Here is an 82702-nt window from a genome sequence, read left to right on the forward strand (position 1 = left end):
AAGTTTTTGGTGGGGCATGCCCCCCCCCTCCGCCTATCCGGAGTGTTGGGGTGGGGCCATGCCCCACCGAGTTGTCAAAGCGAGTTAAACCTTAAGCCACTTGAACAGTGGATCCCACAAGATGACATCCTTATAGACCTGACTGGGTGCCAGCTCAAACAGAGCCAAACCCTTTTCGGCAGATCTTATGTAGTTCTGACTTTCACGCAGATGGGTGATGAAGGGGATTTTCAAATGACCAAGATAGTTCTCCAGGTCATGGTAGATGCGGGTATTCTCTTTCGCCCTGTTGGCGACAATACCGATCCTGGTCTGATGTTTTGAAACTCGCCCGCTCTCCAGTAACTCGGTCAGGAATCGGTTGCAGGCGCGCATATCGATAGGTGATGGCAGGACTGGCAGTACCAATGTGTCGACCTTCATCAACATTTTGTTGATCTCCTTGCCATGCACACCGGCTGGTGCGTCCATGATCAGCAGATCGGTGCCCTTTGCTGGATTGATCGGTCCCGCTAATGCGTCAATGGCTTGAATATCAGGGATGCCTTCGTAATCGCCTCTTGCTTCAAGCCAGTCGAGGGTGGACTTTTGCGGGTCAAAATCGGCCAGGGCGACTTGCTTGCCTTCGTCGGCGTACCAGGTGGCAAGATTGGTGGCAATGGTGGTTTTGCCACACCCTCCTTTGGCGTTCATCAACATGATTGTGCGCATTATTGTTTTCCTGTCCTCTTGGTGTTGTTTTTCAACGGGGGTAACCCCGGTTCTCCTGAGTGCTATGGTGCTAAATTAATACAAGTTTAAAACTAATACGATAGGCCTTAGTTTAGTCGATCCCCAGCTGATCCCAAATCTCATCGATACGTTTTTTGATTGAGCTGCTCATGGTGATCGGTTTTCCCCACTCCCTACTGGTCTCGCCAGGTAGTTTATTGGTCGCATCGAAACCGATTTTAGATCCCAGTCCGGAAACTGGCGAGGCAAAATCGAGATAGTCGATCGGTGTGTTCTCAATCATTGTGGTATCTCTGGCTGGATCCATTCGTGTGGTCATAGCCCAGATTACATCCTGCCAATCCCGTGTGTTGACATCATCATCAACCACTATGACAAATTTGGTGTACATGAATTGACGTAGAAATGACCATACCCCCATCATCACCCGCTTGGCATGACCGGGATACTGTTTTTTCATACTGACGATGGCGAGTCGGTAAGAGCAGCCTTCCGGGGGCAGATAGAAGTCGACGATCTCTGGAAACTGCTTCTGCAGTATCGGCACAAAGACCTCATTCAACGCAACGCCCAGCACTGCCGGCTCATCCGGCGGGCGACCGGTGTAGGTGCTATGGTAGATGGGGTCTTCCCGACGGGTTATTCTCTCTACCTTGAATACTGGGAAGCTCTCCACTTCGTTGTAGTAACCGGTGTGATCACCGTAGGGCCCCTCCTCGGCAGTCTCACCAGGATGGATATGGCCCTCCAGAACAAACTCTGCAGAGGCTGGCACTTGTAGATCTGAGCCGATCGATTTCACCACTTCTGTACGGCTGCCGCGAAGCAGTCCGGCAAAGGCATACTCAGAGAGGGTGTCAGGTACTGGGGTGACAGCAGCAAGGATAGTGGCCGGGTCTGCACCCAGGGCGACACTGATCGGGAAGGGCTCATCTGGATGGGTTTCCAGCCACTCGCGATAGTCGAGGGCGCCACCCCGATGGGCCAGCCAGCGCATGATCAGCCGGTCGGGGCCGAGTAACTGCATGCGATAGATACCGAGATTCTGGCGACTCTTATTTGGCCCTCGGGTAATGACCAGGCCCCAGGTGATCAATGGCGCAGCATCTTCCGGCCAGCAGGTCTGAATCGGCAGTTGGGTTAAATCAACCGCATCTCCCTCTTGGGAGACCGCCTGGCAGGCGGCGTTTCGAAGCTCTTTTGGTGCCATGTCGAGCACCTTGCGAAATACAGGTAGCTTTTCCCAGGCATCCTTCATGCCCTTTGGCGGATCAGGCTCTTTAAGGAAGGCCAGAAGGCGCCCTACCTCTCGCAGAGATTCTACATCCTCCTCACCCATCCCCATGGCTACCCGCTCAGGGGTGCCAAAGAGATTGCCTAATAACGGGTAGGGAGAGCCTTTGACCTTCTCAAACAGTAGTGCGGGGCCAGAACGACGGAGGGTGCGGTCACAGATTTCAGTGATCTCCAGTTTCGGGTCCACTTCTGTCTGGATCCGCTTCAGCTCCCCCCGGGATTCAAGCTGTTTGATGAAATCACGTAAGTCTTTGTACTTCATGGCACTCGTGAGCCTCGTCTTAAATTCTGTTCAAAACCAGTTTTGCCAGCAGGCAAGGCGTCATGGTCTGCTTGAGCATGGCTCTATAAAGGTGCAGCAATTATGACGAGGAACTATAAGTCATTAATTTATCAGTGAGACATTACCAGAGGTAGGAAGGAGGTCAAGCAAAAGCAGGTTTCAACTGATTAGATATGACTCAGCTGAGGAAAAGGCGTCAGATAGCTCTGAGGACAGATAGAAGATTATCGATTTCGAGCAGGCTTACACACTCTGCAGATGATTTGCGATCCAAAGCTGGATCGCAAATCCCCCCCATAGATTAAACATTCAATTCAAGTCGTCCAGTTTGCCACCGCTAAAGTAGGTGAGTTTGTAAATGATCGTGGTAGAGATCCTGTGGCAAAAAAAGCACCATTTTTTAGACTGCTGATCTGTGCAATAGCGACTAGATCGCGTTATCAATCGATCAATTTATCCCCAGATCGGTTATGAGTGAATTATTTAAGCACTGAATATGGATATGTTGTAGATGCAAGTCGAGAGGCATGACAAGGCACTACTAGAGAAGCTGCTGTCTTCCAGCGAAGACAGATTGATTGAGTTAATACTCAATTACGCTGAACAGCAGAAGTACACCCGCTATACATCAACTCTGAAAGAGGCCTGGCGGCTCTCGATTGATGGATTGAGTCAATCCATCATCAAGGCCCTGGTGCTTTCTGATTTGATTCCAGATCTGGGACCGGATGAGGACTTTTCTTCAGACCCCGGCGCTCAGTTTGGTGCTATGGAAGCCCGGCGTCATCGTGCAAGGGGCGTCAATCTGACCATGTTTTTAGGCTTGATGAAATACTATCGCCAAGCCTATTTAGACCTCTTGGATGAATCCTCGGGCTTTAAACATCCTGAGGTGGTCAAGCTGTTTGTGAGACGCTTTTACGACCGAACCGAGCTTGCTTACTGTGGCGAGTGGGTGAGTTCTGATGGGGAGGCACAGATCAAGGTGCTGAGTGACAGCAATCTCCATCTGACAAATGAAAAAAACAAGTACCTGACTCTATTCGAGAGCCTCTCGTCGCCAGTGATATTGTGCGATGAGCGTGGCATTGTTGATAACTACAACGATGCTGCAGGACGCTTGTTGCTTGGCACTACAACACCAGGCAGCCGCTACTACTCTGAGCAGCGACACGATTTGGCGCCACCGGCTCTGCAGCAGGAGTTGGCGCAGATGATAGCCGACGGCCTCAACCGCCTGGATATAGAGAAGATCTATCAGACGCCCGAGGGAGAAAAGAGCTATGACGTCCAGATTGAGCGGATGTTGGATGTCAGTCATAAGTTCAATGGTTATACCATTCTGTTCAATGACATCACTGAGAGACTAGGCTGGTCACGGCGGCTGGAAGAGGTGAATCAGAACCAGCAGCAGTTGATAGATGACCTTAATCAGACTCGTCTGCAGTTGGTTCAATCAGAAAAGATGGCGGCTGTCGGCCAGCTCTCTTCAGGGATTGCACATGAGATCAACACCCCCATTCAGTATGTCGGGCAGAACACTCGATTTTTCAGTGATGCCTTTATTGATATGCAAAGTGCTATAAAGTCACTGGAAAAACTGCTTGTTGCTGCGCAGAAGGGTGAGTTGAGTGAGCCTCTCATATCTGAGGTGAGTAGACGGGTAGAAGAGGCAGATTTTGACTATCTTTTCGAAGAGATCCCAAGAGCGGTAACGCAGTCACTTGAAGGGGTGGAGAGAGTCTCTACCATTGTCTCTGCGATGAAGGTGTTTGCTCGGTCGGGTACCCAGGAAAAGGTCGAAACCGATATCAATACCGCAATCATCAGCAGTGTGAATCTGACGGTTAATGAGTGGAAATATCATTCTGAAGTAGAGATGGATCTTGACCCTGATCTACCGATGATATGTTGTGTACAAAGTGATTTGAATCAGTCGCTTCTGAATATTGTTGTTAATGCCGCCTCTGCAAATTCAGACTATGCGGCACAAGAGAGGCTGACAGAAAAAGGTAAAATCTCGATCAGATCATGCTTGGACGGGGATTGGGTCGTTATCGAGATCAGTGATACGGGGACAGGTATTCCAGAGGAGATAAAGTCGAAGATCTTCGATCCATTTTTCACCACGAGGGAGGTGGGTAAAGGTATAGGTCAGGGATTGACGTTTGTATATCAAGTCATTGTGGAGGAGCATGGCGGAAGGATTGATGTGAGTACGACTCCAGGTGAGGGGACGACTTTTAAGCTTCGCTTGCCACTGCTTCCAATCTAACTGGGCTGGTTTATTCATGAGGTTGAATTCGGCTGCACTCTGCTGACAGCTGGAGTGGAACCTCCGTCACTAGTGATCATGTCGCCATGATCATGTTTTATATCTAAAAAAACTTTGTGGGGCTCAAAGAGAGAGCCAATAGTCCATGCAGCGCCTATAATGTTAGAAATACAACCTAACCAGTGCAACTCTGGGTTCAGGTAAAACTCTAATAATACAAACAGTTGGCCCAGGTAGGATAATAGAAGAATTATATGTTCGAAAAAGATCCCCGCACCTTCTCTCCTGAATATAAGAATCTGTCGCCTGAACAGAAGGCGATGGTCAAGCTTGAAATCACGCTGACTAATTTTTTTAAATCCTTTGACAAGAGCATGTCACGCTGGGAGCGGATGATCTATCCCATGCTGGTGGTTGTCGGTGTCCTTGGGCTGTCGGGTTTTTATCTCATCTATAACGTCACCACCGATATGCACAAATTGACCGAGCAGGTGGATCCCCGCATGGAGGATAATCTGCAAGCCATGTCATCTCACATGGCGCAGCTCTCTCAAAATATCTCGATCATGACAGAGCAGATTACTGTGTTGGTACAGCGGGTCGATAGCATGGAACAGCACATTGCCACTATGGATGGCAATATTGGGGCATTGACTGTGGATGTGGGTAGTATGAGCAAGAATGTTGGTCAGATGACCACCAATGTTGCCGATATGAATCAGGCAATGCGCACAATGACAGTGAATACCGGAGTCATGAGTCGTGATATCAATCAGATGGGGCGGCCGATGGAGCGAATGAACTCATTTACCCCTTGGTAGTCTTGAGGATAGCGCTTTTTGGCAAGGTGTGAATGATCCTTGAATCTGGCCGGTTATGGCATTGAAATTGGCTCTTCAAAGCGTCTTAGAGGCATCAAGTTCCATTTTAATTCTCGCTATGTGGTTGAAATATCTCGCTGAGACAGTAATATAAGAGAAATCTAATATACTTATCGGAGTCCTTCCATGAGGCGTTCGCTGGTTACTTTATTCTTCTGCTTGGTGTTGCTGCCCGGCGTATCAATGTCTGACACAGCAGCATTTGAGACTGCTGAAATTATCAAGCGGGAGACCGCCAGAGAGTTCTGGCTCGATGGTGTGGTTGAAGCGATAAACCAGACAACACTCTCCTCTCAAACCCAGGGTCAGGTGCAGGAGATCCTCTTCGATGTGGATGATTTTGTCGAAAAGGGTCAGGTGGTGGTGAAGCTGAAAGACACCGAACAGCGGGCAGGTTTGAATCAGGCCCGCGCTGACCTGAAAGAAGCAGCAGCCCGTCTGCAAGAGGCTAAAGACGATTTCAAACGCTCTAAAGATCTCTTCAGCCGCAAGCTGACCTCCCAATCCCAACTGGACAAGGCCACCGCAGCACTGAAATCATCCCGAGCGCGAAAAGAGGCAGCTGATGCTCGCTTGGCTCAAGCCAAGGAGCAGTTTGAATATGCTCTGGTCAGGGCGCCTTACAGCGGCATCGTAACCCATCGACATGTTGAAGTTGGGGAGATCGCATCCCCCGGTCAGAAGCTGATGAGTGGTACCTCCCTGGATCAGCTCAGAGTGACAGTGGATCTGCCCCAAAGCCTGGTTCCGATTATCCGTAAGCAGGGTAAAGCGCGGGTATTACTCTCAACTGGAAAATCTATTGAAGGTAAGAAGCTGACTATTTTTCCGTTCGCCGATCAGCGTAGCGGCACTTTTCAGGTACGGGTCGATCTGCCGGAAGGGGTTGAGGATCTGTTTCCAGGAATGTTTGTTAAAACCGCCTTCTTAACCGGGATCAAGCGGGAGCTTGTAGTGCCAATAAAAGCGGTTGTCTATCGCTCTGAAGTGACCGCTGTCTATGTTCTGGATGAGAATGATCAGGTGCGTTTCCGCCATATACGCACGGGTCACCCAAGTGCGGAAGATACAATGACGGTGATTGCCGGTCTCTCAGCTGGAGAGCAAGTGATTCTGGATCCGGTGGCCGCGGCCACCACCCTGAAACAACAGCAGGCGGAGTGAAACAATGAGTAGGCTGGGTATCTCAGGTGCAGTGGCAAAACAGTTTCTGGTCACTGAAATCACCCCCCTGCTGGCTTTGGTCGGTCTCTTGCTTGGTGTGTTTGCCGTATTGGTAACCCCCAGGGAGGAAGAGCCACAGATCAATGTCACCTTTGCCAATATCTTCATACCCTTCCCAGGCGCAACTGCAACCGAGATTGAAAACCTGGTCGCCTCTCCAGCTGAGCAGGTGTTGTCTGAGATCGATGGTATCAAGCATGTTTACTCGACCTCCCGGCCTGGTTTAGCGGTGCTTACCGTACAGTTCCTGGTTGGAGAGGATCGGGAAGATGCGATCGTGCGTCTGTTCAGCAAAGTCTATGCGAACCAGGACTGGCTGCCCCAGGGGTTGGGGGTCGGGCAGCCGATCATCAAGCCCAAGGGTATCGATGATGTACCGATTGTCACCGCAACCCTCTGGTCGGAGAACCCGGACGTAGGCGCCTATGAGTTAGGGCAGGTGGCTCACGCCATAGAGTCTGAACTTAAACGAGTGCCTGGAACCCGCGATATCTACACCATTGGTACGCCGGACAGAGTAGTACACGTTTTGCTTGATCCTCAAGCACTGGCAGGACATGGTATCGATCTGAGTGATCTGCGCACTGCGCTACAGGCCGGGAACCACATCAGAGACAATATCACCGTGACCGCTGAGAATCGCGAAATGCTGGTTCAGGCAGGCACCTTCTTAACCTCTGCTGACGAGATTGGCGGTCTGGTGGTCGGTGTTCACGATGGAAAAGCGGTCTATCTGAGTGATGTGGCCAAGGTAACCCACAAGCCCGATGTACCTAACCAGTATGTCTGGATGGGGGTGGGCCCAGAAGGTGAGGTCAAGTCACTTCCTGCAGCTGGAAAATTTCCCGCAGTGACCGTTGCGATAGCGAAAAAGCCGGGCACCAACGCAGTGGATATCTCCAAGTCGGTGATTCAGCGGTTCGAGCAACTGAAAGGGGTCTTTATACCGGAAGGTGTTCACGCCACCATCACTCGTAACTATGGTGAAACAGCAGAAGCAAAAGCAAACAAACTGATCACCAAGCTGGCCTTCGCCACCCTGTCTGTGGTGGTTCTGGTTATGTTGACCATTGGCTGGCGTGAGGCCTTTATTGTGGGCGCCGCAGTGGTGGTTACTCTGGCAATAACGTTGTTTGCCTCCTGGGCCTGGGGATTTACCCTGAATCGGGTATCCCTGTTTGCGCTGATCTTTTCCATCGGTATTTTGGTGGATGATGCGATTGTGGTGGTGGAGAACATACACCGCCATCTGCAGTTGGGTGCAAAGAATCTGCTGCAAGCCATACCCAAAGCCGTGGACGAGGTCGGAGGGCCTACGATTCTTGCAACCTTCACGGTCATTGCAGCACTGCTGCCGATGGCCTTTGTAACCGGTTTAATGGGGCCCTATATGAGTCCTATTCCGATCAACGCCAGTACCGGCATGTTGATCTCGCTGGTGGTTGCGTTTGTCTTTACCCCCTGGCTTACCAATCGGGTTCTGGCAAATCAGGTGGAACATATAGCCGCTCATGCCAGCCAAGAGGGACCAACCGGTCTGAACAGATTTTTCACAAAAGTGATGTCACCCTTTTTGTTGGGTAGCCGGGGTAACCTGATGCGCTGGGTGCTGTTGGGTTCTATCCTGATATTGATCGCGGCTTCACTCTCTCTGGTGGGCACAAAGGCAGTGGTACTGAAGATGCTGCCTTTTGATAACAAGTCAGAGTTTCAGGTGTTAGTCGATATGCCGGAAGGGACAAGTCTGGAGCAGACCACAAGGGTGCTGGATGAGTTGGGAGACTATCTCGGAAAAGTGCCTGAGGTGACCGACTACCAGGTCTACTCGGGATCAGCATCGCCAATCGGCTTCAATGGATTGGTACGCCAGTACTATTTACGGGAAGGGGCTAACCTTGGAGACATTCAGGTCAATCTGGTAGACAAGCACCTTAGAGATCGCAAGAGTCACGAGATCGCTCTGGCTGTACGTGCACCATTGCAAAAGATAGCCAAAGAGTACAAAGGTAATGTCAAAGTAGTAGAGGTGCCTCCCGGCCCGCCAGTGATGTCCCCCTTGGTGGCAGAAGTTTATGGTCTTGACTATGAAGGGCAAACCGAAGCTGCTTGGGAGATACGCCAGGTATTCAAAAATACCCCTGATATCATCGATGTGGATGATAGTGTGGAGTACCCCTCAGCCAAGTTTGTCATCCAGGTCGACCGGGCCAAGGCGGCCAGACTTGGGGTTGCGCAGAGTATAATCGCGGAGGCTTTGTCAACGGTATTGGCTGGTGAAGATGCCAGCTATCTTCATGGAGAGAAGCTCAAGTATGCGGTACCAATTCGCATCGAATACTCTGAAGCAGACAAGGCCGATCTTGATCAGGTGCTGTCACTGAAGGTGCGTTCTCAAAGCGGTACCTTAGTGCCACTTGCCGAGATTGTGCAGGTCATACCCAGAGTGCGGGAATTCTCCATCCAGCATAAAGATCTGTTACCCGTGGTTTATGTTACCGGTGACATGGCAGGGGAGACCGACAGTCCGCTATACGGCATGTTCGACATCTCAGGACAGCTCGAAGAGGGTGGGCTTGAGCAGTGGTTCCTGCAACAGCCGGAGAACCCCTATGCCTATAGTTTGAAATGGGATGGTGAGTGGCAGATCACCTATGAGACTTTCCGTGATATGGGTATTGCCTACTCGGTTGGGTTGCTGATGATCTACCTGTTGGTTGTGGCGCAGTTCCGTTCCTATCTGGTGCCCTTGGTGATCATGGCCCCCATACCGCTGACCGTGATCGGTATCATGCCTGGTCACGCCCTGTTGGGCGCCCAGTTCACTGCCACCTCCATGATCGGCATGATCGCCCTGGCGGGGATCATCGTGCGCAACTCCATCTTGTTGGTGGATTTCGTCAACCAACAGGTCCGTGAAGGCATGGAACTCGAAAAGGCGGTAATCAACTCCGCCGCAGTGCGCGCCAAGCCCATTGCCTTAACAGCCGTAGCCGCGATGGCTGGCGGGTTCTTCATCCTCGATGATCCGATCTTCAGTGGCCTCGCAGTCTCGCTGATCTTCGGCCTCTTCGTCTCCACTGTACTGACCCTGGTAGTAATCCCCGTGGTCTACTACGCAGCAATGCGCAACCGAGTCGAGTTCATCAAGACAAGCACCTAATGCGTAGGGTGCGGCCCTGCCGCACCTTATCTCCGGCCAGACAAGGGCAAGCCCTCTTCGCTGACACACAACCAACAAACCCAAAAGCCACCACACAGTAGTCAGACTACAGTCATCCCCTCGATAACCTTGATCACAATTGGCTATTGATAATCATCCAGCGCCAGTAACGTATGAGCTGATCAGCGCCGGAAGTCTAGTGAGGTTATAGAGCTTAGTGGTTACGCTTCTCGCAGGCGTTCTTGTCGCTGCTGCTCTTCTACAAATGCCGCCTCGATCTCCTGTAATACAGTATTCACATCGGCGGCCTGTGTACTCTCTTTGAACTGGCCGCTAAGTTCGGCCTCTGGGTGTAAATCTCCGGCTTCATAGAGCGCCCAGATTTCACCTCCGTAACATGTATTGAGCAATTCCGGGGCATATAAGCCGTAGTATTCGGTTATTTTGCTTACATCACGTTTAAGGAAGCGAGCAGCATTATTATTGGCCGCCGCATCAACCACCTGGGGCAGGTCGATAATAACCGGGCCTTGGTCATCCACAAGTACATTGAATTCTGACAGATCGCCGTGTACCAAACCGGCAGCGAGCATGCGCGTGACGTATCGCATCATAACGGCGTGATCTTCGAGTGCCTGTTCGGCAGACATCGATACATCATTCAGGCGTGGCGCTACCTGGTCATCGCCATCGGTGATCAACTCCATGAGTAGGACTCCGTCAATGCAGCCATAGGGCTGAGGAACCCGCACGCCGGCCTCGGATAGGCGGTAGAGTGCATTTACTTCGGTGTTCTGCCAGGCCCGCTCCTGCTCATTGCGGCCGAATTTGGAGTGCTTCTCCATCGCTCGGGCGCGGCGGCTGGTGCGCACCTTACGGCCCTCCTGATAGAGCACGGCCTGTTTGAAGCTGCGTTTTTCTGCTTCCTTATAGACCTTGGCGCAGCGGATTTCGTCACCACAGCGCACCACATAGACGTCAGCCTCTTTTCCGCTCATCAATGGGCGGATCACTTCATCTACCAGGCCATCATCAACTAGTGGAAGGATTCGTTTCGGTATTTTCATAGCAGCCTTATACCTTATCTGCTGCCAGCTTGCAGAAATAAGTTCAAGCTACCCCAGGCTAGAGATATACAGGGATAGGTAATATTCAACTAGACTCCCGCCAAATAATGCTGAATGTGAACCTAAAGCGTACTCCTTTCTTCGGTGTAATCGCGTGAAAATAGTCTCGATAGGGTAATCCATCGGATCTCAGTGCAGGTTTGAAAAGGTCGTTGAATATCGGAATTTCATCGAATAGCCTGAACTAGTCGTAGGAGTCAGGGATATACGATTTGGTCATCCATGTCTTGCTCTATGTTTCTTTCAATTGAACCTGCAATTGCCTGCCGAAATAGTTTCTCACAGCAAATAATAATAGACAGAAGAGTTAATCTATACCGGGCTTTGTTGTCAGAGTTTTAAGGGAACGCATCAGAGACAGTGGTGAGAGATGTTGTTGTTTCATGGCCAACTCAGGTGCGCTTTTATCGCTCATTTTAATATTTCTCTCTTTCCGGATTACATCTCAAATCGCATTTAGTTGATGTCTTGGAGAGTTTGTTAAAATGGCGTGCAAGGGTTGTTCTATTGCGAGCAAACCAGCTATAGCTGGCTTCAGTTGCGTAGTTCAAGAGAGGCCACCTACTTGGTGCAACCAGCCAGCCCAGGCCCACAGCTGTCAATGAGAGCCTGAAAACCTCAGGTCCTTCAATAATTAAACCATCCGCTCGTCGAGCATGAATTCTGGCCAGCAGGCTTTCCAGGCTGCGGCCATAGTCTCGTGGGTTAAAACCTGCTTCAGTGATATCAATGAATATAAGTCTGTGATGGTGATCGGCCTTGCGAAGTCTTGCCACATCGGCACTGCATATGGGGCAATTTCCATCGTATAGAAACTCAAGAGGGTATATTTTGCTATCCATTATTATCTCCGTATATGCAGTAATTTCTGTAATTAATGAAATAAAATAGGAAAAAAATACTAGCCTTTTGCCTCGCGTCTTATCAGGTTGCTGATCTTTGCGCCAAGCTTAAGGACTTTCATCAAAGTCTCAGGTTCCAGGCGTAGCATCTCATCAGACCACTGGGTGAGGATTTCAATGAACTGCTGTGTCTCTTCAATCCTTTGACGGGTTTCACGTGACTCTTTTTTAAAATCGGGGCTGGCTAATAACTCTTCAAATATCTGTAGGGTAGGATCAATCTCTCTCTGTTTTCGTCCGGCAACGATAAGTTTGAATAACTCCCAAACATCTTTCGATGTTTCGAAGTGATCCCGTCGATCACCCATCACATGGGCAACTTTTACCAGCCGCCAGGAGATTAACTCTTTAATGCTGTTACTGACATTAGAGCGGGCGACGCCGAGTGTCTCGGTAATCTCATCAGCAGTGAGTGCATTCTCAGACATGTAGAGTAGTGCGTGGATCTGCGCGACCGTACGGTTAACACCCCAGCGGGTGCCCATTTCGCCCCAGTGAAGTACAAATTGTTGTGTGACGGGTGAGAGTTCCATGAAACTAAGTATAGGAGATTCAGAAATTTCTGTCTAGAGAGAAATATCGGGATGGGAGACGGTTTATTTAGCGCCAGCTTCTTCGATTGAGTTGCATATGTATCGCCATAATGGGTTGACCATTTGGTGTATGACGCACCTCCATATCATAGGGTTTGAAACCAAGTGATCGGTAGAGAACCAGTGCCGGAGTGTTTGGGTTGAAGACAGTGATATGCACCTCGCTGGCATAATTATCAAAGACCAGGTCGCACATATGGCAGACCAGTTGCCTGCCAACACCTTTACCACGATAACTCTGGGAAATGACTACATTGCCGACGAAGATCTTATCTGCGGAGAGGTTTCGATAGAGGTTGGCAAAACCGATTACCTGATCATCATCCACTACAACGGTCAGGTCTGTGCGTTGTTGAGCCAGCTTTTCTAATTGTGTCAAGTCAAAGGGCCATGTTGCTGATGGATAGATTAAAAAAAGTTCATCAGCTGACTGAAATAGCGAGAGAATCGCCCTATAGTGTTCTGGATCTGCGTTGAGGAAATAGTAGTGATCGTTCATGACATTAGTCCGTATTTTGTCGATTGTTGGATGTCATGGCAGGTATTAAGTAAATAATTTTAGAGTGTTGTTACGTTAACTTTGCTCACTGGTATATTCACTTTTAGTGGCTGATAGTAGCATCTGGTTAGGAAACACTACCTACTTAGAGCGTAAGTTTTTTAATTCCAACCACTCTTCGGGTTGCATGTTAGAGATACGTGCCCAGCCATTTTCGGTTTTATAAACAAATACCTTCTGGCCCTTTCTGTAGTGAGCGGTGACTGTTTTAGATTGTGGTGCAGTAACCGCATAGACTGATTTAGCTGTAACCAGATAAACCTTGGGTAACTTTATATAAGATCTGCGAATAACTGAAGATGAATGATCAGTTGTCGGTGTAGTTGTTGTTACTCCGTCGATACGGCAGGATTTGCTTTTTGCTATGCATCCATTACCGCAGGGTTTGCCCTTTATGCAGTTCCGACCATGGATCTGGGTTGAGATGGTGAAACAGGCAAGTAGAAGAATGGGTAATAAAAAAGATAGATCTTTTCTCATGAGATTTACTTCCTTGTAATTGCATCCATTAAAAACGGTATCTATAAACAGCTTTCACACTATCCATGTGTTTCTGTGGAAAAGATATAATACATTATAGAGGTGCTGAATCACCAACTCGATAATAGCACTAATCAGGATGTCACACTCATAATTGATCTAACTACGCCTGGGATGCTCCTTGTGGTGATCGTGGAGTGATGTCTCTTTGTTATGAATTGTGTGGTGACTGATGTGCAGGTTATAAATGGGTAGCTGTTATGGACATGCTGATCAGAAAAACATCATACAGTAGCAAGGTAGTCTGGATGAAGTGCAACGTAATCCTGGTGAGCAGTGCGTTAATCTTCCCGGATTCCGTTGCACTTCATCCAGGCTACGTGCTCATTATGCGAGCTTCAGCTGCAAGTTGATATTCTAAATGCGTGCGAAATAAGCTGAAGCAGGTCCTGGATTATTTTAAGTTAATTGATCTCTCTCTATGCGTCGCCAGGGTAAAGAGAAGGGGTGTTGCATCTGCTTGTCAGATGAGTTGATTGCAATGGCATAGGTAGTTTCCAGATGCTGATCGGAGAGCACTGTCTCAACGCTGCCTTCTGCTAGAGTGGCGCCCTGATGAAGCAGCTGTAATCTTGTGCAGAAGTGAGCCGCAAGTGCCAGGTCATGTAAGACAATAATAACGGCGTGACCTGTTTTGCAGTAGGCAGAGAGCAGGGTCATGACATCAAGTTGGTGAGCAGGATCAAGTGCAGATACAGGCTCATCTGCCAGCAGGATGTCTGCTTCAGTAACCAGTGCTCTAGCCAGTTGTACTCTTGCTTGTTCCCCTCCGGAGAGGGTGTTGTAGGCACGATGGCGAAACGGTATCAGATCAGTTTGGCGCATTACATTTTCGATCAGCACCATATCCTCTGTGGTTGGTTGTTGCCAGTGCTCGAGATGGGGCAGGCGACCCAGTGCAACAAGCCGTTCCACACTCATAGGCCATGCGATCTCGCTCAGCTGGGGTAGATAGGCGATGCGTTGTGCGCGTTGTTTCGGTGTAAAGGCGAGGACTGGCTTGCCTGCTAAGGTCAGGTGTCCCTGATCTGGTTCTGCTACACCGGCAAGTAGCCTTAGAAGGGTGCTTTTACCCGCACCATTGGGGCCGATGAGGCCAAGTATTTCACCCTGATCTATATGGACGTCGATCTGCTTAAGAATGGTTTGTCCGCTCTTTTTGAAGCAGAGTCCCTTGCCTATCAGATGACTCATGCCTCTCTCCTTCTCTGATTCAATATCAGCCATAGGAAAAAGGGTGCACCGAGCAAGGATGTGATGACTCCGACTTTTATCTCTGTTGCCAAAGGTATCAATCTGACACCAATATCTGCCATCAACAGTAACAGGGCTCCGCCCAGGGCGCTGGGTATGAGTAATCTGCTCGGTTGATAGCCTACGAGCGGACGAATTAAGTGGGGAATCACAAGCCCAATAAATCCAATGGAACCGGTAACAGATATGGCTGAACCTACAGCCAGAGCGATGGCGAGAAAGAGTCGCCATCTCAGCTTGATAAGTTGCACACCCATTGAGGTTGCGGTCTCTTCACCCAGGGTAAGCAGATCGAGGTGGTGACCCTGACGCCACATCAGCAGCCATCCAGCCAGTGTGCCTGGCAGCAGAATCAACAACTCATTTCGACTGATATTGGCCAGAGAGCCGAGCATCCACAATGCGATCTCCTGAACAGCATATGGGCTTGGGGCCAGGTTAAGTAACAGTGAGACCAGTGCCAGTGCAAAGGCATTCACTGCGACACCGGCAAGTATCAGGGTTAATGGACTGGCATCCCTGCCAGCCAGCAGATAGGCGGTTAATGTGGCGAGTAGAGCGCCTGTGATACCGCCCATTGGCAGGGCGAGACTGGATAGGCTTGCCAGGCCAAAGTATAGGGTGGCGACAGCGCCCAATGCGGCACCGCTGGCACTGCCAACCAGCCCTGGGCTGGCAAGTGGGTTACGCAAGAGTGACTGCATCACTGCGCCACTGAGCCCGAGGGATGCGCCGGCAAGTATCGCGACCAGAGTTCTGGGGATACGTAGTTCCGTGAGGATAATGCCGTAGACTCCGTTTAACCCTGTGAAGCTCTCCTCTATGGCCTGATAGAGTGGAATGGTTTGGCTGCCCGTGAGGAGTGAGACCAGCATAGCTCCGGCAACTAAAAGAGCGAGGGAGAGGTTGAGTTGCTTTTGGGAGATCATGATTATTCAGCAGACCTCTTTTTTGCTTCGCGTAACAGGCTGACAGCTTCTGCCAGCATGGGGCCGGGGCAGATCCAGTACTTGTATGGAATCTCCAGTCTGGGTTGATCCTTCATAAGTCGAAAAAGCGCTGGATGGTTAAGAATTTGTTCGGCCAATGAGTTGCTCAATTTTCCATAGGCTGATGTGATGAGAATATCTGGTTGAGAGAGAATAACCTTTTCCAGGGAGATCTGGGCATATCCCTGCAGGCCATTTTCAGCAGCTGTATTTCGCCAGCCAGCGAGCTCCAGCGCTTCATTCTGAAGTGTATTGGCGCCGCTGGTATAACCTCTTGGCTGATAGAAGAGGGCGCTGGGCCGGTTAAGTTCGGAGTGTTCGTCTTCACTTGCTATGCGTTTGAGCATCTCATCTACCAATGCTCTGCCTCTGGGGTGTTGCCCAAGGCGTTTGGCCAGGCGTTCGATTTCAGAGGTGATCTCATGCAGATGATTACCGAGCGTCAATGGATAGAGCTCGAATCCAAGATGTTGCAGGGCTGTGATCAGTCTTGGGTTGGTGTAGGGGACAGTCAACACCAGGTCGGGCTGTAGAGTGATGATCTCTTCCAGCTGTGCATGATTGGCAGGAAATTCCGTCGCCTGACTGGCGACGAAGGAGCTTGTCTCTTCCCTGGCGAGGTGGCTCACTGAAGCGACTTGTTCAGCATCAGCCAGCATCAGCAGCAGTTGATCGCTACAGAGGTTTAGAGAGACTACCCGTTTGGGTGGTGCAGCATCAACCAGGATGCTGACCAACCCCAAAAACAGAAACGAGAGGCACTTACCAGTCAGACCAAAAGCAGCCCCAAACCTTTTGAAATTTGATGATAGGCCATCGCGTGATTGTTTTCGGACTGCACTATTAAAACCTGCAGCAGGCGTGCTGCAGCAGCGCTTTGATGCCTTGCCGTGAGCAAAGAGGCTAGGGCTGAGTGTCGGGATAGTTATGCTCTGCTCGGTAAACCCCATAACTAATCGATCAAGTAGTTCACGGTCAGCCAATAGTTGCGCTCCGGAGCTGGGAAATAGCCGACCCGTTGGTTGAATGAGGTATCGTAACCCGATGCAGCGGCGTTGGCATACTGTTTGTCCAGCAGGTTATCCACACGCAAACTAGCATGCCAGGATCCACTGCGAAAGTTAGCGCCGCTATTGAGCACGCCATAGCCAGGCAGCTTTTTCAGGTTATTGTTGAAATCACCACTGACCACCCGCTTGCTGCTGAAGAGCGCTTCAGCGAAAACATCCCATTGGGAGGCCAGTTGCCAGTTACTTCCCGCTTTTGCGGTACGTCTTGCGACCATAGGGATCAGGTTGTCTTTGAATGGGCCATCAGTGATCTTAGGGTCGGTATAGCTCAGGCTGCCGTTGAAACTGAGTGTTGGCGTCGTCTGCCAGCGCCCCTCGAGGGTTGCTCCCACTCGGCGTGTCTCATCCAGGTTGGTATTGACATAGCCAGAAGCGTCATAGCTGATCTCCTGTTCGATTTCCAAACGGTAAAGGAGAAACCGGGTCATGATATTTTTTTGTTGCCACTCAACCCCTGACTCGTAAGAGATACCGGTCTGATTGTCTATACCCACAGGCTGGCCGAATACCACATTGGTATGTTCATCAACTGTCGCGAAACGGTAGTTTTCATCGGCTCGCAGAAAAAGGCGCAGTTGATCGTCTGGTTTGAAGGAGACACCTATTGAGCCTGCTCCGACGCTGTCATCAAGCTGATCAGAGCTGGTGTTGGTATCGATCTGGTTATCGATAGAGGCGTGTCGGTAGCCAAGTGTTGCTGTGGTTGTATCTGTAATGGGAGCGACCAGCTGTATATAGAGGGCATCGATCGACTGGTCGAGTAGTTGTGGACCAAAACTGGTGTGCAAGGCGTAGTCGGTACGTTCCAAATCGGCACCGGTAGTAAGCGTCGCCTCTCCCGCTGGTAGGGGCAGGATACCAATCAGGCGTGGATTGAAGCTTTTAACCTCTCTCTCCTGTGTGGCAAGTGCTCCAGGAAATGTGCGAAAACTATTTTTGAAATCCCGTTCGTTTTTTCGATAGGTCAGCTCACCTTCAAATGACCACTGGCGACTTAAATCCTGCTGCATACCAAGTCGGCTGATTTTGGATTCTGTGTTGGTGTAGTCTCCGTTATAGGGGGCAGCTGATTGTCGACGGTCTTCGTTTAGCTCGTCATCAAACAGTGATCCTGGATTTTCCTGTTCATCATCGATCCACTGCTGCTCGAAGAAGAGACGGCCAAGTCGATGACGATAGTCTGCCCGCAGATTGAGATCCTTATGTTCAGTTTCGTTTTGATCCCGGTAGTTGTCGCTCTTGCTCTGCTTGGCTGAGAATTTATAGGAGAGGCCATTGTCGAAACGGTCACTGAGCGCTGCATAGAGCTTGCTGCGGTGATAGCTGCCGCCGCCAACAGAGACGGTTCCAGAGAAAGCTTCTGGTTCCTGGGTGATGATGTTGATCATGCCACCAACCGCCTGGTTGCCAAACAGTGTACCGGCACTGCCTTGTACAATTTCAATGCGCTCAACACGTTTCAGGTCGATTGTGCTGAGTTCCGGGTCGGCCCGATCACTGGAGTTGTTTAATCGACGCCCATCGACCAGAATCAGGGTGTTGGCGCCAGCTGTTGGCCCAAAACCACGCATATCCACAGTTGCCTGACTGCCGTCGCCGTACAAACTACTAATTTGTATACCGCTCTGGCCGTTGAGTAGTTGTAATAGATTCCGCGCCAGGCTCTGTTCGATCTCCGAGCGGGTTATGACCCGTATGCTGGTGGGTATTTGAAGTCCCGATTGTTCGCTACGGGATGCACTGACCATGAGTGGTGAGAGTGCTGTATCTGCCGAGCTGATTTGTGTGTAGACGGTGGTCAGTAATAGTGACGTCCACAATAGGTTTGACTGCTGCTTCATTATTTCTCCAGTAGACGCACACCCGCGTCGACTTAATGCTTTGAGGTGTGGTGTCTGGAGAGAGGTATAGAGTCAGAGCAAATTTACGGAGATGCTCAGCTTGGTCGCCCTCCGCAACACCGCGATTTGCCAAGGCCGGTATCCGGGCTTGCAGAGTGGTGGTCTCACCGGACGCCGCGCCTTCCCATGCTCTGCACAGTGGCTGTTGCGATGTCTCTCTCTACTTACCGTTGCGGGGGCAGCACAGGTCTTTAACCTGTTTCCCGTTTCCTCCCTGGCGATCTTAACCGCCGGGGATTGAGCCGCCCATAAGGGCTGGCACCATTAGCTGGCAGGGAAAGTACAGGGGTGGTTGTAAAAGGTCAAGCAAGTGGGTGAGATGGAATAGAGAGATTCCCATCAGTGGAAGTGCCGCTTTGTTACTGTTTACTGGCCCTGGTTTGGTTTCTCATCTTAATTGAGGATTGGCGGCTGTAGAGATATTTGGCCGCAGAGGAAGGGGGAGTGAATAGCACAAATCATCAGCTTGGCAAATACGAGGGTAGAGTAACAGTGCAACCAGGACATCTTTTACTCCCCTCTCCCCTTGCGGGAGAGGGGCTGGGGGAGAGGGGGAAGGATTCAATATCATCATCTGTATCAATTATCGGTATGACAAGGATTGAAGAGTTATCGCTTTTTACGTTTCAGTTTCATCAATTGCTTGATGCTCACCCTCTCCCCAACCCCTCTCCCGTCAAGGGAGAGGGGCTTACTGATTAACAAAAGGGATGGATTCGGTAACAGTCGGTGGATTATTTTGTATAGGATTAGAGCGGCATGAAATCTGTCTGGAGCATACGTAGGTCTTTCCTTCCGACCATGCATTAACTACCTGTAAACGATGTTGCCGGTTTGTACTTCACTCCCCTCTCCCCTTGCGGGAGAGGGGCTGGGGGAGAGGGGGAGGGGTTCGATATCACCATCAGCATCAATTATCAGCATGACAAGGATTGATGGGATATCGCCTTTTAGGTTTCAGTTTCATCAATTGCTTGATGTTCACCCTCTCCCCAACCCCTCTCCCGTCAAGGGAGAGGGGCTTACTGATTAACAAAAAGGGTGGATTCGGTAACAGTCGGTGGATTATTTTGTATAGGATTAAGCAGCATGCAATCTGCCTGGAGCATATGAATGATTGTCTATCTTCACGGTTTGAACAGTGCCGGGAGTTCCGGAAAAGCGGCCTTTATCAGGCAGGCACTACCAGATATTGAGGTTATCAGCCCTACCTATCCTGCCCATTCAGCCGATCTGGCAGTTACAAAATTGACGCGGGAATTAACGGGGCTAATTGATGGCAAAGTGTTGAGTTCGGAGCCGCTGATCATGGTAGGGAGCTCCATGGGAGGGTTCTATGGGGCCTGGTTGGCTGGCCGTCTTGGTTTTCATCATCTGCTGATGATCAATCCCGCCTTACAACCCTGGCGTTTACTGAAACAGGTGGTTGGCTGGCAATTCAATGAAGCTCTGAAAGAGGGCTATTTCCTCTCTTCGAGAATGGTGGCGGCAACCAGGGAATTTGCCACAATTCCGAATCAACTCAACTTGCCAGTGACGCTATTACTGGATAAGGGAGACGAGCTGATTGATTATCGTATTGCGCAGGAGCTCTATGGTGAGTCAGCAGAAATTATCTGCTTTGAAGGGGGTAGTCACACCTTTGAGCATATGCATCAGGCGGTAGAGATTATTGCGCATAAGCACAATCGGTATCAGCATAAGTGGTGAATTACTCTTCGTACGGCTCGCTGAAAGAGCACTCCTTTTGAGGGCAGACCTTTTCACTACCTTTGCGCTTGGTGGTTTTGATGGTCAGTATGGGCCAGCCACAACTCGGACAAGGCTCGGAAACCGGCTCATTCCATATCGCATAATCACAATCCGGATAGGTAGAGCAGGAGTAGAAGATCTTGCCGCGTCTCGACTTACGCTTCAGCAGAGTGCCTTTGTTACATTTCGGGCAGCTCACGCTGGTGTCTTCAGGCTTTTCCAGTGGCTCGATGTAACGGCATTTGGGATAGCTGGAGCAGCCGATGAATTTACCGTATCGGCCTCGCTTGATCACCAGGTCTGACTGGCACTCCGGGCATTTGCGATCTTCGACGATTTCCGGCTCTGCTTTTTCGCTGCTGTCCGCATTGAGATCACGGGTGTAGTCGCATGTCGGGTAGTTGTTACAGCCGATAAAACGGCCGTGTCGTCCAAGACGAATTGAGAGTTGCTCGCCGCATTTCGGGCAGGCTTCATCCATCGCCTCATGGGTGACATCACTACGTTTGACGTTCTCCTGAGTGTGATCAATGCGCTCTTTGAAGGGGCCCCAGAACTTTGATAACAGGGGTACCCACTCCTCCTCACCCCTGGAGACAGCATCCAGTTCATCTTCAAGATTGGCGGTGAAACTGTAGTCTACATATCGGGTAAAGTACTCAGTGAGGAACTTATTCACTACCCGGCCAACGTCTGTGGGCTGGAAGCGCTTTTTCTCAAGGGTTACATATTCACGATCCTGCAGCGTCGAAATGATTGAGGCGTAGGTCGAAGGGCGGCCGATGCCATACTCTTCCAGCGCCTTGACCAGGCTTGCTTCACTGTAACGTGGTGGTGGTTCTGTGAAATGCTGCTCAGGTCTTACTGCCAGCAGAGGCAGGGTTTCACCTTCAGAGAGTGGTGGCAGAAGTTTTTCATCGCTGTCACTTTTGGCGCCATCGTCCAGACCCTCCTGGTAGACGGCAATGAATCCAGGTTTTGCGATCACCGAGCCATTGGCTCGAAACATATTACCCTCACCACATTGCATGTCAGCCGCTACGGTGTGGATCGTGGCATGTATCATCTGACAGGCCACAGAACGCTTCCAGATCAACTCGTAGAGTTTAGCCTGGTCCTTGCTCAGATGACTCTTAATCTCTTCAGGAATGCGGTGTACAGAGGTTGGACGAATGGCTTCGTGCGCCTCCTGGGCGTTTTTCGCTTTGGTCTTGAACTCCCTTACCTTGGGAGGAAGCTGATCGGCGCCGTAGCGTTCACTGATAAGGTCGCGTATTTCAGTGGTTGCCTCGTCTGCCAGATGCACCGAGTCGGTTCTCATGTAGGTGATCAGACCGACTGTGCCCTGACCAACATCCACGCCTTCATAGAGTTGCTGGGCGGTGCGCATGGTGCGCTGTGTGGTAAAGCCAAGCTTGCGTGCGGCTTCCTGCTGCAGCGTTGAGGTCGTGAATGGGGGAGCAGGATTGCGTTTGCGTTGTTTTTTCTCGACTTTGACGACCAGTAGACCGTCGCTGCCATCACTCAGAAGTTTTTGTTCTGCAGCTTTTGCTGCCGCTTCATCGGTGATACTGAACTTCTCTAGTTTATCGCCTTGATAGTGAGTCAGGCGGGCTGTAAAGGCCTGTTTCTCCTTTTTGGAGTCTGCTTCCACAGTCCAGAACTCTTCAGCCTTAAAGGCTTCGATTTCCTGCTCCCGCTCTACGATCATTCTTAACGCCGGGCTCTGGACCCGACCGGCGGAGAGGCCACGTCGAACTTTTTTCCACAGTAGTGGAGAGAGATTGAAGCCAACCAGGTAGTCCAGTGCCCGTCGTGCTTGCTGTGCATCTACCAGATGGTGAGAGAGTTCTCGCGGATTGGCAATGGCATCGTTGACTGCTTTTTTTGTGATTTCGTTGAAAACAACACGATACACAGGCTTGTTTTTAAGTTTGCCTCGCTCTCTCAGTAGCTCAGAAAGATGCCAGGAGATTGCTTCACCTTCACGATCCGGATCAGTAGCCAGATAGAGCGCCTCTGATTTTTTCAGCGCCTTGGTGATGGCCTGAACATGGCGATCATTCCGCTCTATGATTTGATATTTCATGGCGAAACCGTTGTCCGGATCTACCGCGCCCTCCTTGGGGATCAGGTCTCGAACGTGGCCATAAGAAGCCAGTACCTCGAAGCTGCCCCCGAGGTATTTCTTGATGGTTTTCGCCTTGGCTGGCGATTCAACAATAACCAGATTCATATGGCCTTAGTGTCAGTTTGCGCTGAAAAATGCGGCACAGTGAACCGTTCCGCGTTGAAGAAATCAAGTTTTTTAGTGAATCCCGTTAAGAAAATACAGCTAGAAATCCTGTGGATTTCTAGCACTGATAGGTTGTTATCCACTTAAAATCTTGGGGATGAGTCAGATTTACCGGCGCTAAATATGCCAGTACTTTATAGTAATTATGACTCTACACCGAGCAGATGACTTTCTACTTCGTTAATGCAGAAAAACAGGTGCTTCGTTATAGACCATGTCTTCCATGCGAGCAAATGCAGCCTCCTGGCCTGGTTGATTCATAAGAACCAAAAGAATAATCCATTTCAACTCTTCCTCTGAAATGACAGCGGTATCCAGTGCAAGGGCTCGGTCGATGACCAGCTCCCTGGCGGCAAGAGTCAGGATGTCATTCTGTTCCAGAAACATCAGCAGACCACGGGAGTCGACATCCAGTCGGGTCGATTCCTCCTCCGTAAAGATACGAAGTGAGTGGGATTGCCTTGTTTCACTCTGTTGGTTTTGCGCGTTTTCAGCCAGCTCATCCAGCCAGTCAAACGCTTTGCTTATCTCAGTTGAGGGAAAGCCGGCCTGGATCAATTCATCTCGCAGTTCGTGTTGATCCGTCGGCGGAGCGTGTTCACCGTCCATGTAGTTTTCATAGAGGTAGATCAATATATCAACCACGTTTTCGTTCATGTGCTCTCTCTCCCGCTTGGGCGGGATGCAGTTATTACGCGACAGTAGTAGCCGCCAGGAGCCGATGATACATGACCTTCGAGCTCGAGCAATAGCAGCATGGACGAAACTGTCTCTGCGGTCAAACCGGTTCGGGTGATTAATTCGTCAACTGAGACAGGGTCGAATCCCATAGCTTCAACTAAAAGGGCGTACTCCGGGTCAGTTTCGTGACGAACCAGAGGCGGGGAAGATTGATTGTTTTCAGTGCTTTGTTCAAGCAGCCCAGTCAAGGGTCCCAGCTCTTCTCCGATGTCTTGCGCCGATTCCACCAGTTTTGCTCCTTGGCGTATCAGGGTATGGCAGCCCTTTGACTGTGGATTATGGATAGAGCCTGGAATGGCAAATACTTCCCGTCCCTGCTCGGTTGCGAGGCGCGCAGTAATCAAAGAGCCGCTCTGGAGTGTGGCCTCAACCACCAATACGCCCAGGGAGAGCCCGCTGATGATGCGGTTGCGCCGGGGAAAATTCTCAGCTCTGGCCGGTGTCCCTGGAGGGAATTCGGTGATCAGTAAATCTGTGTCGGCTATCTCATGGGCTAATTTACGGTGGCTTGCAGGATAGATTCGGTCTGGCCCTGTACCCATGACAGCAATAGTACGCCCCGATTGCATGGCGCCCTTATGGGCTTCCCCATCTATACCCAAAGCCAGGCCACTGCAGACAGTCAGACCGGCCCCGGCGAGGCAGCGGGCAAACTCCTTTGCATTGGTGCGTCCTGCGGCCGTTGGATTGCGACTGCCAACGATCGCCAACTGGGGTTGCAATAGAAGGCCTGGCTCGCCCATCAGATAGAGGATAGGGGGTGGGTCATCGATCTGCCTCAAGAGCGGGGGATAATTTGGGTCAGACAGGGTCAGTGCTTGATGACCTGGTTGTTTTAACCAGTCGAGGGAGGTTTCTATCCTGCTTCTGTCAGGATTCAGCAGATGTTCTATTGCTGGCTGTGGGATAGAGAGGGATTCCAGCCCGCTGCGGCTTGCGCCAAGAATCCCTTCTGCGCTTTGAAAGTGCTCAATAAGCCTTAAAAAATAGCGGCTTCCGATACCTGGGGTATGGCTGACCTGCAACCAGGGTTCCAGGTCTGTCGGGAGTGTCTGCGGCAAATCATCCATGATGCCTTATGTTTCCATGTCGATGGTGCAGCGGCACGTGATCAACGTGCCGACTGCAGGTGGTGTCATCAATCTACCGGAGGGCGAACCCAGTCAAGCACATGAAGTGGCTTTGTGGCGTTCATGACCAGGGCAAAACTGACTTTCTGGAAAGTGCGGAAGACCATCAGGTAACCGGCCTTCTCCAAGGGGAGAGTCACTTTTTCACCGCGCCCTTTGATGATGTCACGAATCTCATTACCACCCTGTAGGATCTGCAGGACATGCCCAGGTTCCAGGCCGACATTGCTGCCTTTGTTCAGGACAACTACATTGTACTGTCCGATTTGGGAGACGCCGTTGAGTACTGAGATAATGCGTCCCTCGATGGGAAAGTCAGGTTCGCGGGGCTGGAAATCGATCAGTGGCTCTTCATCTCTGGATTTGAGCAGTCGGTCGCCGATGATTGCCTCCATTTCCGATGAGGCGATCAGCAGCTTTGCCGGGTCTCCGGTACGCTTGAGTTCAGAGGTGCCGATATAGAGCGCTTCATAGCCTAGGATCTCTCCGCTATCAGGATCTTTGTAGGGCTTTTCAGGTCTAACGATGGCGTATTGTTTGGGTTGCTCTTCCATGATGGAGCGGGCGTAATAGCTGACGCCTGCGCCGCCCACAATGTGGTCATCGAGGAAGTGAACGATGTAGGGGGCCTTCTCCAGCTCATTTTCGTCGACCACATAGGGGCGGGTCAGAAATGGCGCTATCGCATCAATAGGGATGGTCGGTATGGCCTGGTCAAGCGGGGTGGCGCGAATCTTAGGCGAGAGCTTACCTTTACGATCGACTCTGAGGATAGGTCTGCCATCCAGGTAAGTGAGTACTAACTCGTCACCTGGGTAGATCAGGTGGGGGTTTTCAACCTGGGGATTGACATACCAGACTTCAGGCCAGAGCCAGGGGTCACGCAGGAACATCGAAGAGATATCCCAAAGTGTGTCGCCCTTTACAACGGTATATCGTTCCGGATGCGATGGATTGAGCGCCACGTGATCAGCGGCGATTGATGCAAAGGAGAGCAGCAAGCCGCTAATGACTCCGATGATTTTGTTGTTAAAATGTGACATGACTATTCCCTTGGGTACGATACGGAAACGCTTTGATATGGTGAAGGAACGGGCTGGGGCCATCCCCTGCTGTGACCCTTATTGTCCTCGATTCAAGTGTTGAAACAGTATGGGACAGTACACCAGTTTCCAGTATGATCATTATGTTAGCGCAATTTCTTGCATTTGTACTATAGATTTTGGATAAAGCAATGGCGATTCTTGACATACTTCATTTTCCTGATCCCAGACTACGCAACAAAGCCAAACCTGTGGTGCAGGTTGACGACTCTATACGTCGGCTGATTGACGATATGCTTGAGACAATGTATCAGGCGCCGGGTATTGGTCTGGCTGCAACCCAGGTAAATGTTGCAAAACGAGTGGTTGTGATTGACCTCTCTGAGGAGAAGAATCAGCCGCTTTGCCTGATCAATCCAGAAATTCTTGAAAAGGATGGGGTTGAGCAGATGGAAGAGGGCTGTCTCTCTGTTCCCGGGGTTTACGAGTCGGTAAGTCGGGCTGATCGTATCCGTTTCTCGGCTTTGGATCGGGATGGCGTCCCATTTGAGGAGGAGGCCGAAGGCTTGCTGGCGGTCTGCGTACAGCATGAACTGGATCACCTGGATGGTAAATTGTTTGTCGACTATCTATCCAGCTTAAAACGACAGCGTATACGCAAGAAACTGGAGAAAGAGGGCCGACAGCAGGGTCCTGGCTCAACAGGTGCTCGCGAGGCTCTCTGAAGCCGACTCTGACCCAATCTTTATAGGTGAAGCGCGATCTGTCTGAGACCCGCATCCCAAACTTGTTAAAAAACAACCGCTAAGGACTATTTTGGATACCATCCCCATGGCAGAACCGTTGAACATCATCTTTGCCGGCACCCCCGATTTTGCAGCCAAGGCAATGGAGGCTCTACTAACTTCAGAGCATAGAATTGTGGCTGTTTACACCCAGCCGGACCGTCCGGCTGGTCGTGGCAGAAAAGTGCAGTTTAGCCCGGTCAAACAATTGGCTTTAGATAACGGGTTGGATATCTATCAGCCTAAAACCCTGAAGGATGCTGAGGCGCAGCAGGTGTTGACCGATCACAAGGCGGATTTAATGGTCGTGGTTGCCTATGGTTTACTGCTACCTCAAGCTGTACTGGATGCACCCAGATTAGGCTGCATCAACATTCACGCCTCTTTGCTGCCCAGGTGGCGTGGGGCAGCGCCCATACAGCGTTCGATACTGGCGGGAGATAAGGAGAGCGGGGTAACCATCATGCAGATGGAGGCAGGACTGGATACCGGGCCGATGTTGAGTATCGTAAAGACCCCAATTCAGAAAGGAGAGACGGGGGGAAGCCTGCATGACAGGCTGGCAGAGCTGGGAGCAGATGCGTTGCTGGCTGCCCTGCCCGGGTTGCAGGAGGGGAGCCTGAAAGGGGAGCCGCAAGACGATAGCCTGGCCAATTATGCCAACAAGCTCGATAAAGAAGAGGCGAGAATCGATTGGCGCCAAACTGCTGAACAGATCGACCGACAGGTTCGGGCCTTCAATCCCTGGCCGGTGGCCCAGTCTCTTTATGGCGATAAGGTCATGAGAATCTGGAATAGCGAGTGTTTGGCAGAAGGGTCAGCAGGATCCCCAGGGGAGGTCGTTGAGACAGGTAAAACCTATTTCGATGTTGCCACTGGAGAGGGCGTGCTGCGTATCACTCAACTGCAGATGCCCGGTAAGCGAGCGATGTCAGCGGCAGATTTTCTCAATGCACATACGATGGATGGTGTGGTGTTGAGCTGATGGGCCGTCGCAAGCGGCCGACAAAGTGGAGTCCCAGGTCGATCTCGGCCAAGGTGATCCAGGGGGTATTGGCTGGCCAATCACTCTCCGAATTGATACCGAACCATCTTGCTCGGCTCGATGACCCCAGAGATGGGGGGCTGGTGCAAGAGATTGCCTATGGTGTGATGCGTAACTATCCACGCCTGGAGGCCCTGGTGAAGTGCCTGCTTGAGCGCCCTTTAAAGAGTAAAGACCGCGACGTCCACGCGCTGATTCTGATCGGGCTATACCAACTACTCTATCTGAGAGTTGCCGATCACGCGGCGGTGCATGAAACGGCAGACGCGGCAAAACAACTTGGAAAACCTTGGGCAGTCGGCCTTATCAACGGTGTGTTACGCAATTTTCAGCGTCGCCGTGAGAGCTTGCTGAATCAGGTCGATGGTGAAGCGGAGGTAAAGTATGCCATGCCGAAATGGCTGCTCACCGGGCTTGAAAAACAGTGGCCGGAGAGTTGGCAGGATCGGGCCAAGGCGCTCAATAGCCGGCCACCAATGAGTTTGCGGGTAAATCTTACCGCCAACTCTCGGGAAGCCTATCAACAGCTACTGCAGTCAGAGGGGATAAAATCGGTAAGAATTTCTCATGCCCCTGCAGGATTGACGCTGGAATCACCCCTGGATGTTGAGCAGCTGCCCGGTTTTCAAAAGGGCTGGGTATCTGTCCAGGATGGCGCTGCCCAATTGGCGGCGGAGCTGCTCGACCTTAATGCGGGACAGCAGGTTTTGGATGCCTGTGCCGCACCGGGTGGAAAAAGCTGTCATCTACTTGAGCGGGAGCCGGGATTAAAGCTCACAGCAGTGGATCTCAGTGCTGAGCGTCTTCAGCGTGTTGAAGAAAATCTGGCCCGGCTTAATCTGCAGGCTGAGGTGGCTGTGGGTGATGCTTCCAAGCCGCAGGGCGCTTGGGCCAACAGGCACTACGATCGTATTCTATTGGATGTTCCCTGCTCAGCCACTGGCGTGCTGCGTCGTCATCCAGATATTAAATTATTGAGACGAGCTTCTGATATTAACAATCTAGTCCAATTGCAGGGTGAAATCCTAAAAGCAATCTGGCCTCTATTGGCTGTTGGCGGCAAGATGCTCTATGTTACCTGTTCAATACTGGCCGAGGAGAATGAGCGTCAATTGCAGCACTTTTTCAGTGAGCAGCCTGATGCCGGTGAACATCTGATGGATGTGAGTTGGGGAGAGGCTCGTTCTGTAGGGCGGCAGATCGCACCGGGAGAGAGTGACATGGATGGGTTTTTCTACGCATGTTTGGTAAAACATCAGCCATGAAAAGGGTCACCCTCTGGGTAGTGTTGCTGATGATCTGCTTTGCTGATGCAAAGGCTGCAAGTTTTTCCGTTACGGATGTGCAGATCGTCAAGCAGGACAATGGTTATTTGCTGAATGCACGCATCGACTATTCGTTGAGTGAAGAGGCCCACCAGGCCCTGAGTAACGGAGTGCCCCTTACCTTGAAAGTTCGGCTGGTGGTGGACAAGGTTTGGCGGGGCTTTTGGGAGCCTAGCCCTTTTGCCCAAACACTCTGGTTTCAAATTCGATATCACGCCCTGACGGAACTCTACCGGGTGGTGGATATGCAAACCGATAACGAACAGAACTTTGTCACCCAGGAGGCGGCGCTCTATGCATTGGGGGAGATCAATAATCTGCCCTTGGTAAGATTGGTTCAGCTGATACCGGGTGAAGCCTATCAGCTGCGTTTAAGAGGCGACCTGGATATTGACTCCCTGCCACTGCCTCTACAACCGCTGGCCTATCTGGGTAGAGGTTGGAAATTAACAACGGGATGGACCCAATGGCCCCTTCAACCCTGAGTCGTTTACGTCTGGGCGGACTCTCTGTCGGCCTGTTGCTGTTTCTGTTGCTGGTGAGTCTGCATCTGATGAGCAGTGCAGTGCAGAACTCAGCGGAGTTGAGTCGCTATTTTGTTCCTCTGCTGATTTTCAACCTGGCAGGCATGTTTGTCCTGTTTGTGCTGATCACCTACAACTCGATCCGCTTGATACGACAGTATCTCAGGCACAGTGCGGGTTCACGTCTTACACTGCGGATGGTGTTGATTTTTACCCTCATCGCCTTGACTCCGGTGGGCGTTGTCTACTACTACTCTTTCAGTTTTCTGCAAGGGGGCATCGACAGCTGGTTTGATGTTCAGATCGATCAGGCCATGGAGGATGCACGAGAGCTTGGGCAGGCCTCTCTTGCCCTCAATCAACGGGTATGGTTGAAATATACTGAGCAGCAGTTGCTGAGCATAGCCGATACTTCAGAGTCGGCGCTCTCACTGACTATTGCCAGATTGCGACAGCAGTCCGGTGCCCTGGAGCTCTCTTTGAGCGACCCTGGTGGACAGATTATTGCGTACTCCAATGCGGTGGCAGACGAACTGGTTCCAGCAAAGCCTGATGACTACATCATGCAGCGTTTGAGGGAGGGGAACAGCTATGTCGGCCTGGCTCGGGATAAGGATGAGTTGATGATCCGGGTGGCGGTGGCAGATCCGCTTGGCAGGCCGTTGATCATCCAGGGTCTCTATCCCGCTTCAGAACGGGTCAGCGCCCTCTCTGAAAAGCTGGAGTTAGCCTATAACCGCTACAAAGAGCTCTCTTTTTTGCGGCAATCACTGAAACGTAACTTCGCACTGACACTCTCGTTGGTATTGATGTTTGCTGTGCTGTCTGCGGTTTGGGCGGCCTTTTTTTCCGCCAGGCGGCTGGTTGCGCCTATCGCGAATATCGCGGCGGGCACCAAGGCGGTTGCCGGTGGCGACTACGACAGACAGTTACCCGTGCCCAGGCGGGCTGATGAACTCGCTTTTCTGGTCTCCTCCTTCAATGCAATGACCCGACGTATTCGGCAGGCCCGGGATCAGGCTGGCCAAAGTCAGCGGGAAGTCGAGGGGCAGCGCGCATATCTTGAGACTGTGCTGGCTCGTTTGTCCTCTGGTGTTTTGACCTTTGATGCCCAGCGTAAACTACGTACTGCCAACCCGGCGGCGGGCAAGATCCTGGGGGTCGAAATGATGCAGGTGGCGGGCGAATCTCTATCCAGCCTGGGGCAGAATTCACCCACTTTGAAACAGTTTGCCGAAGGTCTCGAAACCCCTTTAAGACAGATCGAAAGTGAGTGGCGAGGTGAGTTGACCCTGCTAGGCAGCGAAGGGCGAAAGGTGTTGATTTGTCGTACCACGCCGTTTGCCCAACCGAATGGACGTATCGGGCACATTGTGTTGTTCGATGATGCCACTGCCCTGATTCGTGCCCAAAGGGATGCGGCCTGGGGCGAGGTGGCCAGGCGACTGGCCCATGAGATCAAAAACCCGCTGACGCCAATTCAGCTCTCTGCAGAACGATTGAGACATAAGTACCTCAAAAGCATGCCGGCGGATGATGCTGAAGTCATGGATCGGGCAACCCATACCATCGTCCAGCAGGTTGAAGCGATGAAAAGCATGGTCAATGACTTCTCTGAGTATGCCAAACCGCCCCAAATGGCTGCTAAACCTGTTAAATTGGAACATTTGATCGAGGAGGTCGCAGATCTCTATCGGGGTACTAGGGGTGTAAGTTTCGAAGTCGATATGACGGCTGGTCATGCCCGGGTTGAAGCTGATCCACTCAGGATCAGACAAGTGGTGCATAACCTGATAAAGAATGCCCTCGAAGCACTGGAAGGCAAAGCAGAGGCAAAAGTCAGTTTGATATCGAAGGTCGTGAATCGGAATGAGCATCCGAATTACGAACTTCGGGTGAAGGACAATGGGCCGGGTTTCCCTGAAGAGATGATGCCGCAAATTTTTGAGCCCTATGTCACTTCAAAGAAGAAGGGTACAGGATTGGGTCTGGCTATCGTAAAGAAGATTGTCGAGGAACATGGCGGTATCATCTATGCGGAGAATTGCGATAAGGGTGCCTGTATGGTTGTGCAGTTGCCGATGTTGCTGGAACAAGAGGAGAGTCAAGTATGAGTAAGGCCTACATCCTTGTGGTGGATGATGAGCCGGACATTCGCAATCTTGTCAAAGAGATTCTGCAGGATGAGTCCTATGAAGTTTCCATGGCGGAAGATGGCAAGAGTGCTCGACAGGCGCTGCGGGAGCGTCGGCCGGAGTTGATTCTGCTCGATATCTGGATGCCCGATGTGGACGGTATAACGCTGTTGAAAGAGTGGGGTGAAGATGAGGTCCTGCCCTGTCCGGTGATCATGATGTCAGGACATGGCACGGTAGAGACAGCAGTGGAGGCTACCCGTCACGGTGCATATGACTTTCTGGAAAAACCGCTCTCCCTGGCAAAACTGCTGTTGACTGTGGAAAGAGCACTGGAGGCAGAACAGCTCAAACAGGAGAATGTTGGTCTGAGACGGCATGTTCATGCGGTACATGAGCCGACAGGAAGAAGTACTGTAATGCAGCGTCTCAGAGAACAGGTAAAACGTATCGCCCAGCACGATACCTGGGTTCTGGTGACCGGTGAACCGGGCAGTGGTCGTGAGACTCTGGCGCGCTACCTGCACGCCCAAAGTCTACGTCGCGATCGCCCGTTTGTAGAGGTGAACGTCAGCGCGATTGTTCAGGGAAATGCTGCCCAGGAGCTGTTTGGCAGTGAGGAAGATGGGCGCATTCACTATGGTCGTCTGGAGCAGGCGGCAGGGGGTACCCTGTTTCTCGACGAGGTTGCGGATATGGACCTCGAGGCCCAGTCACAACTGGTTGGTGCTCTGGATACCGGGCGTTTCATGCGTGTCGGTGGCACTGAGCCGGTAAGTATCGACGTGCGTATCATCGCTGCCACCCAACACAATCTGGAGGACGCAGTGAAGGGCAATACCTTCCGCGAAGATCTTTTCTATCACCTGAATGTTGTACCACTGCATGTCCCCCCTCTACGGGAGCATGCAGAAGATGTACCGGAGTTGCTCAATTTCTACGTGGACTGGTATGTGAACCATGAGAAATTACCCTACCGCCATTTCAATGTCGGCGCCCAGAATACCCTGCGTAATCACCCCTGGCACGGTAATGTCCGTGAGCTGAAAAATCTGGTGCAGCGGTTATTGATACTGGGGGCAGGTAGCGAGATCTCGCAGGAAGAGGTTGAGTCCTCCCTGGGTGCGCCGGATTTAGCAGGCTCTCTTGTCGGACCTGAATCCCCGGTCTCGCTGGATCAACCGCTACGGCAGGCCAGAGAGGAGTTTGAAAAGGTCTATCTGGAGTATCAGTTGAAGCAGCATGAGGGGAATATATCCCGCATGGCCAAAGAGGTGGGTATGGAGCGTACCCATCTCTATCGTAAGCTCAAGTCGCTGGAGATTGAGTTTAAGGATAAGCGCTAATGCACTGTTTCTATTCTTGGTTTACCGCTCCCTTACCTTTGATTATGGGCACCTCTATTAACTGCTTGTGCCCTTATGTCAATGATAGAGTTCTAACGTCGGTGGTGAAGTTGACTCCCGAGATTTGAAATAGAGTCCATTCGCATTTGATGAGCTGAAGACCAGGGTGACGATCTCTCCCATGCGGGCGTGAATAAAGTCGCTTAGATCGATAGAGAGATCTCCGCTATGGGAGCCGTTAACAGTTGCTATTAAATCTGCAACACCGGGCTGATTACTAAACGTCAGGCCGGTTTCACTCCACTGATTTCCATTGGCTTCATGCAGCAGCTGTAAGCCACTCGATGGGTCAGTTACATCAACCCGCAGAATCGCTGCACCTACCTCGGTTACACCTCGAAGATCAAATTGTATATAGGTGGTTTTCTCCGATTGTCCATCCACCTGCAGGGTGTCACGTAAGCCATAGTTTGAGTTTGGATAGTTCGCCTTTACTGTTGCATCCTGAGTTGGAGTCAAAACCAATGATGGTTGTTTCTCAGGTTCGCTCAGAATCTCGTTTGCACCTGCCTGAACCATTCCATTGGCGCTGTGTCCGACACCCTCAACCTCGACCAATTTCCAGTTGAAAGTCAGACCACGGTTGAGTGCGTCCTTACGGGCATACTCATAGAAGAAGCGGCCACGGTCATAACGGTTTGAACCCTGCATCTCAGCACAACTGCCATGATTCAGCAAAGGGGCATTGGGATCATTGTCTTTGGTACCCAGGGTGATTACCAGATTCCTGGCATAGGCAGTTTTTAAATCTATTGCGTGTTTAGAGAAGTTGGCAATTCCGCAGGGATAGCGGTCATTTCTATCTGGTAACAGATACCATCCTGGATTAGCCGTGACCGCAGTCTGAATTCTGAAATTGTCAGTTAGCAAGGCCATGCGCTGTACAAACTGGCCACCTGCGGAATGCCCTTGAATACTGTAGCGTTTTGGCGCTCCGGGAATCAGCCTGATGACCTGATCGAAGATCTCTTCAATGGAAGCATATGTCCAATCAGAAAATGGTAGTAGGTCACCGTTTGAATTCAGCACTCTACCGCGGTTATAGTCAGCTGCCTTGGGATAGTGGAGGCGACTGAATTCCGGAGCAATGATCAAGGCACCATACTGATCTGCAAAGGGCTGCCAGCGTGCTATGGCATTGGTCGCGTCGCGATTCGCACCATGCATGGCAAATATGACCTGATGTGAACCGGTGGAGTAATTTTCAGGGTAGTAGTACCAGACTCGTACCGGTCGATCACGATTTTTGCCCAAATCATGATGTATCCAGCACCCATGGCCTGAATCGAAATTCACATCGTCAGAGAGACAACCTTGATCATCATGCTCAAGGGCTTGAATCGGCGAGAGCGTTAAAAGTGAAAAACCAAAAACGTAAACCATCCAAGACAACAGTGACATCGCTTTGCTATCCATTAATCTCTCCCTTTTCCTTGTTATATCAGTATGGTCATCACTGCTTTACAGACGTGTAGAGATTGATTGCAGTGACGAATTGCAGACTTCATGCCATGCAACTACCGATTCTGGGTTTAACGTATAAAACCATACTTGTTTGCAAGGGGAGGTTTTGCCATGGAGATCAAAAAATTCTGATGTCAGTTTCGTACATAAGCAATTCTGTGATCTATGTTCGGAGCTGGCAGAGTGCTAACAGGTCCTAGCCTATTGGCTAAATTTCTATGACCGCTGATCATCAAGTTGCTATGATGCGGCCTTTTTATGATGTTTTGCAGGAGTTTTCCAGTGTCCCAGGCAGATAATAGTAAGGCCACTGACCGCTATATCAGTTTTGAAGGCATAGATTGCGACGGCAATGCCAAAGCAGTCATGAGCTGCATCGAACGAATAATTGAAATGCCGGGATACAGTAACGCTTTCTGGGACTATTTTATGAAAAAGCGGGCTGGCGGCTCAGGTCCCAAGCCTGATGAGCTGTTTCTTATCCACTCCAATATCAATCAGGTGCGAGAACTGTTTGAGAGCAGTCAGGACGAAGAGGCCATGAATCTGCTGCTGATGCTTGAAGAGGAGTGCTGCTAAACAGTCTATCGGCACACTATTCTGTGTATATCCGCTACCGTCTGGAATAGACTCAAACGTAGGCTGCCGGCCCTGCCGCACCATGCCTTGCTCAACAATTGCCTCTACCCGTCTTCTTTCTGTTCTGCTTCATCCGCTGAGTTCAGACTCAACCACTGTTCGAACTCATCCGGTAGAGGGGCTGTTTCAACATAGTCTGCATTGGCAGACAACTGCTTACTGAAATCACGAATATTCTGGATGCGATTTTCAGAGAGTGGGTGGGTGCTGAAGAATTCCGGCATGCCCAATGCGCCTTCTGATGCCTGCAGGACTTCGAAAAGCTGATCAGCGCCAGATACGTTGCCATAGATAGAGATTAAGGTCTCAAGTGCAGTCTCATCAGATTTGCGCTCCTGCTCCCGGCTGAAGGTCAGTGCAGTTAGCATGCCGGTGTTACCGACAATCTGGTCAACCATCATATCCCCTAATGAGTTGTTCACCATGGACAGGGCCAACCCGATGGTTATGCCACGACCCAGGCTGCGGATGGGATGACGGTGTTTGATATGGGCTATCTCATGAGCCAAAACCATGACCAGAGAATTTTCATTAGGTAGCTTTTCAATCAATCCTCGATAGATGAAGATATGGCCGCCCAGGGTAGCAAAAGCGTTCACCGTTTCCTCATCCAGGTAGTGCACGGTAATCGACATTTCGGAAGAAAGATCTTGTGCAGTGATGATCTTCTCTGCAAGGCTTGCAAGATAGTCCTGCATGGGGCCTGGTTCGGAATCTTCTATAAGATCGCTTGAAGCAATCTTTTGCTCCATCTCAAATGGAATATGATGAGCCAGGCGGTCTGCGAACAGGCCCAACACCAGGACTGCAATTGCAATCAAGCCGATAACGCCGCCGGTGAGTAGTATGAACTCTTTTATAGGATGCTGCTTGCTGGTGTTGATCCCTTCCGGAATTTTTGGGTTACTGTATTTCATCCTGAAATCCGCTGTTGGAGAAGTATTTGTGGGTTACCCAATGGACGAGGGTGAAATTCAATAATTGACGCAGCATACTACCTACCTTACGTAAGATGCTGGTGGTCAATTGTGGAGTCTGGGGTCACCATCCGAACCTTAGTTGCGCTTGGTTAGCGCGGTACCATAGGCGAGAACTTCAACAGATCCGATACCGTTTTTTCTGCCTTTGTGAATACTGGAAGTTTCTAATTTTACATTGAAAATAATGTTTGCATTGATACCCTTTGCTTCGGTTTTCATGCGTAATATCGCCTCGCGTCTGGCTCGGTCCACCAGACTCTCATAGGAGGTGACCCGTCCACCTACAAGATTTCTCAGGGCGGCAAGAAAACGTTTGAAATAGTCGACTGATATTACAACACTGCCGCTGACAAGTGCGGCATCAGTAAGGGATTTATTGACTGGGGGAAACCTGGAGGTGATCACTGGAATGCCGCGTAGTTCGTTTTCCCTGGTGATAATCGACTTGTAATGTCTCTTTTCTGCGTAGGTGCCGAAACCATAGCCAACTGCCAATAGGGTGACCAGGATTATCAGATCGATCATGTTGCTACTCCAGGATTACGGCTGTTCCATAGGCAAACAACTCTGCGGCACCGGCAGCCACGCTGGAGGTAGAAAAACGCACGTTAAGAATGGCGTTGGCTCCCACCGCTTCCGCCTGCTCAATCATTCTCTCCATAGCTTCAGTGCGGGACTCCTGAAGTAGCTCCGTATAGCCTTTCAGTTCACCACCGAATATATTTTTCAGACCAGCCATGATGTCCCGTCCCACATGCTTGGCGCGGACTGAGCTACCCTGAACCAGCCCAAGATGTTCCACAATCCGCTTGTCAGGAAGAATCTCAATATTTGTAACGATCATAACCGCTCCTTATTTTATCGATAGGGCATGATGCTCAATGTGATCCAATTGTGCAACCCAAACATGTCGGCCTATGTTGAAAGAGCTATAGAGCGCGGGTGAGTGTGATTAATACTGGTTTTTGATTGACGCTTCCTGTTTCTAAAACAGTAAGCCTTCAGTTCAACTATTATCTCCGTTAACCTGTAATTAAACCGTGACGAAAAAAATAAAAAACACCGTAGTTTCGAGTCAGGCTTGATAACTACGGTGTTTTTGTAATTAATCGATGGAAAAGTAAGTTGATGTTCTAATAATTACCATCATATGGTTGTAAGCGATTGTAATTTTCGCCCTGGTTTAGGTTCACGTTGGGATTGTCCAGCGGATCATTGGTCTGATAGTAGATGGTGGAATCATTGGGATTTACATAGTTGTAATCATAGTAACCTTCAGTTTCGTAACGGGCGCCCGTATTCATATCAACCATTTGCTCTCTTTCGTGAATAGAGTCGATGTATGAGCTATGGGAGCGATCAGATGCTGCACTGTTATTCATATAGTTGCTATGGGCTCTATCAGATGCCGCACTTCTCTCCATATAGCTATTGTGGCTGCGGTCAAGCGCATCCATATTCGACTGATGTATGCGTTGCTGATTGGCCATAAAGGCATTGTTTTTGGCTGTCTGGTTATTTAGAAACTGAAGATGCTGTGCATTGGCTGACTGCACCCAGCCACGATCGAATTGATAGGAGCGGGCAAAGCGGATCATCTCACTACGTACACTATTAAAGTCGGAAGAACCGGACATGGAGGCAGTAAAACCAATGATATCCACATTGGTTACAGGTGCGCCGTTATTGGGGAGAGAGCTGATCACAAAGACAGCTGAGCTTTTTTGATTGGTCTCATTATCTATGAGATCTAATCCGTAAGTAACAACTTGTTGTCCGTTTTTATAGATCAGTTGTGTATCACGGTTCGCCATGTGTTGAGTGATTTCGGGGACTCTGTATTTATTGACGATCTTTGATTCTGGGTTTTCAGTGATAAGTTGCTCCAGAATTGAGGTGAAATATTGTTGCGGATCTACCTGGTGTTGCAGAAAGGCGGCGCTAAGGTGGTAAATGCGGTCTCCGCTGCCGGCGCAGAATGCCGTGGGTAAATCAGGTATCTTTACATTGCATCTGATATCCGCAGGTACTGATACATAGGCTGTTGTTGTGCCATTTTCCTGGATCGGGATCATCTTAAGGTTTTGAGCGTTACCGGTATAGGGCAGCATCGTGAACAGGATTAGGAGTGTGGCTGTCAGGCTTTTCATAATATTAAAATCCTATTATTAATTTCTAATAAATCATTGGTATAGGGAATGTGTCAGGATGCGCGCCGTTTTGTGTTTGATCTTTATGTTATTTTGACATGCTGATAATGAATGAAAATATCAGCCCTGCTCAAGTTTGATGGTGAAGTCAATTCATTGCATTGCCGATTTTACTAACCGGGCCATAGATATTTAACGACAGGCCGTCGTGTGTATTAATATCTATGGCCTGGTTAGTAAGTACCAAAAATAGTAACAATTAAGTATTTCCAATACCTGGAACGGGTGATTTAAATCTACTTACTCACTGTCAGTTTAGAACGCTATTAGAAAATATATGTTAAAACCTTACAAAATACAGATCTAATAAAGAGTTTTAAGTTGAAGGGGTAGGCGTAGAAAAACCGGGCAAAGAGTTTTTCCTGAAAACCTCGTCGTTTTTATCACCGGGGTCGGAGTCGAATCGAGAACGTATTGATCTGCTAGAGAAAAGCGCTTGAGTTGTTTCGAGGTGACCCACACTATGGTAGCTCTCGACTCCGCCCCCTTCTTTACGACCCCTGGTGTTGAAGCTATTCCTCAAGAGTGCTGAGCAGCGACTGCCAGGTTTCGAGCCTGGACGAAATACCAACCGACTGCAGGTAGTCGTGATTCAGTAGTGTGGTTGAGCGGATCTCTCCAGCATGTTCATGAACCAGTGCATTGGCAACATGCACCACGCTGAGGGCACTGAATACCTTCTCCGCCTGTATTGCGGGCTGGTTGTGAAGTGCAACTGCCTCAACCACTGGTTCCGGTAATCCCCATAGTCCCAATAGATAGGCGCCCACTGCACCGTGAGTGGCGCCGAAAATATCAATTTCCTTAGCTATTCTGCTCTCCTGGTCAGCTGCCAGCTCCGCTTCAAATTTGTTGTAAGCGTCAGGTAGGTTGAGCGCCAGAATCAATTTGCCGATGTCATGCAGCATGCCTGCAAGCAGGCACTCTTCGATGGAGGTTGACGACATCTTCTCCTCTTTGGCGATCAGTTTGGCAACCGTTCCAACCTGCATGCTGTGAGACCAGAGGGAGTCGAGTGTGAACTCATCTATAGTCAGCGTATCCTTTTCAAACTGCTGGAATATACCAATAGACAAGACCAGGGGAGTTAGAATTTCCATGCCGAGTAGCGAAGCTGCATCCACTGGATTGGAGATTTTGCGACCCAATCCGAAAAAGGCCGAGTTGACCAGTTGAAGTGTTTTAACGGTCATCGCCGGGTCTTTGGCTATCAACCTGCCCACCTCAGTTACAGTAGTATTGCTGTCTTGGATAAGTGTGATCAGTTCGTTATAGATTGTTGGCAGGCTAGGCAGAGAGCGCATACCGGAGACCAATGATTTAAGCTTACTCCCCGCCAATATATCGCGTAGAGAAAAAGCGCGAATCAAGGCGCCTTTCAGCGTGTCAATTTCACAGGGCTTGCTCAGGTACTGGTGGGCTGGGCCAACACTCTTCATCACCGTCTCCTGGTCAGATTGACCGGAGAGTACGATGCGTACAGCGTGAGGATGACGTTCTGCAATACGATCCAATAGTTGCGCACCATCCATACCTGGCATACGCATGTCTGTTACTACTGCATCGAAATGCGCTTCATCTGCTTGGGTAAGGGCATCCTGACCATTGCTGGCAAACGTCATCTCCCACACTTTACGTTGTGTGCGCAGACTGCGTTTAAGTCCGGAAAGAATGTTCGGTTCGTCGTCGACAAAAAGAATATGTTTTTTTTCAGCTGGATTGGTCAACTCTGTTCTCCACCGAAAGGTAGTTTGATGATAAAGGTGGTGCCGATCCCTATTTCAGTCTCAAAGTTCAGCTCACCATCGTGCTGGTCAACGATGATCTTATGACTTAATGACAGACCCTGCCCGGTTCCTTTGCCAACCTCTTTGGTGGTAAAGAATGGATCAAAAACATGATTCCTTGCATCTTCCGCAATACCCGAGCCGCTATCCCTGATCCGTATCACAGCCCAGAGGTCTGTGGTTTGAGTGGTAATGGTGATACTGCCCAACTTACCACTCTCGCCAACTTTGTCGGCAATAGCATGAGCGGCATTGATGATGATATTCAGCAACACCTCATTGATTGGTCCAGGAATACAACGAATCTGGGGTAGTTCAGGGTCGAGCTCAAGAGAGACTTCTGCATGATATTTCCAGACATTTCTGGCGACGGTTACAGTACTCTCAATCGCCCTGTTGATGTCGGTCAGGCTCTTCCCTTCAGTGCCGGGATGGGAGAACTCTTTCATCGCCCTGACAATAGTGGCAACTCGATCCACACCATCGAGGGTCTGTTTTATCGACTTGGGTATCTCCTCCTGAAGATACTTCAGATCCACGTCATCGATTTTTTCATCCAGTTGCTCAAGCTGCTCCAGTGCAACGCTATTACTTCTTGCCTGCTCAATGATTTTTTGTTGATCATTAACGATCTCAGAGATCTCCTCAAATGCATCGAACAGGAAGCGGACATTATCACCGACATACTGGATTGGGGTATTGATCTCGTGAGCGATGCCGGCAGCCAGTTGACCTATCGATTGTAATTTCTGTGCCTGCTGCATCTCCGACTCTAGTTGCCGCTTTTCGGTGACATCCTCAGCGATTATAAGATAGTTGCCAGTTTGGCCATTCTTGTCGTTGAATTGTGTGGCATATAGAGAGAGTAGGCGATGCGAACCACTTGGTTGTCTGAGTCGTGCTTCGATTTGATTTGATTTAAGCGTATCGGTCAAGCTGTCGGTGATTTTGTTCGAGATTTCCTGCCAATCCCAATCGATCGGGCAGTCAGCAATTGGTTGGCCCTGTACCTGATCCGAAGTCAGCTGGAATGTTTCTGATGCTTTGCTGTTCCAGTGGCTGATGCGGCCCTTGTTATCCACGCGGATAAGAATGGTCGTTAAAGAGGAGAGCAATCGACTGTTTTGCTGGTGAACTAGTGCCAGCTGTTCATTGGTATTTGCCCGTTCGATGATACCGGCCAATGTGTCGGCAACACCATGCAGGAATATAATTTCATCTTCACTCTTTTGATGTCCGGCCCTGAGGTAGAGTGCCAGAACACCAAGTGCTTTGCCTTTGGATATGATCGGCACATTGTAGTGACCATGTGGTGGTAATCCTTCCACCCTGTTTTCCCGACACCCCTCGACACAGTCTGAAAACTGTATCTCACCAGTCTCGATGGCACGGCCACAAAGGCATTGACCGAACTCGACTCGTTTACACAATTCAACGATTTTTGGCTCGAGATTGGAATGCGCCATCATCTGCAGCTGATGACCGTTTTTGGCCGCCACCAGAATCGCACCCTGGTGCATCATGTCGGTGAGAGGTGCCGAGAGAATAACCTCGAGGCATTCATTCAGCAGCTGATCAAAAGGCACCTCTTTGAGAGAATGGCTGAGCAGGGTGTTTAGTACATGGTGGGTACGGCTCTGTTGATGCAGTTTACTGTAGGTGAGGTATCGCTTGATTGCGTACTCTACCACCCGTTTCAGGGAGGACTCGTCAATATCGCCAATGAACAGGCACTCATCTGCACCCTCTCCAACCCACATCGCGGCCAGTTCTGGATCCTCGTACTTCATGGTTGCAATGATCGGAGCGTAGGAGAAGGCATCCCGCAAGGCACGTATGGCAGATGGTGTGGGCATATCAGCCAGCCCTGTATCGAGTAAAATCAGGTCATAATGGAATTGACTGATTTCGCTAAGGGCATCGGACAATAGCTCGACAGTATTGTGCTCGATCTCCTGTTGAACATCCATACGTTGCAGCAGCTGAACAGTCTCTTCTGCATTGTCGGGGTCATCATCCACCAACAGTACGCGAATGTCGTTTTTCTCTCTCTGCTGCGAGATATCGTGGGGCATAGAGACAGATACTCCTGTGCACCGCCACAATATCCGATGTGGCTAAATTCAAATTGTCAGGCACAAAACCGGACAATCATCCCAAGTAAAAATAAAATTATTGGTTAATTATCTGACCGGTGTTTAGTTTATCGGCTGGTTATCACAACATCTTTAGCTGACTAACCAAGCTCGACTATGTAGCAGCAATGGCACTTAATTAACTATGTTGCGCGTGTGGTAATTTGGTAGCTCTCAAATCCCTGCTACTGAGCCAGGGATAGGCGTGCTTCGTTGTGAAAGGTAGTGCCTGAAGTATGGATTCTAGTATGACGCACCACACAAGATGCGGCAGGGCCGCACCTTGTGGGTTATGTGGCTTGCTGTTACCAGGCCAGTCGCATCTCCCAATGGTACTGGTACTCTTCCGGCAGCACTGGAGCGGTCTGGGGATCTACTTCACTGTAAACATTCACTGCTGGTGTGACATTTGCATCACGACCATGTATGAAATCCTGATCCCGCACAATCACCATATAGGCCTTGTTCAAGGTTAATGCACGTTCCGGGCTTGGGGTGATCAGTTCATAGACATCGGCAGCCGTGACCTTTTGCTCATTGACACTGCCATCCTCGTTGAACCATTTTTCGATAATTTCACCATTCTCCCTGAATTCATTACCCCCACCGGCAAGCTTCAGGTAGTTGAGAATCTCCCCTTCCGTTCCGCCCACATTCGGCGCATCTGCCATGCCTTGCAGGTTGACGTATCCCCAACCAGCAGCGCCAGTGACCTTTCTGGGAAAGGCAAATGTCTGATCGATGGTGCTGCCGATGCTGGTGTGGCAACCCATGCAGAACAGAGTCTCCTCTTCACTCTGTTTGCGCAGATGGCCATCGGCGGCTTCAATAAAGCCTAATACCAACCAACCGAAACCGTTATCCAGACCACTATCACCACGGGAGACATAGTTTGGCAGGTTGCCGTCGAGTTTCTCCTGCTTCTCATTGCCATATTGGGAGAGCAGGGCTTGTGGCGTAAGGAAAGTATGTTTGCGCATATAACGCACCTCTTTCATACGCGCCGGAATGGTGATCGATAGATCTTCGTTCAGGCCCACATAGCGCACTGTGTGCAGAAACTCTACATTCTCTGGATAGAGCATTGGGGTGACACTGATATCAGAGGCATTTCCCACATAGAATTCGGGGCGTTGAATCTCTTCGATCACACCCAGTTGGCCATCCCCATTCAGGTCGGCGCAGAAGCTGTTTTCATCCACCGCAGGCAGGCTTATCTGCTGCAGATCCTGTATTGCCGCTTCGACAATGGCCAGATTGGCGATATAGGTATCTCTGGAGTATCCGCTGCCACTACAGCTCTGCTCTCGAAACGCTGCCGGTAGTCGCAGCATCACATCATCGGTCGAACCATTGGTCGGCCAGAATGTACTGGGCAGTGGTTTGTAGTTAAAAGCTACCCAGTGGCTGCCATCAAGCGCAAAACCAAGCTCGTCAAAAGCGTCGGCACCCAAGTGCAGATTTTGAACGGCAGGAACCGGACCCTCCCAGTTCTCACTCTGTAACTGCTCAATCAGGGTTGAATAGTTATCGGTATAGATATAGTCGATAACCTCCTGGTCAGTGATCTGGGAGACGGCCTCTGAACGATCCTCAAACAGGTTTTGCCAATGGTTGGTGACCCCGACCTCTGAGAATGAGTATTCAGCCTGTAACGCGCCATCATCCATGACGTTGGGTCGACTGCCGAAGGTATAGGATTGGTGGCAGGTCATGCAGGGGTTGTGGGTTGCCTCATGCCTGGTATAGCACTGGGGAGGTACGATCGCCTCCGGGTTATAAATCACACCTGTCTCTTGTGGGCGTAGTGTGCCTGCGGTTGATCTCTCATAGCTGGACGGAAAGGTTAGTGACTGGTTTTGTGTATCACTCTGAGTGTCAGAGCTCTCTCCTGAGCCGCCGCATGCAGTGAGCAGTGCAACTGTTACCAAAGGGATAATCGAAAAAATATACTTCATTTTTGATCTCCTAAATGCAAAAGGGGTGGCGCGAGCCACCCCATTTCCATGATTAATCAATCTGGTCCTTAGATTGCTGGATCATCAAATACCCAGACCATGTTGTTCTCATGGCTGCCGGTATCTTCGCCGATGATCACTCGGCCGTCGTCCAGTATCAGCAGATTGTCGGGGTTGGAGATGCTGTTGATATTACACTGGTTGACAGAGCGGTCAGCGTTGTATGGCCCACCAACGATGGCAGGTACCATGGTCTTAACATCAACCTCACCCTGAGCATTGCGCATCAACTTCATGCGGTAGACAACACCACACTTGCCGTTGTCTCCATTCAGTTGAATATCGCCTTCATCATCGCTCATGGTTTTGTCGAAGCTGGACATGGCCATATACATGTAGGCCTGGTCGCCGTCAGCTGCGCCAGCATTCCACCAGGATGATGCGAGACCATAGTTGATGTTGACGCCTTCCATTTTGCGAAACTCACCGGTAGCACCCAGGGCAACCGCAGCTTTACGGCTCTCCAGATAGGCGACGCGATCATCGCTGAAGGGGTTTGCGTCGACAGTGGCGTCTTCATCACAGCTCAGGTCAGCGCCAGTTTTGGACTCGGCCCAATCACAGACCTGCTCATCAGTGATGTAGTTGGCATCAGCAAAGGTGCCATCGAAAGAGTCGATTGCCGCTTCGATTTCTGCTTCGCCCATGCTCGCCAGTTCAACCCACTCAATACCCAGTGCTGCTTCAGCAGGATCATTCACTCCTGCGGCCTGAGTGATACTTGCGGCATACAGAGTGCCTGCGCTCATGTCACCTGCCACATCGGCAACAAACTTGAAGAATACAACGCCGGTACCATCATCACTGAGGAAGACGGTCTTCTGGTCAGGCATGACGACAGAGTTCTCATGAGAGAAGCGCCCCATGGTTTCCAGTTTGTTGACTGTGACATTGGCTACAGCCGCATCAGTAGCATTGCCGATTTCAACAATGTAGCCATAGCGGTAGGGGTTCGGCCAGTCACCACTGCCGTCTGTTGGATAAGCGAAATAGTCTGCAAGTGCTTGGGGATTGCTGAAATACTCAGCAGTAGAATCGAACCAATCAGCAGTATCATCGAAGTAGAGTTCTTCAGATGAGAGGGGGGTATTCCATGGGCTGACGGTACCGAAACAGTTCACCCAGGTTCCACCAACACCTGAGAAGTCAATCATGCCTTCCTGGGTGATGTTAGCGTAGCCTGAATCGGTCAGGCCACTGACATGGATACGGCTCATACTGCCTGGACGGTCTTCCCAGTTGGTGTAGACATAGAAACCTGTGTCACCATCAGAGATGACGCCGTTGAAGTCCGGATCATTGGAGTTCTTGATCTGGGTGGCGCCGTCGGCGGTCATGATGTCGCCCATGGTCAGGCCATCATCCAGAGCATCCCCCTGTTGGGCAAGAACCTGGTATGTGCCAACAGCTGTCGTCACAACCTCTTTTTCTGCGGTTGTTACTGGCAGGTCAAGTGCACCGAAGTTTTCTGGCAGGTTAGAAAAGTCCTGACCGACGATGACGCCTACTGTTCCCTTATCAAAAACTTTGCCAGCAGCGTCGGTGGTAGTGTTACTGCTGCTTGGATGTTGAACATTCAAGAACAGCGTGTTGTCGCTATTGAGATACAGGCCAGTGAATTCAGCATCAAGCGGAGCAGCAGCAAGACGCTTCAGCCCTATGGGAGTATTACTACTCGTTGTACCATCCGCGCCGTCAGTGCCATCGACACCATCTGTTCCATTCACACCATCAACACCGTCATCACCATCATCGCCGTTGCATCCAGTGAGCAACAGAGATGAACACAGAATGGCTGCCGTGATACCGGCAGGCAAGGCTAACAGACGAAATGATTTCTTTTTCAACATAGAATATGCTCCCCAATTAAGGCGTAATACTTATAAGCCGCGAGCATTCTAGGTATTAGGTATTGCGAAACAGTGTCATATAGGTGTCGCTTTTATGAATGCTATATTTCAAGAATATGGAATTGATAGACCAGCTCGATGCTGTCATGCTGCCGGACTGGAGTGATTTCTCTGCGCAGCGATGTTGAGCAACGACTTTTTCTGATAATTAAGAACACCCGATGAAACAATGAAAATAATTATTCTCGGTGCCGGCCAGGTTGGTCGTTCAGTAGCCAATGCATTGGTGAGTGAAGCCAATGACATTACCGTGGTGGATCAAAATCTGCATCTCCTGAATGAACTGCAGAATCGCCTCGACCTGGGCACAGTCAGAGGGCATGCCGGTCATCCCGACGTGTTGCGCCGAGCTGGGGCGGAGGATGCTGATATGATTCTTGCTGTGACCAACAGTGATGAGACCAATATGGTTGCCTGTCAGGTGGCTTACAGTCTCTTCCACACCCCCACCAAAATCGCCAGAGTCCGGGCACAGGGCTATCTCGACTATCCGAAGCTGTTCAAATCGCCAGCGATCCCTGTTGATGTATTGATCAGTCCGGAGCAGTTGGTTACTGACTACATTCTTAAACTGATCGAATACCCTGGAGCACTGCAGGTACTCGACTTTGCCGGCGGCAGGGTTCGTCTTGTCGCCGTCAAGGCCTACCATGGTGGTCCCCTGGTGGGGAACGAACTGAGCACTCTCTACGAACATATGCCGAATATCGATGCCAGAGTGGCGGCCATCTATCGTGAGGGAGAGGTGATTCAGCCCCAAGGGGATACTGAGATCCAGGCTGAGGATGAGGTGTTCTTTATCGCCGCGACAGAGAACATCCGCTCAGTGATGAGCGAACTGCGCAAGCTTGAAAAGCCCTACAAACGACTGATCCTGGCGGGTGGTGGAAACATTGGTCGTCGTCTTGCCTCATCGTTGGAGCACAAATATCGGGTTAAGTTGATTGAGACAAATCAGGCACGGGCGAAGGAGATTGCTGAGCGTCTCGATATGGCGATCGTACTCCATGGTAATGCCGCAGATGAAGATCTGCTGTTGGAAGAGAATATCGAAAACACGGATGTATTCTGTGCCGTGACCAATGATGATGAAGCGAATATTCTCTCAGCCATGCTGGCTAAGCGACTCGGTGCTGGCCGGGTTATGGCACTGATCAATCGCCCAGCCTATGTCGACTTGGTGCAGAGCGGTGCAGTCGATATCGCCATTTCACCCCAACAAGCCACTATCGGCACCCTACTGACCCATGTGCGTCGTGGTGATGTAGCCCAAGTGCACTCATTAAGACGTGGTGCTGCTGAGGCGATCGAAGCGGTGGCGCATGGAGATCGAAATTCATCCAAGGTGGTTGGACGTGCCATAGAGGAGATCAAGTTACCAAAAGGAACGACGATAGGTGCAGTGGTTCGTGGTGAAACGGTATTGATCGCCCATCACGACACCATGATAGAGAGTGATGATCATGTAATCCTGTTTCTGGTGGATAAGAGAAAAGTCATTGAGGTTGAAAAGTTGTTCCAGGTAGGAGTGACCTTCTTGTGAGTCTCTGTTTATCAACCCCAGGCATGGCAGGCTGAAGTAACGATGCATCTGCTAGTGGTTCAGCGAATATTGGGTGTGCTGCTGATGGTCTTCAGTCTCACCATGCTGCCCCCCTTGGGGATATCGGTCTGGACCGATGATGGTGCGTTGTTGGGTTTTACCGATGCATTCATTCTTACTTTGGGTCTCGGAGTGGCCTTCTGGGCTCCGGTGCGTAACCAACACCAGGAACTTAGGGTTCGTGACGGATTTCTTGTGGTGGTGATGTTCTGGGTAGTGCTGGGGCTGACCGGATCGCTGCCATTTTTATTTGCTGAAAACTCAAACATGAGTATTACTGATGCAGTGTTTGAGTCGGTCTCTGGGTTGACCACCACCGGAGCGACAGTGATTGTCGGTATCGATGAACTGCCACTTTCGATTCTCTACTATCGCCAACAGCTTCAATGGTTGGGCGGTATGGGTATTATCGTACTGGCGGTTGCCGTGCTTCCCATGCTGGGCATTGGTGGTATGCAGCTCTATCGGGCAGAAACCCCCGGTCCGGTGAAGGACAACAAGCTGACCCCGAGGATTACCGAGACAGCAAAGGCGCTCTGGTTTATCTATCTCGGTCTGACCCTGAGTTGTATGCTGGCCTACTGGCTGGCAGGGATGGAGCCCTTCGATGCCATGGGGCATGCCTTTTCAACGGTGGCGATTGGTGGATTCTCCACCCATGACGAAAGTATTGGTTTCTACGACAGTACTCTGATCGAGATGATTGCTGTGGTTTTTATGTTGCTGTCCGGGGTTAATTTCGCACTCCACTTTCTCGCTTTCCGTAGACGCTCCCTTAGAACTTATTTTGAAGATCCTGAGTTTCGCGGTTATATCACGACACTGTTTATTGTGATTGTGCTGGTATCCATCGCGCTCTATATGATGGGGGTTTATAGCACCTGGGGTGAATCGATTACCCGCGGACTGTTTCAGGCAGTGTCAATCGGCACCACAACGGGATTCACGACAGCCGACTACTCACTCTGGCCCGGATTTATATCGATACTGTTGCTCTTCTCAAGTTTTATCGGCGGCTGTGCCGGGTCAACCGGAGGCGGAATCAAGGTGATTCGGTTTCTGCTGTTGGTCAAGCAGGGGCTTCGAGAGATCAATCGTCTGATTCACCCCAATGCAGAGATCCCGATACGGGTAGGCAGTAAGACCATACCCTGGCGAGTGGTGGATGCGGTGTGGGGATTCTTTGCACTCTATGTTGCCAGTTTCGGTGTGATGTATCTGGCGCTCGCCTCAACAGGCCTGGATCTTATGACCTCTTTTTCAGCAGTAGGGGCAAGTATCAATAATCTTGGCCCCGGGCTTGGCGATGTGGGTGCTCACTACGCAAGCCTAAATGATCCCGCAAAATGGATTCTCTGTTTTGGGATGCTTCTCGGGCGGTTGGAGATATTCACCCTGCTGGTATTGCTGACCCCTGCGTTCTGGCGTAAATAGGATGCTACGAGTTAACTATTTTTAGGGTGAATTCAGGGTGAAGGGGCTGACTATCCCCGGATTCCGCTGCGCTTCATCCAGGCTACGAGTTAACTATTTTTAGGGTGAATCCAGGGTAAAGGGGCTGATTATTCCCGGATTCCGCTGTGCTCCATCCAGGCTACGACTAAATGATAATGTCTGATACCCAGATCAGCATTGCATAGCGCAACCCTTTACCGATTCCGATAAACAGAACTGCCAGACTCAACCTGATGCCAATCCAGCCGGCAGCCAGGCAGAGTGGATCACCCACTACAGGCAACCATGAGAGTAACAGCGCAGGGCTGCCAAAGCGGCTGATTCGTTCAGCTGCTCTCTTCTGGCGGTCATGTTTCAGCGCTTGCAGGGGAAAGCGTTTTGCCAGCCACCACCCGATCAGCCAACTGCTCACTCCACCCAGGGTGTTACCCATGGTCGCACACAGCCAGAGCAGATAGGGTGAATGAGCTGATTGCTGCAAGTTCCATAGCAACAGCGCCTCAGAACCGCCAGGTAGTAGAGTCGAGGCTAGGAAGCTGCCGCTGAAAAGAGTCAGGAGTGTGCTGTCGATATGCCTACCTGTATAACTGTATCACCCTCGTAGCCTGGATGAAGCGCAGCGGAATCCGGGGGAAGGGCAGACTATCCCGGATTCCACTGCGCTCCATTCAGGCCCTAGAGAAAATATTCGTGACCAGTCTATGAGTCACCTGCAGCTGGCAGATTATTTTCGTTGAGGCTTTAACTGATCCTCTACCCAGCCCATTAGCCTGACTGCTCAGTTGCTATATCCCCAGTGCCGTGCGTTTCGTCTTCTTCTTCTTCCGTTGCATCTGCATTGTGATCTTTCGCCATCAATACATAGATCGATGGCAGCACAAACAGGGTGAAGAGGGTACCAACCGCCATTCCGCCAACCAACACCAGGCCAATAGAGTTACGTGCGGCAGCACCAGCCCCGGTGACCAGGGTCAGAGGAAAGTGACCCGCAACGGTGGCGAAGGTGGTCATCAGGATCGGTCGCAGTCGGGTCATCGAGGCTTCCTGTACCGCCTCGACCTTGCTCATCCCCTGCTCCTGAAGTTTGTTGGCAAACTCGACGATGAGTATGCCATTCTTGGCAATCAACCCCACCAGGGTCACCAGCCCGACCTGAGCGTAGATGTTGAGAGTGGTGGTCCAGCCACTGGTCCAGAAGGGCAGGTTGGGGTTGGGCATTTTAAGAAAAGTGAAAAGTAACGCGCCGAACATCGCCAGAGGCACTGAGCCGAAAAGGATGATGCCTGGATCCCTAAAGGAGTTGAATTGTACTGACAGGGCCAGAAAGATCAGCACGATTGCCAGGGCGAAGGCGGGTAAGAATTTATTCCCCTCCTGTCTCAACTGACGGGATTCTCCAGTGTAGTCAATAGAGTAACCCGCCGGGAGTACTTCAGCAGCGGCCTCTTCCAACACCGTCAGGGCTTGGTCGAGGGTGCGGTTGGTCATGCCCGACAGTTTCACCGCATTAAGCTGTTGGAAGCGGTTGAGTGAACGGGGTACCGTGGTATTTTCAATATGAGCGACGGTGCTCAGTGGGATCAGTGTCTCCTCTGGGCCGCTGATATAGATATCGGTCAGTTGATCCGGGTTGAGCCTCTGAGAGCGTTCGATCTGCGGGATGACTTTGTAACTGCGGCCAGCGATGTTGAAGCGATTGACATAGTTACCCCCCAGTGCTGCAGCCATATCCCGACCTACCTGATTCAGGTCCAGTCCGAGGGAGCCGATTTTGTCCCGATCCAGAACAACCTGGGCCTGGGGCTGGTCATATTTGAGATCGATCTGCGGTGGAAACAGGAACATACCGCTCTCGGTTGCTTTGCCCTGAATCTGCTCAGCAAATTCAAGCAGACGTTTGGCGTCGGCAGTTGAGGTAATCAGGAACTCAATCGGAAAGTTACTGCCACCGGGTAGTGCCGGAGGGGTAGTGGCAAAGATCTGGAAGCCGGGGATGGCCGATACCTTCCCCTGAACCTCCTGCTGAATCTCAAATACGGTGCGTTCTCTGGGATTGTGCCAGGGTTTGACTACCACACCTGAAAAGCCATCGGTATCGAAACGGGCGCCTACTGAGGGAGCAAACAGGATCTGGAAGCTCAGGTCTGCCTCCTCAACCTCCAGGAATGCCTTCTCAACAGCGGCACCATAAAAGCGCTTCTGGTCGGCAGTGGCATTGGCTGCTGCATTGATAATGCCAAAAACGACGCTCTGGTCTTCGCTTGGGGCCAGCTCTTTAGGGGACTGCATGTACATGGGAATGGCTGCTGCAGCCACTACCAGCCAGACCACATAGACATAAGGTCGTGCGTTAAGGGTACGACCAATGAGTCGACCATAGGCCAGTCGCAGGCGATCAAAATGGTGATTAACCCAGCCGGTAAAGCCCCGCTCCTCATCGTCGGCACTCTTTAGCATATAAGCGGACATCATCGGCGACAGCGTAAGGGCGACGATACCTGAGATTGTGACAGTGCCCGCCAGGGTGAGGGCAAACTCACGAAACAGGGCGCCAGTCAGACCGCCCTGAAGCGCGATGGGTATATAGACCGCTGCAAGTGTAATGGTCATGGCGATAACTGGGCCGAGTAGTTCCCGAGCTCCCAGCAAGGCGGCTTCCCGTTTGCTTCGGCCTTCACGAAGATGGCGTTCAATGTTCTCCACCACAACGATGGCATCGTCCACCACCAAACCAACAGAGAGCACTATTGCCAGCAGGGTAAGCAGATTGAGGGTGAAGCCGAAAATCTGCATCAGGAAGATACTGCCGATCAGTGAAACCGGTATGGCTATGGTAGGTACCATCGCTGATCGTATCGATCCCAGAAACAGAAAAATGACCGCGATTACAATCAACAGGGTGTCACCCAGAGTCTTGGTGACTTCGGTGATCGCATTGGCAATATATTCAGAGGCGTCATAGCCGATATTGACCTCAAGACCGGAAGGCAGATCTTTGGCGATCTTGTCTATTTCATCACGTACCAGCTTGATGACATCGATTGTATTGGCGCTTGGCAGCGGGAAGATGCCCATGAATACCGCTGTCTGGCCGGTATATCGCACCGAGGTATCATAATCTTCGGCGCCGAGTGTGACATCAGCGATATCCTGCAGACGCACAATAGTGTCGCCGCTATGCCGAATCACCAGCTGTTCGAACTCCTCGACTGAGTGAAGATCGGTATTAGCCGTCATGTTAACTTGCACCAATGAGCCCTTGGTGGTGCCTATGGCGGCGAGAAAGTTGTTGGCAGCGAGGGCCTGCTGAACTTGTGATGGACTGATATGCAGGGCGGCCATCTTGTCCGGCTTGAGCCATATACGCATGGCAAAAATACGTGCTCCCAGCACATCAGCACGCTGAACCCCTGCAACTGCGGCAAGTCGAGGTTGTACCACGCGTATAAGGTAGTCGGTGATCTCTGCCTGAGAGAGGATATCAGAGGCAAAACTGAGATAGGCCGAGGCAAATTGCGAATCAGCCGACTGGATCGAGAGTGCGGGTACCTGGGCCTCAGTGGGCAGATCGTTACGTACCTGGTTTACCTTGGCAGTGATCTCAGCCAGAGCCTTGGTTGGGGGATAGTTGAGCTTCAGACGGGCATTGATCATGGAGAAGCCCTGCAGGCTCTTCGACTCGATATATTCAATGCCATCCGCTGAGGCTATAGCCTGTTCCAGCGGAGTAGTGATGAAACCGCGTACCAACTCTGCGTTGGCCCCCACATAGACAGTGGAGATATTGATTGTAGAGTTTTCACTCAGCGGGTATTGGCGAATATTTAGACTGTTCCAAGCCTGCATGCCTGCAATAACAATCAGAAGATTGACCACGATCGCGAGTACGGGGCGCTGAATGAATAGATCGGTGAAGACTTTTATCTTACCCACGGCATTAATATCCCTGTGCAGTATGAAGGGTCAAACCGACCCTCTGGAATTTGTTATTCATTGGGGGGCTGAGGGTCCAGGCGCGCATCGAGTGCTAGGGTGTTATCGATAGTCACGGCCATGTTGGGCCGTAACTTGAATACCCCGCTGGTTACCACGGATTCGCCCTCTTCCAAGCCTGTAGTTACCGCGACATAGTCGCCTTTGGTCTCACCCAGGCGGATGATCTGCTGACGAAGCACTTTTGACTCTTCACCCGTGGTCTCATCTGTTTTCTTATCAATGACGAACACGGTATCGCCATAGGGTGCGTAGAGTACCGCAGTGGCCGGTATCGCAAGGACTTCATTAACCTGAGGCAGAAGTATCTCTATATTGGCGAACATGCCGGGACGCAACAATTCGCCCTCATTGATCAGGGTGGATCTGACCCGCACACTACGGGTGGCCTGGTCGATCTCAGGGTTCACCGCGATGATTTTGCCAGTGAAAGTCTTATCCGGGGCAGCATCGGTGTTGATTTGAACCTCATTGCCGACAGCTATGCTTGAGAAGCGCTGCTGCGGCAGAGAGAAGTCGGCATAGATAGGGTTGATGGTCTGTAGAGTCACCACCGGAGTGCCCTGCTCTATGATCTGTCCCAGGTTGACCTGGCGCAGACCCAGTTGGCCGGAGAAGGGGGCGAGCATGGTTTTCTTGGCGATGGTGGCACGAACATTCTCGACCTGAGCCGTAGTCTGCTTGAAGTTGGCTTCGGCAGTGTCCAAATCAGACTGAGATACGGTTTTATTGGCGCGCAAACCACGATTACGATCGAGGTTGATCTTGGCCAGTTTGGCGGCTGCTTCTGCGGAACGTAGCTGTGCCTCTTCGGCAGTGGTATCGAGGCGCAACAACAGCTCGCCAGCTTCGACCCGGTCGCCTGATTTAAAGTCGATTTCTATGATCTTGCCACCCAGCTCTGCACTCATGGTTACACCCTGTACAGCAACCAGAGATCCGGTAGAGGAGATTGAGTTGGGCCAGCTCTGTTTACTCACCTGATCGGCAGTAACCAATTCAGGCGGCATAACCATCTGCATTTCAGCCATCGCTTGAAATTGCTGCAGTTTTATTACTGTAGGGATACCAATTAGCATACCCAGTCCGATGATCGTCAGGGTCAATCTTTTCAGCATGAGGGCTCCATCTCAGTTGGTTCTGTATCGTTCCGGGGAATGTCTTCGCAAGAAGGCGTATTGGTGATAATTACAATCGTTGGCTGCATAAATACCAACCCCTTATATAATAAGTTGCTATGAGAGTTTAATCTATCATCTACGTCAAGTGCTGGATTGGTCAGACAGCCTGATTCTAGAAATGTGCCCGAAATAACCAGCAACGATAGGGAAGGCGACGCTTGAAATCCTCAGGAACAACCTGCTGGGTGATCTCTTCACATCCGGCTTTTTGACTGAGCTTGGGTGAAAGCTTGAAACCTTTACGATTGGTTGAAAAGATCAGTTCGCCACCTGGGTTGAGCAGGTTCATACAAGCGTCTATCAACTGTTCCTGATCGCGCTGAATATCGAGTGTATCGCTCATGCGCTTTGAATTAGAGAAACTTGGCGGGTCAAGTACGATCAGACCGAAACGCCGACGCTCCCTGTTGGCCCGCTCGAGATATTGGAAAGCATCCTCCCTGATCAGTTCATGGTTGTCGTCGTTAAATCCATTTAGCTTAAGATTTCGGCGGGTCCAGTCCTGATAGGTGTTGGATAGATCCACGCTGACTGTGGATAGTGCACCACCTGCGGCTGCATACACAGAAAAACTGCCGGTATAGGCGAACAGGTTAAGCATCCGTTTGCCGGCGCAGCGTTGCCGTACCAGGTTTCGGGTGTTTCTGTGGTCCAGAAACAGTCCTGTGTCGAGGTAGGTATAGAGTTCAACCTCGAACGCTAATCCTCCCTCCTTGACAACCATCGGTCTTCCGCTTGCACCAGTCTTCTCATATTGATTCAGGCCCCGCTGACGCTGACGTGTCTTTACCGCCAGATGGTGCAGTGGAATCTCCAATGTTTCACTGACGGCCTGAGTGATCTGTTGCTGCTGTTCATCACTAAGCGGTTCAAGACCTTTGCGGGCAAAAATCTGCAGATGGGCCTGGCCGTCATACCAGTCAATCGCCAGGGGGAACTCTGGGATATCCCGATCATAAATACGATAGCAGCTGACTTCCCGACGACGTGCCCACTTGCTCCAGTGGCGCTGATTTTTTCGTAACCGGTTTGTTAAGGCGTTTAAATCCATCAACGGCTGGGCAGGCGCCAGGCGCCGATGATCAGTGATAGCCACCCGGCCATAAATGCGATGCCGCCAATCGGGGTCAACATAGCCAGGCTGCGAACATCGGTGAGTGTCATTAGATAGAGGCTGCCGGAAAAAAGCAGGATGCCAGCCACGAATAGCCACCCTGACAGCATCAGTGCCCGCACTGGATGGTGGGGTATCAACAGGCCCACCCCAAGCAGAGCCAGGGTATGCAGGCCTTGATATAGAACCGCCTTTTGCCACCAGATCAGGTGTGAGGGGGGAACAGAGTGCTCCAGGGCATGGGCGCCAAAGGCCCCTAAAGCAACCAGCAGAAAGCCACTCATTGCAGCTAAGATTATAAAGCGTCTGGACATGCTACTCTTCCTCTTGCATCCGCTTCAATTCGTCCAGTATGCCCAGCACCATGGACTCTGTGCGGCTATCCATATCCTTGCACAGGATATCTGGATTACGCTCACCATTGATCATTGGCCGAATCACCGCAGCAAGCCGTGCCATAGGGCCGCCAGCCTGACTCATTTGATCTGCCATTTCAGCGATTATCTGCAGAGCCTGTGCGTTACCTGAGCCTGCTGCATCAATCATCGAGGCGAGACCTGGCGCAGCCTGGGCCGGATCAGGCTTGGCATTAGGATCGGGTAGGGTAGAGGGGTCTTGCAGGCCATGTAAGATCGCTTCAGCAATAACCTGATCCTCCTCATCAAGAGGATTGAGAAGTTCTACGTCCCGGCGCCCTTGATGGAAGATCTTTCTGATACAGTCCGTCAGCTCATTCCATCCGTTGTCATCAGCCAGCTTTATCAACTGTTCGAAATCATCCTGGCGATCGGGCTGTTGGCCGGTTATTACAACCTGATTGATAAATTGGGCATGTACCGCCAATATCTGATCCCGTTTGTTCATTGAGTCTGTTCCACAAAGCAAAGCGGAGAATCTACACTAATTCCAGAGACTCTGCTGCAATCTCCCTGACATCGGGATGGTTATCATTGAGCAGCCTGTTCAGCGTTGTTCGGGCCTTGGGCGAGTGGCTCATGCCGAGAAAATGTGCTGCATCGGCACGGATGTTCGCATGTTCAGACTGGCTGAGAGTGATCATCGTTGCCATGGCCAGTTCGAGTCGTGGGTCTCCTTCAAGCTGTTCAATCACAACCCCAACACCAATTCGCGCAGCCATCGGTGTCGAATCGATCAGAAGCAGTTCAAGTAGTTGTTTGAGGTTTTCTGGACACCTGTTGAGCCATTTGATCACTTTGTCTGGTCGTTGTGACTCGAGTAACTCGCTGAAATAGTCTGAAATTCCCTCGCCGGATGAGGCTCGGGTGACCCATTCATCCACCTCTTTTGGGGATAGGGCTCCATCCAGTTCGAAATGGCCGATTCGAGTCCATGGCACACCGCGTACATTCAGTTCATCTGCCAGCTCTGGTCTGTTGACGATATTGACAGATTCAAGACGGCCGATTCTGCCCTGTTTAAGGAGCTGATTCAGGCGCTCCAGCACCACCGGACAGTGATGGCAGCCGGTAGCAAGTAGAAAGAGTACGTCTGGTGCTTCCCTCTGGGGCATGGTTTTGGCTCAAAAAAGCGTAACTCTACCCGAAACCCCGCTTCAATTTCATATCAAAATGGCTTTTCAGCATAAATATATGGCTGATATTTAGCTGTAAGGTGGTCATAAATCAAAGGAAAATGGCAGGAATATTCAAAAATAAGCTTTCGCAGAACGTGATTTTGGTCTGATTTATCTATCTCCCATGGGATAGGTGAACGCATGTGGATATATCCAAAAAGAGTTTTCATAGAAAGACCATGATTACGTCATTGGTAATTTTGTTCGTATAAATAGGTAGTTAGTTATCTCAGTAAAATACTAGGTTTTACAGTGAGCTAGGTGAATAAGCGTATTTTATGTGCCCTCATTAAAAAATTGTTTGGCTAAAGCTCCTGCAAGGCATTAATGTTTGTCGCCCGATTCCGGATCGTGCGTGTGCGTGCGAAGGAGTGCCCGACAATGTGGTCTGGCTGAGTCGGGTTCGAATCATGGCCTTAGTCGGAATTAACGCAGGCCAAGAGAGAATTAAAAATGAACTACGCCGGAGATATCCGGTTGTGCTTCGAAGTCGCTGCAAAATGCCGCGGCTGAATCACTGCAGTGAAACCCTTAGGAGATTAACACCATGCCTACATTTGTGCGTACTGAGAAGTGCGATGGCTGTAAAGGCCAGGACAGGACAGCTTGCATGTACATCTGTCCTCATGACCTGATGAAGCTTGATAAAGACGGTTCTGAAACCGGTCATGCCATGAAGTCATTCAACCAGGAGCCTGAGCAGTGCTGGGAGTGCTATTCCTGCATTAAGATCTGTCCTCAGCAGGCTATCGAAGCTCGTCCTTACGCCGACATCGTACCTCTGGGTGCATCTGTACAGCCTCTGCGCGGTACCGACTCTATTATGTGGACCATCAAGTTCCGCAACGGCACTATGAAACGCTTCAAATTCCCAATTCGTACTACTCCTGAGGGTTCTATCGATCCTTACGGTGGTAAGGCTGCTGCGGAAATGGCGAAGATCGGCGAGCCCGGTTTCTTCAACCATAACGAGCAGAACGGCTACCGTGCCGGCGATCCAAGTGAGCTGATCCGCAAATAAGCGGGATTCAGTCTGATTATTTCAGGAATATAGATAATTCGAGGTATATGAAATGGCTGAATTCGGAAATCCGGAAGTCGTCCAAGAAGAGGTAGACATCCTCCTGATCGGCGGTGGCATGGCGTGTAGTGGTGCTGCTTATGAGATTGGTCCTTGGGTGCAAGCTGCTGGCGGCGACATCACAGTTAAACTGGTTGATAAAGCTGCAATGGACCGTTCTGGTGCTGTTGCACAGGGTCTGTCTGCGATCAACACCTACATCGGTTCAGAGCAGGATCCTGCTGACTACGCCCGTATGGTCTCCAACGATCTGATGGGTATCACCCGTGATGATCTGGCTTACGACCTGGGTCGTCATGTTGACGAATCTGTTCATCTGTTCGAAGAGTGGGGTCTGCCTATTTGGAAGACTGATGAGAACGGTGAGCGTCACGATGGTTCCAAAGGCATGCCTTTACTGAAAGACGGCGGCAAGCCCGTACGTTCTGGTAAATGGCAGATCATGATCAACGGTGAGTCCTACAAGTGGATCGTTGCTGAAGCAGCAAAGAAAGCACTGGGCATGGACAACATCGAAGAGCGTATCTTCATCGTTAAGCTGGTTAACGATAAGAATGACCCTAACCGCATCGCTGGTGCTGTTGGTTTCTCTGTTCGTGATCACAAACTGCTTGTCATCAAAGCAAAAGCTATCCTGCTTGCCGCTGGTGGTTGTGTAAACATCTTCCGTCCCCGCTCTGTGGGTGAGGGTCAGGGCCGTGCCTGGTACCCAGTATGGAATGCTGGTTCTACCTACGCGATGGCTGCTGAGGCCGGCGCTGAGCTGACCATGATGGAAAACCGCTTCGTACCTACCCGTTTCAAAGACGGTTACGGTCCTGTTGGCGCATGGTTCCTGCTGTTCAAATCAAAAGCCACCAACGCTTTTGGTGAAGTCTACATGGATCGCAATAAGGAGATGCTCGACGACTATCCTCCTTATGGCCAGGCTGCTGTTCCAGCATCCTGCCTGCGTAACCACTTGATGCTGAAAGAGATGAAGGAAGGTCGTGGTCCTATCTGGATGGACACCGTTACCGCTCTTGCTAACCTGCGTGAGACCCTGTCTCCTCGTGAGGTTAAGCATCTGGAAGCAGAAGCATGGGAAGATTTCCTCGACATGTGTATCGGTCAGTGCGGTATCTGGGCTGGTGAGAACATCGAGCCTGAGAAGAAAAACTCTGAGCTGATGCCTACCGAACCTTACCTGCTGGGCTCTCACTCTGGCTGCTGCGGCATCTGGACCTCTGGTCCTGAAGATGTTGGTGCACCTACTGAAGAGACTGAAGCTGGCGTACCTGAGCATCTGCCTAAAGGCTGGAACTGGGGCTACCGTGGTATGACCACTGTTTCCGGTCTGTTCACCGCTGGTGACGGCGTGGGCGCTTCTGGCCACAAATTCTCTTCCGGTTCACACGCTGAAGGCCGTATGGCTGCTAAAGCGATGGTAAAATACGTCATGGACAACAAGGATTTCACTCCTGAGTTGGACACCGATGTTGATACCCTGATCGAAGAGATCTACCGTCCAGTGCGCAACTACCTTGAGCACAAAGACTACTCAACTGCGATCGATGTTAATCCTAACTACATCACTCCTCGTATGTTGCAGTTCCGTCTGCAGAAGGTTATGGATGAGTATGTTGCCGGTGTTGCTACCTACTACACCACCAACGAGCACATGCTCGACCTGGCTGAGCAGAAGTTGGAAATGCTGAAAGAAGATGCATTGAAGATGCGTGCTAAAGACCTCCACGAACTACTTCGTGCGTGGGAAAACTATCACCGCATCCTGACTGCTGAAGCTCACATGAAACACATTCAGTTCCGTCAAGAGTCTCGTTATCCTGGTTTCTACTACCGCATGGATAAGAACTTTGTCGACGAAGAGAACTGGAAGTGCTTCGTGAACTCTGTCTATGACAAAGAGGCTAAGACCTATAAGTGCTTCAAGCGCGCTCATGTCGACATCGTCGACAAGTCTAAGCTGTTCAAGTAAGACAGCTATAGGCCATAGGGCTTAGAAAAGTCCGGACGTCCTTGCGGCGTTCGGGCTTTTTCTGTCTTAGGACAGTTGCCTGCAAAGCCGGTGAATTCTTGGGGCTTTGCTACTATTTGCAAAATATTGATAAAAAATAGTTGTCAGTATTTACTACGACCGGATTAATACTCCGGATTTGTGTTATTGCCCGCTGTTCCCGGGCTTTTCACAGCTAGACTCGCGCTACTCCCCCGGTGGAGGTAAAACGCGAACCAGCCGATTCCATATCGGAGGCCAATAATGAGTGAAAAATTCGATATTCCCTTTAAAAGCAGTTTTGTTCCGTCGGTTCTTGAGCCAGGTGCAAGTATCAAGTTCAACTGCCACAAGGGGATCTCCTGCTTTAATGCGTGTTGTAAACACGCTGATATTCAGTTGACGCCCTACGATATTTTGCGGCTGAAGGACAATCTGGGCATCAGTGCCACCGAATTCCTGAAAAACAACACAGTTCCCTATGAAATGGACAAAGATGGGGTTCCTGGCGTCAAATTACGTACCGACGATGATGGCGCCTGCAAGTTTGTTACAGAAGAGGGTTGCAGTGTCTACAAAGACCGGCCAACCGCTTGTCGCTACTACCCGATTGGTCATATGGCGATGAAAGAAGCGGGTGCCACTGAAGATGAAGCACGCTACTTCCTGATCAAGGAAGACCACTGCAAAGGCCACGAAGAGGATCGCGAGGTCTCCGTGCATGACTACCGCAAAGAGCAGGAAGTCGAACTCTACGACCAGATCAATCGGGAGTGGCTGCAGCTGATGTTGAAGAAGAAATCGGCCGGTCCTGCTATTGGCCGTCCTTCAGATACCAGCCTGCAGTTCTTTTTCATGTGCTCCTATGATGTCGATCGACTGCGCCGGTTTGTACTCGCCGACTCTTTCAAGGCCTCCTATGACATGGAAGATACATTCTATGAAACGGTTGAAAAAGAGGATCTGGCACTGATGCAGTTTGGCGTCAGACTACTGAAGCAGGTGCTTTTCGGAGATGTGACTATTCCAGTCAAGAATAATGCCACTGAGAAGCGAATCGAAGAGCGTAAAGATATCCTGGAGATGCGCAGAAAAGCGGAAATCGAGCTGCATAAGCAGAAGCAGGAGCAGCAGATGAAGGATGCGCTATCCTGACAGTCAACGTAGGGTGCGGCCCTGCCGCACCTTATACTGTGCCAACGGTGCGAAAGGGCCTGCCATTCCCTGCGAGCCACGCCTTGATCTGACGTATTGGGGCGGCTCTGAATGGTACAGAATCTATGACGAGGTACACTAGATCTTTTCCTGCACTCATTCACCCTGTAGCTGATCTGTTTTCGCTGCCATGATGAAATCATTGCGATGCAGGCCTTTGATCTTGTGTGACCACCAGGTTACTGTGGTTTTCCCCCACTCAGTCAACAGTGCGGGGTGGTGGCCTTCATCTTCGGCCAGTTTTCCAACCTCGTTGGTAAAATCCAAAGCTGCAACGAAGGTTTTGAAAGCATAGCTTTTTTCGAGCTGCATAATGCCGTCCCGAACCTCGATATTCCAATCCGGAATGGCCCGAATTAGCTCAGAGAGCTCCTCATCACTGACTTTTGGTGCATCAGCGCGACACGCCTCACACTTTTGCTGTGTTAAGGTTTCCATCGGAATATTTCCTCTCATGGTTTATGTCGGATATAGTTTAGTTACGAGTCCTAGGTCAAAACCTCGGGCCGATATAAGGATTATCATGTAGTTCGCTGAAATAGCATACATAGAAACAACAGGGGAAAAGGTTGGCGCCGTGACTGGAACAGCAACTAAAAAAGCGCTCATCGTAGATGACTCGAAAACAGCACGTCAGGTACTTTCGGGTAAACTCAAAAAGTTTGGCATCACCGTAGACACGAGAGAGTCTGCTGCAGCTGCTATCGACTATCTCTACGAAAATGCTCCCGACGCCATATTTATGGATTTTGAGATGCCGGGTATGGATGGATTTCAGGCACTGAAAGTCATTAAATCCAACCCTAATACTGCGGTTATACCGGTAATGATGTATACCTCAAAAGCTGGTGGTCTTGAATTGAGCCAGGCCCGTGCACTTGGCGCTATCGGTGTGCTTCCCAAGCAGCTCGAATCCCAGGATTTTGAAGGTGTGCTTAACTCCCTGCATCTAATGCCAGAGCAGGAATCCCTGGTCCATGGTTTCAAAAATGAAGGCATGGAAACCGTCCGACAAGTATATCGTCCAGACAATGTTCACCCTATTTCAGAGCATGAACGTCACAAGCCAGCCATCGTTGAAACAGTCAGTATGCCGCTGGATGACTTCCAGGAGAGCCTCTCTGCGCAGGAGTCGTTGAAACGATTCTTGCGTAAAGAGCAGAATATGGCCGAAGAGCGATTGCAAACGCAGCTGGATAAACGATTTGCTGAGTTACGCGGCGAAATGTATGAGCTTGAAGCCTTGCAGGAGGAGCAGAACGCTGGTGGATGGAGAACCTTTGTTATAGGCATGCTTGGTGGTGTCGTTGCTCTGGCAGGTATAACCCTGGGTTACTTCGCCATGGATGGTTCAGAGTCGATAGCTATGGGCAAGGCTCAATCTGAGCAAGAGGGGGAGCTTATGGCAATGCTCTCAGATCAAAATGAGCAGATTGAGCTTTTGACTCAACAGTTGAATGCAACTGCGGAGAACCAGGCAGGCGAGATAGAAACGGCGTTGCCATTGAAACTTATCGAGTGGGCTGCAAATCAGAGCACAGAGTTTAGCTATGGCGAACAGCCTTTCAATGACGAAAAAGCACTCTGGTTGTCAGAACTGGTTGCTCAACTTAAAGATTCAGGATTCAGGGGAACCATTGAGTTGCGGGCAAATCATGGTAATTTTTGTCTGCAAAAGGGAGTCTCGGATGGTCTAAAGTTAGCCGAAAAGGATATGGATATAAATAATTGCCAGTTTGCCGTTGACCATCGAGGTAGCAACGACTGGTTGAACGATCAGTCTGTTGCATTTGCCAACTATATCAATGTTGAGTTAGCCAGAAGTGGCGGTGAGTTAGAGATTATTCTGTTCAGCAATGGTTTTGATGAGCCACTGATGCCCTATCCCTCACTGTATGAGGTCAATAATGCGGGGGATTGGAATGTTGTTGCTGCTCAGAATCAACGTGTGCAGGTAAATCTCTATAGCAATTAGTCAGAAGCACCACACTAGTACATTGTATTTCCGTTTTTTGACTCTGCAGGTATGGCTTGAATAGAGTCCCAATGCTCGACAATTTTTCCAACATCATCAAAGCGAAAGAAGTCCATTGTCACGTATTGCTCTTCACCCGGCCATATCTGAAGGGTATGCAGTGCTACTAAATCACCCTGAGCAATGGCCCTGATAAACTCAATGCTCTTATCAGGATAGTCTCTGGCCATTTCATCAAAATAATCTATGAATGCCTGTTTTCCTTCACCAACCAGTGGGTTGTGTTGAATATATTCATCACCAACAAAAAGTTCTACTGCCTTGGCTGGGTTGCCCATATAGGCAGTTCTATAAAAGTTTATAGCATTGCTTTTATTAATCGCTAAATTATTAACCATTGTGTAGTCTGCCGAAAAATATAACGAGGTTAATGTGGTTTTCTAGTAGTGATGAAAAGAGTGGATTAGGGTTATTTTTTTAAATAATAGCCAATTATTAAGCATTGACCATATTTTGATTGAAGTCGGATCTATTGTTAAGTTGATGCCAAATTATTGTTACAAGAGTTTTTTCCACTAAGTTTGCGCGAAACCTCTGAAAATGACCTGCGCAAAAAAAAGGCAAGCCAAAAAGGCCTGCCTTTCTTATAGAAATCAACGGTTGTTAAACCGGTACGATATTCTCGGCCTGAGGTCCCTTTTGGCCCTGAGTTACAGAGAATTCAACAGCCTGTCCTTCAACAAGAGTTTTGAAGCCAGAGCCTGTAATTGCACTGAAATGTGCGAAAACATCTGGGCCAGATTGTTGCTCGATAAAACCGAAACCTTTTGATTCATTGAACCATTTTACGGTGCCAGTAATTGTATTAGACATATAATATTATCCTGTAGAATAAATAAAAGTGTACCTACTTGTAGGTATGTATAGCGGAAATAAAGACTGGAATTTAAAACTGCAGGACGAAGTATTACGAGAATGCATCGGATGGAGATTATAAATAGAGACTTACTTTCTTGCTGTCGACAACGTATAGCAAACGGAGGTTGATGTCAAATCGAAAGAAAATTTAGAGTAAGAGGGATATGTGAGGTATATATAGATTTTAAAGGAACATATTTTATTCGAGGTTGTATATATATTAGACTAGCTAAATTGTTGATTTTAATGATGCTTTTAATGTAGTAAAACCAGCTTTAAAAGATGTGATAAATCCACTTATTCTTCGATAGTTGCTTTTTTAACGCGTATTTTTTGGTCATGTATTTCAGTGGCATTCAGTTTTTTGATTGCTGCTTTAGCTTCTCCAGCACGGGGCATTTCAACAAAACCAAAGCCTTTTGATGCTCCTGTTTTCTTATCCTGTATGATCGTACAGGATTGTACTGAGCCACACTCTTTGAACAAGGGTAGTAGTTCCGCTTCAGTCAGATCCCTTGGTAAATTCCGCACAATGATTTTCATTTTCTATCTATAGCCTAAGGTATTAGTCGAGATTTTTAATCCGAGAGCAGTGGGTGATCTTTTGGTAGCTGCTTTGAGTACCAAATTGCCAATTTGTGTTTCACTGCTTGTTGAGAGACTTGGTCTTCTGGAAGTGCTTGAACGATTTTGTCGTGAACCAGTAATCTATAGATATATAGCATCTTTTCACTTGCTGAATCAGTAGGTTCGAAAACCGCAGCACCACGTTTTTCGGCATATCTTATACCAAAAAGAAGGGCTTCTTTGGCTAATTCAGCTTCATGTTTTAGCTTTTTCATGTTTTGTTCTTCTCTTCAGGGTCTTCCTCTATACATTAACAGCACTACAGATTATTGACCACTTATTGGGCGTTTGAATAGATTATTGATCTCCTCATCTGTAGTGAAATTTATAATAGAATTACTGTCAGTTTGAAAAAATGAGTTGGTAGGCAGAGCTCTCTGATATCGTACTACTGGTGCGAGAGATAAGGCCAGGATCAAGGGAGTGTGATCTCAGATACTATAAAGAACTTCTCGTTGATCGGTTATCTCGTTGTTATCGACATACATTAATTGGTGATCAATCAAAATTTTATATGCCAGGTTAACCTCTTTTGCAGAGAGGATTTCAAAAGCATTGATTGACTCCGGCCATGACCGCGTCCATCGTAGTGAAGTTTGTCCTGCAGGTTTAAAGGTCGCTATATCAAGTAGGCTTTTTAGCTGTTCCAAGCTTTTTGAGCCTAGCCAGTTGAGCAGGGGGGGAAGCATACGCCTTGGTTCATTCTCTATATATCCGAAATCGAAGATAGATACTAATTCAGGATAACGAGCAGCCAACATACGAAACATATGTTGTATCAAAGCAATGGCCAAGATTTTCATCTGCACGCGACGTTGACGACCTGAAGGGAGGCGCTGTATCAATTTATAGGCATGCAGAACTGAACGAAGGTCGTGAGATAGAAAGCGCTGTAGAAACTGTGACTCCATGACAGCTTCACTTTCCAAATCGAGGTAAGGGGTATCTATTCCCTCCCGGGAAAAGAGCTGTTCAGCAAGTATCACCGGATCGCTAACATAGAACAGAGTATGACATTTTAGCTCTCGTATTAAGGCTTCTGTAGCAAGTAAGCCGTGGCTCTCTTTAAGAATGAGTAGAGGGTTACGAGACGTTTTATTCTCCATTAAAATTTCAGTGTAGTTGGTTTCTTTTAGATTCCTTTCAGCATAAATCCGATAGATGCGGTTTAACGGGTGGTCTGTTGATAGTTCTTTCTGATAAGGGATGGCCAGACGGTCACCTTGATTAGATAGGATAAGTTTGGGTTCAAACTTTTTCAGCGGATGGTGGATTTGCTGACTGTCGGGTAGTGCTTGTGACAAAAGCTGCGTCAAATGATTGATACCAGGACCATTAACACCTGTGATCAAGTTAATGTCTCCACCATTTCCCATGTAGCCTGCATGAGGCATATATTTTTGGTTGATGCGTTTTTTCCACATCAACTGACTGAAAAACATGCGTTTATTTTGTCTGGGAATCTTCTTCATCAGGGATCTCAATGGCTGCCGCATCGTCCCTGAACGTACGAAAATGGAAAATACACTTATAAGTAATAACTTATGGAACAGATAGGTGATGTGAAATTGGTCGCAATTTACCACTGCGCCCATATCATTAGCCAGGTGCTGAAAGGGGATAATCATTGCCTGCACCCCAAGGACACTTCCTGCGGGGCGCGAGCCGTGCCTTGATCAAGTGCAGGCTTGAAACCCTGAAGACGACATACTTAGTCGTCGGGTTAATCGAATGCCCTTGCTCTGTGTTGTGGCTCTTGAGAAGGGAGCAACCTGTTCTGGGAGCCACGCCTCGAGAGACGCTTTTCTGGCACAGCAGCGCGTATTGGGTTAGTGTTAACAGGCTCTAGGCTTTATACATCATGCAGTTTTGCACATGGTTATCAAGCTTTTGATTAAACCAGGCTAAAGTTTCAGTACGCTTGCCTTTGGTGGGGTTTGGGTCATTGATGAATACATTTCCTTTATCGACACCGGTCAAAACGACAATGTGTGGTACTCCATCCCATCGCCCAGCACACCATATCGGACCATTATTTCTAAGAAATATTTCCAGTTGTTGTTCAGTTAGATTGGAAGCTGGTGATTTTATTGAGACCAGACCTTCAACTTGAGCAAGTTTTATAAAGTCATTTAAGTTAACGCCATTATTAGCCTTCCATTTTTCTGGTAGGCCTAAGCGAGGCCCTGCTTCACGATAATAGGCGACCATACAAACAGATGCATACCAGCAAGACATATTTGTTAGCTGCTTGACGAGGGGGACATTGAGTTTTATTCCCATCTGATTTGCTCCAGTGATTAAGTGTGTGCTTTTAGTGATGCGTATAATGTGACTATTCAGATATTGATGGTGTGTTAGGTTTATTAAGATCAAGTCAGGTTATTGTTTTATTCATAGTGCTTATCTAGTTTTAGTCTAACTTAGTATATTTGCAATTTATGTGTACTATTCACGATTGATTATTTAGCCTGCCCCCTTGTCTTTGGATAAAAACAGCAGTTAAATAAACAGTTGATCAGTTAAAACAAATGAGTAGACAAAGCCATGAACAATAAAATGATAGGAATTGATAAATTCACATTAATAGGCGTGATATTAGCTACTTTTCTCTACGGCTGTGGTGGATCGACAGGTGGAACGAAAGCAGAGGACAGTAGTACTAAGCAGGCTGTTACAGTAAGTAAATCAACCAGCACCTCTGCTGTCAGTGTATCCAAACGTATCGCCTATGCTGCAGGCTCCGGTGTGCCAGATAAAGTCAAAGCGGAGTGCGTGATAGACACTCAACTACCTGAATATATAGGATCATTTGCCAGTGCTAGCGACATAACGGTAGTCAAGAAAGATGGTGCTGTCAGTAGTAAGGATAAGGGGCGGGTCTTGGCTTTAGAGATCAGCAATGTGATTGGTTCAGGTGGTGGTGCCTGGAGTGGGTCAAAATCAGTTGCTGTTACTGGAGAGCTTTTTGAGAACGGTAAGAAGATTGGTAGTTTTAATGGTCGCCGCAGTTCTGGAGGTGGGATGTTTGGTGCATACAAGGGAACCTGCTCTATTCTGGATCGTTGTGTGAAGGCTTTGGGTAAAGATATTGCAATTTGGCTTATCGATCCATCAATGGATGACCGTATCGGAGAACTTTAATAACTTTTCCTGGTAATACGGTAAGTACAAAACAGCCCGCCCTGTAGGTGGGCTGTTTTGTTTCAATGATATGACCAATTGCGTATAAGAGCGATTCAAATAGTATATAAAATCACTGCTGTAAGGAACTTGCCGTTACTGCGCAAGCAGCTATAAATGCATCTTTCCTCAACGGGAGAGGGTGCGCGTTAACCATTTGATAGATTGAAAAGTAGTCCGCACTAGCCAATCAATTCTTGCGATTACGATAAATGATGCAAATGAATGCTTCCTCTCCCACAGGAATGTGTTGTAAAAGCAAGCTGTGAATATTTCAAAGCAGACCTTGAGCGCAAGAGAACGCAAGTTTTTGTGTGTTTAAGCCCTTGATGGTGGGGCATGGCCCCACCCTACGGCTGCCCCATTAAATTTGATGATTAATGTGTGCTTTCCTCTGGGTGTTTTAGAGCTGATGGAGCAGCAGTGAAGTATAATTTCTAGTATTCAGGTGAGCTGGAAGTTCGGCCTGTTTACACTAATCCTGTTCTTAATGAGTCGGCGCTTAATTTGACTCATGCCTCGATATCTCAAGTGAAGTATCAAGAAGCTCTATTATTGTTTAGGTAAGCAAAGCTTTTTTAGGGCATTACCTGGTATCAGATATCAGTGTCAATCACGGAACCTATTGGTAAAGGCGCCTTTCAAGCGCTGCCCCCAGCTCTTGGGAGGTTGGCGCTCGTTGGTTGTTGATGCTTCATCAGTAGCGGCTACTGTTTCGCTATTTGTCTCCTCGTTAACGACTGCTGCTTTCTCACTATTCGGTATTTTAGCGGCTATTTTGACAGAGTCGTCCGGGGCATGTTTCGCTGGTGTGGAGGAGGTACCTGGAATTCTGTAGTTGTCCTTTAAAATCTCGACTGCACCGGGTAAATCAGCAATCCAGTCGATAAATCGTTTGGATGTTTCACGATCGGGAAAAATGGCCCCATGCTGGGGAACAATTCGCTCTATATCCAGCTCTCTAACCATCTTGGCCCAACACTGATTGGCTTGAGCGGATGGCATATATCGAAGGTGGAAGCCCTCCATGTAGGCAATATGGGCCTCAAAATCTGTTACCACACTATAGTCCAGTCCAATCGATGCGCCTAAATCACCAGAGAAGAGTGTTTTTGATGCAGGATCATAGACTTGAAAATTCCCTGCTGAGTGGAGGAAGTGTGCGGGTAGGATAATCAATTCGGTATTACCTAGCTGCAGGCGCATGCCTTCATCCGGTATGCCGTGCAGGCGAGGTAGCAGCAGCTCATCAATACCAAAGTGAGGAATGAATCGTACCCAGAGTTTGGAGATAAGTGCGTCTGCCTCTGTCAACATCAGCCAGGCATTCGCTGCAGCGATAATGTCAGGATCCTGATGTGAAAAAAACAGGTATTTCAAGTTGCTGATCGGTATCAATGAAGAGACTTCATTAATTACCTCGTAGTGTACCTTGTGTCCACCTGGGTCAAGTAAAATAGCTTCATTACCATTTCTGATAACAACTTGATTAGTTGGTACCATCTCACCCTGTCCAAAGCCTTCCAGCAGGATATAGGAGTGTCCATCTTTATCGAAGAGATTGGTTGAGCCCATGCATCTCTCCCTGATCAGTTTGAGACAAGCGCTACAATTTTCTCAACTGCCTTAGGACCTTCCAGTCGAATTAGACCCAGATTTGCTCTGCGAGGTGCACGTAAAGCTAGTGTGGCGGCATTTCCAGCCATATAGATGACCAGTGTTTCACTACTGCCTTCTATAAGGATGTCGTGCATATCACCAAGATCTGCTGTCTTTGTGATCCGGCTACCTAGCCCTACAGCGGATGCACCCATGGCGGCGATTCGAGCAGCTTCCTCTTCGGGGAAATCCGTCGCTATTGAAAGACCATCTATTGATGAAATCATTACGCCTGTTATATCGGGTACATTTTCTCTTAATTGTTGAATGACTCCCGCAAAATCTTCCTGTTTTCCCATTTAAATTCTTCCTTTTAATATGTATCTTTGATGATCAGTGTGATTTTTGTTTGATGTGTCCGGTTTTATAGATTATCTATAAAGTCTACTATTACCCAGGACTTTACTAAGACTGAAGAATTAACTCAATATTGTGAGGACTAGTTCATTTCAGTAATCTGAAATCTATCATATTTGTCATCAGCAGTGACAATTTCATTTTTAATTGGTAGGCTGATAGTGATATGTAGGAAGTAAGTGTCAAGGAGGAGAGGCGCGGTGCGTTTCACATTATGGCTCCATACAGAATAACAGAAGTCGGTTTCGATCAACGCGAAGCGGTTTTTTTACGTACCACTATTGAGATGGCTTCCAGCTACGAAGTCGCAGAGTGGTTATGGGTTGGGGGCAGGGATGCTGATGTCATACTTGTAAATACAGACCGGGAAGAGTTCGCGGCAGAGTTCATTTCTGATAAATCTTCGTCAAGTAATTTTAGAACCATTCTAATTGGCTGTTCCTCTAACGACAAAATGCGAGACTCTTTTTCCTATACCCTGAAAAAGCCAATTTCCTACTCAGTGATTACAACTTTATTACTTGAGCTTGAGATCGAGCTGGCGCTAAGTGCAGTAGAGGAGACATCCTCCCCTATTACTGAAGAGGAAGAGGAGATCGGTCAAGAGGAGGGCGCTACTCTCTCTCTAAATAAGCAGATGTTTATTGGGGAAGGATCGCAACCTGAAATTGGTCATGTTTCGACCTCGCTTCCTATTGGTGATGATCAACTCCAGAGCACTCCTCACATCCCTGTCGATGAGGATAGTGACTATGATGTATATGATCTCTTAATGGATTCGGAATTCGATCATTTCCAGTCAGAAGGTTCAAAAAAACCAAGTAGCACTCCTCAACAAGTTAAAGACAAGCAGAGTGAAAAAACAGGGAAATCCCGCTGGATAGAGGTATACAGGAAAATGAGTCGTCCTCCGAGACGGTTTCATGAAAATAAGTATTTTCTTGGATTAATCAGAAAGCTGGTTTTAGTAGGAGATCCAACTGAAATAAGCCATTTCATTTACCCATCTGTCAGAATATATCCAGACCAACAGATCTTTGCTCATAAATCCTGCTATGGACTATCTCCTGAGTTATTCTCTGCGAGGGCTTTTGGATTTTCGAATCATGAACTTATCAAGCCTGATGAGCAGGTGCCTCCAGAAGGCTGGGATGCTCGACCACTGTGGTTGCTCTTCTATCTTGCAGCACTCTATGGATCTGGGGGAAGGCTGATGGAGAATAACACGACAGAGGATAGACTGAGCCTGACTTCAGAGCCGGATTTTGAGGTTGTTCCCCATGATCTGGACTATAGAAAAATAGCTGACTACATGATGACCATTGAGTCGCAAGATATCCAGAAAATTGCCGATGGTGCAGGGGTTAACGTCAAGACCGTAATAGATTTCTGTAACGCATGCCAAGAGATAGATTTAATTGACCGCACACCTTCTGCCCATTCTGAAGCTGAACTCTCTACAGAAATCTCAGTAAATGAGACACCGAAAGTCTTAATGTTTGGTAAAGCAGAGGTTGTAAAAAAGGGTATGCTCAATAGTTTTATATCAAAACTAAAAGATGCAGGATAAGACCCGGATAGTTCACTATTACATTATTAAACGGTTTCTAAATTATAGTCAGTGTCAACGGGCTTTATGTATCAACAGATAGTAAGAAAAGTAAGCAATGCGAATTTAGCGGCGGATGATTCACTAGACCAAAGCATGGATCACCTTGTTGAGCCCTCTCTGCTTCCGCAATCAAGCCAACTACTACCGGTTTTTCCCACAGTAGAGGGGGGTAATAGATTTTCTACATACCTTATAAAAAAGGTAAGGAGAAATCCCAGGGATTTACGTGCCCACGTTCAACGGACTCTGCTCTATCTTTCCATGGGCGATTCAGATGCTATATATGCGGCGTTAATTGACCTGTTTCTTATTCTGGGTAATCGCGGTTTGCATATAAGAAAGAACCTGCTTAGACAGGCATTGCCATCACTAAAAGAGAAGCAAGTGCGGTTTCTTTTGGTTCATTTGTCCCGTGGCCTGGATTCAAATATCTCCTTGCCGAAGAATACGGTATCGAGTTTATCCATAGGTCGCTCGGGACTCACTCAAATTGTAAGGCGGACAGCATCAGATTCTGGCGATTCAGATGCAAGCCCACTTGAACAGGCTGTGGAAATCCTCAAACAGAATGACTGGCTCACTGCAATGGTCATTCTTGAAAATGCCTTACATCATGACCCTGGCGATGAGGCTGTCTGCCGTGAACTGCTATCCCTCTATAGACAGCAGCAAACGCGCGAGGCCTTTTATAAAACCTACATGGGGCTTATTGGCAGAAGCCTTGCTTTACCGGAATTGTGGCTTGATACAGAGAAATTCTTTCTCGATTCAATGTCCTTGACTAACTAGGGCCTGTTAACTGGATTAGGTAGTGAACAATAACCATGTCTGAATATGAATTAGTTGAAGAGTTCTATCTGCTACCAACCTCGGCAGGTGCTTTCTATGCGGTTTCAGGCCGCGAGGATGAACCGGTCAGGCGGCTGATGTTAATTTTGTTAAAGCAGGAGCGAAGTCTAAAGGTAAATGCAGAAAGCCTTTGTGAGTGGTTAGAGCTCAGCGATGAACAGGAGGCACTGGCAATCCTGCATCGTGCACAAACACTCTCAATGGTTCAAGGTTTTAGAGAACCCCAGGAAGTATCAGAGTCTGGTGTCGGTCAGAAATTGACAAATATACTTCCCTGCTTGTCATCAATAGGTAAAGGTCTTCTGGTTGATTGGAATGGCCTTTCACTAGTCCATAGTGGGCTGGATGCAAATGCTGCTGACATACTCTCAGCCCTCAGCGCTGATCTGATCTCAGTGCAAACGCGTCACGCAGAACGGTTGTCAGAAAGTTTTGGGCTGGGTGCCCAGGGATGGGCTGCTGTGGATGCATATGGATCCAGCCGAGTAGGTGCATGGCCGCTATATGTCGGTAATGAACAGTTTTTGCTGGTGCTGCTTGGAGAGCCAAGATTGAACCAGCCTGAATTTATATCACTGGTTTGGATTCTGGTTAATCGATATAGCTAGTGGTTTTACTATCCACTTCATCGATAATTTACAGATGATATTTATACAGTCGATAGATTATTTTATCTCAATAACTCTCTAAGTTAGAATGGTGAGCCTGTTTCTACTGTTTTTTAATTGGGTTGCGGTAAACAGAAAATATTCAGGCCTCCTGGTTTACAACGGTATGCGTCAACGGTGTCGCAAGTGCAATGCCATGCCTGTCTGCTGTCTGCCAGATGATCTCCCGGAAGTGCTGACGAAGTTTGATCAGATTTCGTACATCCTTGGTGTAATAGTAGATCGCCCACTCAATAGCATGGTCAGCGGTATCATTGACCCGAACTTCAAGCTCATACTGCTTCTCAATATTGATGTCAGCGCTTTGTGTTATCTCCTCATAAGCCTCGTCGAACATCTCGCGCACCTTGCCAGCTTCCACGTCGTAACCAATCTTAAAGACCATTTTTTCACGTAACCCCTTGGCCGATGCGAATTTTGAAAGATTGTGGATTGTATAATCCCTGAATTTCGCATTCTTCAGCATAATGCGATGGTTGTTAACCAGGTTGAGGATCTCTGTATGGAACATCTTGGTCTTGTAGACCACGCCGATATAGTGTGTACCTTCAGTAATCTCAATCACATCCCCCTCTTCAGCCATGCCACTGTTGAGGATGATCAGGCCACTGAAAATGTCCGGTGCCCATGCGTTGTGAGTCAGTGCCAGAAAGACACCGATAAAGCCGATCACGCCTCCCGCCTCCAGCAGGCCGTTAAAGCCGAGAATCTGTACCACTGAAATTAATACAATGATGGAGATAAAGATTCCAGATAAGAGGGTCAACAGGCGGCTGTTGTAGGTCTCGACACTCTTTTTGACGCCATTGACCTCCCGTGATTTACCGAATTTGCGGCGTGCAATATAGCCGATGATGTGTGCGAAGAGATAACCCAGATAGATAACCACAAAGACAGATAGCAGTTTCAGGCCAATACCTCTCTCCCCTGTCGGCAGATAGAGGTGGTAGTAGCCGAATGAGAGAATAATCAACAGATTCAAGGCGCGGAAGACATGTACCCGATTGAGGCTGCGGTTTGTGCTGACATTGTCGTGATAGATCAGCTCGATGATTCGTCTGGCAAAAATCATCAGCACAATATTAACCGTGATAACAACGAAGTCGAGCAGGCCCAGGCGAGCAAGTATATCGGTATAGTTACCGATCAAACCTCTGAATAGTTCAACCATTGTATCCATAATCAAGCCCAGGAAAGTGAAGGCAGCATCGCAGAGGGAAGCATAGCTTTAGTTCATGCGATTGTCTCTCAAAAATAGTGTCAACAGTCCTAGTTGATCTAATCCCGCGACTATTATCGGCTCATAATCTTTGGCAGGGTAAAGTAATGAGATGACCTGTCAAAATCTGGATGCAATAGTTGTAGTTGCACTCAACGGAGAGCTATTGACCAGGAGTAGGTGTCATCCAAAACTAGAGTGACTCGTGTATCGTTATTGTTGGTGATATATTATTTGAATCAGAGATATATCACGGCTGAAATGTGCAATAAATTAAGAGGGCAGAACTTTTTTTTTTATTTATTGGATTCAAGTTTATCGTTGTTCTGCTGTTCGAGAGTGCAAGCAGTTCTACCTTTGCGATCCATTTAAATCACGACAAAACCGGGTAAATTACCCTGCGATCGGTCTACTCAGTCGATAACAGTTTGTCGCGATGACTGAGATAATCGGTTACATTGGCTCTGAAAGTGGCACTTGGAGAGGCGACCCGCTTATTGGGTTTTCTGTTTTGGACGCAGATATCAGTTCTGTCCAGGTTGGTGAAACAATAGAATTTACTCGTAGTGTCAAATGAAATTGAATTATAACCATCGCTCCTGAGTCATGGATCTGATGCAGGTTAAATGCAGGAAAAGGATATGCAATATTTCTCAAGATATTTTAAGCCACTCCTATTAAGCATTCTGCTCATCATCGTAGGTTGCGGTGGTGGTGATGATGATGACAGTAATGCCAGTAACGATCCTCCTGTCGATACACGCCCCTTTCTGATGGGCTCTACGCCTTTCTTTACCAGCCATGATGGAAGTAATGCCACCTTTCCTGATTGGCGGTTTGAGAATCTTAACGACCGGGATCTGATATCTCTGCATGTGGATGATTTTTGGGGCGTGCCCTGGGACTATTGCGATGCAACTTCCTGTGCCAATCTTCCCCAAACCTGGGTCGAACAGTGGCAGCAATTGGCGGACTCAGCTCATGCAACGAGTAAACCCCTCTACCTTACTATCTCACCCTTAGGTGATCGTAAGGTATTGGCGCCTAACGTTCTATCGGATGGTACAACTCACCCCAATTGGAATACCAATATCGACAGTGAAGGATGTTATCAATTCGCCACTGATGATCGTGCCGAGAACTATAAAGCATCTTATATCACCTATCTTAAATATCTTGTCGATCTTGTAAACCCGGACTACATGAGCCCCGCGGTCGAAATGAATATGCCCTTCACCAGTTGTCCGCAACAAAAAGCAGCCTGGATCTCCTGGTATAACGATCTCTATTCAGCTTTAAAAGAGGCCTATCCGCAACTGGTTGTTTTCCCAACCTTTCAACTCGATTACATCTACGGCAATACGAATGAGCCGAGTGCTGAATGTGCACCGGGCACCATGGCCGACTGTTTTGATAGACGTCTGCTTGAAGTGTTGGTGATAGCCGGTGACCGCATTGCTTTCTCCACATATCCTTCCGGTTGGGTCTACCATGGAGATTTCAACCACAGCTTTCCTCGGGACACATTGAGCAAGGTTGCTCAAGCAACCTCCCGCAAGATCTGGATTTCAGAGACTGGATGGTTGGCTGAACCTCTACTGAGTAGCTATAAACATAGTACGGATGGTAGTTGTGGTAGTGAAATCTTACCGGCAACGCTTGAGATTCAAGGCCTGGGCACAATCGATGTAGCCAATGAAACTGCTCAGAATGCCTATATGACCTGGTTACTTGAGAGCGCCAAAGAGAATAATCTTGAAGCGGTTGTCTGGTGGCTCAACCGTGATTATCTCGATGATGCGGTGACAGGTGATGGCGCCTGCCCCTGCGCTCCCTCAGGTAATAGTACCTGCCTTCTGCTGGATGATTTTTACGCAGCCGGTGGGGATTACATCGAAGGTCTATTGCGCCTGTTTGGCAATATGGCCCTACGTCGCTACGATGGTACTCCTAGACCAGCTTGGACGACCTGGCAAGCCTACCTCAATAAAACCTACCAACCCTGATTGGCATGACTGATTCTGGCCAAACACTACTTACACTTGATGCTCTTATACAGTTTGATGCCTTTTTTACGTTGTGCTTATATAACCTTTAGATTGCGTTTCATACGCTTCTGATCAGCAGAACTCTGCCCCTTCTTCAACTTGGCTTTGATTGCCATCTGCTCTTGGTTGAGAGTAAGCAAAAATACAGGGTAGGTTGGGGCTCTTCTATTTAAGGGGACAAGCAATTAATAGATATGTCCTCAAGGCTATGGTCAATTGCCTCCGTGACGATTGTCTGTCTATTTATCATTTTTTGCGACAATAAATATTGAGTCATTTTCCTCGAATTCCGAGTATTCATAGGTTTCGAGAATGGTAAAATATTCAGAAACCAAACATATCAACTTATCCCGATCATGAAATACGAACAGCATCCCTTCCATTGAAAACTCTTTATCCCCTAACCAGAATGTATGAGCGAAAATCCCGTTTGGTGTAATCACCTGTTGCTGTCGTTTTAATGATTTTTTTAAGTTGTTCCGAGCCAGGAGATGCAATACCTTATTTGAGAATATACATTCGTATGTTACGTTCGTTTCTATCAAAACGGCATCTAACTTCTTAAATGGTATGTCACTGAATTTCTTTCTGCACCTTATAAGGAATTCTTCAGATAGATCTGAACCTGTGACCCTATAGTTCTTTTGAAAATAATGGATATCGTTTCCTGGCCCACTGCCTAATTCCAATAAGCTTGCGTTTTTAGTGAGATGCCTGTCGAGAACCATGTATATTTCTGTGCCATCATATTCATCACACATTTTTTCGTATTCATCGACTTTCGACGGGTCGTTATAGAAATCCACTTATTCCTCCTGGCTATGTTCTAGGATGGTGTAAAGAGTATAGCCAGGTCGAGCAGACTATTCACAAGTCAGGAGAGCAGGCTCTCAGAAAGTTGCGCCTCGATCTTTAGCACCAGGTAAGGTAATTGTTTCCTCACTTTAATCGCCCACTCAAGCAGCAGGATCAGCCAAAGATCAATCGGACTTCCCACTAATGTAATGGTTGTTCTCTTGTTAGGGGTCACCTTGCGGAGCAAGGGTGTTTTGTTGTCCCCACATTCAGCGTGGGAACAACAGTGATCACATGCCTGACGTGCAGTGGGGGAGCCAAACATAGCCGGTTCCCGGTTTGTAGGGAGAGGAGAGATCAACAGTGTCGGTGACAATTGTGCGAGGATACCAACTCAGTACCGAGGTACAGACTCCTTCCTCCCACTCTATTTCGGCGACTGCATCAATAGTCCCATCAATCGCTTCATCTATCTGAGTTGTAATCTTTTGTCCGTTGTCATCATATTGAAATAACCAACCATAGCGATCGCTAAATATGCCCTCAGCAATATTGTTCATGTAGGCTGGTTGGTTGTTTGCAGTATAACCAAACTCATATGTCCTACGATAATCGGGTAGTGAGGGAGAGGTGTCGACAATTGTATTGGGTCGTCCGTTGGTCAGATAAGTATAGGTTTGGTGGGAGACCTGATTGCTGCTGGTCATGGTTTGTTGGTTTGTGATTACATAACCGGAGTCGTCATATCCGATCTCGTATTCCTGCATCGGTGTGACCTCGTTATCGAGTGTCATGGTATGTCTGATCAAGCGTTGTTCAGAGTAGGAGAGTGTATGGCTGTATTGTGAAGTCACCGCACCGGTCTCATCCTCCATCGTGACATCCACCTGTGTGATCAGATTGTCATCATTGAAGGTATAGATGGAAGTGTCACGGCTTTCGCTGGTGACTCCTACCCAGGTCTGCAGACGGCCATCGGCATCATAGGTATAAGTGATTGTTTCATCTATAGGATCAAGCGCGATTGAATTTGATAATGTACCAGCAAGCTCAGTATCTTCAGTTCCATCGTCGATGTAGGAATAGCGCTCCTCGATGATTCTTCCATCGGTGTCGTAGGTGTACTCCCTTGTCCCTTCGAATACACCGTTATTGTCGAAGTCGTATCGTATACGAGACACTCTGATGTTGGTTTGACCTGAATCAGTGTCATCAGTCGTTGAGCCGTCATCGGTGTTGTCTGAGCTGTTATCGTCTGTTGGAGTCTCATCACCACCTCCACCTCCGCCGCCACAGGCGGGCAGTATAGTTAAGGGTAAGATGATCATGGCTGAATAGACCAGTTTCAATATGAGTGTATAAAGATGTTTCAACACAAAAAACCTCCTGACTGTATCCAGTGCTATAAATTCCTTTATGTAACTAACGTCCGTAATATGGTTTACATTATAGAAAAGCTAAGCTCACTCTCTTGAAGTGTTACCTAGTCAGAGCTTATGCACAGACGGGAATCATTTGAAAAAAACTCAAACATTACACATTTTTATTCAGTGCAGATTAAATGGCTGCTGTAAGAGTATAACGCGCTGGATTATAATTTGAATAGTGTAATTAAAAAAGCACCATAACAGCAGTTGGTTTAATGGTTGTAATATTAGAAACTATTATAGTAAATGCCCAGATAATGGTTGTCTTTTCTGAAAGTAATGGTGGACGCTCTGTCTACTCTATAATTCCATTTTGGTCAGATGGTTCTGACGGCATTTTATCCAAAGTTGTACACCACTATGTGGGATATTGTTGGAGCTGAACCGCTCGCTGAGGCACGTCTGAGTGGGAGTGAGCTTGATATCGAACTGAGAGATAAGAGTAATAGAGATGGGATATAGGTTGTCGCAGACAAATTATCGATGTTGAGAATTAGCCTATTTAAGTAGCGGGCAATCAGTGTTTGGATGATGTTGTAGTTTATCCTAATCAATAGCAAGTGGGTGGTCTAGAAAAACTTGCGGATCTTCGCAATAGCAGAATATTACGAAGATCCGCGAAGCGTATCGGTTCAACTGGACCAATCACTCACAGGCTACTGTTTGATTTTTATACCCTGATCTGCCGATGATGGATTGTCAGAGTTATCCAGTTTGCAATCACTACGAAAGAAGGCCCAGCTATCGCACTTTTTATTGGTTTTAGGATTGATACATAGATACTTTGTCGGTATGCCGTTTTCAGTAACCGCTACAGCATCAAATCCTGCATCCTTGCAGAACTGAATCGAGCTGTCTGGCATGTTTGATTTCTTATCTGTACCACTGTTCGTTTGGTCTGCCGGGGGTTCCGTGTTTTTTGTCGAACATCCGGCAGTTGCTACTACTATACTCAGAGTCAGGTATAATTTGAAACTACTTCGTGTCATTTTCAGAGTCCTGATCTAAAGGCATTTTTGTGCGGTTTGACTTCGGTGTAATTGCCTGGTCTGCAGATTTTACAACCTTATGATATCTCTTTTCACCGGACATGATGCCAGTCTGTTGCTCCGTGCCAGGTTTATCACTTTCCAAAACTGTCATGGTGCGTGTGCCATCTGCTTGATCAGCAATCCTTACCTTGGCCATGAGTACGTTAGTATCAGGGATGCGGCGTCCATTATAAGAGTGCCGAATATTTTCACCTGTGCCGTCAAAGGCCGTCGCCTGCATATCACTGCTGCTGTCAGAAGCAAGTTTTTTGGTTGCTCCCTGCTGATCCTCTATTAATGGGCGAAAACTGCTATTAGTCAACGTTACTTGAGTGTTGCCAATTGAAAGATTGTTAATCTCATTGGACTCCTCTTCATATCCTTGGTCATCTACCCAGAGTGATATGTTGTAGGTGCCGCTTGGTATTGGATCTCCGTTTACATCGGTGAAAAGGTCAAAACTTGCTGCACTGTCCTCGTCTCTATATACGGACCCCCCTGGTTCCAGGATAAAATTAGCATGCTCGTAAAAGAGATAATATCCGCCTTGGCTGGTATCTTCGCCAATGGTCAGTATCAGATTAATATCCCAGTCGGTGCGGGTGGTTGCTGCATCACCATCGTTGTAGACTGTATACTCCAGCAGGCCGTTACCGGAACTGTCCCATGAGGCCCACCAGTAATCGATCGCAATATCGGGCAGTGAGGAGGAGTCGATGTGAACCTGACCGTCACCAAATGATTGATTGTCTAGTTCATCACTCTCCTCGACCTCCTGCAGATCATCAACCCAGGTCGCTATGTAGTAGTCGCCAGGTGGCAGGTTTTGCGGCAGTTTAAAATATCTGGGATTGGATTCATCTCGTGCTGCGCTGCCACCTGGTGTCAATGTCTCTGGAATCTCTTCGTAGACAATATACCAGTCAGAGCTATCGATCTGATTGTCGGTTGATAACATCAGGTTTACGTCCGCACCCATTGGTGCATCAGCGGTGCCACCATTGATAACCTCCCACTGCCAAGTGCCTTGACCACCTGCCTGGGTGTCATAATTGAGTTGCCATTGGACAATTTCCAGATTGGGAAGGTCACCGTCGGTGGGGGGTACAACCGGGTCCACATCATCATCGGTGTTCTCACCGGTATTTGAACCATCGGTTAAAACAAAAGCCTGGGTCATGACGCTGCCAATCATGTTATAGGGGAGCCAGAAAAAACCGTTATCGCCCCAACCTGTTCCCCAAGAGTTTATGATCTTGAAGGCCCCGCCATACTGATTATCGTCATATCCGACCAGGGTCACAGCATGGCCACCTGATGGTTCTCCGGTGGTGGAGTTATAAACCGAGTTCGGACCATTTAGACGTTGCAAGTCATCATAGACGATGATTCCAGCGACCACTGGACTTCGGTTTGCCAGGGCTGCTTTCATCTGCTGTGCGCTGGTAATGGCGCGATATTCACTCGCTCGATAGTTGGCTGCTTGAGATATTGCCTGTTGTGTGGGTTGCCTGGTGAAGTTGGTGTTGTCGTAGGGCATGTTCTGCCAGGTGGCAGCACCGCGATTGATCATCAGTTCGAAGGCCTGGTCGATACGTGAGCCCCTATCCTCACCACCATTGATCTGATTGTAGACCCAGGCCGGGCTGAAGATGGTTGCCTCGGAGAAGGCCCACTGCTCTTCGACCTTTTCGTGATAGGACTTCAATGCATACCCAGTAGCCCAGCCGACGCAGCTACCCTGTGTGCCCTGGTTTCCCGGTTGCGGAAAGTTTCCAGAGAGATCAATGGATGCTGGCAGGCTCGGGTCATCTCCCAGGGTTGAACCAAATCGTTCGCCATCAAAGAAAGCAAGTTCCAGGCGACCATACTCTTCAGCAGGAATTTCGTTTGCCCCAGTACCATGTCCCTCCAATACCCCAATGGATATGGTGACTTCAGCAACGTTACTGAAAAGCATGCCGTCAGAGACCTTGTATGGTATGACAATGGTATCTGTGCCATCGTTTTTCAGGACGGCATAGAGATCACCAGTGTTGGGGTTCACAAAGGCACGTTCGTACCCTGGGCCTTCACTGGAGGTCTCCATGGAATAGGAGAGAATGTCGTGGTCTGGATCGTTACCGATTAGCTTAATATTGATATAGGGGCTTTCGATATTGCTCGATACCGAGACGTCATCAGCGGTCGGTGCTCTATTTGTAGTTGGTTCCGGATCATCCTCATCATCCCCGCCGCCACAGGCCGAGATGGTCAGTATCAGAGCTAAATAAAATACGAGCGTGTTTAGATGGTTCCATCGATTCATCTTTGCGAACTCCTTTTCTTGATTGTCTGGCAGATGAAATGGGATGAAAACAGGGATAAGCAAAGATATCTAGCTAGGGATTTCCCTAGTGCAGGTGTTCAATTCTGTGGCATGAATGTCGATTATTCAGAGGTAGATACAAGAGCCACTGAAAATACCAATCCGAATTTACTGAATGAGGCGTTTTTAATTAATCGTCTTTCATTGATTTTTTATGCATACTCAAAAGTATGAGGAACCAGAGCCGAATAGCCAAACTGTAGCAGAAATGGGTACAGGTGAAAGAAACATTGAGGGCAGTCACCATTTATTTAATGTAGGACGTAGAATGTGGTCAGGTACGAACCGCATCAATAACAGAATGCAGCGAACACTGCAGTTAAAACATTTGATTGAAGACTGCCGCCATTTGAAAACACCACTATCATGAGGTAAATTCCCGAGACACATGGAGTGAACTTAAGCCAAGGAGCCGGCGATGACGATATCGCGCAAGCAACAGATCTGTCTTGATGAAACCCCCTATTACCACTGCATATCCCGCTGTGTACGTCGCGCCTTCCTGTGCGGAGAGGATGAGTTAACCGGCCGAAGCTACGAACACCGTAGAGAGTGGATCGTAGAAAAGCTCAAGCAGCTCGATGGAGTGTTCTCAATCTCTATCTGCGCCTATGCAGTAATGC

General features: G+C 49.0%; 68 protein-coding genes, 1 pseudogene and 1 riboswitch. Of the genes and pseudogenes, 24 read left to right on the forward strand and 45 right to left on the reverse strand.

The window, feature by feature from the left end:
• Window positions 1-84 precede the first annotated feature (84 nt).
• Together AC4IE7_RS21470 and ubiD are read right to left on the reverse strand one after the other, a co-directional pair.
• Window positions 85-711, reverse strand: a complete 627-nt coding sequence (locus AC4IE7_RS21470; protein WP_490778930.1) for a nucleotide-binding protein — start codon at window positions 709-711, stop codon at window positions 85-87.
• A 112-nt stretch (window positions 712-823) separates the two neighbouring features.
• Window positions 824-2290: a 4-hydroxy-3-polyprenylbenzoate decarboxylase gene (gene ubiD, locus AC4IE7_RS21475; RefSeq protein ID WP_490778931.1), complete on the reverse strand. Its 1467-nt coding sequence runs from the start codon at window positions 2288-2290 to the stop codon at window positions 824-826.
• Window positions 2291-2822: 532 nt separating this feature from the next.
• Between ubiD and AC4IE7_RS21480 the strand changes: the two genes are divergently transcribed.
• From AC4IE7_RS21480 to AC4IE7_RS21495, 4 genes are all read left to right on the forward strand, one after another.
• A complete protein-coding gene (locus AC4IE7_RS21480) occupies window positions 2823-4586 on the forward strand; it encodes a sensor histidine kinase (RefSeq protein ID WP_490778932.1) in 1764 nt (587 codons plus the stop codon).
• A 254-nt stretch (window positions 4587-4840) separates the two neighbouring features.
• Window positions 4841-5407 (forward strand): hypothetical protein, encoded by a 567-nt coding sequence (locus AC4IE7_RS21485; RefSeq protein ID WP_490778933.1) that lies wholly within the window; start codon window positions 4841-4843, stop codon window positions 5405-5407.
• A gap of 186 nt (window positions 5408-5593) precedes the next feature.
• A complete protein-coding gene (locus AC4IE7_RS21490) occupies window positions 5594-6631 on the forward strand; it encodes an efflux RND transporter periplasmic adaptor subunit (protein ID WP_490778934.1) in 1038 nt (345 codons plus the stop codon).
• A 4-nt stretch (window positions 6632-6635) separates the two neighbouring features.
• Window positions 6636-9851 (forward strand): efflux RND transporter permease subunit, encoded by a 3216-nt coding sequence (locus AC4IE7_RS21495; RefSeq protein WP_490778935.1) that lies wholly within the window; start codon window positions 6636-6638, stop codon window positions 9849-9851.
• A 221-nt stretch (window positions 9852-10072) separates the two neighbouring features.
• Here AC4IE7_RS21495 and AC4IE7_RS21500 read toward each other — a convergent pair whose 3' ends face one another.
• The 9 genes from AC4IE7_RS21500 to AC4IE7_RS21540 form a co-directional block, all read right to left on the reverse strand.
• Window positions 10073-10918: a PA4780 family RIO1-like protein kinase gene (locus tag AC4IE7_RS21500; RefSeq protein WP_490778936.1), complete on the reverse strand. Its 846-nt coding sequence runs from the start codon at window positions 10916-10918 to the stop codon at window positions 10073-10075.
• 476 nt (window positions 10919-11394) lie between these two features.
• Entirely contained in the window at window positions 11395-11820 is a 426-nt protein-coding gene (locus AC4IE7_RS21505; RefSeq protein ID WP_490778937.1) for a thiol-disulfide oxidoreductase DCC family protein, read from the reverse strand.
• Between the two features lie 59 nt (window positions 11821-11879).
• A complete protein-coding gene (locus AC4IE7_RS21510; protein WP_490778938.1) occupies window positions 11880-12413 on the reverse strand; it encodes a GbsR/MarR family transcriptional regulator in 534 nt (177 codons plus the stop codon).
• 67 nt (window positions 12414-12480) lie between these two features.
• Window positions 12481-12972 carry a GNAT family N-acetyltransferase gene (locus AC4IE7_RS21515; protein ID WP_490778939.1) on the reverse strand — a complete coding sequence of 164 codons (492 nt, stop codon included), beginning with the start codon at window positions 12970-12972 and terminating at the stop codon, window positions 12481-12483.
• A gap of 141 nt (window positions 12973-13113) precedes the next feature.
• Window positions 13114-13512, reverse strand: a complete 399-nt coding sequence (locus AC4IE7_RS21520) for a hypothetical protein (RefSeq protein ID WP_490778940.1) — start codon at window positions 13510-13512, stop codon at window positions 13114-13116.
• 459 nt (window positions 13513-13971) lie between these two features.
• Window positions 13972-14766, reverse strand: a complete 795-nt coding sequence (locus AC4IE7_RS21525) for an ABC transporter ATP-binding protein (RefSeq protein WP_490778941.1) — start codon at window positions 14764-14766, stop codon at window positions 13972-13974.
• Entirely contained in the window at window positions 14763-15755 is a 993-nt protein-coding gene (locus tag AC4IE7_RS21530) for a FecCD family ABC transporter permease (RefSeq protein WP_490778942.1), read from the reverse strand. Before AC4IE7_RS21530 ends, AC4IE7_RS21525 begins: the two co-directional genes overlap by 4 nt.
• 2 nt (window positions 15756-15757) lie before the next feature.
• Window positions 15758-16798: an ABC transporter substrate-binding protein gene (locus tag AC4IE7_RS21535; RefSeq protein WP_490778943.1), complete on the reverse strand. Its 1041-nt coding sequence runs from the start codon at window positions 16796-16798 to the stop codon at window positions 15758-15760.
• The gene (locus AC4IE7_RS21540; protein WP_490778944.1) at window positions 16768-18726 is read right to left on the reverse strand and encodes a TonB-dependent receptor domain-containing protein; all 1959 of its coding nucleotides are present in this window, start codon (window positions 18724-18726) and stop codon (window positions 16768-16770) included. The genes AC4IE7_RS21535 and AC4IE7_RS21540 overlap by 31 nt, the downstream gene beginning before the upstream one ends.
• A 116-nt stretch (window positions 18727-18842) precedes the next feature.
• A riboswitch (cobalamin riboswitch) is annotated at window positions 18843-19027 on the reverse strand.
• Window positions 19028-19899: 872 nt separating this feature from the next.
• On the opposite strand from AC4IE7_RS21540, the gene AC4IE7_RS21545 reads away from it, so the two are divergent.
• Complete coding sequence (locus AC4IE7_RS21545; protein ID WP_490778945.1) at window positions 19900-20496, forward strand: YqiA/YcfP family alpha/beta fold hydrolase; 597 nt, start codon at window positions 19900-19902, stop codon at window positions 20494-20496.
• Window position 20497: 1 nt separating this feature from the next.
• Here the strand turns inward: AC4IE7_RS21545 and topA are convergent, their stop codons facing one another.
• The 4 genes from topA to AC4IE7_RS21565 form a co-directional block, all read right to left on the reverse strand.
• The gene (topA, locus tag AC4IE7_RS21550; protein WP_490778946.1) at window positions 20498-22774 is read right to left on the reverse strand and encodes a type I DNA topoisomerase; all 2277 of its coding nucleotides are present in this window, start codon (window positions 22772-22774) and stop codon (window positions 20498-20500) included.
• A 240-nt stretch (window positions 22775-23014) separates the two neighbouring features.
• Window positions 23015-23491, reverse strand: coding sequence for a Smg family protein (locus AC4IE7_RS21555; protein WP_490778947.1), 477 nt, complete (start codon window positions 23489-23491; stop codon window positions 23015-23017).
• On the reverse strand, window positions 23488-24645 hold the full coding sequence (dprA, locus tag AC4IE7_RS21560) for a DNA-processing protein DprA (protein ID WP_490778948.1): 1158 nt from the start codon (window positions 24643-24645) through the stop codon (window positions 23488-23490). Before dprA ends, AC4IE7_RS21555 begins: the two co-directional genes overlap by 4 nt.
• 68 nt (window positions 24646-24713) lie before the next feature.
• Window positions 24714-25748 (reverse strand): LysM peptidoglycan-binding domain-containing protein, encoded by a 1035-nt coding sequence (locus tag AC4IE7_RS21565; protein ID WP_490778949.1) that lies wholly within the window; start codon window positions 25746-25748, stop codon window positions 24714-24716.
• 191 nt (window positions 25749-25939) lie between these two features.
• Between AC4IE7_RS21565 and def the strand changes: the two genes are divergently transcribed.
• The 6 genes from def to AC4IE7_RS21595 all read left to right on the forward strand — a co-directional run bounded on the left by def (window position 25940) and on the right by AC4IE7_RS21595 (window position 32908).
• The gene (gene def / locus AC4IE7_RS21570) at window positions 25940-26473 is read left to right on the forward strand and encodes a peptide deformylase (protein WP_490778950.1); all 534 of its coding nucleotides are present in this window, start codon (window positions 25940-25942) and stop codon (window positions 26471-26473) included.
• Between the two features lie 106 nt (window positions 26474-26579).
• Window positions 26580-27518, forward strand: a complete 939-nt coding sequence (gene fmt / locus AC4IE7_RS21575; protein WP_490778951.1) for a methionyl-tRNA formyltransferase — start codon at window positions 26580-26582, stop codon at window positions 27516-27518.
• Window positions 27518-28843 (forward strand): 16S rRNA (cytosine(967)-C(5))-methyltransferase RsmB, encoded by a 1326-nt coding sequence (gene rsmB, locus AC4IE7_RS21580; RefSeq protein WP_490778952.1) that lies wholly within the window; start codon window positions 27518-27520, stop codon window positions 28841-28843. Before fmt ends, rsmB begins: the two co-directional genes overlap by 1 nt.
• Complete coding sequence (locus AC4IE7_RS21585) at window positions 28819-29388, forward strand: DUF4390 domain-containing protein (protein ID WP_490778953.1); 570 nt, start codon at window positions 28819-28821, stop codon at window positions 29386-29388. Before rsmB ends, AC4IE7_RS21585 begins: the two co-directional genes overlap by 25 nt.
• Entirely contained in the window at window positions 29370-31541 is a 2172-nt protein-coding gene (locus tag AC4IE7_RS21590) for a sensor histidine kinase (RefSeq protein WP_490778954.1), read from the forward strand. Before AC4IE7_RS21585 ends, AC4IE7_RS21590 begins: the two co-directional genes overlap by 19 nt.
• Window positions 31538-32908, forward strand: coding sequence for a sigma-54-dependent transcriptional regulator (locus AC4IE7_RS21595; protein WP_490778955.1), 1371 nt, complete (start codon window positions 31538-31540; stop codon window positions 32906-32908). The genes AC4IE7_RS21590 and AC4IE7_RS21595 overlap by 4 nt, the downstream gene beginning before the upstream one ends.
• Before the next feature lie 78 nt (window positions 32909-32986).
• Here AC4IE7_RS21595 and AC4IE7_RS21600 read toward each other — a convergent pair whose 3' ends face one another.
• Window positions 32987-34384 (reverse strand): CBM96 family carbohydrate-binding protein, encoded by a 1398-nt coding sequence (locus AC4IE7_RS21600; protein ID WP_490778956.1) that lies wholly within the window; start codon window positions 34382-34384, stop codon window positions 32987-32989.
• 330 nt (window positions 34385-34714) lie between these two features.
• On the opposite strand from AC4IE7_RS21600, the gene cowN reads away from it, so the two are divergent.
• Complete coding sequence (cowN, locus tag AC4IE7_RS21605) at window positions 34715-35011, forward strand: N(2)-fixation sustaining protein CowN (RefSeq protein WP_490778957.1); 297 nt, start codon at window positions 34715-34717, stop codon at window positions 35009-35011.
• A gap of 104 nt (window positions 35012-35115) precedes the next feature.
• On the opposite strand, the gene AC4IE7_RS21610 is transcribed toward cowN, so the two are convergent.
• The 8 genes from AC4IE7_RS21610 to AC4IE7_RS21645 all read right to left on the reverse strand — a co-directional run bounded on the left by AC4IE7_RS21610 (window position 35116) and on the right by AC4IE7_RS21645 (window position 46051).
• Entirely contained in the window at window positions 35116-35988 is an 873-nt protein-coding gene (locus AC4IE7_RS21610) for a M48 family metallopeptidase (RefSeq protein WP_490778958.1), read from the reverse strand.
• Between the two features lie 138 nt (window positions 35989-36126).
• On the reverse strand, window positions 36127-36576 hold the full coding sequence (locus AC4IE7_RS21615) for a YbjQ family protein (RefSeq protein WP_490778959.1): 450 nt from the start codon (window positions 36574-36576) through the stop codon (window positions 36127-36129).
• 4 nt (window positions 36577-36580) lie between these two features.
• Window positions 36581-36895: a YbjQ family protein gene (locus AC4IE7_RS21620; RefSeq protein WP_490778960.1), complete on the reverse strand. Its 315-nt coding sequence runs from the start codon at window positions 36893-36895 to the stop codon at window positions 36581-36583.
• A 289-nt stretch (window positions 36896-37184) separates the two neighbouring features.
• A complete protein-coding gene (locus AC4IE7_RS21625; RefSeq protein ID WP_490778961.1) occupies window positions 37185-38201 on the reverse strand; it encodes a hypothetical protein in 1017 nt (338 codons plus the stop codon).
• A 572-nt stretch (window positions 38202-38773) separates the two neighbouring features.
• Window positions 38774-39988, reverse strand: a complete 1215-nt coding sequence (locus AC4IE7_RS21630) for an HDOD domain-containing protein (RefSeq protein WP_490778962.1) — start codon at window positions 39986-39988, stop codon at window positions 38774-38776.
• Window positions 39985-42123, reverse strand: a complete 2139-nt coding sequence (locus tag AC4IE7_RS21635; RefSeq protein ID WP_490778963.1) for a GAF domain-containing sensor histidine kinase — start codon at window positions 42121-42123, stop codon at window positions 39985-39987. Before AC4IE7_RS21635 ends, AC4IE7_RS21630 begins: the two co-directional genes overlap by 4 nt.
• 365 nt (window positions 42124-42488) lie before the next feature.
• Window positions 42489-44141: a hypothetical protein gene (locus AC4IE7_RS21640; RefSeq protein ID WP_490778964.1), complete on the reverse strand. Its 1653-nt coding sequence runs from the start codon at window positions 44139-44141 to the stop codon at window positions 42489-42491.
• Between the two features lie 68 nt (window positions 44142-44209).
• Entirely contained in the window at window positions 44210-46051 is a 1842-nt protein-coding gene (locus AC4IE7_RS21645) for an alkaline phosphatase PhoX (protein ID WP_490778965.1), read from the reverse strand.
• 229 nt (window positions 46052-46280) lie between these two features.
• Here AC4IE7_RS21645 and trkA point away from each other — a divergent pair, with 229 nt between their 5' ends.
• Together trkA and AC4IE7_RS21655 are read left to right on the forward strand one after the other, a co-directional pair.
• A complete protein-coding gene (gene trkA, locus AC4IE7_RS21650; protein WP_490778966.1) occupies window positions 46281-47654 on the forward strand; it encodes a Trk system potassium transporter TrkA in 1374 nt (457 codons plus the stop codon).
• A 42-nt stretch (window positions 47655-47696) separates the two neighbouring features.
• The gene (locus AC4IE7_RS21655; RefSeq protein WP_490778967.1) at window positions 47697-49148 is read left to right on the forward strand and encodes a TrkH family potassium uptake protein; all 1452 of its coding nucleotides are present in this window, start codon (window positions 47697-47699) and stop codon (window positions 49146-49148) included.
• A 166-nt stretch (window positions 49149-49314) separates the two neighbouring features.
• Here AC4IE7_RS21655 and AC4IE7_RS21660 read toward each other — a convergent pair whose 3' ends face one another.
• The 7 genes from AC4IE7_RS21660 to AC4IE7_RS21690 form a co-directional block, all read right to left on the reverse strand.
• Entirely contained in the window at window positions 49315-49662 is a 348-nt protein-coding gene (locus AC4IE7_RS21660; RefSeq protein WP_490778968.1) for a YqaA family protein, read from the reverse strand.
• 272 nt (window positions 49663-49934) lie between these two features.
• Window positions 49935-53102 carry an efflux RND transporter permease subunit gene (locus tag AC4IE7_RS21665; protein WP_490778969.1) on the reverse strand — a complete coding sequence of 1056 codons (3168 nt, stop codon included), beginning with the start codon at window positions 53100-53102 and terminating at the stop codon, window positions 49935-49937.
• A 53-nt stretch (window positions 53103-53155) separates the two neighbouring features.
• Window positions 53156-54280 carry an efflux RND transporter periplasmic adaptor subunit gene (locus AC4IE7_RS21670; RefSeq protein ID WP_490778970.1) on the reverse strand — a complete coding sequence of 375 codons (1125 nt, stop codon included), beginning with the start codon at window positions 54278-54280 and terminating at the stop codon, window positions 53156-53158.
• Between the two features lie 175 nt (window positions 54281-54455).
• Complete coding sequence (locus tag AC4IE7_RS21675; RefSeq protein ID WP_490778971.1) at window positions 54456-55394, reverse strand: class I SAM-dependent methyltransferase; 939 nt, start codon at window positions 55392-55394, stop codon at window positions 54456-54458.
• A complete protein-coding gene (locus AC4IE7_RS21680) occupies window positions 55394-55771 on the reverse strand; it encodes a DUF423 domain-containing protein (protein ID WP_490778972.1) in 378 nt (125 codons plus the stop codon). Before AC4IE7_RS21680 ends, AC4IE7_RS21675 begins: the two co-directional genes overlap by 1 nt.
• A 1-nt stretch (window position 55772) precedes the next feature.
• Window positions 55773-56321 (reverse strand): hypothetical protein, encoded by a 549-nt coding sequence (locus tag AC4IE7_RS21685; RefSeq protein WP_490778973.1) that lies wholly within the window; start codon window positions 56319-56321, stop codon window positions 55773-55775.
• 31 nt (window positions 56322-56352) lie between these two features.
• Window positions 56353-56988 carry a HEAT repeat domain-containing protein gene (locus AC4IE7_RS21690; protein ID WP_490778974.1) on the reverse strand — a complete coding sequence of 212 codons (636 nt, stop codon included), beginning with the start codon at window positions 56986-56988 and terminating at the stop codon, window positions 56353-56355.
• 610 nt (window positions 56989-57598) lie between these two features.
• Between AC4IE7_RS21690 and aprB the strand changes: the two genes are divergently transcribed.
• The 3 genes from aprB (at window position 57599) to AC4IE7_RS21705 (ending at window position 61283) form a co-directional block, all read left to right on the forward strand.
• On the forward strand, window positions 57599-58072 hold the full coding sequence (aprB, locus tag AC4IE7_RS21695; protein WP_490778975.1) for an adenylyl-sulfate reductase subunit beta: 474 nt from the start codon (window positions 57599-57601) through the stop codon (window positions 58070-58072).
• Between the two features lie 52 nt (window positions 58073-58124).
• Window positions 58125-60110, forward strand: a complete 1986-nt coding sequence (gene aprA / locus AC4IE7_RS21700) for an adenylyl-sulfate reductase subunit alpha (RefSeq protein WP_490778976.1) — start codon at window positions 58125-58127, stop codon at window positions 60108-60110.
• A 282-nt stretch (window positions 60111-60392) separates the two neighbouring features.
• Window positions 60393-61283, forward strand: coding sequence for a YkgJ family cysteine cluster protein (locus AC4IE7_RS21705; protein WP_490778977.1), 891 nt, complete (start codon window positions 60393-60395; stop codon window positions 61281-61283).
• A gap of 156 nt (window positions 61284-61439) precedes the next feature.
• On the opposite strand, the gene AC4IE7_RS21710 is transcribed toward AC4IE7_RS21705, so the two are convergent.
• Window positions 61440-61781 (reverse strand): 4a-hydroxytetrahydrobiopterin dehydratase, encoded by a 342-nt coding sequence (locus tag AC4IE7_RS21710; protein ID WP_490778978.1) that lies wholly within the window; start codon window positions 61779-61781, stop codon window positions 61440-61442.
• A gap of 139 nt (window positions 61782-61920) precedes the next feature.
• Between AC4IE7_RS21710 and AC4IE7_RS21715 the strand changes: the two genes are divergently transcribed.
• Window positions 61921-63318 (forward strand): response regulator, encoded by a 1398-nt coding sequence (locus tag AC4IE7_RS21715; RefSeq protein WP_490778979.1) that lies wholly within the window; start codon window positions 61921-61923, stop codon window positions 63316-63318.
• A 14-nt stretch (window positions 63319-63332) separates the two neighbouring features.
• On the opposite strand, the gene AC4IE7_RS21720 is transcribed toward AC4IE7_RS21715, so the two are convergent.
• The 6 genes from AC4IE7_RS21720 to AC4IE7_RS21745 form a co-directional block, all read right to left on the reverse strand.
• A complete protein-coding gene (locus tag AC4IE7_RS21720; RefSeq protein WP_490778980.1) occupies window positions 63333-63716 on the reverse strand; it encodes a nuclear transport factor 2 family protein in 384 nt (127 codons plus the stop codon).
• A 265-nt stretch (window positions 63717-63981) separates the two neighbouring features.
• Entirely contained in the window at window positions 63982-64191 is a 210-nt protein-coding gene (locus AC4IE7_RS21725) for a cold-shock protein (RefSeq protein ID WP_490778981.1), read from the reverse strand.
• Window positions 64192-64533: 342 nt separating this feature from the next.
• Window positions 64534-64779 (reverse strand): RNA recognition motif domain-containing protein, encoded by a 246-nt coding sequence (locus AC4IE7_RS21730; RefSeq protein ID WP_490778982.1) that lies wholly within the window; start codon window positions 64777-64779, stop codon window positions 64534-64536.
• Window positions 64780-64814: 35 nt separating this feature from the next.
• Complete coding sequence (locus tag AC4IE7_RS21735) at window positions 64815-65078, reverse strand: DUF5062 family protein (protein ID WP_490778983.1); 264 nt, start codon at window positions 65076-65078, stop codon at window positions 64815-64817.
• A gap of 216 nt (window positions 65079-65294) precedes the next feature.
• Complete coding sequence (locus AC4IE7_RS21740) at window positions 65295-66335, reverse strand: hypothetical protein (RefSeq protein ID WP_490778984.1); 1041 nt, start codon at window positions 66333-66335, stop codon at window positions 65295-65297.
• A gap of 373 nt (window positions 66336-66708) precedes the next feature.
• Entirely contained in the window at window positions 66709-67146 is a 438-nt protein-coding gene (locus tag AC4IE7_RS21745; protein WP_490778985.1) for a papain-like cysteine protease family protein, read from the reverse strand.
• A gap of 264 nt (window positions 67147-67410) precedes the next feature.
• On the opposite strand from AC4IE7_RS21745, the gene AC4IE7_RS21750 reads away from it, so the two are divergent.
• Window positions 67411-68007 (forward strand): hypothetical protein, encoded by a 597-nt coding sequence (locus AC4IE7_RS21750; RefSeq protein WP_490778986.1) that lies wholly within the window; start codon window positions 67411-67413, stop codon window positions 68005-68007.
• Between the two features lie 648 nt (window positions 68008-68655).
• Here the strand turns inward: AC4IE7_RS21750 and AC4IE7_RS21755 are convergent.
• Both AC4IE7_RS21755 and AC4IE7_RS21760 read right to left on the reverse strand, forming a co-directional pair.
• The gene (locus AC4IE7_RS21755) at window positions 68656-69621 is read right to left on the reverse strand and encodes an oxygen-binding di-iron domain-containing protein (RefSeq protein ID WP_490778987.1); all 966 of its coding nucleotides are present in this window, start codon (window positions 69619-69621) and stop codon (window positions 68656-68658) included.
• 14 nt (window positions 69622-69635) lie between these two features.
• The gene (locus AC4IE7_RS21760) at window positions 69636-70004 is read right to left on the reverse strand and encodes a roadblock/LC7 domain-containing protein (RefSeq protein ID WP_490778988.1); all 369 of its coding nucleotides are present in this window, start codon (window positions 70002-70004) and stop codon (window positions 69636-69638) included.
• Window positions 70005-70276: 272 nt separating this feature from the next.
• Between AC4IE7_RS21760 and AC4IE7_RS21765 the strand changes: the two genes are divergently transcribed.
• The 3 genes from AC4IE7_RS21765 (at window position 70277) to AC4IE7_RS21775 (ending at window position 73131) form a co-directional block, all read left to right on the forward strand.
• Window positions 70277-71632, forward strand: coding sequence for a hypothetical protein (locus AC4IE7_RS21765; RefSeq protein WP_490778989.1), 1356 nt, complete (start codon window positions 70277-70279; stop codon window positions 71630-71632).
• A 135-nt stretch (window positions 71633-71767) separates the two neighbouring features.
• Entirely contained in the window at window positions 71768-72463 is a 696-nt protein-coding gene (locus AC4IE7_RS21770) for a type IV pilus assembly protein FimV (protein ID WP_490778990.1), read from the forward strand.
• A gap of 35 nt (window positions 72464-72498) precedes the next feature.
• Entirely contained in the window at window positions 72499-73131 is a 633-nt protein-coding gene (locus AC4IE7_RS21775; RefSeq protein WP_490778991.1) for a hypothetical protein, read from the forward strand.
• Window positions 73132-73273: 142 nt separating this feature from the next.
• Here the strand turns inward: AC4IE7_RS21775 and AC4IE7_RS21780 are convergent, their stop codons facing one another.
• A complete protein-coding gene (locus tag AC4IE7_RS21780) occupies window positions 73274-74362 on the reverse strand; it encodes a hypothetical protein (RefSeq protein WP_490778992.1) in 1089 nt (362 codons plus the stop codon).
• Between the two features lie 689 nt (window positions 74363-75051).
• Between AC4IE7_RS21780 and AC4IE7_RS21785 the strand changes: the two genes are divergently transcribed.
• On the forward strand, window positions 75052-76416 hold the full coding sequence (locus AC4IE7_RS21785; protein WP_490778993.1) for a hypothetical protein: 1365 nt from the start codon (window positions 75052-75054) through the stop codon (window positions 76414-76416).
• Window positions 76417-76697: 281 nt separating this feature from the next.
• Here the strand turns inward: AC4IE7_RS21785 and AC4IE7_RS21790 are convergent, their stop codons facing one another.
• The 4 genes from AC4IE7_RS21790 to AC4IE7_RS21805 form a co-directional block, all read right to left on the reverse strand.
• The gene (locus AC4IE7_RS21790; RefSeq protein WP_490778994.1) at window positions 76698-77264 is read right to left on the reverse strand and encodes a class I SAM-dependent methyltransferase; all 567 of its coding nucleotides are present in this window, start codon (window positions 77262-77264) and stop codon (window positions 76698-76700) included.
• A 279-nt stretch (window positions 77265-77543) separates the two neighbouring features.
• Window positions 77544-78629: a hypothetical protein gene (locus AC4IE7_RS21795; protein ID WP_490778995.1), complete on the reverse strand. Its 1086-nt coding sequence runs from the start codon at window positions 78627-78629 to the stop codon at window positions 77544-77546.
• A gap of 707 nt (window positions 78630-79336) precedes the next feature.
• Complete coding sequence (locus AC4IE7_RS21800; RefSeq protein WP_490778996.1) at window positions 79337-79543, reverse strand: hypothetical protein; 207 nt, start codon at window positions 79541-79543, stop codon at window positions 79337-79339.
• Between the two features lie 112 nt (window positions 79544-79655).
• Window positions 79656-82019 carry a C1 family peptidase gene (locus tag AC4IE7_RS21805; RefSeq protein ID WP_490778997.1) on the reverse strand — a complete coding sequence of 788 codons (2364 nt, stop codon included), beginning with the start codon at window positions 82017-82019 and terminating at the stop codon, window positions 79656-79658.
• A gap of 478 nt (window positions 82020-82497) precedes the next feature.
• Here AC4IE7_RS21805 and AC4IE7_RS21810 point away from each other — a divergent pair.
• Window positions 82498-82702: pseudogene (locus AC4IE7_RS21810) on the forward strand (alpha-amylase family glycosyl hydrolase); the annotation flags it as partial.

The organism is Candidatus Thiodiazotropha sp. AKAK3, from assembly GCF_058244645.1.

Excerpts from the sequence above, each read along its gene's own strand:
- AC4IE7_RS21470 (WP_490778930.1), bottom strand. The coding sequence starts at position 711 with ATGCGCACAATCATGTTGATGAACGCCAAAGGAGGGTGTGGCAAAACC.
- ubiD (WP_490778931.1), bottom strand. The coding sequence starts at position 2,290 with ATGAAGTACAAAGACTTACGTGATTTCATCAAACAGCTTGAATCCCGG.
- AC4IE7_RS21480 (WP_490778932.1), top strand. The coding sequence starts at position 2,823 with ATGCAAGTCGAGAGGCATGACAAGGCACTACTAGAGAAGCTGCTGTCT.
- AC4IE7_RS21485 (WP_490778933.1), top strand. The coding sequence starts at position 4,841 with ATGTTCGAAAAAGATCCCCGCACCTTCTCTCCTGAATATAAGAATCTG.
- AC4IE7_RS21490 (WP_490778934.1), top strand. The coding sequence starts at position 5,594 with ATGAGGCGTTCGCTGGTTACTTTATTCTTCTGCTTGGTGTTGCTGCCC.
- AC4IE7_RS21495 (WP_490778935.1), top strand. The coding sequence starts at position 6,636 with ATGAGTAGGCTGGGTATCTCAGGTGCAGTGGCAAAACAGTTTCTGGTC.
- AC4IE7_RS21500 (WP_490778936.1), bottom strand. The coding sequence starts at position 10,918 with ATGAAAATACCGAAACGAATCCTTCCACTAGTTGATGATGGCCTGGTA.
- AC4IE7_RS21505 (WP_490778937.1), bottom strand. The coding sequence starts at position 11,820 with ATGGATAGCAAAATATACCCTCTTGAGTTTCTATACGATGGAAATTGC.
- AC4IE7_RS21510 (WP_490778938.1), bottom strand. The coding sequence starts at position 12,413 with ATGGAACTCTCACCCGTCACACAACAATTTGTACTTCACTGGGGCGAA.
- AC4IE7_RS21515 (WP_490778939.1), bottom strand. The coding sequence starts at position 12,972 with ATGAACGATCACTACTATTTCCTCAACGCAGATCCAGAACACTATAGG.
- AC4IE7_RS21520 (WP_490778940.1), bottom strand. The coding sequence starts at position 13,512 with ATGAGAAAAGATCTATCTTTTTTATTACCCATTCTTCTACTTGCCTGT.
- AC4IE7_RS21525 (WP_490778941.1), bottom strand. The coding sequence starts at position 14,766 with ATGAGTCATCTGATAGGCAAGGGACTCTGCTTCAAAAAGAGCGGACAA.
- AC4IE7_RS21530 (WP_490778942.1), bottom strand. The coding sequence starts at position 15,755 with ATGATCTCCCAAAAGCAACTCAACCTCTCCCTCGCTCTTTTAGTTGCC.
- AC4IE7_RS21540 (WP_490778944.1), bottom strand. The coding sequence starts at position 18,726 with ATGAAGCAGCAGTCAAACCTATTGTGGACGTCACTATTACTGACCACC.
- AC4IE7_RS21545 (WP_490778945.1), top strand. The coding sequence starts at position 19,900 with ATGATTGTCTATCTTCACGGTTTGAACAGTGCCGGGAGTTCCGGAAAA.
- topA (WP_490778946.1), bottom strand. The coding sequence starts at position 22,774 with ATGAATCTGGTTATTGTTGAATCGCCAGCCAAGGCGAAAACCATCAAG.
- AC4IE7_RS21555 (WP_490778947.1), bottom strand. The coding sequence starts at position 23,491 with ATGAACGAAAACGTGGTTGATATATTGATCTACCTCTATGAAAACTAC.
- dprA (WP_490778948.1), bottom strand. The coding sequence starts at position 24,645 with ATGGATGATTTGCCGCAGACACTCCCGACAGACCTGGAACCCTGGTTG.
- AC4IE7_RS21565 (WP_490778949.1), bottom strand. The coding sequence starts at position 25,748 with ATGTCACATTTTAACAACAAAATCATCGGAGTCATTAGCGGCTTGCTG.
- def (WP_490778950.1), top strand. The coding sequence starts at position 25,940 with ATGGCGATTCTTGACATACTTCATTTTCCTGATCCCAGACTACGCAAC.
- fmt (WP_490778951.1), top strand. The coding sequence starts at position 26,580 with ATGGCAGAACCGTTGAACATCATCTTTGCCGGCACCCCCGATTTTGCA.
- rsmB (WP_490778952.1), top strand. The coding sequence starts at position 27,518 with ATGGGCCGTCGCAAGCGGCCGACAAAGTGGAGTCCCAGGTCGATCTCG.
- AC4IE7_RS21585 (WP_490778953.1), top strand. The coding sequence starts at position 28,819 with ATGTTTGGTAAAACATCAGCCATGAAAAGGGTCACCCTCTGGGTAGTG.
- AC4IE7_RS21590 (WP_490778954.1), top strand. The coding sequence starts at position 29,370 with ATGGCCCCTTCAACCCTGAGTCGTTTACGTCTGGGCGGACTCTCTGTC.
- AC4IE7_RS21595 (WP_490778955.1), top strand. The coding sequence starts at position 31,538 with ATGAGTAAGGCCTACATCCTTGTGGTGGATGATGAGCCGGACATTCGC.
- AC4IE7_RS21600 (WP_490778956.1), bottom strand. The coding sequence starts at position 34,384 with ATGGATAGCAAAGCGATGTCACTGTTGTCTTGGATGGTTTACGTTTTT.
- AC4IE7_RS21610 (WP_490778958.1), bottom strand. The coding sequence starts at position 35,988 with ATGAAATACAGTAACCCAAAAATTCCGGAAGGGATCAACACCAGCAAG.
- AC4IE7_RS21615 (WP_490778959.1), bottom strand. The coding sequence starts at position 36,576 with ATGATCGATCTGATAATCCTGGTCACCCTATTGGCAGTTGGCTATGGT.
- AC4IE7_RS21620 (WP_490778960.1), bottom strand. The coding sequence starts at position 36,895 with ATGATCGTTACAAATATTGAGATTCTTCCTGACAAGCGGATTGTGGAA.
- AC4IE7_RS21625 (WP_490778961.1), bottom strand. The coding sequence starts at position 38,201 with ATGAAAAGCCTGACAGCCACACTCCTAATCCTGTTCACGATGCTGCCC.
- AC4IE7_RS21635 (WP_490778963.1), bottom strand. The coding sequence starts at position 42,123 with ATGCCCCACGATATCTCGCAGCAGAGAGAGAAAAACGACATTCGCGTA.
- AC4IE7_RS21640 (WP_490778964.1), bottom strand. The coding sequence starts at position 44,141 with ATGAAGTATATTTTTTCGATTATCCCTTTGGTAACAGTTGCACTGCTC.
- AC4IE7_RS21645 (WP_490778965.1), bottom strand. The coding sequence starts at position 46,051 with ATGTTGAAAAAGAAATCATTTCGTCTGTTAGCCTTGCCTGCCGGTATC.
- trkA (WP_490778966.1), top strand. The coding sequence starts at position 46,281 with ATGAAAATAATTATTCTCGGTGCCGGCCAGGTTGGTCGTTCAGTAGCC.
- AC4IE7_RS21655 (WP_490778967.1), top strand. The coding sequence starts at position 47,697 with ATGCATCTGCTAGTGGTTCAGCGAATATTGGGTGTGCTGCTGATGGTC.
- AC4IE7_RS21670 (WP_490778970.1), bottom strand. The coding sequence starts at position 54,280 with ATGCTGAAAAGATTGACCCTGACGATCATCGGACTGGGTATGCTAATT.
- AC4IE7_RS21675 (WP_490778971.1), bottom strand. The coding sequence starts at position 55,394 with ATGGATTTAAACGCCTTAACAAACCGGTTACGAAAAAATCAGCGCCAC.
- AC4IE7_RS21680 (WP_490778972.1), bottom strand. The coding sequence starts at position 55,771 with ATGTCCAGACGCTTTATAATCTTAGCTGCAATGAGTGGCTTTCTGCTG.
- AC4IE7_RS21685 (WP_490778973.1), bottom strand. The coding sequence starts at position 56,321 with ATGAACAAACGGGATCAGATATTGGCGGTACATGCCCAATTTATCAAT.
- AC4IE7_RS21690 (WP_490778974.1), bottom strand. The coding sequence starts at position 56,988 with ATGCCCCAGAGGGAAGCACCAGACGTACTCTTTCTACTTGCTACCGGC.
- aprB (WP_490778975.1), top strand. The coding sequence starts at position 57,599 with ATGCCTACATTTGTGCGTACTGAGAAGTGCGATGGCTGTAAAGGCCAG.
- aprA (WP_490778976.1), top strand. The coding sequence starts at position 58,125 with ATGGCTGAATTCGGAAATCCGGAAGTCGTCCAAGAAGAGGTAGACATC.
- AC4IE7_RS21705 (WP_490778977.1), top strand. The coding sequence starts at position 60,393 with ATGAGTGAAAAATTCGATATTCCCTTTAAAAGCAGTTTTGTTCCGTCG.
- AC4IE7_RS21710 (WP_490778978.1), bottom strand. The coding sequence starts at position 61,781 with ATGGAAACCTTAACACAGCAAAAGTGTGAGGCGTGTCGCGCTGATGCA.
- AC4IE7_RS21720 (WP_490778980.1), bottom strand. The coding sequence starts at position 63,716 with ATGGTTAATAATTTAGCGATTAATAAAAGCAATGCTATAAACTTTTAT.
- AC4IE7_RS21725 (WP_490778981.1), bottom strand. The coding sequence starts at position 64,191 with ATGTCTAATACAATTACTGGCACCGTAAAATGGTTCAATGAATCAAAA.
- AC4IE7_RS21730 (WP_490778982.1), bottom strand. The coding sequence starts at position 64,779 with ATGAAAATCATTGTGCGGAATTTACCAAGGGATCTGACTGAAGCGGAA.
- AC4IE7_RS21735 (WP_490778983.1), bottom strand. The coding sequence starts at position 65,078 with ATGAAAAAGCTAAAACATGAAGCTGAATTAGCCAAAGAAGCCCTTCTT.
- AC4IE7_RS21740 (WP_490778984.1), bottom strand. The coding sequence starts at position 66,335 with ATGAAGAAGATTCCCAGACAAAATAAACGCATGTTTTTCAGTCAGTTG.
- AC4IE7_RS21745 (WP_490778985.1), bottom strand. The coding sequence starts at position 67,146 with ATGGGAATAAAACTCAATGTCCCCCTCGTCAAGCAGCTAACAAATATG.
- AC4IE7_RS21750 (WP_490778986.1), top strand. The coding sequence starts at position 67,411 with ATGAACAATAAAATGATAGGAATTGATAAATTCACATTAATAGGCGTG.
- AC4IE7_RS21755 (WP_490778987.1), bottom strand. The coding sequence starts at position 69,621 with ATGGGCTCAACCAATCTCTTCGATAAAGATGGACACTCCTATATCCTG.
- AC4IE7_RS21760 (WP_490778988.1), bottom strand. The coding sequence starts at position 70,004 with ATGGGAAAACAGGAAGATTTTGCGGGAGTCATTCAACAATTAAGAGAA.
- AC4IE7_RS21765 (WP_490778989.1), top strand. The coding sequence starts at position 70,277 with ATGGCTCCATACAGAATAACAGAAGTCGGTTTCGATCAACGCGAAGCG.
- AC4IE7_RS21770 (WP_490778990.1), top strand. The coding sequence starts at position 71,768 with ATGGATCACCTTGTTGAGCCCTCTCTGCTTCCGCAATCAAGCCAACTA.
- AC4IE7_RS21775 (WP_490778991.1), top strand. The coding sequence starts at position 72,499 with ATGTCTGAATATGAATTAGTTGAAGAGTTCTATCTGCTACCAACCTCG.
- AC4IE7_RS21780 (WP_490778992.1), bottom strand. The coding sequence starts at position 74,362 with ATGGTTGAACTATTCAGAGGTTTGATCGGTAACTATACCGATATACTT.
- AC4IE7_RS21785 (WP_490778993.1), top strand. The coding sequence starts at position 75,052 with ATGCAATATTTCTCAAGATATTTTAAGCCACTCCTATTAAGCATTCTG.
- AC4IE7_RS21800 (WP_490778996.1), bottom strand. The coding sequence starts at position 79,543 with ATGCCAGACAGCTCGATTCAGTTCTGCAAGGATGCAGGATTTGATGCT.
- AC4IE7_RS21805 (WP_490778997.1), bottom strand. The coding sequence starts at position 82,019 with ATGAATCGATGGAACCATCTAAACACGCTCGTATTTTATTTAGCTCTG.